General features: G+C 67.3%; 120 protein-coding genes, 3 tRNA genes and 1 pseudogene (1 of these 124 running past the window's edge). 59 read left to right on the top strand and 65 right to left on the bottom strand.

The genetic code is table 11. The features are described from left to right. A protein-coding gene (gene tig / locus EV646_RS25045) for a trigger factor (RefSeq protein ID WP_132152634.1) crosses the window boundary here: on the bottom strand, positions 1-738 show its 5' portion. It extends 654 nt beyond the left edge of the window; the window shows 738 of its 1,392 coding nt (coding positions 1-738); it begins with the start codon at positions 736-738; the stop codon falls past the left edge of the window. Between the two features lie 81 nt (positions 739-819). After that, positions 820-892 (bottom strand) — tRNA-Pro (locus EV646_RS25040). A 109-nt stretch (positions 893-1,001) separates the two neighbouring features. Here EV646_RS25040 and EV646_RS25035 point away from each other — a divergent pair. Continuing rightward, positions 1,002-1,075, top strand: a tRNA-Gly gene (locus EV646_RS25035). A 35-nt stretch (positions 1,076-1,110) separates the two neighbouring features. On the opposite strand, the gene EV646_RS25030 is transcribed toward EV646_RS25035, so the two are convergent. Then, positions 1,111-1,341, bottom strand: a complete 231-nt coding sequence (locus EV646_RS25030) for a hypothetical protein (RefSeq protein ID WP_132152632.1) — start codon at positions 1,339-1,341, stop codon at positions 1,111-1,113. Between the two features lie 403 nt (positions 1,342-1,744). Here EV646_RS25030 and EV646_RS38950 point away from each other — a divergent pair, with 403 nt between their 5' ends. Further along, positions 1,745-1,885, top strand: coding sequence for a hypothetical protein (locus EV646_RS38950; RefSeq protein WP_158291013.1), 141 nt, complete (start codon positions 1,745-1,747; stop codon positions 1,883-1,885). A gap of 676 nt (positions 1,886-2,561) precedes the next feature. Here the strand turns inward: EV646_RS38950 and EV646_RS25025 are convergent. Beyond that, on the bottom strand, positions 2,562-4,292 hold the full coding sequence (locus EV646_RS25025; RefSeq protein WP_241996309.1) for a BTAD domain-containing putative transcriptional regulator: 1,731 nt from the start codon (positions 4,290-4,292) through the stop codon (positions 2,562-2,564). A 123-nt stretch (positions 4,293-4,415) separates the two neighbouring features. On the opposite strand from EV646_RS25025, the gene EV646_RS25020 reads away from it, so the two are divergent. The 4 genes from EV646_RS25020 (at position 4,416) to EV646_RS40700 (ending at position 6,468) form a co-directional block, all read left to right on the top strand. Beyond that, a complete protein-coding gene (locus EV646_RS25020; RefSeq protein WP_132152628.1) occupies positions 4,416-4,667 on the top strand; it encodes a DUF4242 domain-containing protein in 252 nt (83 codons plus the stop codon). 5 nt (positions 4,668-4,672) lie between these two features. Next, positions 4,673-5,326 (top strand): nuclear transport factor 2 family protein, encoded by a 654-nt coding sequence (locus tag EV646_RS25015; protein WP_241996308.1) that lies wholly within the window; start codon positions 4,673-4,675, stop codon positions 5,324-5,326. Between the two features lies 1 nt (position 5,327). Beyond that, positions 5,328-5,693, top strand: a complete 366-nt coding sequence (locus EV646_RS25010) for a DsrE family protein (protein WP_132152626.1) — start codon at positions 5,328-5,330, stop codon at positions 5,691-5,693. 640 nt (positions 5,694-6,333) lie between these two features. Next, complete coding sequence (locus EV646_RS40700; RefSeq protein WP_277875134.1) at positions 6,334-6,468, top strand: hypothetical protein; 135 nt, start codon at positions 6,334-6,336, stop codon at positions 6,466-6,468. A gap of 670 nt (positions 6,469-7,138) precedes the next feature. Here the strand turns inward: EV646_RS40700 and EV646_RS39485 are convergent. After that, complete coding sequence (locus EV646_RS39485) at positions 7,139-7,315, bottom strand: hypothetical protein (protein WP_199237173.1); 177 nt, start codon at positions 7,313-7,315, stop codon at positions 7,139-7,141. 125 nt (positions 7,316-7,440) lie between these two features. On the opposite strand from EV646_RS39485, the gene EV646_RS24995 reads away from it, so the two are divergent. Next, positions 7,441-8,175 carry a protein kinase family protein gene (locus EV646_RS24995; protein ID WP_132152624.1) on the top strand — a complete coding sequence of 245 codons (735 nt, stop codon included), beginning with the start codon at positions 7,441-7,443 and terminating at the stop codon, positions 8,173-8,175. A gap of 70 nt (positions 8,176-8,245) precedes the next feature. Here EV646_RS24995 and EV646_RS24990 read toward each other — a convergent pair whose 3' ends face one another. Together EV646_RS24990 and EV646_RS24985 are read right to left on the bottom strand one after the other, a co-directional pair. Beyond that, positions 8,246-8,467, bottom strand: a complete 222-nt coding sequence (locus EV646_RS24990) for a hypothetical protein (protein ID WP_132152622.1) — start codon at positions 8,465-8,467, stop codon at positions 8,246-8,248. Between the two features lie 37 nt (positions 8,468-8,504). Then, a complete protein-coding gene (locus EV646_RS24985) occupies positions 8,505-9,449 on the bottom strand; it encodes an AraC family transcriptional regulator (RefSeq protein WP_132152620.1) in 945 nt (314 codons plus the stop codon). Between the two features lie 48 nt (positions 9,450-9,497). Between EV646_RS24985 and EV646_RS24980 the strand changes: the two genes are divergently transcribed. Together EV646_RS24980 and EV646_RS24975 are read left to right on the top strand one after the other, a co-directional pair. After that, on the top strand, positions 9,498-10,391 hold the full coding sequence (locus EV646_RS24980) for a methyltransferase domain-containing protein (protein WP_158291012.1): 894 nt from the start codon (positions 9,498-9,500) through the stop codon (positions 10,389-10,391). A gap of 501 nt (positions 10,392-10,892) precedes the next feature. Further along, positions 10,893-11,561, top strand: coding sequence for a Type 1 glutamine amidotransferase-like domain-containing protein (locus EV646_RS24975; protein ID WP_132152616.1), 669 nt, complete (start codon positions 10,893-10,895; stop codon positions 11,559-11,561). Positions 11,562-11,871: 310 nt separating this feature from the next. Here EV646_RS24975 and EV646_RS24970 read toward each other — a convergent pair whose 3' ends face one another. Then, complete coding sequence (locus EV646_RS24970) at positions 11,872-12,996, bottom strand: squalene cyclase (protein ID WP_199237172.1); 1,125 nt, start codon at positions 12,994-12,996, stop codon at positions 11,872-11,874. A 591-nt stretch (positions 12,997-13,587) separates the two neighbouring features. Next, positions 13,588-14,025 (bottom strand): hypothetical protein, encoded by a 438-nt coding sequence (locus tag EV646_RS24965; protein WP_132152614.1) that lies wholly within the window; start codon positions 14,023-14,025, stop codon positions 13,588-13,590. 251 nt (positions 14,026-14,276) lie between these two features. Between EV646_RS24965 and EV646_RS24960 the strand changes: the two genes are divergently transcribed. Continuing rightward, positions 14,277-14,699 (top strand): hypothetical protein, encoded by a 423-nt coding sequence (locus EV646_RS24960; RefSeq protein ID WP_132152612.1) that lies wholly within the window; start codon positions 14,277-14,279, stop codon positions 14,697-14,699. A 55-nt stretch (positions 14,700-14,754) separates the two neighbouring features. Next, positions 14,755-14,901, top strand: coding sequence for a hypothetical protein (locus EV646_RS38945; protein ID WP_158291011.1), 147 nt, complete (start codon positions 14,755-14,757; stop codon positions 14,899-14,901). Positions 14,902-14,997: 96 nt separating this feature from the next. Here EV646_RS38945 and EV646_RS24955 read toward each other — a convergent pair whose 3' ends face one another. Further along, on the bottom strand, positions 14,998-15,972 hold the full coding sequence (locus EV646_RS24955; protein ID WP_199237171.1) for an NAD(P)-dependent alcohol dehydrogenase: 975 nt from the start codon (positions 15,970-15,972) through the stop codon (positions 14,998-15,000). A gap of 124 nt (positions 15,973-16,096) precedes the next feature. Next, on the bottom strand, positions 16,097-16,303 hold the full coding sequence (locus EV646_RS24950) for a hypothetical protein (protein ID WP_199237170.1): 207 nt from the start codon (positions 16,301-16,303) through the stop codon (positions 16,097-16,099). 143 nt (positions 16,304-16,446) lie between these two features. Between EV646_RS24950 and EV646_RS24945 the strand changes: the two genes are divergently transcribed. Continuing rightward, complete coding sequence (locus EV646_RS24945; protein ID WP_132152610.1) at positions 16,447-16,929, top strand: DUF1877 family protein; 483 nt, start codon at positions 16,447-16,449, stop codon at positions 16,927-16,929. 95 nt (positions 16,930-17,024) lie between these two features. On the opposite strand, the gene EV646_RS24940 is transcribed toward EV646_RS24945, so the two are convergent. Together EV646_RS24940 and EV646_RS24935 are read right to left on the bottom strand one after the other, a co-directional pair. Further along, entirely contained in the window at positions 17,025-17,504 is a 480-nt protein-coding gene (locus EV646_RS24940; RefSeq protein WP_132152608.1) for a hypothetical protein, read from the bottom strand. Positions 17,505-17,577: 73 nt separating this feature from the next. Further along, on the bottom strand, positions 17,578-17,994 hold the full coding sequence (locus EV646_RS24935; protein WP_132152606.1) for a hypothetical protein: 417 nt from the start codon (positions 17,992-17,994) through the stop codon (positions 17,578-17,580). 239 nt (positions 17,995-18,233) lie between these two features. On the opposite strand from EV646_RS24935, the gene EV646_RS24930 reads away from it, so the two are divergent. Then, positions 18,234-18,743 carry a SigE family RNA polymerase sigma factor gene (locus EV646_RS24930; RefSeq protein ID WP_132152605.1) on the top strand — a complete coding sequence of 170 codons (510 nt, stop codon included), beginning with the start codon at positions 18,234-18,236 and terminating at the stop codon, positions 18,741-18,743. Then, positions 18,730-19,671: an META domain-containing protein gene (locus tag EV646_RS24925; RefSeq protein WP_132152603.1), complete on the top strand. Its 942-nt coding sequence runs from the start codon at positions 18,730-18,732 to the stop codon at positions 19,669-19,671. The genes EV646_RS24930 and EV646_RS24925 overlap by 14 nt, the downstream gene beginning before the upstream one ends. 214 nt (positions 19,672-19,885) lie before the next feature. Here EV646_RS24925 and EV646_RS24920 read toward each other — a convergent pair whose 3' ends face one another. After that, positions 19,886-20,605 (bottom strand): class I SAM-dependent methyltransferase, encoded by a 720-nt coding sequence (locus EV646_RS24920; RefSeq protein WP_132152601.1) that lies wholly within the window; start codon positions 20,603-20,605, stop codon positions 19,886-19,888. Positions 20,606-20,959: 354 nt separating this feature from the next. On the opposite strand from EV646_RS24920, the gene EV646_RS39480 reads away from it, so the two are divergent. Further along, entirely contained in the window at positions 20,960-21,892 is a 933-nt protein-coding gene (locus EV646_RS39480) for a hypothetical protein (protein WP_199237169.1), read from the top strand. Between the two features lie 208 nt (positions 21,893-22,100). On the opposite strand, the gene EV646_RS24910 is transcribed toward EV646_RS39480, so the two are convergent. Continuing rightward, positions 22,101-22,319, bottom strand: coding sequence for a hypothetical protein (locus tag EV646_RS24910; RefSeq protein ID WP_132152599.1), 219 nt, complete (start codon positions 22,317-22,319; stop codon positions 22,101-22,103). 307 nt (positions 22,320-22,626) lie between these two features. Here EV646_RS24910 and EV646_RS24905 point away from each other — a divergent pair, with 307 nt between their 5' ends. The 4 genes from EV646_RS24905 to EV646_RS24890 all read left to right on the top strand — a co-directional run bounded on the left by EV646_RS24905 (position 22,627) and on the right by EV646_RS24890 (position 24,607). Then, positions 22,627-23,025, top strand: coding sequence for a hypothetical protein (locus EV646_RS24905; RefSeq protein WP_132152597.1), 399 nt, complete (start codon positions 22,627-22,629; stop codon positions 23,023-23,025). 274 nt (positions 23,026-23,299) lie between these two features. Beyond that, entirely contained in the window at positions 23,300-23,548 is a 249-nt protein-coding gene (locus EV646_RS24900) for a hypothetical protein (protein ID WP_132152595.1), read from the top strand. Positions 23,549-23,641: 93 nt separating this feature from the next. After that, positions 23,642-24,001, top strand: coding sequence for a hypothetical protein (locus EV646_RS24895; protein WP_132152593.1), 360 nt, complete (start codon positions 23,642-23,644; stop codon positions 23,999-24,001). A 276-nt stretch (positions 24,002-24,277) separates the two neighbouring features. Then, positions 24,278-24,607, top strand: a complete 330-nt coding sequence (locus tag EV646_RS24890; protein ID WP_132152591.1) for a hypothetical protein — start codon at positions 24,278-24,280, stop codon at positions 24,605-24,607. Here EV646_RS24890 and EV646_RS24885 read toward each other — a convergent pair. The 3 genes from EV646_RS24885 to EV646_RS24875 all read right to left on the bottom strand — a co-directional run bounded on the left by EV646_RS24885 (position 24,593) and on the right by EV646_RS24875 (position 26,487). Then, positions 24,593-25,033 (bottom strand): NUDIX domain-containing protein, encoded by a 441-nt coding sequence (locus EV646_RS24885; protein ID WP_132152589.1) that lies wholly within the window; start codon positions 25,031-25,033, stop codon positions 24,593-24,595. The genes EV646_RS24890 and EV646_RS24885 overlap by 15 nt on opposite strands. Positions 25,034-25,157: 124 nt before the next feature. Continuing rightward, a complete protein-coding gene (locus tag EV646_RS24880; RefSeq protein WP_132152587.1) occupies positions 25,158-25,571 on the bottom strand; it encodes a cytidine deaminase family protein in 414 nt (137 codons plus the stop codon). A gap of 667 nt (positions 25,572-26,238) precedes the next feature. Beyond that, positions 26,239-26,487, bottom strand: a complete 249-nt coding sequence (locus EV646_RS24875; protein ID WP_132152585.1) for a hypothetical protein — start codon at positions 26,485-26,487, stop codon at positions 26,239-26,241. A gap of 251 nt (positions 26,488-26,738) precedes the next feature. On the opposite strand from EV646_RS24875, the gene EV646_RS24870 reads away from it, so the two are divergent. The 3 genes from EV646_RS24870 to EV646_RS24865 are packed head-to-tail and all read left to right on the top strand — an operon-like array spanning position 26,739 to position 27,734. After that, positions 26,739-27,065 (top strand): ASCH domain-containing protein, encoded by a 327-nt coding sequence (locus EV646_RS24870; protein WP_199237168.1) that lies wholly within the window; start codon positions 26,739-26,741, stop codon positions 27,063-27,065. Further along, positions 27,055-27,231 carry a hypothetical protein gene (locus EV646_RS38940; RefSeq protein ID WP_158291010.1) on the top strand — a complete coding sequence of 59 codons (177 nt, stop codon included), beginning with the start codon at positions 27,055-27,057 and terminating at the stop codon, positions 27,229-27,231. Before EV646_RS24870 ends, EV646_RS38940 begins: the two co-directional genes overlap by 11 nt. Beyond that, positions 27,183-27,734, top strand: coding sequence for a GrpB family protein (locus EV646_RS24865; protein WP_132152581.1), 552 nt, complete (start codon positions 27,183-27,185; stop codon positions 27,732-27,734). Before EV646_RS38940 ends, EV646_RS24865 begins: the two co-directional genes overlap by 49 nt. A gap of 310 nt (positions 27,735-28,044) precedes the next feature. On the opposite strand, the gene EV646_RS24860 is transcribed toward EV646_RS24865, so the two are convergent. After that, the gene (locus EV646_RS24860) at positions 28,045-29,286 is read right to left on the bottom strand and encodes an MFS transporter (RefSeq protein WP_132152579.1); all 1,242 of its coding nucleotides are present in this window, start codon (positions 29,284-29,286) and stop codon (positions 28,045-28,047) included. Between the two features lie 663 nt (positions 29,287-29,949). On the opposite strand from EV646_RS24860, the gene EV646_RS24855 reads away from it, so the two are divergent. The 5 genes from EV646_RS24855 to EV646_RS24835 all read left to right on the top strand — a co-directional run bounded on the left by EV646_RS24855 (position 29,950) and on the right by EV646_RS24835 (position 36,220). After that, positions 29,950-31,614 (top strand): ABC transporter ATP-binding protein, encoded by a 1,665-nt coding sequence (locus EV646_RS24855; RefSeq protein ID WP_241996307.1) that lies wholly within the window; start codon positions 29,950-29,952, stop codon positions 31,612-31,614. Beyond that, positions 31,611-33,482 (top strand): ABC transporter ATP-binding protein, encoded by a 1,872-nt coding sequence (locus EV646_RS24850; protein ID WP_132152575.1) that lies wholly within the window; start codon positions 31,611-31,613, stop codon positions 33,480-33,482. The genes EV646_RS24855 and EV646_RS24850 overlap by 4 nt, the downstream gene beginning before the upstream one ends. Positions 33,483-33,597: 115 nt before the next feature. Beyond that, entirely contained in the window at positions 33,598-34,524 is a 927-nt protein-coding gene (locus EV646_RS24845; RefSeq protein WP_132152573.1) for a sialidase family protein, read from the top strand. Then, complete coding sequence (locus EV646_RS24840) at positions 34,521-35,075, top strand: carbohydrate-binding protein (protein WP_132152571.1); 555 nt, start codon at positions 34,521-34,523, stop codon at positions 35,073-35,075. The genes EV646_RS24845 and EV646_RS24840 overlap by 4 nt, the downstream gene beginning before the upstream one ends. Continuing rightward, positions 35,069-36,220 carry an AAA family ATPase gene (locus EV646_RS24835; protein WP_132152569.1) on the top strand — a complete coding sequence of 384 codons (1,152 nt, stop codon included), beginning with the start codon at positions 35,069-35,071 and terminating at the stop codon, positions 36,218-36,220. The genes EV646_RS24840 and EV646_RS24835 overlap by 7 nt, the downstream gene beginning before the upstream one ends. A 10-nt stretch (positions 36,221-36,230) precedes the next feature. On the opposite strand, the gene EV646_RS24830 is transcribed toward EV646_RS24835, so the two are convergent. The 12 genes from EV646_RS24830 to EV646_RS24775 form a co-directional block, all read right to left on the bottom strand. Further along, the gene (locus tag EV646_RS24830) at positions 36,231-36,740 is read right to left on the bottom strand and encodes a hypothetical protein (RefSeq protein WP_132152567.1); all 510 of its coding nucleotides are present in this window, start codon (positions 36,738-36,740) and stop codon (positions 36,231-36,233) included. 190 nt (positions 36,741-36,930) lie between these two features. After that, positions 36,931-38,151, bottom strand: a complete 1,221-nt coding sequence (locus tag EV646_RS24825) for a S1 family peptidase (protein WP_132152565.1) — start codon at positions 38,149-38,151, stop codon at positions 36,931-36,933. Between the two features lie 222 nt (positions 38,152-38,373). After that, entirely contained in the window at positions 38,374-39,210 is an 837-nt protein-coding gene (locus tag EV646_RS24820) for a hypothetical protein (protein WP_132152563.1), read from the bottom strand. Positions 39,211-39,213: 3 nt separating this feature from the next. Further along, a complete protein-coding gene (locus EV646_RS24815) occupies positions 39,214-39,942 on the bottom strand; it encodes a CDP-alcohol phosphatidyltransferase family protein (protein WP_132152561.1) in 729 nt (242 codons plus the stop codon). A 147-nt stretch (positions 39,943-40,089) separates the two neighbouring features. Further along, on the bottom strand, positions 40,090-40,530 hold the full coding sequence (locus EV646_RS24810) for a nitroreductase family deazaflavin-dependent oxidoreductase (RefSeq protein ID WP_132152559.1): 441 nt from the start codon (positions 40,528-40,530) through the stop codon (positions 40,090-40,092). A 65-nt stretch (positions 40,531-40,595) separates the two neighbouring features. Continuing rightward, entirely contained in the window at positions 40,596-41,033 is a 438-nt protein-coding gene (locus EV646_RS24805) for an SRPBCC domain-containing protein (RefSeq protein WP_132152557.1), read from the bottom strand. A gap of 36 nt (positions 41,034-41,069) precedes the next feature. Next, positions 41,070-41,507: a hypothetical protein gene (locus EV646_RS24800; protein WP_241996306.1), complete on the bottom strand. Its 438-nt coding sequence runs from the start codon at positions 41,505-41,507 to the stop codon at positions 41,070-41,072. Between the two features lie 19 nt (positions 41,508-41,526). Next, the gene (locus tag EV646_RS24795; RefSeq protein ID WP_132152553.1) at positions 41,527-42,609 is read right to left on the bottom strand and encodes a PP2C family protein-serine/threonine phosphatase; all 1,083 of its coding nucleotides are present in this window, start codon (positions 42,607-42,609) and stop codon (positions 41,527-41,529) included. A gap of 63 nt (positions 42,610-42,672) precedes the next feature. Beyond that, complete coding sequence (locus tag EV646_RS24790) at positions 42,673-43,500, bottom strand: Fpg/Nei family DNA glycosylase (protein WP_132152551.1); 828 nt, start codon at positions 43,498-43,500, stop codon at positions 42,673-42,675. Between the two features lie 159 nt (positions 43,501-43,659). Then, a complete protein-coding gene (locus EV646_RS24785) occupies positions 43,660-44,127 on the bottom strand; it encodes a ribose-5-phosphate isomerase (RefSeq protein WP_132152549.1) in 468 nt (155 codons plus the stop codon). Between the two features lie 10 nt (positions 44,128-44,137). Then, positions 44,138-44,920 carry a D-alanyl-D-alanine carboxypeptidase family protein gene (locus tag EV646_RS24780; protein WP_241996305.1) on the bottom strand — a complete coding sequence of 261 codons (783 nt, stop codon included), beginning with the start codon at positions 44,918-44,920 and terminating at the stop codon, positions 44,138-44,140. 111 nt (positions 44,921-45,031) lie between these two features. Beyond that, positions 45,032-45,646: a mycothiol-dependent nitroreductase Rv2466c family protein gene (locus EV646_RS24775; RefSeq protein WP_132152547.1), complete on the bottom strand. Its 615-nt coding sequence runs from the start codon at positions 45,644-45,646 to the stop codon at positions 45,032-45,034. 111 nt (positions 45,647-45,757) lie between these two features. Here EV646_RS24775 and pepN point away from each other — a divergent pair, with 111 nt between their 5' ends. From pepN to EV646_RS24760, 3 genes are all read left to right on the top strand, one after another. Beyond that, complete coding sequence (gene pepN / locus EV646_RS24770; RefSeq protein ID WP_132152545.1) at positions 45,758-48,325, top strand: aminopeptidase N; 2,568 nt, start codon at positions 45,758-45,760, stop codon at positions 48,323-48,325. Positions 48,326-48,366: 41 nt separating this feature from the next. Continuing rightward, positions 48,367-48,897 carry a hypothetical protein gene (locus tag EV646_RS24765; RefSeq protein WP_132152543.1) on the top strand — a complete coding sequence of 177 codons (531 nt, stop codon included), beginning with the start codon at positions 48,367-48,369 and terminating at the stop codon, positions 48,895-48,897. 267 nt (positions 48,898-49,164) lie between these two features. Beyond that, positions 49,165-49,755, top strand: a complete 591-nt coding sequence (locus tag EV646_RS24760; RefSeq protein ID WP_132152541.1) for a hypothetical protein — start codon at positions 49,165-49,167, stop codon at positions 49,753-49,755. On the opposite strand, the gene EV646_RS24755 is transcribed toward EV646_RS24760, so the two are convergent. The 6 genes from EV646_RS24755 to EV646_RS24730 form a co-directional block, all read right to left on the bottom strand. Further along, entirely contained in the window at positions 49,728-50,312 is a 585-nt protein-coding gene (locus tag EV646_RS24755; RefSeq protein ID WP_132152539.1) for a GNAT family N-acetyltransferase, read from the bottom strand. The two genes, EV646_RS24760 and EV646_RS24755, sit on opposite strands and share 28 nt — an antisense overlap. After that, on the bottom strand, positions 50,309-50,707 hold the full coding sequence (locus EV646_RS24750; RefSeq protein WP_241996304.1) for a DUF5130 family protein: 399 nt from the start codon (positions 50,705-50,707) through the stop codon (positions 50,309-50,311). The genes EV646_RS24755 and EV646_RS24750 overlap by 4 nt, the downstream gene beginning before the upstream one ends. Beyond that, the gene (ctaJ, locus tag EV646_RS24745; RefSeq protein WP_132152535.1) at positions 50,694-50,972 is read right to left on the bottom strand and encodes an aa3-type cytochrome oxidase subunit CtaJ; all 279 of its coding nucleotides are present in this window, start codon (positions 50,970-50,972) and stop codon (positions 50,694-50,696) included. The genes EV646_RS24750 and ctaJ overlap by 14 nt, the downstream gene beginning before the upstream one ends. A 34-nt stretch (positions 50,973-51,006) precedes the next feature. Continuing rightward, on the bottom strand, positions 51,007-51,501 hold the full coding sequence (locus EV646_RS24740; protein ID WP_132152533.1) for a hypothetical protein: 495 nt from the start codon (positions 51,499-51,501) through the stop codon (positions 51,007-51,009). A 144-nt stretch (positions 51,502-51,645) separates the two neighbouring features. Continuing rightward, positions 51,646-53,763, bottom strand: a complete 2,118-nt coding sequence (malQ, locus tag EV646_RS24735; RefSeq protein WP_132152531.1) for a 4-alpha-glucanotransferase — start codon at positions 53,761-53,763, stop codon at positions 51,646-51,648. Between the two features lie 55 nt (positions 53,764-53,818). Beyond that, the gene (locus EV646_RS24730) at positions 53,819-54,817 is read right to left on the bottom strand and encodes a hypothetical protein (protein ID WP_132152529.1); all 999 of its coding nucleotides are present in this window, start codon (positions 54,815-54,817) and stop codon (positions 53,819-53,821) included. Between the two features lie 128 nt (positions 54,818-54,945). On the opposite strand from EV646_RS24730, the gene EV646_RS24725 reads away from it, so the two are divergent. Then, positions 54,946-55,689, top strand: a complete 744-nt coding sequence (locus tag EV646_RS24725) for a mechanosensitive ion channel family protein (RefSeq protein ID WP_241996303.1) — start codon at positions 54,946-54,948, stop codon at positions 55,687-55,689. 97 nt (positions 55,690-55,786) lie between these two features. Here EV646_RS24725 and EV646_RS24720 read toward each other — a convergent pair whose 3' ends face one another. From EV646_RS24720 to EV646_RS24705, 4 genes are read right to left on the bottom strand one after another with little or no spacing between them, the layout of a single operon-like run. Next, on the bottom strand, positions 55,787-56,218 hold the full coding sequence (locus EV646_RS24720) for an OsmC family peroxiredoxin (RefSeq protein WP_132152525.1): 432 nt from the start codon (positions 56,216-56,218) through the stop codon (positions 55,787-55,789). Positions 56,219-56,243: 25 nt separating this feature from the next. Then, positions 56,244-56,663 carry a globin gene (locus tag EV646_RS24715; protein ID WP_132152523.1) on the bottom strand — a complete coding sequence of 140 codons (420 nt, stop codon included), beginning with the start codon at positions 56,661-56,663 and terminating at the stop codon, positions 56,244-56,246. 15 nt (positions 56,664-56,678) lie between these two features. Continuing rightward, positions 56,679-57,098, bottom strand: a complete 420-nt coding sequence (locus tag EV646_RS24710) for an acyl-CoA thioesterase (RefSeq protein ID WP_132152521.1) — start codon at positions 57,096-57,098, stop codon at positions 56,679-56,681. Next, entirely contained in the window at positions 57,095-57,520 is a 426-nt protein-coding gene (locus EV646_RS24705) for an acyl-CoA thioesterase (protein WP_241996302.1), read from the bottom strand. Before EV646_RS24705 ends, EV646_RS24710 begins: the two co-directional genes overlap by 4 nt. 92 nt (positions 57,521-57,612) lie before the next feature. On the opposite strand from EV646_RS24705, the gene fabG reads away from it, so the two are divergent. After that, entirely contained in the window at positions 57,613-58,368 is a 756-nt protein-coding gene (fabG, locus tag EV646_RS24700) for a 3-oxoacyl-ACP reductase FabG (RefSeq protein WP_132152519.1), read from the top strand. 11 nt (positions 58,369-58,379) lie between these two features. Next, positions 58,380-58,835: a MaoC family dehydratase gene (locus EV646_RS24695; RefSeq protein ID WP_132152517.1), complete on the top strand. Its 456-nt coding sequence runs from the start codon at positions 58,380-58,382 to the stop codon at positions 58,833-58,835. On the opposite strand, the gene EV646_RS24690 is transcribed toward EV646_RS24695, so the two are convergent. Together EV646_RS24690 and EV646_RS24685 are read right to left on the bottom strand one after the other, a co-directional pair. Then, complete coding sequence (locus EV646_RS24690; protein WP_132152515.1) at positions 58,832-59,716, bottom strand: GNAT family N-acetyltransferase; 885 nt, start codon at positions 59,714-59,716, stop codon at positions 58,832-58,834. The genes EV646_RS24695 and EV646_RS24690 overlap by 4 nt on opposite strands. A gap of 80 nt (positions 59,717-59,796) precedes the next feature. Then, the gene (locus tag EV646_RS24685; protein WP_132152513.1) at positions 59,797-60,699 is read right to left on the bottom strand and encodes a GNAT family N-acetyltransferase; all 903 of its coding nucleotides are present in this window, start codon (positions 60,697-60,699) and stop codon (positions 59,797-59,799) included. Positions 60,700-60,949: 250 nt separating this feature from the next. Here EV646_RS24685 and EV646_RS24680 point away from each other — a divergent pair, with 250 nt between their 5' ends. Next, positions 60,950-61,486: a hypothetical protein gene (locus EV646_RS24680; protein WP_241996301.1), complete on the top strand. Its 537-nt coding sequence runs from the start codon at positions 60,950-60,952 to the stop codon at positions 61,484-61,486. On the opposite strand, the gene EV646_RS24675 is transcribed toward EV646_RS24680, so the two are convergent. Then, positions 61,477-62,448 carry a helix-turn-helix transcriptional regulator gene (locus EV646_RS24675; protein ID WP_132152509.1) on the bottom strand — a complete coding sequence of 324 codons (972 nt, stop codon included), beginning with the start codon at positions 62,446-62,448 and terminating at the stop codon, positions 61,477-61,479. The genes EV646_RS24680 and EV646_RS24675 overlap by 10 nt on opposite strands. Before the next feature lie 54 nt (positions 62,449-62,502). Between EV646_RS24675 and EV646_RS24670 the strand changes: the two genes are divergently transcribed. Continuing rightward, the gene (locus EV646_RS24670; protein WP_241996300.1) at positions 62,503-63,075 is read left to right on the top strand and encodes a TIGR03086 family metal-binding protein; all 573 of its coding nucleotides are present in this window, start codon (positions 62,503-62,505) and stop codon (positions 63,073-63,075) included. Here the strand turns inward: EV646_RS24670 and EV646_RS24665 are convergent. The 3 genes from EV646_RS24665 to EV646_RS24655 are packed head-to-tail and all read right to left on the bottom strand — an operon-like array spanning position 63,072 to position 66,205. Then, complete coding sequence (locus tag EV646_RS24665) at positions 63,072-63,827, bottom strand: SDR family oxidoreductase (RefSeq protein WP_132152507.1); 756 nt, start codon at positions 63,825-63,827, stop codon at positions 63,072-63,074. The two genes, EV646_RS24670 and EV646_RS24665, sit on opposite strands and share 4 nt — an antisense overlap. Continuing rightward, the gene (locus EV646_RS24660; protein WP_132152505.1) at positions 63,827-65,047 is read right to left on the bottom strand and encodes an acetyl-CoA C-acetyltransferase; all 1,221 of its coding nucleotides are present in this window, start codon (positions 65,045-65,047) and stop codon (positions 63,827-63,829) included. Before EV646_RS24660 ends, EV646_RS24665 begins: the two co-directional genes overlap by 1 nt. A 12-nt stretch (positions 65,048-65,059) precedes the next feature. Continuing rightward, positions 65,060-66,205 carry an acyl-CoA dehydrogenase family protein gene (locus EV646_RS24655; protein WP_132152503.1) on the bottom strand — a complete coding sequence of 382 codons (1,146 nt, stop codon included), beginning with the start codon at positions 66,203-66,205 and terminating at the stop codon, positions 65,060-65,062. A gap of 74 nt (positions 66,206-66,279) precedes the next feature. On the opposite strand from EV646_RS24655, the gene EV646_RS24650 reads away from it, so the two are divergent. Beyond that, positions 66,280-66,879: a TetR/AcrR family transcriptional regulator gene (locus tag EV646_RS24650; protein ID WP_132152501.1), complete on the top strand. Its 600-nt coding sequence runs from the start codon at positions 66,280-66,282 to the stop codon at positions 66,877-66,879. Positions 66,880-66,922: 43 nt separating this feature from the next. Here the strand turns inward: EV646_RS24650 and EV646_RS24645 are convergent, their stop codons facing one another. Beyond that, entirely contained in the window at positions 66,923-67,498 is a 576-nt protein-coding gene (locus EV646_RS24645; RefSeq protein WP_132152499.1) for a YceI family protein, read from the bottom strand. A gap of 139 nt (positions 67,499-67,637) precedes the next feature. Here EV646_RS24645 and EV646_RS24640 point away from each other — a divergent pair, with 139 nt between their 5' ends. Further along, complete coding sequence (locus tag EV646_RS24640; protein ID WP_132153099.1) at positions 67,638-68,096, top strand: MarR family winged helix-turn-helix transcriptional regulator; 459 nt, start codon at positions 67,638-67,640, stop codon at positions 68,094-68,096. Here the strand turns inward: EV646_RS24640 and EV646_RS24635 are convergent, their stop codons facing one another. After that, complete coding sequence (locus EV646_RS24635) at positions 68,097-69,479, bottom strand: FAD-dependent oxidoreductase (protein WP_132152497.1); 1,383 nt, start codon at positions 69,477-69,479, stop codon at positions 68,097-68,099. A 94-nt stretch (positions 69,480-69,573) separates the two neighbouring features. On the opposite strand from EV646_RS24635, the gene EV646_RS24630 reads away from it, so the two are divergent. Beyond that, positions 69,574-70,002 (top strand): MarR family winged helix-turn-helix transcriptional regulator, encoded by a 429-nt coding sequence (locus EV646_RS24630; protein WP_199237166.1) that lies wholly within the window; start codon positions 69,574-69,576, stop codon positions 70,000-70,002. Between the two features lie 44 nt (positions 70,003-70,046). Further along, positions 70,047-70,910 (top strand): aminoglycoside phosphotransferase family protein, encoded by an 864-nt coding sequence (locus EV646_RS24625; RefSeq protein ID WP_132152495.1) that lies wholly within the window; start codon positions 70,047-70,049, stop codon positions 70,908-70,910. Positions 70,911-70,959: 49 nt separating this feature from the next. Here EV646_RS24625 and ettA read toward each other — a convergent pair whose 3' ends face one another. Beyond that, the gene (ettA, locus tag EV646_RS24620) at positions 70,960-72,642 is read right to left on the bottom strand and encodes an energy-dependent translational throttle protein EttA (RefSeq protein WP_132152493.1); all 1,683 of its coding nucleotides are present in this window, start codon (positions 72,640-72,642) and stop codon (positions 70,960-70,962) included. A 139-nt stretch (positions 72,643-72,781) separates the two neighbouring features. Here ettA and EV646_RS24615 point away from each other — a divergent pair, with 139 nt between their 5' ends. Beyond that, positions 72,782-73,282: a single-stranded DNA-binding protein gene (locus tag EV646_RS24615; RefSeq protein WP_158291009.1), complete on the top strand. Its 501-nt coding sequence runs from the start codon at positions 72,782-72,784 to the stop codon at positions 73,280-73,282. 8 nt (positions 73,283-73,290) lie between these two features. Here EV646_RS24615 and EV646_RS24610 read toward each other — a convergent pair whose 3' ends face one another. The 3 genes from EV646_RS24610 to EV646_RS24600 all read right to left on the bottom strand — a co-directional run bounded on the left by EV646_RS24610 (position 73,291) and on the right by EV646_RS24600 (position 80,240). Further along, a complete protein-coding gene (locus tag EV646_RS24610; RefSeq protein WP_241996299.1) occupies positions 73,291-74,970 on the bottom strand; it encodes a YfjP family GTPase in 1,680 nt (559 codons plus the stop codon). After that, on the bottom strand, positions 74,967-78,683 hold the full coding sequence (locus EV646_RS40220; RefSeq protein WP_241996298.1) for an AAA family ATPase: 3,717 nt from the start codon (positions 78,681-78,683) through the stop codon (positions 74,967-74,969). The genes EV646_RS24610 and EV646_RS40220 overlap by 4 nt, the downstream gene beginning before the upstream one ends. A gap of 90 nt (positions 78,684-78,773) precedes the next feature. Continuing rightward, entirely contained in the window at positions 78,774-80,240 is a 1,467-nt protein-coding gene (locus tag EV646_RS24600) for a PrsW family intramembrane metalloprotease (protein ID WP_132152489.1), read from the bottom strand. Positions 80,241-80,399: 159 nt separating this feature from the next. Between EV646_RS24600 and EV646_RS24595 the strand changes: the two genes are divergently transcribed. The 4 genes from EV646_RS24595 (at position 80,400) to EV646_RS24580 (ending at position 82,938) form a co-directional block, all read left to right on the top strand. Beyond that, positions 80,400-80,476: transfer RNA gene (locus EV646_RS24595), tRNA-Arg, on the top strand. Positions 80,477-80,643: 167 nt separating this feature from the next. After that, positions 80,644-80,967, top strand: coding sequence for a YciI family protein (locus EV646_RS24590; RefSeq protein WP_132153091.1), 324 nt, complete (start codon positions 80,644-80,646; stop codon positions 80,965-80,967). Beyond that, positions 80,964-82,190, top strand: coding sequence for an RNA polymerase sigma factor (locus EV646_RS24585; RefSeq protein WP_132152487.1), 1,227 nt, complete (start codon positions 80,964-80,966; stop codon positions 82,188-82,190). Before EV646_RS24590 ends, EV646_RS24585 begins: the two co-directional genes overlap by 4 nt. Before the next feature lie 115 nt (positions 82,191-82,305). Beyond that, the gene (locus EV646_RS24580; RefSeq protein WP_132152485.1) at positions 82,306-82,938 is read left to right on the top strand and encodes an AAA family ATPase; all 633 of its coding nucleotides are present in this window, start codon (positions 82,306-82,308) and stop codon (positions 82,936-82,938) included. Here the strand turns inward: EV646_RS24580 and EV646_RS24575 are convergent. Further along, positions 82,916-83,902, bottom strand: coding sequence for an outer membrane protein assembly factor BamB family protein (locus EV646_RS24575; RefSeq protein ID WP_132152484.1), 987 nt, complete (start codon positions 83,900-83,902; stop codon positions 82,916-82,918). The two genes, EV646_RS24580 and EV646_RS24575, sit on opposite strands and share 23 nt — an antisense overlap. 150 nt (positions 83,903-84,052) lie before the next feature. Here EV646_RS24575 and EV646_RS24570 point away from each other — a divergent pair, with 150 nt between their 5' ends. The 4 genes and pseudogenes from EV646_RS24570 to EV646_RS24555 form a co-directional block, all read left to right on the top strand. After that, a complete protein-coding gene (locus tag EV646_RS24570) occupies positions 84,053-84,637 on the top strand; it encodes a hypothetical protein (protein ID WP_132152482.1) in 585 nt (194 codons plus the stop codon). 138 nt (positions 84,638-84,775) lie between these two features. Then, positions 84,776-85,627, top strand: coding sequence for a S1 family peptidase (locus EV646_RS24565; RefSeq protein WP_241996297.1), 852 nt, complete (start codon positions 84,776-84,778; stop codon positions 85,625-85,627). 107 nt (positions 85,628-85,734) lie between these two features. After that, positions 85,735-86,868, top strand: a complete 1,134-nt coding sequence (dnaN, locus tag EV646_RS24560) for a DNA polymerase III subunit beta (protein ID WP_132152480.1) — start codon at positions 85,735-85,737, stop codon at positions 86,866-86,868. A 159-nt stretch (positions 86,869-87,027) separates the two neighbouring features. Further along, positions 87,028-87,702 (top strand): annotated as a pseudogene (locus tag EV646_RS24555) (maleylpyruvate isomerase family mycothiol-dependent enzyme); the annotation flags it as partial. Between the two features lie 112 nt (positions 87,703-87,814). Here the strand turns inward: EV646_RS24555 and EV646_RS24550 are convergent. Next, positions 87,815-88,582, bottom strand: coding sequence for an alpha/beta fold hydrolase (locus EV646_RS24550; protein ID WP_132152478.1), 768 nt, complete (start codon positions 88,580-88,582; stop codon positions 87,815-87,817). Positions 88,583-88,751: 169 nt separating this feature from the next. Here EV646_RS24550 and EV646_RS24545 point away from each other — a divergent pair, with 169 nt between their 5' ends. The 3 genes from EV646_RS24545 to EV646_RS24540 all read left to right on the top strand — a co-directional run bounded on the left by EV646_RS24545 (position 88,752) and on the right by EV646_RS24540 (position 90,847). Continuing rightward, positions 88,752-89,696 (top strand): LysR family transcriptional regulator, encoded by a 945-nt coding sequence (locus EV646_RS24545; RefSeq protein WP_132152476.1) that lies wholly within the window; start codon positions 88,752-88,754, stop codon positions 89,694-89,696. A 147-nt stretch (positions 89,697-89,843) separates the two neighbouring features. After that, positions 89,844-89,993 (top strand): hypothetical protein, encoded by a 150-nt coding sequence (locus EV646_RS39475; protein WP_199237165.1) that lies wholly within the window; start codon positions 89,844-89,846, stop codon positions 89,991-89,993. Between the two features lie 101 nt (positions 89,994-90,094). Continuing rightward, the gene (locus EV646_RS24540; RefSeq protein ID WP_132152474.1) at positions 90,095-90,847 is read left to right on the top strand and encodes a GntR family transcriptional regulator; all 753 of its coding nucleotides are present in this window, start codon (positions 90,095-90,097) and stop codon (positions 90,845-90,847) included. A gap of 41 nt (positions 90,848-90,888) precedes the next feature. Here the strand turns inward: EV646_RS24540 and EV646_RS24535 are convergent, their stop codons facing one another. The 5 genes from EV646_RS24535 to EV646_RS24515 all read right to left on the bottom strand — a co-directional run bounded on the left by EV646_RS24535 (position 90,889) and on the right by EV646_RS24515 (position 98,107). Next, entirely contained in the window at positions 90,889-91,395 is a 507-nt protein-coding gene (locus EV646_RS24535) for a hypothetical protein (RefSeq protein ID WP_132152472.1), read from the bottom strand. 1 nt (position 91,396) lies between these two features. Next, positions 91,397-92,896 carry an Nramp family divalent metal transporter gene (locus EV646_RS24530; RefSeq protein WP_132152470.1) on the bottom strand — a complete coding sequence of 500 codons (1,500 nt, stop codon included), beginning with the start codon at positions 92,894-92,896 and terminating at the stop codon, positions 91,397-91,399. 93 nt (positions 92,897-92,989) lie between these two features. Further along, positions 92,990-95,134: an acetate--CoA ligase family protein gene (locus tag EV646_RS24525; RefSeq protein WP_132152468.1), complete on the bottom strand. Its 2,145-nt coding sequence runs from the start codon at positions 95,132-95,134 to the stop codon at positions 92,990-92,992. Positions 95,135-95,154: 20 nt separating this feature from the next. Beyond that, on the bottom strand, positions 95,155-96,387 hold the full coding sequence (gene frc, locus EV646_RS24520; RefSeq protein ID WP_132152466.1) for a formyl-CoA transferase: 1,233 nt from the start codon (positions 96,385-96,387) through the stop codon (positions 95,155-95,157). Positions 96,388-96,397: 10 nt separating this feature from the next. Continuing rightward, entirely contained in the window at positions 96,398-98,107 is a 1,710-nt protein-coding gene (locus EV646_RS24515) for a thiamine pyrophosphate-binding protein (RefSeq protein WP_132152464.1), read from the bottom strand. Positions 98,108-98,251: 144 nt separating this feature from the next. On the opposite strand from EV646_RS24515, the gene EV646_RS24510 reads away from it, so the two are divergent. Further along, on the top strand, positions 98,252-98,521 hold the full coding sequence (locus tag EV646_RS24510; protein ID WP_132152462.1) for a hypothetical protein: 270 nt from the start codon (positions 98,252-98,254) through the stop codon (positions 98,519-98,521). Here EV646_RS24510 and EV646_RS24505 read toward each other — a convergent pair. Then, positions 98,461-99,039: a hypothetical protein gene (locus tag EV646_RS24505; RefSeq protein WP_132152460.1), complete on the bottom strand. Its 579-nt coding sequence runs from the start codon at positions 99,037-99,039 to the stop codon at positions 98,461-98,463. The genes EV646_RS24510 and EV646_RS24505 overlap by 61 nt on opposite strands. Beyond that, positions 99,036-100,412, bottom strand: coding sequence for an OFA family MFS transporter (locus EV646_RS24500; protein WP_132152458.1), 1,377 nt, complete (start codon positions 100,410-100,412; stop codon positions 99,036-99,038). Before EV646_RS24500 ends, EV646_RS24505 begins: the two co-directional genes overlap by 4 nt. Before the next feature lie 154 nt (positions 100,413-100,566). Here EV646_RS24500 and sucC point away from each other — a divergent pair, with 154 nt between their 5' ends. Both sucC and sucD read left to right on the top strand, forming a co-directional pair. Continuing rightward, on the top strand, positions 100,567-101,718 hold the full coding sequence (gene sucC, locus EV646_RS24495) for an ADP-forming succinate--CoA ligase subunit beta (protein ID WP_132152456.1): 1,152 nt from the start codon (positions 100,567-100,569) through the stop codon (positions 101,716-101,718). Between the two features lie 13 nt (positions 101,719-101,731). After that, on the top strand, positions 101,732-102,619 hold the full coding sequence (gene sucD / locus EV646_RS24490) for a succinate--CoA ligase subunit alpha (protein WP_132152454.1): 888 nt from the start codon (positions 101,732-101,734) through the stop codon (positions 102,617-102,619). A 97-nt stretch (positions 102,620-102,716) separates the two neighbouring features. Here sucD and EV646_RS24485 read toward each other — a convergent pair whose 3' ends face one another. Next, positions 102,717-103,763: a LacI family DNA-binding transcriptional regulator gene (locus EV646_RS24485; RefSeq protein ID WP_132152452.1), complete on the bottom strand. Its 1,047-nt coding sequence runs from the start codon at positions 103,761-103,763 to the stop codon at positions 102,717-102,719. A 132-nt stretch (positions 103,764-103,895) separates the two neighbouring features. Between EV646_RS24485 and EV646_RS24480 the strand changes: the two genes are divergently transcribed. From EV646_RS24480 to EV646_RS24465, 4 genes are all read left to right on the top strand, one after another. Next, positions 103,896-104,810, top strand: coding sequence for a carbohydrate ABC transporter permease (locus EV646_RS24480; protein WP_132152450.1), 915 nt, complete (start codon positions 103,896-103,898; stop codon positions 104,808-104,810). A gap of 119 nt (positions 104,811-104,929) precedes the next feature. After that, positions 104,930-105,736, top strand: a complete 807-nt coding sequence (locus EV646_RS24475; RefSeq protein WP_132153087.1) for a carbohydrate ABC transporter permease — start codon at positions 104,930-104,932, stop codon at positions 105,734-105,736. 26 nt (positions 105,737-105,762) lie between these two features. Then, the gene (locus EV646_RS24470; protein WP_132152448.1) at positions 105,763-107,118 is read left to right on the top strand and encodes an ABC transporter substrate-binding protein; all 1,356 of its coding nucleotides are present in this window, start codon (positions 105,763-105,765) and stop codon (positions 107,116-107,118) included. A gap of 70 nt (positions 107,119-107,188) precedes the next feature. Continuing rightward, on the top strand, positions 107,189-108,943 hold the full coding sequence (locus EV646_RS24465) for a glycoside hydrolase family 35 protein (RefSeq protein ID WP_132152446.1): 1,755 nt from the start codon (positions 107,189-107,191) through the stop codon (positions 108,941-108,943). 120 nt (positions 108,944-109,063) lie between these two features. Here EV646_RS24465 and EV646_RS24460 read toward each other — a convergent pair whose 3' ends face one another. Further along, entirely contained in the window at positions 109,064-110,098 is a 1,035-nt protein-coding gene (locus tag EV646_RS24460; RefSeq protein ID WP_132152444.1) for a 2-dehydropantoate 2-reductase, read from the bottom strand. Positions 110,099-110,571: 473 nt separating this feature from the next. Between EV646_RS24460 and EV646_RS24455 the strand changes: the two genes are divergently transcribed. Next, the gene (locus EV646_RS24455; RefSeq protein WP_132152442.1) at positions 110,572-110,775 is read left to right on the top strand and encodes a cold-shock protein; all 204 of its coding nucleotides are present in this window, start codon (positions 110,572-110,574) and stop codon (positions 110,773-110,775) included. Positions 110,776-110,820: 45 nt separating this feature from the next. Here the strand turns inward: EV646_RS24455 and EV646_RS24450 are convergent, their stop codons facing one another. After that, entirely contained in the window at positions 110,821-111,297 is a 477-nt protein-coding gene (locus EV646_RS24450) for a GNAT family N-acetyltransferase (RefSeq protein ID WP_199237164.1), read from the bottom strand. Positions 111,298-111,392 lie beyond the last annotated feature (95 nt).

Below are 111,392 nucleotides of genomic sequence, written 5' to 3'. Positions count from 1 at the left end.
GTCGAACTCCGGCAGCTCCTGCTCCTTGACCGCGGTCACGGTCACCGAGACGTCGACGTCCTCGCCCTTCAGCGAGCCACCGACCAGCTGGGTCACGAAGGTCTTGCTCTCACCGGCGTTCAGCCCGGTGACGGCCTCGTCCAGGCCGTCCAGGAGCTGGCCGCTGCCGACCTGGTAGGACAGGCCGGTGGCCTGCGCCTCCTCGATCTTCTCGCCGTCCTTGGTGGCGGACAGGTCGATGGTGATGAAGTCCTTGTCCTGGACCGCCCGCTCGACCGGGTTCAGCGAGCCGAACCGCTGCCGCAGCGCCTCGATCTGCTCGGTCACCTCGTCGTCGGAGACGCTGATGTCCTCGACCTCGGCCTCCAGGCCCTCCAGGTCGGGCAGCACGATCTCCGGGCGCACTTCGACCTCGGCGGAGAACTGCAGGCTCTCCTTGTCGTTGAACTCGGTCACGTCGACCTCGGGCTGGCCGATCGCCTTGACCTTGTTGTCCTGGACCGCCCGCGAGTACAGCTTCGGCAGCGCGTCGTTGATCGCCTCTTCGAGCACCGGGCCGCGACCGACCCGCTGGTCGATCACCTGCGGCGGAACCTTGCCCTTGCGGAACCCCGGCACGGTGATCTGCTTGGCGATGCTCTGGTACGCCGCGTCGAGGCTCGGCTTGAGTTCCTCGAACGGCACCTCGACGATGAGCCGGACCTTCGTCGGGCTCACGGACTCGACGGTGCTCTTCACGGTGGCGGTTCTCCTTGGATCGATGACGTTGTTGCACAGCACGGGGACAGCCCGCGCTGCAGGGGTACTGCAGGGGGTTTGTCGGGGCGACAGGACTCGAACCTGCGGTCTCCTGCTCCCAAAGCAGGCGCGCTAGCCACTACGCTACGCCCCGCAGTGACCGCACGAGTCTAGTCGACGCAACCCAATGCTCGCGCCACCACCCCTGGCCAATACCGTTTTGAGTCCAGACCACCGGATGTGGAATCATGTCCGAGCACCCCGCGGGTGTAGCTCAATGGTAGAGCCCCAGTCTTCCAAACTGGCTACGCGAGTTCGATTCTCGTCACCCGCTCCAACGACAGAAGGCCCCCAGCCACAGGGAATCTGAGGCTAGGGGCCTTCGTCATGCTGCGACCCGACTCGGGCATCGTGCCCTCCACGTGCCCTGGGGGGCGGGATCAGCACCTCTGTGCCCCCGTCCCCGGCATCCGGGGTGCCCTCCTGCATCGCCGCCTCCGTTTCGCGTTCAACTAGCTCGTTCAGCCGGTCCGCGATCTCCCGAGCACGCTCCTCGGTGGCGTGCTGGTAGACGAGCGCCGCCCGCATCATCGAGTGCCCCATCCGCTACATCAGCTCCTTGGTCGACGCTCCGCTCCTCGAGGCCAGGTTGTTACCGGTGTGACGCAGGTCATGGAAGATGACCCGGCGGGCAGGCCAGCCTCAGCCACGCACTTGGTCCATTTGACGGTGCTTCGCCAGCTCCCCCGCTTCGGGGTCCCACCCCGCTCCCCCGTGAACACCAGCGCGCCATCACCCGCTACATCGACGGCCAGCCGTTCAGCTTGCAGGACAGCTACTACCCGATGGACATCTCGCAGGAGTGCGGCCTGCTTACGCCCCACGACGTGCCCGATGGTGTGATTCGCGCGATCGCCGCCAAGGGGCACGAGGAGATCGGATACGTCGACGAGCTGACCACTCGGATGCCCCGCCCCGATGAGGTCCGGAAGCTTGGACTCCGGTCTTGGTCTACGTACGTACGACGTACAGCGACGCCCGACCGCTGCGACTCACGCTGACGATCTTCGCCGGTGACCGCAACCGAGTCGTCTACGAGCTCGGCGAGCTGTCGGCGTACACCGGCAAGAACGGAGCCGCGTCGTGATCGTCGAGCAGGCGACCATCGAGGACCTACCGGTCATGGCGCAACTACTCCGGACTCGGCACTGACATCGTCAACTGGGCGACAGACCGCGCCGGCCAGCTCGGCAACCGGTGGGTCCGCATCGATGTCTGGACCGACAACATCGGCCTCCACCGGTACTACGAGGAGCGCGGCTTCAAGCACGTCCGGACGCTCGACCTAGCCGACTACGCATCCGGCGCGCTGTTCCAGCGCCCAGCGACCGACTGGCGCGAACGCAAGTCAGCCCCGGTTCTGACCGAGAGGCCCCAGACCCTGCCGACGCGCCAGAGCCGCTTCGAGCCCTTGGTGGCTTCACGAGACTGCGGGGGCGAAGGCTCTCCTTGAGAGTACGCACGGCGAGCGGATCCCCCGAGAGTATTTCGCCCAGAAGATGTCACCCGCAGCTAGTCAGCCGCTCGGGCAGCCCGTCTTTGCTCTGGTTCACCGGATGGTGTGTCGGACCGCTTGCTCTAGACGTCAGCGCAGGAGAGTCGCTCCTCGTTCTCGTTGGACCTTGATGGGCATGCCGACGTGGGTCGCGGGGAGGGGTGGTTCGAGTGTTGTCGCGAGGGACCCCCGCCGGATGTGCCACTCAGCGTTTTGCGCGTGGTCTCGTTGTGCGTTCGGCATTGTCTCCCTCGAGGAGCCCGAGTAGCTATTCGGCAGAGACGCTTTGGTTGTGCAGGCCGGCGGCGGCCTCAAGACACCGGGCGGCATCGAATTGGTTGCCTGCGCGCGTGTATTCCTGCGCTGCTTCGCGGAACATGGCACGCGACTGTTCGTCCGCGCCCTCAGCCTGGCGGAGGATGCCGCGAGCTTCCCACACGGCGCCGTTCCAGAGGCCGCCTTGCCACATGCCCGCGATTCGTTCGGCTTCGGTGATGAACGAGCGTGCTCGGTCCAGTTCGCCGGCTCGTGCGCAGGCGGTTGCGGCACTGGTCAGGTAGCCCATCGAGCAGGGCTCGCACGAACGCATCTGGCCCAGCTCTCGCTCGGCGACGCCGAGAACGGTGAGGGCCCTCTTCGGATCGGCGGCTGCCTGGATCATGGTGCCGAATACACGCACCAACAAGTGGGTGGCGAGTTCGGAACGGACGGCGAGTGAACGCGCTCGGTTGAGCAGTCGGTTGGCGTCGAACTTCCGGCCGCTGATGAGCGCCGCTTCTGCGAGCCTCTGCCGTGCCAAGGCGGATCCAGAAAGGCAACCTTTGCGGTCGTTTGCCTCCGCCGCCTGCTTCAGGTTCTTCTCGGCCTCGATGAGGTGGCCGGCAAGCAGTTCGGCCTCGCCGAGCATGAGTTTGGCGAGGGCGGCGCCGGTCGCGGACCCGGCCTCCTCGGCAATCCCCATCATCTGGCGCGCGAAGTCGGCAGCAATGTCGTAGCCGTCGGGGCCTGCAAGGTAGTACTCGGCGAGGCATAGGTGGGCGTCGTAGACGATGGGTTCCATGTTGGCTCGCATCCGCATGGACTCGCCGAGCTCTTCGGCGAATCGTTCGCGCCACCGGCCCTGCGCCATGGCGACCTTGGCGAGGATGACCGCGGCTTCTCCGAGCTCCCGGCCCAATCCGGAGTCGAGGGCGATGGCGCGCGCCTCCTCCGCGGCGCGCTCTGCCTCGTTGATGTCGTTGCGGTTCATGTGCACCAAGGCCCAGGCGAGCAGGGCGTGTGCACGTTCGGCCTGGGTGGGCTTGGGTGCACCTTCGACGGCGAGAACGTCTTCGTAGAGGGCGATCGTCGCGCGGTCCGGCCCGACGCCAAGCTGGTCGTGGAGTGCCTCGCGGAGCCGTTCGAAGCGCCGGATCGCCTCTCTGCGTTCGCCGGCGTCGAGATGAGCGCGCATGAGCGCGCGCGCTGCCTGCTCGTCGGTGGGGTCTTCGTCGGACAGCCGCTCCCATAGGGCGCCGGCGCGCAGTAGGTCCAGGTAGCGCTGACGCAGGCGGCGGTGTGGCTCGGCCAGCCAGGACTCGTAGCGGTCGTCGGGAAGGAGGTCGCCGCGGTACAGGTCCGCGGCCGCTCGGCAGGCCGACGGGTCACCTGCAGCCAGCGCGTGGCGTGCTGCGGTCTCGAAGCGCTCGACGTCAGTGTCGACGTGGGCGTTGGGCCACAGGACCAGGACCCCGTTCTGGGTCACGACGGTTTGCTCGTCTCCTGTGGCGTGTCGGGCGAAGTGCAGCGCCTTGCGGAGGTTGGTGCCCGAGGCCTGGGGATCGCTCTCGGGCCAGAGCGCTTCCATGACCTGCGACCGGTGCAGGCGGCGGTCAGGGGAGAGCGCGAGGAGCTTGAGCACGTCTGCCGCGCGCCGGCTTCGCCAGGCGTCGCCGGATATCTGGGCGCCGTCGACTGCGACCGAGAACCGGCCGAGGAGTTGGATCGCCACTTCCTTCACTACTGGATCGTACGGGCGGGCCCCGACTCCGGCCAGTGACCACTGCGGAACGGTCACGGAACGGCGCGCTTCCTAGCGTCAGCGGAAAGAAGGGGATTCGAGAACGAAGGGAGTTGAGGACAGATGTCGCTGTACATGGATGTGCACAACAACCTGCCGGACGGCACCACCGTGGCCGATCTCGAGGGAGCCCACGAGTCGGACCTCCAGATTCAGGAGCGGTACGGCGTGCGGTACCTGCACTACTGGGTGGACGAAGAGGGCGGGAAGGTCTTCTGCCTGGTCGAGGCGCCGACCGCGGACGCCGCGCATGCGGTTCACCGGGAGGCGCACGGGCTGGTCGCCGACGAGATCTATCCAGTCGTGCAGGGGTGAGGGCGGTGCTGACCATCCAGGCCCCGGGGTCTACGGGCGCATCGTCGAAGGGACCGCGCGACGTCGCGGCGGCTTTCCTGGATGCCCTGGCCGAGCGGGAGTTCACCGCAGCGCGGTCGGTGCTGGCCCAAGACGTCCGGTTCAGGATGCTCGTCCCGGGCGGACTCATGACAGATGAGGGCGCGGACGCAACCATCGGCTGGTTCAGGAGCTGGTTCGCCGAGGCCGACCCGTTCCAGGTGGAGGCCTCGAGTGCTGACGAGGTCGAAGGCCGCGCTGCTGTGACCTACCGCCTCCGACTGCACAATGCGAACGGCTGGCAGCTGATCGAGCAGCACCTGATGCTCGACGTGAATGCCGACGGTCGCGTAGGGGCGATCGACCTTCTGTGCTCGGGGTTCCGCCCGATCGCCGTGGATGAGCCGGATCGCGTCCACCAGTACGACGCGGGAGACCGCGGGTGCGCCGACGGTCTCGCCGGAGAGTTCCGCCGACAGATCCAGCACATCCCGATCGGCCACGTGCTCGTGGTGAGCACCCGCGATCCGGCGGCGAAAGAGGATCTGCCTTCCCTGGCCCGTCTGATGGGTCACGTCATCCGTTCGATCGAGGCGCCCGGCGACGGACGTCTTCTGGTGAGTGTGGAAAGGGGACGATGAGATGAGCGAGAAGCTGATCTTCAACTGCACCTATGGCAAGGAAGAACCCGAGCGCGCCACGCTGCCGTTCGTCGCCGCGAACATCGCCGCGGCAGCGGGTCAGGACGCGATCGTGCTGTGCACGATCGAGGCCGTGTGGCTAGGGACCAAGGGCGGAACCGACGGAGTCGCCCAGCCAGGTCTGCCGGTGCTCGGTCACCTGTACGCCGAGTTCATCGACAACGGCGGCCAGGTCTGGCTGTGCGGCGCATGCGCCAAGCCCCGGGGGATCACTGAGGACCAACTCGAGAAGGGTTCCACCATCGTGGGCGCCGCCAAGGTCGTCGAGGAAGTCGTGGCCGGGGCGAAGACGGTGGCGTTCGCCTGACACGGGTCGCCGCACGAGACCGCTCGTCACCACAAGCCTCGCCCGGTCGGTCACAGTGCTCGCGGCGAGCAGCCGGGGCGCGTGCTAGTCCAGCCCCGGCTGGGTCCGGTGGCTGGTGTGGTCTGTCGTGGTCATGGCGTTCGCGGTGCGCGGTCGCACCTCGCCGCGCCAGCCTGGCCATCAGCAGCAGGAATGCACGCATCTGCCGCTGATAGTGAATGGCGCTCGTGCCGCTGAGCGCGTGTCGCCTCCGGGCGCGCCTTCGCGGAGGCTCGGCCAGCCCCCACGACAATGAGCAAATGGGGACCAGCTCCGAACCGCGATGTAGGCACGTCTCACTTGCGGACCCGCGCGGGCCCGAGGAGACAAACCTCCCCTTGCTGCTCCGTCGGGCGGCGGAGCTCATCGAGGACGAGCGGATGGACCCCAGGGACATCCTGGATCTGACAGTGAGTTCAGAGATCACTGAGAACGGCCCGTGGTGGTCAGTCACCGTCTATTGGGAACCAGATCCCACCGGTAGACCGGGCGTCCGACCATGCCACCGAGCAGTCAACCGGTCATGCCGATGAGCGGACGCGCCAATCCCGGCGTACCGTGGATTCAGGAAGCCAGCCAGGCTTCCGCTCAAGGAGCAGTCATGGCCGACAAATCGCCTCGGCAACACATGTCCAAGAAGGCGGGCAAGTCTCTCAAGGAGAAACGCGCCGAGAAGCACGCGAAGTCAGAGGCCAAGAGCAAGACTCAGATCGTGCCGCCGGACAAGCAACGCTGAACGTTACATCGGTTCCGCGTGGGCCGTCAGCGCAGGTCCGGTCATGCTGCTGGCCGCGCGAGTGCGAGAGTCTGCTGTCAGCCCGGTTCTCCTCAGGCGGTCGGTATTCCGTGGGGACAACGGAGACCACCGATCGGAGACAACGTGCTGCTTCCTGGGATCCACGGTCTGATCGAGCGTCGGCTACTGGTGAATTACCGGGTGGACCCTGAGGTGATAGCCCGCGTGCTTCCCCACCCGTTCCGGCCGCAGCTGGTCGGTGGCGCCGCGGTTGCCGGCATCTGCCTCATCCGCCTGGGCCAGATGCGCCCGAGACACGCCCGCGATGGGTCGGGCTGCGTAGCGAGAACGCCGCTCACCGCGTGGCGGTCGAGTGGGACACGGCGAACGGCCCGCAGACGGGCGTCTACATCTCTAGGCGCGACAGCGACTCGTGGGCCGCTCCGTTCGTGTCCTCGCCCCAGAGCTTGAACACGACGCCGATCCCGCCCAGGCTGCCCGCGCGCCCCCTCACCGGGACGTACGACGGTCAACCGTGGCGCCTGCCCTTCCGGTCATGTCACCCACCCGCTTTCCAGTACGACGGTGTTAGTCAGTCTGGGCGTCCGCTGACAGCGCGCACACTGCAGTCCTATGCCCTGATGGTCGACGCCGGTGGGCGCCGGACGGCCTAGTCGGGGGTCTGAGTGGACTCGTGCCTGGTCTCCTCGGGGTGCTCCGTTCGTTCGTCCGAGTCTTCGAGGATCACCCGAGCCTGCTGCTCAGGGTCAGCACTGCCGACAGCTCGTTCCTCCGGGAGCAGTTCCGCGCGCCGTGCGATCCGGCCCTCATCGGCTGATTCGGTCATACCTCGAACATACCGGCCACGAGACCGGCTGCCAGGCTCCACGTCGAACATTTGAGCATCCGGTCATGCCGCTGTCTGGTCGCTCATGCCAAGAACAGTGAGTTCGGAAGCCGTAAGATCTCGCCATGGGGTGGGAGGCACTCGGGCAGTGGGGTGAAGACGTCGCTCGCATCGAACCGCTCGCTGGCGGAGTCGCCAACGACGTGTGGAGCGTGCGCATCAACGGGCACCTCGCGGTCGGTCGTCTCGGTGCCAGGAGCGACGCTGATCTCGCGTGGGAAACCGAGCTCCTGCAATACCTCGACCGTGAAGGTCTGACCGTGCCGGTGCCGATCCCGACCACCGACGGCCGGCTGTTCGCCGACGGTCTGGTGGTGATGACCTACCTGGATGGCGGACCGCCCGAGACGCAGGCCGACTGGCGTCGCGTGGCTGGCACGCTCCGGGAGCTGCATCGGTTGACGCAGGGCTGGCCGCAGCGCCCCGGCTGGCGATCGTCGACCGACCTTCTGCACGCCGCGACTGGGACGAAGATCGACCTCGGCGCGATGCCCCCTGAGAGCGTTGCGCGATGCCGAGCAGCGTGGGCGCGGCTCACCGGACGTCAGACATGCGTTGTCCACGGCAACCCCAACAACCCTGGCAACGTCCGCATGACCGCGAACCAGGTCGCGCTCATCGACTGGGACGAGTCGCACGTCGACGTCCCCGACCTCGACCTCGTGCTGCCCGACAACGCCGCCGGCCTCGACGATCGCGCGCACGACATCGCAGCGCAAGCGTCGGCCGCATGGGAAGCCGCCGTCTGCTGGGACGACGAGCACGCAGTCAAGCGGCTCGCCGAAGTTCGAGCGGTTTGAGAACGCGATCGAGGAGTGGGGCTATTGGCGGTCGAGTGCGCACAAGTAGCCGCGATCCGAGCGTTGACGCTCATGACGGCATGTCGGGGTGATCGCCCCACACGTCGAGCACCTGCTGACGAACGACCAAGTCACTGAAGCCGATGGCACGCCACGGGACGTTGAACTCGGGGCATGCAGCCCACACGTCATCCCACGATCGAGCACTCAGTGCCAGACCGTCCGGCATGCGCAAGAGTCGGAACGAGCCGTCGAACGACCGCGGACCAATCACGAATCGGTTCTCCGTCACCCGAAACATCCTGACATGCCGCCGAGAGTAAGCGCGGTCATGCCGATGACAGCGCGCGAGCATCCGGGTGGCTGAACGCTTCCTCGGACTCGTACTCGATGCGCCTCGCGATCGCGGCGACCGTCATTTCGGTGGTGGCGAGCAGGTCCTGAGCGACGCGCATGCGCCACTCGTTGACGTAGCGGATCGGCGATAGGCCAAGGACCTCGCGGAAGCGAGCGTCGAGCGATGACCGCGAGACCGCCGTTTCCCTGGCGAGGTCCTCGACGGTCCACCTGCGTCCAGGGTGCCCGTGGATAGCCTTCATCGCGGGGGCGAGTACCGGGTCACGCACGGCCGCGAGCCAGCCCCGGTCAGCCCCGGGCGCGGTTGACAGGTAGAGGCGCAGCACCTCGATGATCAGCATCTCGGGCAGCTTCGTCCGTCGAATCCCCCCGCCACCGGGAGCTTGCTCGAGGGCGTAGGCGATGCTGGCGTCGAACCACGATCGCGCAGGGCCGTCCGTAGCAGGTACGACGAACGCGGGAGGGAATGCCTTCAAGTCAGGGTCGAACAGTGGGTCCTCGGAGTACAGGCACCCGCACACGATGTCCGTCCGGGAGCCGCCCTCGCCGTGGCGGAGCGTCGGCATCTCGTGCCACGGCGGCGGGGGGACGACGGTCATGACCGACGCGGGCTCGACCGGGTCTTGGCCACCGACAAGGAATTTGTCGCCGTACGGGAGCACGATCACTTCGCCGGTGTTGGCCCAGGTGCGCTCGCCGTCGGGGGTCGAAACCCAGCAGCGGCCCGATGCCACGACGTGGAACAGGACCAGGCGCTCGGCGCCAGGATGCATCATCGCGGCGAACATCGGGCCACCCAGGTCGGACAGCGCCCAGCGTTCGGTGAACTCGCAGCGCATGAAGATGGCGCCCTCGAGGCGGATGCGCTCGAGCGCGTCGTTCAGCGGCTCGACGGGAGCGCTTGCGCCCTCGGTCATCGCCCGACCAACCTCGGCGTCTTCATCAGGTCTTTCGGCTTAACCGTCATGGCTGGCGGCGGGCCTCGCCACCACGATCAATGGTGTCACCAGCCGGAAGAAGACGCTATCTGGAGGTGTATCGAGATGACCAGCACGACTACGGGATTGTGGAAGCAGCACAGCGGCAACCCCGTCGAGAACTACGAGCGGTTCTTCGTCCCAACGATCGGAACCGCCTGGGCCAGCGCGCTGCTCGACGCGGCCGATCTGCGCGTCGGTGAGCGGGTACTCGACATCGCATGCGGCACCGGGGTCGTGGCTCGCCGCGCCGCCGAACAGGTCGGGCCGAGCGGATCGGTAGCTGGCCTCGACCTCAGCCCCGGCATGCTGGAGATCGCGCGCGCGAACACAGCCGAGATCGACTGGCACGAGGGGGACGCGGCAGCGCTGCCGCTGCCCGATGGCGCCTTCGACGTCGTCGTCAGTTCACTCGGCCTGCAATTCGTCGAAGACAAGCAATCGGCTCTTCGCGAGATGCACCGCGTCCTCGCACCCGGCGGGCGTGTCGCCATCGCAACGGTCGGCCCGACTCCGCCGCTGTTCGCGGTCCTCGAGCAGGCGCTCGCGCGGCACGTGTCGCCCGAAGTGGCGGGCTTCATGCGCGCGGTGTTCTCGCTGTACGACCCGGAGCAGCTTCAGACGCTGGCGACCGACGCCGGGTTCGACGACATTGACGTCCGGTCGAAAGTGTTGACGGTTACCCTGCCCGCGCCGGCAGAGTTTCTCTGGCAGTACGTCCACAGCACCCCCCTGGTCGCCGCGATCGCGCCGCTCGACGACGCGAAGCTGGCCGCACTGGAACACGACGTCGTGGCCGGATGGCAGTCCTTCGTCAGGAGCGCGGAGTTGGTGTTCGATGGGAACACCGTCCTCACGACGGCGAGGCGGCGCAAAGGATAGACCTCCCTCTCACGGCACGGCTGCGACTCTGCCGCCGTCGGAGCGCGGCGTCCGACTCTGCCGCGGATCGAGCGCCGGTGTCGAGGAGCAGGAGCTTTTGTACCGTCAGCCCGTGGTCTCTCAGGTCTGCGGCGCCCCCATTGAACTTCGAGCCTGGGCCGAAGCTGGTGGGCGCCCATCGTGAGGGATTGTTCGGCCAGTGGAGAGTCGCTGGTCTCGCTCGAGGACCTCACGGACGAGGACGGCACCGTCTGGCGATAGCACCGTCGGAACGTCCGCACATGCCGCTGTCCGTGAAGCACGGAACTTCCGATGACAGTGCGCGCATGCGGAGGCCCACCGAATCTCCTGGCAGGGTTGTCGGATCCGGAACGTAGTGTTCCTAGAACAGGTGAAGGGCGGCCAGATGAGGGTGTCACAGGGCAGGACAAGGAGTCAGGCGATGGCGCGTCCGCGGTGCCTATGTCACACGAATCCGTCGCACTCAACTCGGGAGGCCTTGTGAAGCTCCTTCTCACATCCGGAGGCGTTACGAATGAGAGCATCCGCGATGCACTGGTCGATCTGCTGGGCAAGCCGATCTCCGAGTCCCGTGCGCTCTGCATCCCCACGGCGCAGTGGGGCCACCCGATGCTCGGGCCCGCCTCGGTGCGAAGCTCCGTCGCTGGCGAGCCTCCGTTTCACATGATGACCAGCCTGGGCTGGGCATCCGTGGGCGTCCTGGAGCTCACCGCGCTGCCCAGCATCGGCGAGGAGCGGTGGGTGCCGTGGGTCCGAGAGGCCGACGTGCTGCTGGTGGACGGCGGCGAGACGACGTACCTGTGTCACTGGATACGGGAGTCAGGGCTGTCGGACGTCATCTCGTCGCTACCCGAGACGGTCTGGGTAGGGATGAGTGCCGGCAGCATGGTGATGACACCGCGGATCGGTGACGACTTCGTCTCGTGGCCGTCTGCCCTGGACGACCGCACGCTCGCGGTCGTCGACTTCTCGATCTACCCGCACCTGGACCACGAGCTCATGCCGGGGAACACCATGGCCGATGCGGAGAGATGGGCCGCCGACATCGCAGGTCCGGCGTACGCGATCGACGACCAGACCGCCATCAAGGTGACCGAAGGGACCATCGAGGTCATCTCCGAAGGACACTGGAGGGCCTTCCCCGCATAGCCGCCGACTGCTATCGGAGTGTCCCAGCGCCCCTCCTGTGCGTCGTGCTGGGGGCACGCCGCCGACCGACTGCATCGCCTGACCGCTCATGCCGCTGTCCGTGAAGCACGGAACTGCCGACGAGCGTGCGTCGCATGCGAGGGTCCGCCGCAGTCCCGCATAGGGCTCCGGTGCGGTACCCGGGAGCAGGACGGGTCTAGTGGGACCCTCGGTCGTGCGCCTTGCCCGGTGGCAAGTCGCGTTCCCCGCTGATGGTTCCTCCAACGGAACGGCTCAACTGCCACCGTCGACGTGATGTCGTCACCTGTCGTCAAGACGCCTGGCTCGCGCTGCCGGAGTGGGCGGACGCGTCGTACCAGCGCAGCACCCGGAGCGCCCTCAAGGTGTTCCACCGGCTAGGCGTGCCGTCGGGTTCCTCGAACCGGAAGTGGACCGCGCCGGAGTGGCTGTTCTCGAGCAGCCAACGCCCGTCGGGTCGGCGCTTTGCGCGGACGCGTTCGATCGCTTCGGTCAGCCGCGGATCCGGAGTGCCCCCACGCCGGGCGAAGTACTCCGTGGCCTTGAGCAGGTCGTAGTGCCAGCGTGGGGGGTAGGAGAACAATGCCCACTGCGGGTTGACCACCTCGCCCGTGCGTAACGACCGGAAGAGGTTGCGCCGGAGCAAGTACTCCTCTCCGCTCCGGCGAGCCCGGCGGACCTCCTCAGATCCGCCGGTATGGCGCTCCCACCTCAGCAGAGCGTCGATCACGTCCAGGGTGCTTGCGAAAGATGCCGGCGCTGGGCGCGTCTCGGCCCAGCAGTTCCAGCCACCATCCGGCATCTGGTCGGCCACGAGTCGCTGCACCACCGGGTCGACGTCGACGCCCAGGTAGGCACCGATCAGGATCGTGCCGGCGTTGATGCAGCAGTCCACCTCGCCGGCGAAGAACGGCAGTCCGTCGTACTCCCAGCGGCAGTTGCGGGCCACCAGGTGTGCGGTCTCTTGCATCACCGGACTGTCCGGGGGCATGCCCAGGTGGCACAGGTCGAGCAGGACCGGGTACGTCGCGGTCCACGGCTGGCCCGGCTCGGCACTCGACCCGTCGGTCGGTGCCTCGGCCGGTTCCGCGTCGGGCGACGGGAAAGGCGGTGGTGGCTCACCGGCAGCCAGAGCCCGCGCAGTGGCCGCTGCGAACGCCGCGGTACCCGGAAAGTAGGCCCCGTTCGCCCACAGGCCATCAGGAGCCCGCAGCGCCAGCAGCCGAGCACCCCAGCCCTCGTGCTCCACCCGCGCTCGCTCGGTCGCCACCTCGGTCTCCGAGGCGTTGAGGAGGTCGCGAAGCACCTGCCAGCGGATCGCCGGATCGCCCTGCAGCAGCCACTGCACAACCGGATCGTCCTCGGCCATCGGCGGCGTTCGTGGCTGATAAGGGCCCTGATTCTCCGTCGGCTCCATCCCTGACCCCTCACCTACGCCCGACGCTACGAACGCCCGAGTCGCCTTCTCTGAGGGCAACCAATGCTTCCATGGCGCGGTTGCGCATGCGTTGCTCGACGAGTCGCCCACTGGGGCGTTCGGGATCGTCCACCCTCCGAAAGGTAGCGGACCGTCAGGCTGATAGATGTCCGCTCATGCCGCAGAGGGCGGCTACGCTCGCCCAGATCTAGCCGCGTAGAGGGAGGTCCCGAACCTGGCGGGGCATGAGCCGATTGGGTGGAGCTGGGTCCGGCGCTGCACATGTGAGGTCTCAATCGCAGACCACGCGTGCGGCGTTCCACGTGCCGCTCTTTCCTAGCGACGGTTTGGCAGAGCCTCGGGCGCGCCAGCGGCGCCGGTTGAGTGGATTGACCCAGTGTCCCGCACGTGTCCGCGAGGCACACTCAATTGCCGCTGATCGCGCGGTCATGCCGATGACCGGGCGTGCTTGTGTGAAGTCCGCCCCGGAGCCTACCGGAGCAAAAGGACCGGATGACCCCAAACAGAACGGCAACAAATCGGCCCGACATGCCCTTGCCCTGGGAAGTCTGAGAGCGGCCGCAGCCCGCCTCACCTACGGCTGGACGCGAGCACGTTCAACGTCTTCTGCAAGTTCCTCTTGAACATTTGTCGGCCGAATAGCGCCACCGGGACATAGAAGAGCCAGCCCTTGCCCTTCCAGCGTCGATCCAGGACCAGCCGGATGTGACTGCGGGCGCCGTTGCGCGGCTCGACGGTTAATGTCCATGTTCCACCGGGCTGCCACACGTTCGAATCCTGTGTCGTGCCCACGACACGGTTCTCTGACCATTCGTACCGCTCGCGTGCCCACACGGCCGGGCTACCCTCAGTTGCCTCAGCCCAGTTCGCGCCATGGTCGTGCAGCTGCCAGAACTCGCGAGAGATGTTCGGCCACAACTCAGGCCTTCGCTCGCTGAAGTCGGTGGCCGCCGCCATCATCCGCTCGGCCGGAACATCGGCGTCTACGTCGACGACAACGTGAGGCATGCCGTTGCGGTACCCCGCTCGCTATGGATCAAACGCGGTCTCCGTCCGGTTCCCCTGGTGTCGCTGGGCGATGACGTGCGCAGCGCTTCCTAAAGGCTCACCGCGCCTACCCACGTCCCTAGGCGGACAGCGGTGTCCGACGAAACGCACTCTCATGCCGCGATCAGCGATGTTGGCGTATCCGCTGTGACACGATCGCACCGTGTTTAACGTTCGCCAACCCGCAACCTGCACTAGTTGAGGAGCGCCCCGTGGCCCCGCGTCCTGAGATCAACCGGACTCAAGGCCTGGTGCTTGTGTTCTTCGCGTTTGCGTGGGTCGCTCTCGTCGTGATGCTCGCGGTGTCACCGGCCGTCCGCGAGGTGACGCTACGCCGGATGCCAGGCACCGGCACGCCGGTGATCATCGCTTTCTTGGTGGGGCTCTTGGGCTTCTTGATTGTGCTGGCGATCGGCGTGCTGAGGCGGTGGCGCTGGCTCTTCTGGCTGGTCCTCTTAGCGTTTGCCGCTGGGCTGGCCCGAGTACCCATTGCGGTGCTTGAGTTGTCAGGGCGAATGGCGCCTGAAGGCCCGGAATGGTACATCGTGGTGCAGGGCGTTATCGGTGTGATCCAAATGGGGCTTGCTGCGGCGATGCTCGCGGGCTATCGCCGGTCAGGGCCCTGGGGCGTCTAAGGGACGACGTCACACGAGCTCGCGAGACCTGCAGCCGGACCGAGTCAGTCGTGAGGTGCGTGGACGGATGTGCCTGGCCGGTGACGACCAAGCGAGGTCCTTCGGACTCGTCGAGTCGCGCGCCGACTGGATCCTGAACATGGTGGTCGACACCGATGCCGCCAACTTCGTGCTCGACCTCGAGCCACACACCCCGGGTTGAGAACGTCCGCTCATGCCGCGGAGAGGGAAGCGCGGTCATGCCGATGAGCGGGCGTGCGGGCAAGTTGCCCGGAGCCGGGACGCGTTTCGAATTGCGTCAGGAGAGGCCGACAACCACTTTGCCGAGGGCACGTCCCTCACCCACATGAGCAAGCGCCGCCGGAACCTCGTCGAGAGCGAAGGTACGGTGAATGTGAATCCGTACGTCCCCGCTAACGCAGAGCGCGGCAAGCGGCTCAAAATGGGCCGGCCCCTCCTTGACCGCGAGGATCCCGATTGCGCGACCGGTGAGCCGCCCAACCAGCCAGCCGACGGTGAGCACGCGCAGCAGCGTGGGCACCGACCCACCCACGCACCGATACGTGCCGCCGGGTGCGAGCGCACGCCGGTAGGCGAACACCGACCGGTGCGCGACCAGGTCCAGGATCAGGTCGTACGGCTGGGTGGTTCGGGTGAAGTCGTCGCGGTGGTAGTCGATCACGTCGTCCGCGCCGACCGACCGCATGAAGTCCAGCTTGGCGGCGTTGTCCACCCCGGTGACGTGAGCACCGAGCCGCTTGGCGAGCTGAATCGCGAAGGATCCCGACCCTCCGCCAGCGCCGTTGATCAGCACCCGGTGACCCGTCACGGCCCTACCCACGCCCTGCAGGGCGATCGCGCCCGCCTGTGGGATGGTCGACGCCTCGGCGAACGTGAGCTGGGCCGGCTTGTGGGCGAGTGCGGACTCCGGCGCGAGCGCGTACTCCGCGAAGCCACCCATCAGCGCGAGGTTGTCGCCATACACCTCGTCTCCGGGCCGGAACCGGGTGACCCCTTCCCCGACGTCGTCGACCAGCCCGGCGATGTCCGATCCGAGCGTCCGGCGAGCCGGGAAACGCAGCCCACCGATCCGCGCGTACGCGGGCGATCCGCGCAGACACTCCCAGTCGCTGAGGTTGACCGAGGTCGCGGCGATCTTCACCCGAACCTGGCCGGCGGCCGGCGAGGGTACAGGGATGTCCTCGACCCTCAGCAAATCAGGCGACCCGTACCGGTCGTAGACGACCGCCTTCACGCCCGCCCCGCCGCCCACCTGGTCATGCCGGCAACGTAGCAACTCCCGACGGGGCACGCTGAGCAGGCACAAGCGCCGGTCTCTCTCGCACCACGCGCGACGAACGTCCGCACCTGCCGCGATCCGCCCGGGCGGTCCAGTATCACGCGTCCTTCTGGCCGGCCTTGTGCAGCGCTGCGTGAGCCCGAAAACGGATCCGGCCACAGCGTTCCTGCTCTTCCACCGGGGTGTCCTCGGTGCATGCGCAATTCGATCCGAGCCAGGTCAAGTCCTCGGGATCCAGCCACAAGGCGATTCGTCCCAGCGCAGCCTCACGGCCGGGATCAGTGGGCTTCGGATCGGTAGGCACTGCATGAACGCTAGCTGAGCGACGCACTCTCATGCCGCGCATGGGAAGGCGCGGCTTGCCGACGTGCGTGCCTGCCGCAGCAAGAGGCAAGCTCAAGCGGGCAGGATGTGCACATCGGGAAGCCGCGACGAGGGAGGGCACGTATGAGCCTGGGCATGCACTTTGCAATCACAGACAAAGATCGCAGGAAGCTTCTGGACATGGAGGGCGACGACGAGGGGATTTCTGAGTACGTCCACGAAGTCATCGAAGAGCGCGACGATGACTACAACGTGGCGGCCGACAAAGCTTGGGACGCCATCCACCGAAGCCTCACCGACGGCCGCCTCGGCTTCGACAATGGGGCCAGTCCACTCAACCTAGCCGTCCTCGGTGGCAAGCTGCTGACCAGCGGCGAGGACGAGATAGTCGTCTTGGTCGACAAAGACCAAGCCCCCGCTGTCGCTGCCGCGCTCATGGCCGTCACAGAGCCGTCGCTACGGACGGGCTACGAGCGCATCGACGCTGCGGACTACCCGGCGTTCGGAGACGAAGACTTCGACTACACGTGGGAGAACTTCGTCCATCTCACTGACTTCTGGCGGCAGGCCGCCGCCAGCAAGCGCCACGTCATCTTCACGGCTTAGCACTCGCCGACGTGCGCACGCCCGCAACTAACGAGGGGTCCAGTGAACGTCCGGACATGCCGCGCGGCCATGCCGATGAGCGGGCTTCAACCGTTTCACGCGAGAGCGTCACGGACAGCGGCTCGCATGCGCTGCACGATCTCATGCTTCTGGGCCGGGTCTGTGGCGTGATCGAGATCGTCGAATAGGTGGATGAGGGTGTGCTCAAGGGCATCCTGCTCATCCCATGAGGGCAGGTGATGCAGGAACGGCGAGTAGAAGTCGACGATCGGAAGGTCCCAGAACCCGAACGCCGTTAGAAGCAGGCGGTATTCCGCGTCCTCGTCCTCGGGAATCGGCAGATCGACCCCGCACTCGGCCAGCATGTCGAGCACGAGCGGCTCGGCGTCGCTGCGAGTAGCGTCCCGACGCAATGCCGCGACCTCGACGGTCGCATCGCCCATGAAGCCGGATGCGACGAGGTCCTCGGCGAGTACCACGGCCTCGTCGATTCGCGGACCATGACCCGGAATTACGAAGTCGACGGCAACCCGATGAAGCCGGGGCCCAAAGCCAGCAGGTGCACTCGCGTTCACGCTCGCATCGTGTCATGAAGGCGAACGCTCATACCCCAATCCGTGCGCTCACGCCGATGTGCGTGCTGGACGTTCAGGGAGCGAGGTCGACTTGAACCGCGGAGACGCCGTACTCGGCCAAGTCGTCCGTCTGAACTCTGACCCGAGTCTGCGTCGGCAGATCCGTGACGATGACCTGGCTGTCAGCATCGCCAACCGATAGGCGCCCATCCGGAAGAGCCAGCAAGCCCTCATACAGCACAGTCCCCGTCGGCTCCTCGAAGTCGGGCACGCTCCGCAGGTGAACGGCCGCTGTTGCCCAGTCCCAGTCGCCCTCGAACACCGCAGCCTCGATGTCTTGTGCATGGCGGACCTGGATGACGAGACACTCAGAGGTGCTCGTCACCCGCGACTCGCCCAGGCTCTCGGGCACGGCTGCGTCCACAGCGGACAGAATGGCGATCCCCCAGTGCCACGGCCTTATAAGGGACACCTCGTAGTACGGCTGCATGGCGCGCAGCCTAGTGCGAGACGTCCGCTCGCGCCGCTGACAGCGCGAACCAACATGCCGAGTTCAGAGTGTTCGGCTATCGGCCAACGCCGTCGACGCAGGCAGTGAACACAGCCCGCCGCCTGGCGGCGGCGACTGCTCGGAGCTGCGATCCGGGGTGGCCGGATACTTGGGCGACGCAGCGTTCTGCGGCATCCGAGCGTTTATGGGGTATAACGACGTCCATCTAGGAGCCGGATGTGGAGTTCGACGAGTACGTCGCCGTGCGCGGGCAGCAGCTCGTGCGGCTGGGCTACGTCTTGTCGGGCGACCATCACCGCGCCGAGGACCTGGCGCAGCACGCTTTGATGAACGCCTATCGGCACTGGCGGCGCGTCCAGGGGATGGACGATCCGCACGCCTATGTCCGCCGCATCCTGGTCAACGCGCATATTTCGGCAACCAGACGCGGCTCCTCCCGCGAGACGCCTGTGGCGGTAGCCGCGTCCGGCCATTCCGAACCCGACCCGGCGTCGGCGCTGGCCGAGCACGACGCGATGTGGCGGGCACTCGCCGCGCTGCCGCCTCGGGAGCGGACCGTGCTCATCCTGCGCTACTACGAAGACCTCGACCATGCCTCGATCGCGGCCGCGCTCGGGATCAAGGAATCCACAGCTCGGGCGACCCTGCACAGGGCGCTCGCCTCCCTGAGAGCAGCACACGACCCTCCGGTGGCGAAGGGAACCAGCAGTGAACATGACCGACCTTGAGCGCGAGCTGCGCGCAACCCTGCTCGAAGCAGGTCAGCAGGCTCTTTTCGTCGACGACCTCGCCACCCGAGCAGTTCGGCCCATCCGCCGCCGCCGGACCTGGCTGGCATCCAGCCTCGCTGTGGCGACCGTGGCTGCGGCCGGAGTCGCCGTGGCCGTCACTGGACCTGGCGGGAACGAGAACGCAGGGGTGTCGACACCCAGCACGTCGGAAACGACGCAGACGCTGACCCGCGCGCTGATCGGCACTTGGCGGCCGGTCGACATTGTCGGATTCGACCGGTCCAAACTATCGCTGGCCCACTCGACCCGAGCGGCCGTGACCTTCGACACCAACGGGAAATGGGGCGGGACCGATGGTTGCAACGGTATCGGTGGAACCTACCGTGCCAGCGACGACGGCACGATAACCGCCGATACGAGCGGCGCTGTGACCCTGATGGGCTGCGACAACGTCCCCAACCGGGGGGTACTGCACAAGGCAGCACGGTTCACCATCGACGGCCGTGCGCTCACTTTCTACGCAGCTGACGGACGTCGGCTCGGAACCTACGAAAGGCCCACGGGCACGCCGTCGATCATCACCGAGTGTCCGCGTGAGGTGGTGCCGGAGGCATTCGGCGCAGGTCCGGACGGCGCCTTCGTACCTCCCAACCCCACCGATGTGCTCGTATGCCGCTACGAGTTCCCGGACCTGAGGCTCACCGAGCGAAGAGTGATCCCCCGAACCGAGGCGGTGAAGCTGGCCGCTGAACTCAATCGCGCTGAAGGACCGCCGCGGGGCTACAAGTGCCCGGCCCCAGCCCTATGGGAGGCCTGGGTGTTCCGGGGAGCCTCACAGGTAGTGGTCAAGGCCGGCTGGTGCAACGTCGTGGTCGGGCAGACCCGCAATGTCAAGACTCCGCCTGGTTGGCTTCGCTACCCGTAGCAAGCCAAATGCGCAATGAGTTGTCGCCCGGCGCATGTCCGCGCACCTGACGGTCGGCTCTGTGTGCGGGCGAGTCTGCTCTCGTCGTCTGTCAGCAGGCTCGCCCTGAGCGAAACCCTGAACGTCGAGGGACCCGACGAAACGCCCGGATCTGCCGCAGATCGCGCCCCGCATGCCGAGTTGCGGTCCTGAGCTTCTGCGGCGTGCGTATCAGTCAGGGCGTGCCGGTTCTGCGCGCAAGGACAAGCCGGCACCGCGGGCTGCCGTCCTCGCGTCGGCCCAGAGCCGCCAAGGGGACCGTCGTCACGATGAATCCGGCTGCAGTCAGGTCGTTGCGGACCGCGTGCAGCGGGTAGGTGCGGTAGTACATGACGAACCGGGGACGCCACACGGCATTGCGGACCCGCATCGTCAGATCGAATCCGAGCAGCGCCCAGTACCAGCCCGAGGTGATGGGTGGCGGCGCGCCGATCGGGAAGGCGAAGAGCCCGCCGGGCCGTAGCGCCCGGTACACCCCGGCGAACAGCGCGGGACGTTCGGCGGGCAGGAGGTGCCCGAGCGCTCCGAAGCTGACCGCCAGGTCGAAGGCCTCGGCGAAGGGCAGGGCCAGGACGTCGGCTCGTACCCACTCGGCGTCCGGATGCGCACTGCGCGCCTGCGCGAGCATGCCAGTGCTGAAGTCGACGCCCGTGATCCGTCCTTTGCACAAGGGTTGCAGGACCCGCATGCCCGCACCAGTGCCGCAGCACACGTCCATTCCCCGGGCGAACGGCCCGAGCGGACGCAGCGCGTCGGCGGCCGCGTCAAGAATGCTCTCGGGGGTGCGAAAAGGCGTGTAGTCGAACTTCGGAGCGAGCAGGTCGTAGCCGCGCTCGACCGAGGACAGCGCCTGGATCGCCAGTTCACGCAGGGACGGGCCTTGAGGCGAGAACACGGGCCAAGGGTACTTCTCGGATGCCAGACGGGCTGTCAGCTCCGGGATCGCGCATCGCAGTGCGTGTCAGCCGCAATCGACAACACTTCTCCTCCAAGGATGCGCGCTGGCGGGCGCCGGCTCGGACCGGGCCCTGCTGCTGTTGGCAGCAGGAACACGACCGCGGAAGGGGACGCCATCTGGTCGCCGTGCTGCTTCCACAAGCGGGCACCCATCCTCAACATGCAGCACGTCGGAAGACTCATCCTCTTCTGCCGCTTGAGTGAAAACGCCCGAACTGCCCGGTGTTAAGGCGCTTAGGATCTGGGCAGCAAGCGTGGAGCTGGCTCGGCGGTCGGAGACTACAGTCGGGTCATGCTCGATCCGAACGGCGCTGAGGACTACTGGCTGGAGGGCGGCGTCGACGCCCTCACGATGGGCGCCGAGAACGGCTTTCTGCAGGAGGTCGATAGGGTCGTTGAGCTCCTTGGTGAAGACGGGTCGTGGCTGTCCTGGTGGAGCAGGATCAGCAAGGCGCCGGTGCTGGAGCTCCACATGATCGTGGTTAGGGCTGCGTACGAGGGGTCTGTTGAGGAGCGTGTAGTTCGCGGCCGGAAGCGGCATCTGGTAGAGATGCGCATCGACTTCGGCGAGCTCGAAGCGCTGGAGCCTGACGAACGCAAACTGCTTGCGCTGCCTGCGGTTCTGGAGGGCGTATCGCGCGCGCAGCAGGCGCTGAAGCTGTCGGGTGAGCACCCAGGGATCCCGGACAGTGTGCGGCCCGCCTCGCTGAGCGCGGGGACGCTCCGCCGCAGACGTCTCCGTGAACTGCGCGGCGAGACGAATGCTCTATTACCTCGCAATCCGTTCCTGGATTGGGGCGACAGGCAGACCGGCGCGCCGACGGTGCGCTCGGTACTACGCCCGCAGGCGGCGCGGTTGACACCAATACCGACCGTCGCCTCGCCGGATCCCATCGAGGGGCAGCTCGTCGTCGAGATCCACCTTCCGCTGAACGGTGCCGGCGGCATCCCGCCAGGCGACCCCGGGTATGAGTTCGGCTGGATCGACGACATCGAGGAGTTTCTCGATGACGAGTCGAGCGACGGCGGCTTCGACATCTACGACGACGGCGAGGAGATCGGCGGTGTCTACGTCTTCTTCGTTGCCGGCGCCCCCGAAGAGGTCCTGCTGAGCGTCGCCGCGGACGTCGCCGCGCTGCCCGGCGTCCCGTCGGGTGCCTTCGCGGTGGTCACCGACGACAAGAGCGACGAGATAGGTACCGGCCGCCGCGTCGCCCTTAGCTGAACTGGCTCACCTCCGCGGAGTCGAACGGAGCGTGCTGACCAGAGCAAGATAGGTCGGGCGGAAACAGTCTCTGGAGATCGTAGGCGTTCGCATGTCAACCGATCAGTTCTGACCAACGTCCGCTCATGCCGCTGTTGGCGAAGCGCGATGTGAGCGTCGATCAGCCACGCATCGCGGCGGTTGCCGCGTCTAGCGTCGCGCCGTCGAATCATCGAACCGAGACCACCTCGGCGATCACCTCGACTACGCTCTCCTTCAAGAGAACGACGTGATGCGTCAGTCGCCCGAACCGCGAGGGATCGTGGCTCGGGTGAACACGGTTCTGCATCTCCAGTGCCTGGATGACGTCGCTGTCGCGGACGACACCGGCCCACAACACATCGCTCAGACCGCTTGTAGAGGCGTTGCCCGCTGATCGCTTCGTCATTCGGGTCTGCCAGGCAGGCAGAGTGGGTGCCGGACCAGATCAGGACGACGCAACGCTTGTCAGGTCGTCGACATGCCGGTTCAACGCCAGCACAGTCTTCCCGACGTCATCGGAGAGAAGGGAGCATTCGGCTCCCGGTTAACACCAAGAGCGATAGCGGCGACATGCTCAGGCATGGAGGTCACCGTAGTGCCTGCCGCATCCGTAGCGGCAGATAGGAAGGCGCGGTCATGCCGAAGAGCGGCGCCTCGGAGGTCCGGCCCGTAGACTCCTCGAGAAGAGCGTCATCGCATCGATGAGTCGAACCGTGAGCCAACACGAGACCTCCGACGTACGACTGTTCGCGGTCATGCAAGACGGCAGCGAGTCGCCGGTCTTCTATGTTCGCTCCGCTGGCAAGCTCCTTCCGGCCGTCGATGTCATTCCAGCGGACCCTGACCACCGAGCGTGCGCCAGGGAGTTGGCCACGAGACACACCAAGCCGAGTCCACTGGACATCGCGTCTCGACTCGGCATGGATTATTTCCTCGTCGAGGTTCCCCACGGCTCCACCGAGGAACCGCTGACGGCGTGGCGAGTGGACGGCAAGGTCTACTTCGACAAGCGGGAGGTTCGGCGCGCGCTCTACGCCAGCATCGGGCCAGATCCCTCGAGCCGAGAATGGCGCAAGGCGCTCAAGTTGGCGGGCCTGGATCTGGGCGACTGAACAGCCGAGATCCCGCTGGGCGGCCCATGGCAGCTGAACCCGACCAGGGGCCGAGAGCCCACAAACGGTGGGCGTGGGGATCCGCAGAGCTCGCTGCGGCTGAACAGCCGCTCCCACTGCCACTCGGAGGAGACGGTCTTGGATGCGGTCGCGTGCGCACCCACATGCCGCTGTCCGCGTACCCTTCTCCCGACGCCAGACCAGTATTCGGCCCAACCAGGCGGCTGATCGGTAGAGGCGACTCGCCGCACGCCCCGAGGCAGGCGCGGTCGTGATGACCCGGAAGGAGTTCCAGGTCTCGGACGCGGCCGGGTGGCGTACCGCCAAGCGCCGTCCGGCCATGCCGGTCGAGACGGTCATCGTCGTGCCAGAGGTCTGGAAGGCCGCGAAGCGGTTCGCGGCCGGCGACCCGTGCAGGATCGAGGTCCTGAGCCCGGAGGTCGTTGTCGTGCGCAACAAGCGCATCCGCTGTTCCACCACACCAACCAACCCTCCGGTGGAGTGGGCGCCGCGGGGGGCTTGAAGGTGTGCCCGCTGCATTGCTCGCGGCCGGGCCGGGCGTACGCGAGTTGGACTACATCCCCGACCTCGACTGACCCGGGCCTATGGTGGACAGATGAGCGCCGACCCTGCGCCCGAGGGGCGCCGCATGTTCATGGCTGACCTACCCGATGGGACCTTCGTCTACAAGGAGATACCCCCGGATATGGTCTGGCCCGAGCCGCCCGCCGACCTGGATCCCAGCATCGACTGGCGGCTGTGGCCAGACATCGACCCGGCTGATCGTCGCTCATCCACTCACCGTGCCGCGGGCCAGCCCAACCAGGACGACCCGGAGGCCGAGGCGCGAGAGCGCTACAACCGCGAGGCTCCGGCGAAGGCCGAGCGCCTACGGCAGGCCGGAGGGCGGCCGCCCGACCCGTTCAACAACCCGGGCCATCCGCTCTACCAACCTCCTGACCAACCTGAGTCGTAGTCGGTTGTCGGGCCGATCCGGGCATGACGTGGGAAACGTCCGGCGCTCGCACGACAACGCGGCCTGGTCGGCCATCTGTGCCAGCCGCCCGGCCAGGCCCGCAGACGGGCGCACAGGCCCCGCACGACGTCCGCTCCCACCGCACCGTCGACGGAGTCGAGTCGATCGCACCGGTGCGATCGACTATGACGCCGCGCTCAAGCTGGATGCCGAGGAACTGGCAGAGCAGGGGCGTCGCAGCTTCTCGTGATCCGGGGGCCAGTAAGGTACGTCGCCATGGGTGTTGATGTCGTGCTGAAGCAGGTGAGTCAGCCCGGGACGAGTTCGAAGCGCCGCCAGCTGACTCAGGTGGACGTCGCACCAGACGGGAACGACGTGTTCGCCGGGATCTGTGCGCGCAGCAAGCTGCCGATGCTGAGCCGCGTGGACCCGTATGGCGACCTAATCCTGACCACAGCGGAGATGCCGCAATTCATCGCCGAGGTCAACGAGGAGCTAGGCATCGCCAGCACGGGTCCGGAGCGTGAGTTGCTGGCCGGCCTCCGACGTCTGGCTGAACGTTGCGCGGCTGAAACGTCGACTGAACTCCACCTAGAGGGCGACTGATCCGGTACCCCGAGGCCCTCCGGACCTGACAGTCGCGGCCTGGACGGCGCTCAGGATGCTCGACAGGCTGGCTGGGCCCATCTTCAAGTCCGCGAGATCACTGGGCCGGAACCAGCGAAGATCGTCGTGCTCCTCGGGTGCGGCGTTGACAGGTTCCCCGTCCCAGCGCGTGACGAGGAACGCGTGCATGTCGAGCGTCGGGTCGCTGACCGTCATCGGGAAGGGTACGGGGTCGTGGACGTGGACCCCGAGCTCTTCGAGGCATTCACGACTGACGGCCTGGTGAGGCAACTCGCCCGCCTCGACATGTCCGCCGACGAGGTCCCAGCAGTCGGGATAGTGCCGACGCGATGGGTGACGATGCACCAGGAGTACGAGACCGTCGCGCACAAGTGCCGCGACCGAGATCGGAATCCGGGCAACCATGGCGCCACTCTAAGCGCGAACGCACTCTCATCCCGCCATCCGCGCTTCCACACTGTCGCAGATCACCTGCCGGAAGTGTCGCGAATCGGTCTCAGGGGGCGGCAGAACTAAGCTCCTGCAACGCTCAGTCCAGTGGCGCGGGCCAGTCGGTCGCTGGCAGGAGCTCGCGGAGCCTCGACGTTCGGTGCCGTCCCAGAACCACCTCGGTATCAAGGTTCGCCGCGTCCACCTGGCGGATGAACTCCCGACAGCGGCCGCACGGCGGCAAAACGTGCAACGGGCCACCGTCCTCGCCTCGCCAGACGGCCACGATCTTCGCGATCTTGTACTCCCGCGCAGTCACCATCGCCGCGATAGCAGCGTGCTCGGCGCAGAATCCCGTACCGGAGGCGGTGTCGATACATACACCGACGTACACGCTGCCGGTGTCAGTGATGAGAGCCGACGCCACATCGCCGAAGAGTCGATCACCGACAAGGTGGGGATGCAGCACGGCCACGGCCGCATCGATGAGGCTGTCGTTACTTCGAACGATCATGCACGGGAACCTAACGGCCTTGTCCAGCCGGGGCTATCCGGTTTCTCGCCAGGGCGGGTCTGCTTCAGGCGTGTCCCCGTCCGTGACCATTCCTCAGCACCCTGGTTCGAACAGGCGGAGGCTGTCTGTCAGGTCGGAGCATCGCGTCGCGCTCGTCGTCTGCCCACATGTACCAGCAGGCGCTTGCGAAGAACCGGTCCGCTATCAGCTCCACATCGATATGCAGGTCGCCGTACACAAGCAACGACATGATGCGTGGCGTGAGCAAGTACGAGACCGACACACCGATTGCCTGCGGTGACTGGCCGCCAGATGTTGTGGACGCCGCCGACGTCCTGCGGGGTGTCGCTACCCGGACCGGTCGGATTGAAGCTCAGGGGTACGCGCGAACCGGGGCGCCTTGACCCTCATCAGTGCGACGCGATCGCTCGTGTGCTGGGCGAGACTAGGTTAGTACCGGAGGACGATTGGCCGAGCGTGCTCAAACAACGCCGCAAGCATCAAGCCTGAGCGTCACCGGGGTCGCCTCGCCCCTGTTCGATCAAAGGAGTAGATCTGTGGCGCCGGCGAAGGCCCCGGGCATCAGTAGCGTCGACCTGATAGGAGGCCTGACCGGTCCGAGGGAGGGGAAGACATCAACTGCCGCCCGGAACCTGTCACCCACACATTAGGGGGACGGCGCAGGAGTGGCGGTCTCGGAGTCCGAGTCGTCGAACACAATGGTGAAAGAGCCACGCAAGACACCATCGGCGCCCAGGTCGGTCTGGAAGCCGATCGCGAGCATCTCATCCATGCTGATTGGGTCCTCCCCGGCCAACGAGTCAGCGACATGCCTGAAGAGAGCGGTGAGGGACTGATCCTCAGCCTCTTCCGGCAGACCGATCGAGAAATGCTTACCTGGAAACCCCGACGTCATGAACGCATGGTTCCACGGCGACCTCGCCCGGTATCCGGCGAGGCGGTCGGGCCCAACCAGTGGTCGTGCTCGTGCGGTCGGTTAACGCCGAGGGCTTCAGCAAGCTCACGCATCGAGCGTGGTGTCGGTCGGTTTGCAGGATTGCACGAGGAAGCGCAGACGACTCCCAGCCAGCGCCTGACCCAGCCGACCGACCTTCATCTGGCATGCCGAGAAGCGAGTTCACCCTGGTCGGATGGGAGGGTTGGGGGATGCAGAAGTTGCGATTTCGGGCTAGTCATCTGCCCGCTGTTCAGGCCGGTACGAAGCGGATCACGATGCGATACGACGACCCGGTGGAGGTCGGTCCCGCGCTGCTCGTGTTCGAGTTCGACGAGGAAGTCACCCTTCCCGGCCGAATCACCTCCACCGTCACCAAGTCCGTTGCCGAAGTCACCGACCAGGAAGCCCAAGAAGACGGATTTCCCAACGCCGCCGCACTCCTCCCCGGCCTCCGTGACTACTACCCCACCCTCGAACCCACCGACCAACTAACCCTCGTCCGGTTCGAGGTGACCGAGCCCGACCATGGCGCGTAGCAACGACCTGGACGCCGCGCTGGGCCGACTGACCGACGTACTGGCCACGGCTCAGCGGATCCCACCACCGGCCGATGACGCAAACCCCGCGAGCATCCGCCGTGCGACGATGACCGGATGGGTGAGGGTGTTGTTGTTGTCGGGTACGACGACGTGTGGCCGGTGATGTTCGCGGAGGTCGGGGCGCGGCTGCGGCAGGAGCTTGGCGATACGGCGCTTCGGATCGACCACATCGGGTCGACGTCGGTTCCTGGCCTCGACGCGAAGCCGATTGTCGACATCCAGATTTCGGTCGCGTCGTTCGAGCCGCTCGACGCGTTCCGGGTGCCGATCGAGCGGGCCGGATTCGTCCACCGCCCGGAGAATCCCGAGCGCACCAAGCGCTACTTCCGCGAGCAGCTTGGCGCCCGCCGTACGCACGTCCACGTCCGGCGCGCAGGCTCCTTTTCCGAGCAGTTCGCCCTGCTGTTCCGCGAGTACCTCCGCGCCCACCCCGACCAAGCCCAGAAGTACGCCGACCTGAAGCACCGCCTGGCCAAGGAGTTCTCGGCCCCAGACCAGCGCTCCGACTACGTGGAAGCCAAGACCCCCTTCATCTGGCAAACCATCCACCACGCCGACGACTGGGCCCAGGCAACGGGTTGGGAGCCCCCAGCGTCCGACTGCTGACGACGTACAAGCGAAGGGCTCAGCGCACCCAGACTCCGACTTCGGATGATGGGGCGCCGGTGCGCAACGCGGTGCTGCCGCGGAACACGCGCACTCGCCAGTACCCGATTCGGGAGAAGGCGTAAGAGAATCGCGCGGTGCCGGTGCTCGGCAGCGTGATCGTTCGTGCGCCGGCCCAGCTGGTCACACCGGGAGGTCGCACCTGCAGGTCGGCCTTGGCGCCGGAATCGTACGGCTTGGTCGCCGCTTCGTAGACGTATGTCTTGCCACGGACCGCCGAGGTCGGCGCTTGTCGCCAGGACAGCGGTTGTTACCTGATTTCTTGCTTGTCGTCCTTGCCTGCAACCGGGTCACCGGCTTGCTCGGGGAGGGTGCGGACGGTGCGGATTGGGGAGAGGGTGGCGACTAGGGCGCCGGTGAGGATGCCGTAGGTGGAGAGGATGAGGGTGGGACGGATGCCGATGGTGGTGGCTAGGAGGCCGGAGGTTAGGGCTCCTAGGGACTGGCCGCCTATTACTAGGGTTCGCCAGGTGGCGGAGACCTGGCCGAGGAGGTGGGGCGGGGCTAGGGACTGGCGAACGGTGCGTTGGGGGACGCCGAAGAGGGACATGCCCAGGCCTGAGAGCGCCTGGCCGAGGTAGATGAAGGGGCCGGCGCCGAGCGCCAGGGCGACACCGGAGAGAGACGCCAGGAGCTGGCCGGAGATGTACGCGCGGCCGATGCCAAGGCGACGCGTCCACGCCGGTACGACGAGGCTGCCGGCCACGGCCGCGACGCCGAACACTGTGATGGCGACACCGACGAGGCCCGCCGGCCAGTGGCGTTCGCGGACGAGGTACAGGACGACCAGCGGGCCTTGCAACGAGCCGGCGATCGCACCGATGGTCGCGGACACGACCAAGGGCCTCAGCACCGGGTGACCGAACAGCGTGCGAAGACCTGCCGTCAACTGCACCCCAGGCCCAGCAGCCGGCCCACGGGGTGGTTCACGAATCAGGTACGACGCCACCGCCGACACCACGTACGACGCCGCATCAAAGACGATCGCGAACGGGGCACTGACCACCTGCACCAGAAACCCAGTCACAGAAGGCCCAGCCGTCGACGCGATGTTCAGGTTGAGCAGGACCGCGCTGTTCGCCCGCATCAGGTCCTCACGCGGAACCAGTGCAGGTTGCAACGTCATAGACGCGGTGTCGGATAGCAGCGTCAACGCCCCAGTCAGTACGGCGACGACGTACAACTGCCACATGTGCAGCGACCCGACAGCCGCAGCCAGTGGGACCGACCCAAGCAGCACCGCACGCCCCACGTCCGACACGACCAGCACCCGCCGCAGCGACCACCGATCCACCCAAACGCCAGCAGGTAGGCCGAAGAGCAAGTGCGGCAGCAGAGTCAGCGCAGCCAGCACCCCCATCTCTACAGCTGACGCCTGCAGGGTCACCACCGCTACCAGCGGCAGCGCGACCGTGGTGATCGCACTGCCCGACGCCGACACCAGCTGACCGACCCACAGCTTCCGGAACTCGCCCCGCACAACCCACGCCATGCGCAGCAACCTGTCACGCAGCGGAACAGCGCGACTACGCCTGTTCGCCCCCAGCAGAGGCTGTTCACTGCACGCGAAACACCCCGGCAAGCGCTCAAGCGCGACAGGCCGGATCCACCCCGGCCGTGGGATGTCCGGCGTACGGGACTGGCGCCGGGAAGCACGAGCGTACGTACGGACGCGGGACACGGACGGCACGTGCTCCTCGAACCAGCGCGCGTCCCAAGCCAGCGGTGGATGCTCGAGCGCCGGTCACCGCCTTCCGCACCGGCGCGGTCAAGATCGTCTCCACCTCGACGGCCCCGGCGATCATCGACGCAGTGGCGTTCCTGGGAGCTTGATTCATCACGATCCGCAATAACTGTGAGCCCCGTCACCGCAGGGTCACGGGGCTCGCCTATTGCAAGAAGCGGTAATTCATCGGCAGGGAATGGAATTCGGAGGACAAGCGCTTACCACTGAGCGATACTGGAAAGTGCGCGGTTTTCCGGTAGCGACCCCAAAGACTCGAGCATGATGGGAAGTGCGCCCGTCCAGATGCCCTCAGAGAGACCTGTCCAAGCGCCCTCTATCGCAGCCCCTACCACCCGAGCACCCGAACGCAGCCGCAACCTCTGGCGGCTCCGCCCCTATCTCCGGCCACACCGCTGGCGCCTGGCGCTGATGTTCTCCACCGCCGCGCTGGGTGTCGCCGTCAGCCTCACCGTTCCCCTCGTCACCCGGGCCATCATCGACGGCCCCGTCACCCGCCGCGAGCTCGACCTGCTGGTCCCGCTCGCGTTCCTCGCCCTCGGACTGAGCATCGCCGAAGTACTGCTCGTCTGGGTCCGCCGCTGGGCCCAGTCCCGCACGGTCAGCGACCTCGAGGCCACGCTCCGGCATGACCTGTACGTCCGCCTGCAGTCGCTGCCGATGGAGTTCCACACCCGCTGGCAGAGCGGCCAGTTGCTTTCCAGGGTCACGACTGACCTGTCCACCATCCGCCGGTTCATGGGCTTCGGCCTGCTGTTCCTGGTGATGAACATCCTGCAACTGGTGGTCGTCACGTTCCTGCTGCTCCGGCTCTACTGGCCGCTCGGCGTCGTCGTATTGCTGGCGGCGGTGCCGATCATCGTGGTCTCGATGCGGTTCGAGAAGAAGTACCTGGTGATCTCCCGGCAGGTCCAGGACCAGCAGGGCGACCTGGCCACCCTGATCGAGGAGTCGGCGCTCGGTTTCCGGGTGATCAAGGCGTTCGGCCGGCGTCAGCACGTCCAGCAGCAGTTCGACGACGGCGCCGTCACGCTGTACGACAGCGAGGTGGCGAAGGTCCGGCTGGCGTCCAGGTTCTGGAGCTTCCTGGGCGTGATCCCGAACCTGACCCTGGTGATCGTGCTGCTGCTCGGCGCGCTCGCGGTCGGCCGGGAGGCGATCACCCTCGGCACGCTGGTCGCCTTCATCACGCTGATGCTGTCGCTGATCTGGCCGGTCACGTCGCTCGGCGCCATCCTCGCGATGGCCCAGGAGTCGATGACCGCGGCGGACCGGATCAGCGAGATCCTGGACACCTGGTCCACCATCAAGTCGGGACCCGAGGAGCTGGAGCACCCGCGCGGCCACCTGCGGTTCGAGAACGTCAGCTTCCGGTTCTCCCCGGACTCCCCCGACATCCTGCACGACGTCAACCTCGACCTCGCCCCCGGTACGACGCTCGCCCTGGTCGGCGCGACCGGATCAGGCAAGACCACGCTCACCGCGCTGGTCCCCCGCCTGTACGACGTGACCGGCGGGCGCATCACGCTCGACGGCCACGACATCCGCGACCTGACTCTGCCGTCGCTGCGCAGTGCGGTCGCATCCGCGTTCGACGACCCGACGCTGTTCTCCATGAGCGTCCGGGAGAACCTCACGCTCGGCCGCCCCGACGCGACCGAGGCTGAGGTCCAGCAGGCCCTTCAGGTCGCCCAGGCCGAGTTCGCCAATGAGCTGCCCTGGGGCCTGGACACCCGGGTCGGCGAACAGGGCATGTCCCTGTCTGGTGGCCAACGGCAACGACTCGCGCTCGCCCGCGCGGTGCTCGCCAAGCCGGCGGTGCTGGTGCTGGACGACACGCTGTCCGCCCTCGACGTACACACCGAGGCGCTGGTCGAGGAGGCACTGCGCAACGTGCTCTCCGAAACCACCGGCATCGTGGTCGCACACCGGGCGTCCACGGTGATGCTGGCCGACAAGGTCGCCCTGCTCCAGAACGGGACGGTCACCCACGTAGGCACACATCACGAGCTGCTGGCCGACGTACCGGCGTACCGGCTGCTGCTCGCGGCGGAGGACGAGGAGGTGCACGCATGACGACAACCCAGCAGACACCTCCTCCCGACGACACCCGGGACGAGGAGACCACCGAGCAGTCGTGGCGCGGGGTGTTCGAGGACGAGGGCGAACGGGAGTTGTCGAGGGCAACGACCATTCGGCTGAAGGAGGACTCCCGCAAGCTGCTCGGTGAGCTGCTGCGGCCGTACCGGAAGATGATCTGGCTGCTGGTCGTGATCGTCGTGGTGGAGAACGCCGCCCGGCTCGCGGTGCCGTACCTGGTCCACCTCGGCATCGACAACGGCATCCCGCCGATCCTGGCCGGTGAGGGCGCGAAGACCCTCATCACGGTCGTCAGCCTGGTCTTGGCGATGGCGCTGCTGCAGGCGGCCGCGCGGCAGGTGTTCCTGATGCGGTCGGGGAAGCTCGGCCAGGAGATCCTGCTCGGGCTTCGCCGGCGGGTGTTCGACCACTTCCAGCGGCTGAGCCCGTCGTTCCACGACAAGTACACCTCCGGCCGGGTGATCTCGCGGATGACGTCCGACGTCGGCGTCATCGACGAGATGCTGGCGAACGGGTTCGACGGTCTGGTCACAGCGCTGCTGACCTTGATCGGTACGGCGATTCTGCTGCTCACGCTGGACCTGAAGCTCGGGTTGCTGGCGCTGCTGTCGTTCCCGGCGCTGGTGCTGATCACCGCCTGGTTCCGGCGCCGGTCGGCCGTCGTCTACCGCCGTACGCGCGAGACCGTCGTACTGGTCATCATTCACTTCGTCGAGTCGATGACCGGGATCCGCGCGGTGCAGGCGTTCCGCCGGGAACCGCGGAACGAGGAGATCTTCCACGGCGTCAACGACAGGTACCGGGAAGCGAACCTGGACTCGTTCCGGCTGAACGCGATCTTCATGCCGTCGATCAAGGGCGTCGGCAACATCACCATCGTCGCGATCCTGGCGTACGGCGGTTACCAGGCCTACCACGGGCACGTGACGGTCGGTGTGCTGACCGCGTTCCTGCTGTACCTGCGGCAGTTCTTCGAACCGCTGCAGGACATCTCGCAGTTCTACAACACCTTCCTGTCCGCTTCGGCCGCACTCGAGAAGCTCTCAGGTGTCCTCAACGAAACGCCGGACGTCCCAGAGCCGCTCGAGCCGGCCAAGCCACGCAAGGCGCGTGGTCACCTGGAACTGCGGAACGTCCGGTTCGAGTACGTCGACGGCGTACCGGTGCTGCCCGGTCTACAACTGGACGTTCCGGCCGGTCAGACACTCGCACTGGTCGGTACGACGGGTGCGGGCAAGACCACGATCGCCAAGCTCGTAGCGCGGTTCTACGACCCGACCAGTGGCCACGTGCTGCTGGACGGGACCGACCTGCGCGACCTGACCGAGGACGACCTGCGTGAGCGGGTGGTGATGGTGACCCAGGAGAACTTCCTGTTCACCGGCTCGGTCGCGGACAACATCCGGTTCGGCAAGCCGGGCGCCACGCTGGACGAGGTGGTCGAAGCGGCCAAGGTGATCGGCGCACACGACTTCATCATGGCGCTGCCGGACGGCTACGAGACCGCGGTGGAGAAGCGGGGTTCGCGTCTGTCGGCGGGTCAGCGGCAGCTGGTCGCGTTCGCCCGGGCGTTCCTCGCGGATCCCGCCGTACTGATCCTGGACGAGGCGACGTCCAGCCTGGACATCCCCAGCGAGCGGCTGATCCAGCGCGCGCTCCGGACCATCCTGGCGGACCGTACGGCGATCGTCATCGCACACCGGCTGTCCACAGTGGAAACCGCGGACCGGGTCATCGTCCTGGAACACGGCCGCATCATCGAGGACGGCGCCCCCACCGACCTCATCACCACCGGCGGCAACTACGCCGGCCTCCACCAAGCCTGGGAAGACTCCCTGGCCTGACGTCGAAGCGGCCGCCGGACCGGCGGCCGCTTCGTGTCATTGTCCGGATTTGGCCTTGTAGTAATAAGGATTAGCGTCTGGTGGGCCGCTCGGGTCGCCGGTAGCTTCCGGGGGCATGCACGGCCTCGCCGTACTGCCTGACGACACCCTGATCGCTTGCACCGAGGGCCGTCACGAGGTGTGCGACGCCGGACCACATGACTTGCTCATCCGCCGTAGTACCGACGGCGGGCAGACGTGGACCCCGTCGTACGCCGTCGTGCCCTCAGTGAGCGGCCAGAGCTGGGCCAACCCCACCTTCGTCGTAGACCGGACCACTGGCGAGGTCTTCCTGTTCCACGGGCTCTGTGAGCGGCTGCCGGAGAACACAAGCTGCTCCTCCGACACCAGCACCGTCTACGTCATCTCCAGCACGGATAAAGGCGTCACCTGGAGCGCTCCACGCAGTCTGGCCGGGCTGTTCGACCACTTCCCGTACAGCTGGAAGATGCACGGGCCTGGCCCAGGCCACGGCATCCAGCTCGACTCGGGACGGCTGCTGGTGACTATCTCGCATCGCACGATCATCACCGGCGTTCCAGCGGCAGACCGCAACTACGGCGTCTCCACCGTCTACAGCGACGACCACGGCCGGAGCTGGCTGGCCGGTGGCGAGGTGCCGATGGGCTTTGGCATACCCACTTTGGGCGAGGCGAGGCTACTGCAGCGCGCGGACGGGACAGTCGTGCTGAACAGCCGTCCGGGTTCGGGCAACGACTGGCCGCGGGGTATCGCGGTCAGCGAGGACGGCGGGCTGAGCTGGTCGCGGCCGGTCATGGACTTCAGCGCCGGACTGTTCAACGGCGTCGACACCGGCCTCACCAGGTACATCGGCAACCGGGTGCTGTTCAGCCGGCCGGATGCGCCCATGCGGTGGAACATGACCGTCTCGGTGAGCTACGACGAAGGCGAGTCCTTCCGGTACGCACGTACCGTTCACCAGGGCCGCGGCTACTACTCGGATCTGGCGCATCTGTCCGGGACGGCGGTCTGGTCACTGTGACGGTAGACGGCCAAACACCGCGCACCAGCGCCATCGACCTCACCAGCTTCCGCGGCGACGGGTACGACGTACTCCTGCTGGACAAGCGTCGACTGCAACCGGGCCGGCACACGGTCCGCTTCACACTGGCCGGTGCTGGTCGCGGCGGCGGTACGGCGGTCGCACTCGAGCGGCGGAGCCTGGTGACGTCGCCGTCCGCTCCGGACATCCGCGAGGAGGTCACTGTCGACAACGACGGACTCGGCTTCTCAGTGGTCGGCACCTGGAACAGCGGCCGGAGCATCCCTGGCTACTACGGCTACAACTACCTCACCCACGCCAAAGGCACCGGCGCGAACTTCGCCCGCTTCCGCCCGGCCAGCGCGTCCGCGGCGTACCGGACCGCGGACCGGCGAGTGGATGTCCATCGGCACCTTCGCCTTCAAAGCCGGCACCACCGGCTACGTCGAACTCAGCGACAACGCAGACGGCTACGTCATCGCCGACGCAGTCCGCTTCCGCCGCCAGCCATAGGACTGTCGGAGGACGTCGCTAGGTTGGTCGTGTGCTGACCACGCTGGCGGTGGAGAACTATCGGTCCTTGCGGCGGATGGTGATGCCGCTGCGTGGGTTGAACGTGGTGACAGGGGCGAACGGGACGGGCAAGTCCAGTCTGTACCGGGCGCTCCGGTTGCTCGCAGACGCGTCACGCAACGGAGCCGTGGCGGCGCTGGCGCGCGAAGGCGGCCTGCAGTCGACTCTGTGGGCGGGACCAGAGCACGTCCGCAAGGACCGCCCGGTGCAGGGAACGGTGCGCACCAAGGCCGTCGGGCTGCGGATGGGCTTCGCGGGTGACGACTACGGCTACCTGATGGATCTGGGCCTGCCGATACCCAATGGCTCCGTGTTTGACCTCGATCCGGAGATCAAGCGCGAAGCCTTGTGGGCCGGGCCTTTCCTGCGACCGGCGGCGCTGCTGGTGGAGCGGGTGAACCGCGAGGTGCGGATCCGTTCCGGCAGTGGCGAGTGGCAGCGGGGCGGGCATCAACTGCAGACGTTCGACAGCATGCTCAGCGAGTTCGCCGACCCCGAACGCGCACCAGAGCTGCTCACCGTCCGGGACAGGCTGCGCTCCTGGCGCTTCTACGACCACTTCCGCACCGACGCCGACGCACCGGCCCGCCGCGTCCAGATCGGCACCCGTACGCCGGTGATGGCACCAGACGGCTCCGATGTCGCGGCCGCCCTCCAAACCATCAAGGAGATCGGCGCAAAGGGCGCACTCAACGACGCCGTCGCGCTGGCTTTCCCAGGCAGCCACGTGGAAATCGTCAACACCGCAGGCCGCTTCGAAATCGCCTTCCGCCAACACGGCCTACTCCGGCCGCTCTCAGGCGCCGAACTCTCAGACGGCACCCTCAGATACCTACTGTGGGTCGCCGCACTCCTCACTCCGCGCCCACCCGAACTACTAGTCCTCAACGAGCCCGAGACGAGCCTGCACCCAGACCTCCTTCCCGCATTGGCAAACCTAGTCGTCATCGCCGCCAAGGAAGCCCAAGTCATCGTCGTCACCCACTCCCGCCCGTTCGTAGCCTCTCTGGAAGCCCTCACCGACGACCTACACACCATCGAGCTCGTCAAAGACCACGGCGCCACCACAATCGCCGGCCAAGGCCCCCTAGATGAACCACCGTGGAAGTGGCCGACGCGCTAACGAATCCAGCTCACCCGAGCTCCGCACAGATATCGTGCGCGATCCTGCCCCGGAACGAGTGAGCGGTGGTGGTTGGGTCGAACGTCCACTGACCTCGGGTAATGATCAGGAAGGTGTCTTCGGCATTCACACTGACCGGCTGCCCGATCAGCGCAGGCCCCCTGAACACCTGAAGACCGGTCTGGGCGTCGACGAACGTCGGCCCGGACACGTTGTAGCTGCGCGACTCCCCCGTTGCGAGGTTCGTCACCGTCACCGCGACCGCGCCCGTGATGATGAGATCGCCGTTCGGCGATCCGGGCCTCACCACTGCGGCGCTTTCGCCAGAGATACGAAGCGGGAACGAGCAGTACTCGCCGGCAGGCGACAAGATCTCGAACGGCTCCCCGTTGGGCACAACCGGCGGCGCGGCCTGCGCTGCTTGGACCGCGACAAGACAACTGGCCAGCGCGACCGCCAGCAGCGCAAACGAACGCATGATGCGAAGCATGATTTCCCCCTCTCGCCTGGCGCCACCCACGCCAGACCACTCCGGCCAGCCTGTGCAGCTCTTGCGAAGCGAGTCAAGCGCTCGCCACGCGGCTAGTTGACTGAACTTCAGGGCTCCGATTGGCGTCGAGGCTGCCCGCTTCTTCCAGCGCGCCCCGCGCCCCGGAGCGTGCCCGGGTACGGACGTCCCGCAGACGCCCGTACCCGGGCAGCTCTCGCTGTCAGGGATTTACCAGAATCGTGGCACCGACGGCCGCAGAGATGGCCAGAACCGGGGTGTAAACGGCGGCGCAGTTCGCGTCCGCCTGGGTGCCCACGGTCTGCCCCCAGGCATGCACCTTGCCGTTCGAATAGGTACTGAGCACCGGACCGCCCGAATCGCCGCCCACGATGTTGCCTGCAGGCATCTTCACGCAGGTGAGGTCGCGGGTCGACGTTCCGTCGTCGAAGCCACGTGTCACGTTGGCGTCGGTGATCTCACCGCAGTGGGTGCCACCGTTCGCGCCGCTGAAGCAGACGTCTTCACCGATGTTGTCGTCCGAGTTCACATTGTCCGCACCGGCCACGACCCGTAGATCACTGGTTTGCGGGCCGCCGATCCACACGGTTGCGGTGACATATCCCACCGTCGGCCTGATCAGTTCGAAATCGGTGGGCCCGAAGTTGGCGAACCAGCGGCCGGCCACATACCCGATCCGCTGATTCGGATCGCCGTTGAAGACGCTGGTGTTGATCGTCCAGCAATGGCCGGCCGAGCTTGCGTAGTTGAGGTTGTCCGACCATCGCCGCCAAGAGAACCCCTGGGTGCACCAGGCCTTGCCCACCTGGCCGATGTCGGCGACTCGGTGGGTCAGGGCATTCCCGGCGTCCCACGGCGCCGTGTCGTTGTACCGCCCGGCGCGCGTCATGGGTTGAGAGATGACGAACCGCAACGGCACCTTGGCGCGGGCCATCGCCCGCCTTTCGAGTTCGGCAGACTTCACCGTGCTGCCGATCGTTACAACCGACTTGGTGGTGTCAGCAGTCACGAGGTTCACCAGGTGCGCCAGGTCGCCTGCCCATGCCTTGAAATCGGAGAGCTGGTCGACGGCCGTGTTCAGGGTCTTGTCCGGGATGGCAGCGAACCGAACCTTGACATCGGGGTTCACCGAAGCGGCGCGGAGCTTTTCACTGACCGTGGCGGTCAGGGTCGACGACTTGGCTCTGGCCGACGAGTCCCCGGTGACGACAACGGTGAGAGATCCATCAGTGGCCGTTTCCAGGTGCTGGTATTGCACACCGGCCGGCCAAGCCGCGTTCTTCAAAGCCGCGCGCGCTTTGGCTCGAGCGAGATACGCCTCCGAGAGGGGCGCGATATCAGCCTTGCTGACCGAAGGCCGAGGTGCGGGTTGAGCAGCCGAAGCGCCTGCTGCGGTGGCGCCGGCCGAAACCAACACCAACACGGCGACAAGTGACAATGATCTTCGCAATGGAGTAACTCCACATCTGCCGAGGGTGGGCGAGCCCACAGTCTCTACGCGAACCCCACCACAACTGAAGGCTTTTGCACCTAGTTGCAATCGGTCGATACCCGTCAAGCGAGTAGGGGCGGCGACGATGCCGAGGATGCATGCCACCCGAGCACGCGACGCAGGAGCGGGCGTAGCGGCGCGTGGGGATGAAACTCAGTCTTTGACGGATTCGAAACGGACCAGGATGACGGAGCCGATCGCGGACAGGACGAAGCCGGTGATGGCGCCCGGCCACCAGCCGGAGCGGACGGCGTCGTCGAGGACGAAGACGCCGACGGCGGCGGGGGTGATGGTCTGCAGGGCGATCATCGGGGTGGTTGCCAGGGTCACCGATCCGCGCTGCAACGCCAGCGAGTACAGGATGAACGCCAGCGCCCCGCTGATCGGCAGCGTGTACGTCGTCGGGCTTCGAAGCAGCTCGCCGATCGACCCGTCCTGCAGCAATCGCGCGGAGATGGCGACACCGGCGTACCCGAGTCCCGCGAGCAGACCAAGCAGGGCCGTGGAGACGCCGTGCTGCGAGCGACTGGCCACCGCACCGAGTACGGCGATCACGACGAGCCCGACGATGATGCCGATCGTCAGCCCGTGGTGGCGCGCGCTGTCACCCGCGGAGCCGGCCGACACCGCCAGCAGGCCGAGGCCGACGCAGACCCCGATCACAGCCGACCATTCCAGCCAGCTCAACTGATCCGACATCAGCCGGGTCGCAAGCAATGCCGTGACGACCAGACTGGCGGCGATCCCGGCCTGAGCCAGGTAGAGCGGCAGCAGACGCAGCGCGATGAAATGCAGCGCGAACCCGGCCAAGTTGAGCACCAGCGCACCCAAGAACGCGGGCTGCTTGAGCAGTGCGACGACGAACCCGCCGAGACGGCGCGGGTCCAGCTCCGACTCCGTCGGCACCTTGCGCGAGCCGACCGCCTGGAGGATCGAGGCCACACCGAAGAGCACCGCGGCACCGAGCGCCGCGCCAAGACCAAGGACCATGAACTAAGCGACCCGCCGCCGCGGCACCCAGAACGTCAGGTACAGGCTGAGCACGGCGTAGTACAGGAGATAGGCCAGCGACACCGCGACCACGATCGCATTCGGGTCAGGCATCTGCGCGAGCAGTACGGCGTACGACGCCAGCCAGATCGCGGTGGTGAGCAGGTTGAGCGACCGGAACGCCTTGGTCCGCGACGGGTAGACGTACTTCACCGGGATGAACACCAGCACCGAGCAGACCACCAGGATGACGCCGGTGGCGGCCGGGCCCAGCCCAAGGATCACGACGTAGAAGGCAACCACGTTCCAGTAGCTGGGGAAGCCGAGGAAGAAGTGGTCGTCGGTCTTCGCGTCGACCCGGCAGAACTGGTAGCTGGAGGCAAGCAATGGCAGCGCGGCCAGTACGGCGCCCCACGCGCCGGACGGCAGGTAGTGGCCGGTCCAGAGCAGCACGATCGGGGCGAACGCGTAGGTGAGGTAGTCGACGATGTTGTCCAGCATCGCGCCGTCGAACCACGGGATGGTCTCCTTCACCCGCAGCCGGCGTGCGAGCATCCCGTCGGTACCGTCGATCACCAGCGCCGCCAGACCGAGCCAGAGCGCGCGTACGGCGTCTCCGTCGATCGCGGCGATGACGATCAGCAGCGCGAGCACCGTTCCGCTCGCGGTATAGGCATGCAGTGCCAGTCCGGCCAGACGCAACCGCGTCGACCCGGCGAACGGTTCCTGCACCGCGTCGTGTGTGGTCAGGACGACTCCCAGAACTCAGTCGACGCAGCAGCGCCGGGCCGGGTCGATGCAACCCGGCCGCCGCCAGCGTCTCACAAGCCAGGCGCGGCCCCGCTGACCACCTGCCGATCTGTACGACGAATTGACGCGCTACTTGACCGGATCGAGCACGAACAGCGGGATCTTCCGGGTGGTCTTGGTCTGGTACTCGGCGTACGGCGGGTAGGCCGCGACCGCGCGCTCCCACCACTCGTCGTACTCAGCGCCCTCGATCTCCCGGGCGACGAACTCACGAGTGACCGTGCCGTCCTGGAGAGTGAGCTTCGGGTCGGCCTTGAGGTTGTAGTACCAGACCGGGTTCTTCGGAGCGCCGCCGAGCGAGGCGACCGCGGCATACACACCGTTGTGCTCGACCCGCATCAGCGGCACCTTGCGGAGCTTGCCCGACTTGGCGCCGCGCATGGTCAGCAGCACGACCTTCATCCCCATGATGTCCACGGCCTCGGTGGGCCCGGCCGACTCGACCTTCTCCACCTGGGTGCGAACCCAGTCGGTCGGGCTCGGGGCGTAGTCGTCAGTGTTCGATGTCATACGACTAAGTCTAATGGTGACGCATCATCATCCGAAACGACCGCGTGTCGATGGTCAGGCGGGGGTCAGAGTCCGGGCGCGATCTCACTGAGGGCGGCGAGGCTGCCGTCCCACGCCTGAGCCGACGCCGCGAGGTGCTCCTTGCACGCCTCCTCGGTCAACTCCAGCCGGTCGAACCCACTCTCGACTACTCCGAGCCTGGTCCCCTCGCCTTCCGGCGTCAGGGTGAATTCGACCAGGTTCGAGTTCCCCGGCGCCGGCTCCACCCCTGGCTGTACGGCGTACCGGTAGGCGAACCGGCGTCCCGGCTCGACTTTCTCGACGAAACCGAAGTACTCCCCGTGCTCGTCCCAGCGCATCACCAGCCGCCCACCCGGCCGCAGGTCGATCTCCGCTCCGCCGAAGGCATACCAACGAGCGAACTCCTCTCCCTGCGTCACCGCGGACCACACCACCTCCGGCCGCGCAGCGACGTACACCTCACGCTCCACACTCTCCTCCATACCCACCACCCTCCCACTCCACCAGGCCGGAAGCGGTCAGGGGGCGCAGGACTGGAGTTGGGTGGCGGTGGCGATCTTGCCCTCGATCCAGCGGCGGCGGAGGAAGTGAGCCTTGAGCAGGCGGTGGATTCCGTCGAGTACGACGAGGCGGCCGCGGTACGCGACCAGATTGATCGGGTACTCGAGGTCGGCGTTCATCACCCGCTGGTAGTGCGCGCGGAAGTTCATCGGGGTGGCGGCGACCTGGTTCGGGGTGACCTTGAAGCGTTCGCCGTCGAGCTGCCACAACGGCAGCTCGAACATCCAGCTCAGGTCGGCGACCTCCACCGGCTCGGTCTTCAGATCCAGCGCCCACAACTTCTGCAACTGCCACCGGGTCGGCGGGAACGCCTCGCGCACCGCGTCCGGCATCAATGCGACCAGTTCCTCGAACGACAGGTCCGGCGCAGTCCGATCAGCTCCATCGATCGTCACGATCGAGGAGGCTACGCCATCAAGAGTGCTTGCGATGGATGATCACGATGGCCGAGTCGTCACCCGGTCCGCCGGCGGCCGCGACGAGTTCGGCCGCGCCGCCCTCGAATCCCTGGCCGACAAGGCGTTCCGCATGCCCGGCCAGCCGGTCGGTACCACGGCCGATGTCGCGGCGCGGCGTCTCGACCATCCCGTCGCTGTAGAGGAACAAGGCGTCGCCCGGCTTCAGCTGCCCGTGGTCCACCGAGAACTCCGGCGCCTCCATCAGCCCCAGCAACGGCCCGTCCGCTTCCCGCGTCTGCCAACGCCCCGACCACGCGTCGAACTGGATCGCCGGCGGATGACCGGCCGACCGTACGTCGAAGTCCCCGGTCCGCAGGTCGACGGCGACATGCACCACGGTGGCGAAGTCGTCGTCCCAATCCTGGCGACGCAGATAGCGGTTCGCCGACGGCAGGAACTCCTGCACCGGTACGACGCCGAGCAGCCCACCGAACGCACCGGACAGCAGCAGCGCCCGGGTCCCGGCATCGATTCCCTTGCCCGAGACATCGACCAGCGCGACCTCCAGTACGTCGTCGCGCACAGTCGACACCACGAAGTCGCCGGAGAACGTCGACCCACCCGCGGACTGGATCGCGACCTCGGCCCGCCAGGCCGGCGGCAGTGTCGGCAGCTCCCCCTGCGCGGTGAGGGTGTCGCGCAACTCCATCAGCATCGACTCACCCCGAGTCCCGGGCACCCCGAGCCGGCTGCGCACCTTCGCACCGGTGATCACGATCCAGCCGACCACCCCGAGCACCAGCACGAACCCGGTCTTCGGCAGATCCGGTGGCCGCGACATCACGACGTACGCGCCGAAGGCAACATTGATCAGGGTCAGCGCGACCAACTGGCGGAACCGCAGCAGCAGGCCGCCGAGCAGCAGCGGAATGATCAGGATCGACGCGGGCACATGCGTGGGCGAGGCCAGGCTGGCGGCCGCGAAGGCGATCGTCATCACCAGCAGCGCGGCGAACGCCGCCTGGTGTGATCGACGGGCACGACGAACCAGTCCCTCGACCCGGCGGCCGATGCGTCGTACCTCAGCGAGACCGCTCATGGTGTGAAGAAGATAACGGCACCGACGGGTCCGCGCATCAGATCGTCACAAAACTGTGAAGGTTCAGCCCTTGCGAGTGAGACCGGTCCGTTGGCACTTCGGGCACCAGAACAAGTTGCGCCCGGCCAGGATCTCGGTCCGGATGACCGAATGGCAGACGTGGCAGCGCTGACCTTGCCGCCGGTACACGTACACCTCGCCGCCATGGTCGTCCTGCCGTGGGTCGCGTCCCATCGCCTCGGGCGTGTGGTCGTCGGCAACGGTATCGATCCGGCCGGTCTCGACGCCGTACTTCATCAGCTCCAGCAGGTCGTCCCACATCCCCTGCCACTCGCGTTTCTTCACCAGATGGCCGCGCGTCATCGGATGCAGCTTCGCCCGGAACAGGACCTCGGCGCGATAGACGTTGCCGACCCCACTCAACACCTCTTGGTCCATCAGCAGCTGGCCGATCGGCAGCTTGCTGCGATGGATCCGCTTCCATGCGAGCTCCGGATCCGCGTCGTCGCGCAACGGGTCCGGTCCGAGCCGCGCGATCAGCGCCTCGCGCTCCCCGTCCGTCAGCACCTCACACACCGTCGCTCCCCGGAGATCGGCGTACGACGTCGCGTTCTGCAACCGGAGGCGGACCTGCCCGACCGGCTCGGGCACAGGCGCCGGGCCGAAGTCGACCTTGCCGATCAGGCCGAGGTGGATGTGCAGCCAGCCGGCGCCCTCGAAGTCGGCGAGGAAGTGCTTGCCGTGGGCCTCGGTCTGCCGCAGCACGTGCCCGTTCAGCAGCGCGGCGCCGTCGACGAACCGGCCCTGCGGACTGGACGCCCCGACCGGCCGGCCGCCGAACGCATCCCAGACGTCGTTCGCCAACCGGTGCAGAGTATGACCTTCAGGCATGATTCCTCATATGGGGACAACAGGTGGTAGGAGCGGTCCGCCGACTCCCGCGGTGGTTGGTACCGGCCGCTCGATGCGGGCGCGGGACGTGTCACGGCCCCGTCAGCCGGTGAACCGCCGTCCGGTGGAGCCGCCGGCCGACCGGACGAGTGAGAAGGATCAGGGCAAGGGCGGAAGTTCGCCGGTCGACTCGTAGGCAGTCAGCATGTCGATCCGCCGGGTGTGCCGGGCCTCGCCGGAGTAGTCAGTGGCCAGGAAGGTGTCGACGAACGAGGTCGCCTCGTCCTCGGAATGCATCCGCGCACCGACGCTGATCACGTTGGCGTTGTTGTGCTCACGCCCCAGCCGCGCGGTGTCGGTGCTCCAGGCCAGAATCGCCCGTACGCCCTTCACCTTGTTCGCGGCGATCTGCTCGCCGTTGCCCGAGCCGCCGATCACGATGCCGAGGCTGCCCGGCTCCTGCACCACCGCCTCACCGGCCCGCAGGCAGTACGGCGGGTAGTCGTCGACGGCGTCGTACACGGCCGGACCGTGGTCGACGACGTCATGTCCGGCAGCCTTCAGGTGCTGGACGACATGGTTCTTCAGTTCAAAGCCGGCATGGTCGGAGCCGATATGCACTCGCATGGCCTGCAATCTACTGTCCTCCGCGCAACGTGCGTACGCCGCCTGGCACCGTCAGGGCTGCCGTCAGCCGCGTCACTTCGGAGTACGCCGTCTCGTACGGCGTACCGGCCGGATGCAGCGTGAAGACCGCGACGATGGTCCGGTCGTCCGGCCCGACTGTTCCGGTGGTGTGCAGCGCGTCGCTGTGGAGGTCAACCGGGGAGTCGACGGGCTTGGCTGTGTCCGAGCCGTAGCCGCTCGAGCCGAGGAAGCCGGACCAGCCCTGCTTGATGCTGAAGTCCGGGGCGAACACCGACGCGATCCCGAAGTACTGGTCGAACCCGTCCGTGCCGTGCCTGGTCGGCTGGTGCAGCAGGCCCATCACGTAGTCCCGGACCTGTAGCGGCGCCTCGTCCAGCAGGTACTGGTAGATGCGGACGGTATCGGCTGCCGTGATGGCGACGTACCCCCAGTGGCCGGCGTGAGTGGGCGGCGGCCCGGCCGTCTGGGTCAGGCCGAGCCGCTTCACCATTCGGTCGATGATCGCCGTACCACCGAGGTGGTCCCAGTAATAGCTCGCCGCGTCGTCGTCGCTACTGCGCAGCATCACTTCGAGCCGCTCCCGGTCCGCGGCCGGTACGTCGTACGCCGGACCGCGGTCCCAGAGGTAGTCGAGGACGATGAGCAGCTTCACCACCGACGCGGACCGGAACCGGTGGTCCGCGTTGTGTTGCTCGACAAACTCCCCGGTCTGTCTGTCGAACACGGCGATGCCGGCCTTCAGATCACGCAGCGTCATTTGGTACCTACTCACCACGTATACCCCCACCCCGAGCGGGAGCGAGGGAGTTTGATCAAATCGTTGGTGAGTAACCTTCACCAGCACGCGCCGCTCAGTTCAAGCCTTGAACCACAGACCGAAATCTCAGTCGAAGATCGGGCCGCGATCCCGAGTGCGCTTGAGCTCGAAGAAGCCTTCGGTGCCGGCGACCAGGCGGACGCCGTCCCAGAGCTTGCCGGCCGCCTCACCCTTGGGCGCGGGCGTCACCACCGGGCCGAAGAAGGCCGAGCCCTCGACCGCGATGACCGGCGTACCGACCTCCATACCCACCTGGTCCATCCCCTCGAAGTGGGACTTCTTCAGCGCGTCGTCGTAGCGGTCGGTGCCGGCAGCCTCGATCAGGGACGGGGGCAGGCCGACCTCGGCGAGGGCCTCCTTCACCACGTCGCCCTTGCCGTCGCCGACGCCGCGGCCGTCGACGTGGATGCGGTTGCCGAGCGCGGTGTACAGCGGCAGCAGCACCTCGTTGCCGTGCGCCTGCTCTGCGGCGATCAGCACCCGGACCGGGCCCCAGAGATTGACCAGATTGGCCTTGTACTCCTCGGGCAGGTCGTCCCGCCCGTCGTTCAGGACGGCGAGGCTCATCACGTGCCAGGTCGTCTTCACATCGCGGACCTGCTCGACCTCGAGCATCCAGCGAGACGTCATCCAGGCCCAGGGGCAGGCCGGGTCGAACCAGAAATCAGCGGAGGCAGTCATATTCACCATCATACAAAATTGAAGAACCTCAGATACCGGCTTGGTATCCAATACCCAATGTCGGGGGGAAACCCTCAGCCAAGGCGACAACCAGGTGCATAGGATGCCGACATGCCTGGAACCAACCTGACGCGCGACGAGGCGCGTACCCGTGCGGGCGTGGTCAGCGACGTCAGCTACGCGATCGAGCTGGACCTGACCAACGCCCCGAGCGGCGCTCCGACCTTCGCGTCGGCGACCACCATCAGCTTCACCGCCACGGCTGGCGAGAGCACGTTCGCCGACCTGATCGCCGAGAAGGTCCGCGAGGTGACGCTGAACGGCCGCACGCTCGACCCGGAGACGGTGTACGACGGCGCGCGGATCCAGCTCGACGATCTCGCCGAGCGCAACGAACTGAAGGTCGTCGCGGACTGCACGTACTCGCGCACCGGTGAAGGGCTGCACCGCTCGGTCGACCCGGCGGACAAGGAGACCTACCTCTACACGCAGTTCGAGGTGCCCGACGCCCGCCGCGTCTTCACCACCTTCGAGCAGCCAGACCTCAAGGCCCCTTTCACTTTCACCGTGTCCGCCCCGGCGCGCTGGGTGGTCATCTCGAACGCTCCGACCCCCGAGCCGACGCCGTACTCCGGTGGAGGAGGTGAGGAGCTGGCCCGGTGGGAGTTCCCGCCGACCGAGCGGATGTCGACGTACATCACCGCTGTTGTGGCCGGTCCGTACCACGTGGTGACCGATGTCTACGAGGGTCCGCACGGGAGTTACCCGTTGTCGCTGCTGTGCCGTCCGTCGCTGCAGGAGGCACTGGACGTCCAGGACCTGTTCGAGGTGACCAAGCAGGGCTTCGAACTGTTCGAGAAGGCGTTCGGTACGCCGTACCCGTTCCACAAGTACGACCAGGCGTTCGTGCCGGAGTACAACATGGGCGCGATGGAGAACGCCGGTTGCGTGACGTTGCGGGACGAGTACCTGTTCCGCAGCCGGACGACGCACGCGGAGATGGAGAGCCGCGCCAACACCGTGCTGCACGAGCTCGCGCACATGTGGTTCGGCGACCTGGTCACGATGACCTGGTGGGACGACCTGTGGCTGAACGAGTCCTTCGCGGAGTGGGCCAGCCACTGGGCGCAGGCCGTCGCGACGACGAAGTACGCCGGCGCCTGGACCACCTTCTGCAACGCGCGGAAGAACTGGGCCTACCGCCAGGACCAGCTGCCCTCGACGCACCCGATCGCGGCCGACATGGTCGACTTCCACGCGGTCGAGGTGAACTTCGACGGCATCACCTACGCCAAGGGCGCGTCGACGCTGCGGCAGCTGGTCGCGTTCGTCGGTGAGGACACGTTCATCCGGGCGCTCAAGGAGTACTTCTCCGACCACGCCTTCGGCAACACCGAGCTGACCGACCTGCTGAAGCCGCTGGAGAAGGCGTCCGGGCGCGACCTGGACGACTGGACCGAGCGCTGGCTGCGGACCGCCGGCGTGAACACGTTGCGCGCCGACTTCGCCGTCGACGACTCGGGAGCCTTTACGTCGTTCGCGATCGAGCAGACCGCGGTCGAGGACTTCCCCACGTTGCGTCCGCACCGGCTGGCCGTCGGACTGTACCGCCGTACTGACGAAGGCCTGGTCCGGACCGAGCGGTTCGAGGTCGACATCGACGGACCGCGCACCGACCTGCCCGAGCTCGTCGGCGCGACGCAGCCGGACCTGGTTCTGCTCAACGACGACGACCTCACCTACGCCAAGATCCGGCTGGACGAGCGGTCCCGCGCGACGCTGGTCGAGTCGATCGACCAGCTCACCGAATCGTTGCCGCGGGCTCTGGCCTGGGGCGCGGCCTGGGACATGACCCGGGACGCCGAGATGCCGGCCAGTCAGTACGTCGGCATCGTGCTGCGCGGGATCAAGGCCGAGACGGACCTGACCGGCGTCCGGGCGCTGCTGGGCCAGGCGACGAGCGCGATCAACCTCTACTCGGCTCCGGCGAACCGGCCGGCGCTGCGGGCGCAGTTCGAGGAGGCGCTGGCGGAGCTGCTCGCCGCGGCCGAGCCTGGCAGCGACCACCAGCTCGCGTTCGCCCGGGCGTATTCCTCCGCGGTGTTCTCCTCCGAGGGCACGGACCGGCTCGCCGCATGGGTGGACGACCGGGACCTGCCGGACGGTCTGGTGGTCGACACCGATCTGCGCTGGACGCTGATCGTCGCCCTGGCCCGGCTGGGCCGGATCGGCGCCGACGAGATCGACGACGAGCTGACCCGCGACACCACCATCACGGGCCAGGAGCGCGCCGCTCAGGCGCGTGCGGCCCGGCCGACCGCCGAGGCCAAGGAAGACGCGTGGCGGATCGCGGTCGAGTCCGGCGACACCCCGAACGAGACGCAGTTCCGCACCATCCTCGGCTTCCAGCAGCCAGGCCAGGAGGAGCTGCTCCGGCCGTACGTCGAGAAGTACCTGAGCGCGGCCAAGGACGTCTACACCCGCCTCGGCTCGTCCATGGGTGAGAACGTGCTCGTCTACCTCTCGCCGCGCAACCTGCCGGAGCAGGCGACCCTGGACGCGTTGTCGAGCTGGCTGGAGACCGAGTCGTCGTCGGTGGACGCACCCACCCTCCGCTACGTCTCCGAAGCCCGCGCCGACCTCACGCGCGCTCTGACCGCACAGGCCAAAGACAGCTGACAAATCCGCGCTTGAGACCCGGGGCGGGGTAGAACAGTGTGGTGCCTGCTTCTGACCCCGCCCTGGCTGGTGCGGCCGCCGTTGCCCTGACCGGACTCGCCGGGGCGTACCGCCCGCGCCCCGTCACGCCCCTGATGCCCTGGCGCTACCCACACCGTTTGGTGAAGCCGTACGTCGTCACTGCGCGCGGACGCCAGTGGGACGACAACATGGTCGAGCTCGCCCGCGGCACGGCCACCAGGCAGCTCGAGTTCGACGACGCGATGGGTGCCATCGGGCTGGCCGTCGTCGTACTGCACCTGGGCACCGACGGCATCTACCTCGTCGTGCAGAGCTGGGCTCGCGACTTCCAATCCCGCTTGAGCATCTTCAGCGGGATCGAGGCCGACGACCTCCGCCCGGCCCCGATCGGCGCCGGGCCCTGCATCTGGGAACAAGAAGTGCTCAGCCATGAACGGGCGTCGTACGTCACCCACATCCTCACCGGCGACGTAGACATCGACGCCTGGCTGGACGACGCCCTCGACACCCGCCCCCAACCCAAGCACGGCGGAATCCCCTCCGGCACTTAGTGCGACCGAGGGATGGCATTTCGGTAGTAGTCAAACGATTGCTCGTCGGCGGATTGTGAGGGGATGAACGCGGGGCGCGATTTGCTTGTAGGGAAGGAGATTCTCACCACTGAGTGGGTCTCACTTTTGCGCTGGATCGGTTTAAGCTGACGCGGAAATATTCGCCACAGGGGAATCTGCTGAGGAGCCCTTGCCGTGACACGCGTGGATCATCGAAAGCCGCGACGGTCCTCTCGGGGACGGAAGGCTCAGCGGTCGCATGCCGCGGTGGGTGCGGCGATCGTGGCCAGTGCCGCGATGGTGGCGGTGTTCGCGTTCATCCTGACCAAGGGGTCGCCGTCGACGACCGAGGACGGCCTGCGGATGGGCGCCGTACCGAATGACTCCGCCGCCTCGGCACCCGCCGCTGGTTCGGTGGAGCCGTCGCCGTCGGCGAACAGCTCGAAGGCGGACCGCAAGCCGCCGGCCGCCGGCGCGACGGTACCGAGCGCCAAGGCGGCGCGGACGAGCGCGCCGGTGAACACCGGGCCGGAGTCACCGGCGTTCAAGCGCGGTCAGTGGATCGCGGTCCTCGACAAGTACCCGACCGATGTCGGGCTTGAGGCGGATCAGCTCGCGAAGAACACCGCGGCCAAACTGATCGCGGCGGGTATACCGGCGAAGGCGATGTTGGTCGACGGGCAGTACCCCGGGATCGCCAACAGCTCGATGGAGCCGGTCAGCGACACCTGGGTGGTGTACCTCGGCCCCGGTACGACGTCGGCGCAGATGGAAGACCTGTGCTCCGCGCCGAAGACTCAGCGCGCGTACAACAGCCCGGCCTGCCCCACCTACGAACCGGCCGTCGCTCCCGGCTGATCGGTCGCCAGGCGGGCGTGCAGGTGGGAGTCGTGCCGCCGACCGGTGGCCTCGACGTAGTAGTCCCGCATGACGCCCTCGAGCTGGAAGCCTGCCCGGGTGGCGACGCGGCAGGAGCCCTCGTTCACGAGCGCGTGGTCGAGCGACAGCCGGTGTAGGCCGAGGCCGTCCCGTGCGAAGGCCCAGCGGGCTGCAGCGTCCAGTGCGCGAGCGCCCAGGCGGCGGCCGCGTGCAGCCGGGCTGACCCAGTAGGCCACGACTGCCTGGTCCGGGACGCGGTTGACGTCGCGGACCGTCACGCTGGCGAGCACCCAGTCGGTCTTGGCGTCCGCGACGGCGAAGACCGCGTTGCCACGTGCCCAGCCTTCGATGCGCGGCTCCAGCCACCGCAGGGCGCGCTTGTCGGCCGGCGTACGGATGACCGCCGTACCAGCGGTCCAGCGGAGGATGTCAGGGTCCCGCAGCGCCTCCGCCACCGCATCCTCGTCCGCGATGACGAACGGACGCAGTACGACGTCGTCCAGCTCGATGCGGTGCGGCTGGAGAGGCTGGGTCACTGCTTGTGTGGCTCGTTGGCGTGCAGCAGCTTCGGCAGGTGAGCGTGGTCGCCCAGCTGCTGGACGCCGGTGACCAGACCGCCGGTCAGGTCGCCGGTGGCGAAGGAGGTCTGCATGGTCAGCGCGGCCAGGCCGGCTGAGCTGTCCGAGAGCTGCCGCTTGGCAATGGCGCCGGTGACGATCTCCAGCCGGCGCCCGGCCGGGTCGACGTACACCAGGACACTCCGGTCCGGGTCGTCCAGCTCGTTGAGGAGCTCCAGGGCGAACGGGCGGGTCTCGGAGTCTGCACCACCGACGTACACGGAGAAGTGCAGGCCGGAAGTCTCCTCCGCGTGCCGGACGGCCTTCTCGATGTCGTAGAGCTGGTCGGGGGTGAATGCGTCACCAGCTGGCACTTGCGCCTCCGGTCGTACGGGCGACGCCGGCGGCGGTCGCGGTCGTGCCCGGCGCACCGGGCAGCTCAGGCAGGTGGGCGGGGTCCGGCTTGGTGGCGGTCGGTCCGTTGATCCAGACCGGCGGGGCCCACCAGGACAGGCCCGGGCGGTAACGCGGTCCACTCGCGATCGACGACGAGAAGACGAGCAACGCCACCACCGCCACGACCAGCACGGGGATGCCGACAAACACCAGCAAGGTGTGGCCGGAAAGCTCAGCAATCACGAACCAGAGCCTAGCCCCCGCCAACCCGCCTACGTCAGCAGCCTCCGCAGTTGTAGTAGGTGATGTCCCAGTGGTTGCCTTCGTTGGCGTAGATGTTGCCGGCGCCGGAGCGCCACTGCTGGGCGCCGTCGCCGCGGTCGGCGATGCGGGTGAAGGTGTTGCGGATGTAGTTGCTGACGCAGGTGTAGACGGAGATGTCGACCTTGTAGCCGTTGCGGTGGCTGTACGTGCCGCTGGCGTGACCGACCTCGGTGCCGCCGGTGATGTTCACCGCGCATCCACTCGCCTGCTTCAGCGTGCGTACGCCGTACACGGTGCTGTCGTTGATGTTGGTGAACGACGTACACGTGGAGTTGTTCCAGTCCGAGCAGTTGCCGCTGGACGACCAGGTGATCCCGGCGGCGCTGAAGATCGCGGCAGCCTGCGAGTGCGTCATCTTGGTGAGCGCAGACGCCTGCTCGACCACGACCACACCTGGCAGCAGACCAGCGAGTACGGCGACCAAGGGGACCAGGATTCGACGAAGCATGGGGGACACTCCTCGAGATAGGGGCGGATATCTCATGGAGTGTCCCTCAGGAAAGTAATTGACGGAACCTCTCACCGAATCAGAAATGAACATCCGCACACTCGTAGAAGGCTCAACGGTTCGTAAGCGAGTGATGACAGAGAGCTAGATGTTCAGCGCGCCGATCAGCCGGCGGAGCCGCTGGTTGTTCGGCAGATCCTCGATCAGCACCGGTTCGCCGTCCGGCCCACCGAGCGGCACCCGCCAGTTCGGATACTCGTCCGTGGTCCCCGGCTGGTTCTGAGTACGACGCTCGCCGATAGCGTCGGTCAGCGCCACCCCGACCAGCTTCGCTGGGGTATGAGCGACGTACCGGTGCAGTGCCTCGACGATGCGCTCTACGTCGCCGTCGGTGTTGCTGAGCAGGTGCCGCTCGCGGAGTGCGTTCAGCCAGGAGTCCCGCTCGGCCTCGTCTACCTCGAGCTCCTCAGCGACCGGTCTGGTCAGCAGCCCGAGCTGATGGCGCAGCTCGACGTGGTCCCCAGCCAGGTAACCGGCGGTCGGCGGCAGGTCGTGCGTGGTCACCGTGGCCAGGCACAGTTCGCGCCAGCGCTCCGGCGCCAGCGGCTTGCCGTCCTGGTCACGCTCGAACCACAGCACCGACGTACCGAGCACACCGCGCTCAGTGAGGTAGTCACGCACCCACGGCTCGACCGTGCCGAGGTCCTCCCCCACCACGGTCACACCGGCGCGCGTCGCCTCCAGCACGAGGATGCCGACGAGCGCCTCGTGGTCATAGCGCACGTACGTGCCCTCGGTCGGCCGCTCCGGCGACGTCACCCACCAGAGCCGGAACATGCCGAGGATGTGGTCGATCCGCAGCCCACCGCCGTGCCGCATCACCGCACGGACCAGATCCCTCCACGCCGCATAGCCTGTCTCGGCCAGGGCGTTCGGGCGCCACGGCGGCTGCGACCAGTCCTGCCCCTGCTGGTTGAACGCGTCCGGCGGGGCTCCGACGTGGATACCCGGCGCCAGCACGTTCTGCAGCGCCCACGCGTCCGCACCGTCCGGATGCACCCCGACAGCCAGATCGTGTACGACGCCCAGCGACATCCCGGCGGCTTTGGCCCGGGCCTGGGTACGGGCGAGCTGCTCGTCCAGCTGCCACTGCAGCCAGCAGTGGAACTCCACCGCATCCGGGTTCTCGTTGCGGAAGGCAACAACTGCGGACGACGTCGGGTCCTGCAGCTCCTCGGGCCATTTGCTCCACTCCGGCCCGTGTACGTCGGCGATCGCCGCCCAGGTGGCGAAGTCGATCAGTCCCTGGCTCTCGCGGTCGCAGTAGGCGCCGTACTCCGCGATGCGGCCGATCGACGGTCGGACGCCGAACAGCAGCTGCAGCGCCTCTCGCTTGGCGGCCCAGACGGTGTCGCGGTCCAGTGCGGTCGGGTCCTCACTCAGCGCGCGGGTCTGCAGGCTCAGGGCCCGGACCCGATCCCGCTCAGCCGGCGCAAGATCGCCGTACTCGTCGATGTCCTCGATGCGGAGGTAGATCGGGTTGCCGAAGCGGCGCGAGGCAGGGAGGTACGGCGAGGGCTCCATCCGGCCGGTCGTCTCGGCTGCATGCAGCGGGTTCACCAGGACGAAGCCGGCACCCAGGTCGTTCGCAGACCACGCAGCCAGGTCAGCGAGATCGTGCAGGTCGCCAATGCCCCAGGAGCGGCGGGAGCGGACGGAGTACAGCTGCAGCACCCACCCCCAGGTACGGCGTAGGTTCTCCGGCTCCAGCTTGCGTGGGGTGACGATGAGCGTGCTGACCGAGATCTCCGGGCTACCGCCGATCCGCGCACACAGGCGGTGGTACCCGATCGGCAGGTCACCGGGCAGCTGGTACGTCGCCTCACCGATCTGGACACCGTCGACCCACTCCGGCTCGACCCAGTGCTCCTGCTGAAGGATGTCCCGCCGGTGACTGCCATCCTCCAGATCGACCCACACCTCGGCACTCGACCCATGCGGCAGGTGTACGGCGAACCACGGCGTCCACCCCTCCCGCATCACCACAGTAGGAGGCAACGTACGACGCCAGCGCGCCTGCTGGTGCTCCGCCAGGGCATTGGCGGCCCGCTCGGGCGTAGACGCGTCCACACCGAGTGCCGCGAGTACTGCGGACACCACTTCGCTGGCGACGATCACATGCTCGCCCTGCCAGTTCCAGTACTCCGTCGCCACGCCATGGGCAATCGCTAGCTCGACAAGGGCCGGAGTAGGAGCAGTCACCCCAGCGAGTCTGCCGCATCAACCGCCCCAACGCGTAACGCCGCGCGCCGTACTGTTACGGGTTCGAGCGCCGACGGCTCAGCAGGAGTACGGCGAACAGCAGCGCCGCACTGGCCACGACCAGGCCAATAGCAACGCCTGCCACGTTGTCAGTGAGCTGGTAGAGCGCTGTCGGCCAGATCACCAGCAGGATCGCGCAGCCGACCACGGCGTACGCCGACGCGTGCCGGCGTCCGTACGCGACCAGCAGAGCCGCCGGACCAGCAGTCCCCACCGCCAGCGCCATCACCTCGCCACGGTCCTGGACCAGCCAGCAGATGGACGAACTGAACATCGCGGCCCCTGCCAGCGACCACGCGGTCACCTGATCCCGGACCAGTCCGATCATCGCCATCACGAAAGCGACCAGGATGAAGCCGGTGCCGGCGATGCCCGCACTGTTCGTCGCCGAGCCGGTGTCCGGAGTCAGGACATCTGCCGTGATCACCAGCACACCCACGGCCAAGATCCCGAACGTTGCCACCAGCAACGAAGAGCCGGCCAGCCACCACGTCCCGAGGGCGGCCAGCGCGAGCGCGACGGCGACACCGGCGACCCGGCCGGTCTCCCCTTCGATCGCGACGTAGGTGGCGAATCCGGCCACGCAGCAGCCGAGCGACGCGAGCGCCGAACTGAGCGTCTCGCGGCGGTGGAGCAGCGCGAGTACGGCGGCGGCGCCGAGCAGGATCACGGCGGCGCTGGTACCGGTGCTGACGCGGGCGGCGCGGCCCATCTCGCCCCAGTTCGCCACGGTGAGCAAGGCGACGGCGCCGAGGAGTAGCGCTCCGCCGATGTAGCCGAGCACTTCGATCAGCGCGTTCGTGTGCGCCGCGGCCGGCGGTGTCTTCGGCTTGGCCGGTGGCTCCGGCGGCGGCTTCACCGTCGGACGGCCCGGATCGGCGAGCGCTGCCTTGAGCTCCGCGTCGGCGGCGCCCCGCAGCGCATCGGCCTGGTACTGGCGCAGCACGCCCGCGCTCACGAGCCGGGACAGCTCGTCATCCAGCCGGCTGGGCATGCGATCGTCTCCCCTTGTCAGCCTTACTAAGATCGGGCGGCGAGATGCCTATTCTGACCAGCTACCTTGTGTCCGCGATCAGTCACCCCCTGTTTTCCCTGCCCGAGGGGTTCCCTACCTTCTTCCGTATGGGTAACGACGGCAAGTTGGAGGTGACCGACCAGGTCATCGTCGTGCCGGCCCGGATCGCCGGGCTGATCATCGGCTTCTTCGTCCTCCGCTGGCTGCTGCACAAGCTGATTCGCCGGTTCGCCCGCCGGACCGGGAACGGCGCCGTGGCCGGGGTCCTGTCCAAGTCGAAGCGCGGCCAGGAGTTCGTCGAGAACACCCTGGCCAACGAGCGCCGGGCCCAACGGGCCGAGACGATCGCCTCGCTGCTGTGCAGCTCCGTGACGATCGTGCTGACCGCCGTCCTGGTGGTGATGGTGCTGGCCGAGCTCGGCTTCAACATCCTGCCGGTGGTGGCGTCGGCGAGCATCATCGGCGTCGCGCTCGGCTTCGGCGCCCAGACGCTGGTGAAGGACTTCCTGGCCGGCATCTTCATGATCTTCGAGGACCAGTACGGCGTCGGCGACCTGATCGACATGGAGAAGGCCACCGGCGTGGTCGTGAACGTCGGCCTGCGGATCACCACCCTCCGTGGCGAGGACGGCACCACCTGGTACGTCCGCAACGGCGAGGTCCTCCGCGTCGGCAATCTCGCCACCCGCGACCCGGACAGTACGGCGCCCTCCGGCGTCGGCAGCGCCACCGAGAAGGCCGAGGAAGAGGCTAAGCCGGACGACGAAAGTTCGGCGACCGGAACACCGAACGGAAGCCGAGCCCCAGATACAGCCGCTCGGCAGCCGAGCCATCGACCACCTGCAACGTGAGCACGCTCGCGGGATCGTCGTCCTCGCGGAGCAGGTAGAACGACAACAAACAGAAAGCCGCCGGACCCAAGCGGGCCCGGCGGCTTTCAAGCGGTTGTCAGGCCGTGAAGGTGACGTCCAGGGTGATGGTGGTGCCGGTCAGGGCCTGGGAGACCGGGCAGTTCTTCTTCGCGTCCTCGGCGAACTGGGCGAACTCGTCCGCGGTCAGGCCGGGGACCTTGCCGTTCACCGAGAGCTTGCTGCCCGTGATGCCCTCACCCGGCACGAAGGTCACCTCGGCGGTGGTGTCCAGGGACTCCGGCGCGTTCCCGGCCTTGGCCAGGATGTTCGACAGCGCCATGTTGAAGCAGCTCGAATGCGCCGCCGCGACCAGCTCCTCCGGGCTGGTCCGGCCGCTGGCCTCCGGCTCGGTACGGGCGGCCCAGGTCACGTCGTAGGTGCCCAGGCCGGACGACTCGAGGCTGACCTGACCGGCCCCCTCCAGCAGCGAACCTTCCCAGTGGGCCTTGGCAGAACGGGTTGCGGCCATGCTCGTTGTCTCTCCTTCGAAGAGCTCAGGTGCCGGACACGTCGATCGCGCCCGGGTACTGCGGTTCGTCGGTGTTCACCATGCTGTGCGCGGCCATCACCATGTAGGTCCAGATCTCCTCGTCCCGATCCGGTGGCAGCGCGATCTCGTCCAGCGCGGCGCGCATGTGGCCGAGCCAGCGGTCCCGGGCGCTCGGGGTGACGGCGAACGGGGCGTGCCGCAGCCGCAGCCGGGGGTGCCCGCGCTGGTCGGAGTACGTCCGCGGACCGCCCCAGTACTGCTCCAGGAACATCCGGAAGCGCACCTCGGCCGGGCCAAGGTCCTCCTCCGGGTACATCGGGCGCAGCTCCGGGTCGGCGGCGACACCGCGGTAGAAGGCCGCCACCAGCCGGTGGAACGTCTCGGCCCCGCCCACGGCGTCGTAGAAGCTCAGTTGATCGGTCATAACGGTCCCAGTCTCTCAAGCCGTCACAACGTGGTTGAGCAGGGAGTCCCGTTCGGTCTCACCGAGTGGACGCTTGGCGTGCGTCTCGCCGTCCACAGCGACAAGCACCGACACCGCTTCGGCGTAGACCTCTTCGGTCCCACCACTGCGGTCGACGATCCTCGAACCGAGCGTGTACGACGACGTACCTATCGAGTCGACCCAGACGTCGACGTCGTACGGCGGATGTCTCAGCAGGATCGGCCGCAGGTAGTCCACATTCTGGCTGACCAGGACACACGGGTGGTCGGCGAAGAAGTCGCCCGTCGTACCCATGATCTGGCTGAGGAACGCGATGCGGGCTTCTTGCAGGTAGTCGAAGTACCGGACGTTGTTCACGTGGTCGTACGAGTCGATGTCCGACCACCGGACCAGCACCTGGTGAGTGAAGCTCATGCGCCCACCAGCTTCTGCAGGACCTCACGCTCGACCAGGCTGATCCGGCGCAGGCGGTTGGCGGCGAAGTCGAACGGGACCAGCCTGGTGCGCGCCTCGACATAGGTACGACGCTCGGGCTCGGCGTCGAGGATCTCGTAGTCGACGGTGAACGAAGCGGCCCTGATCTCGCTGATCCAGAGTTCGATCCGCACCGGTTCGAGCCGGAAATGCAGCGGCGCGCGGTACTGGACCTCGTGCCGGGCCACCAGCAGACCGGTTTCCAGGTGATCCGCGCCGAGCTCCTTGGCGATCCGGAACAGGAAGTCGACCCGGGCATCCTGGAGGTAGTCGACGTACCGGCCGTTGTTCACATGACCGAGCGCGTCCATGTCACCCCACCGCAGCGGACAGTAGTAGACATGCCGGTTGTGATGATCCACACGGCGATGATGCCATCCGTAGTACTTCCGACATGACAGAGCGTGGGTAATGTCATCCCCGGCATCACCACAGACTTTAAGGAGCAGGCCCGATGACCGAGCAGCGGGTGGCGATTGTGACGGGCGCGGCCCGGGGAATCGGTGCGGCCGTCGCGCAGCGGCTCGCCAAGGACGGCAACGCGGTCGCGGTGCTCGACCTGGACGAGGGTGCCTGCGGTGGCACGGTGAAGGCGATCACCGAGGCCGGCGGTACGGCGATCGCGGTCGGCTGCGACGTCAGCCAGTCCGAGCAGGTCACCGCCGCGGTCGAGCGAGTCGTGGCCGAGCTCGGTAAGCCGACGATCCTGGTGAACAACGCCGGTGTGCTGCGCGACAACCTGCTGTTCAAGATGTCCGAGGACGACTGGGACACCGTCATGTCGGTGCACCTGAAGGGCAGCTTCCTGATGTCGCGCGCCGTCCAGGCGCACATGGTCGAGGCTGGCTACGGCCGGATCGTGTTCCTCTCCTCGACGTCGGCCCTGGGCAACCGCGGTCAGGCGAACTACGCGTCCGCCAAGGCCGGCTTGCAGGGCCTAGCGAAGACGCTGGCGATCGAGCTGGGCAAGTTCGGCGTCACCGCGAACGCGATCGCGCCGGGCTTCATCGAGACCGACATGACCGCGGCCACCGCGGCCCGGGTCGGGGTCGACTTCGAGGAGTTCAAGAAAGCGACGGCCGCGACCATCCCGGTGAACCGGACCGGTAAGCCGGAAGACATCGCCGCCGCCGCGTCGTACTTCTGCAGCGAAGAGGCCGGCTTTGTCTCCGGTCAGGTCTTGTACGTCGCCGGCGGACCCCGAAACTGAAGGAGTTGAGGATGGCGGAGTCGTTCACCGGCGTCGACGAGGTCGTGCACGCGGTCGGCACCCAGCTGGGTGAGACCGAGTGGCTGGAGATCACCCAGGAGCAGGTGAACACGTTCGCCGACGCCACCGGCGACCACCAGTGGATCCACGTCGACGTCGACCGCGCGAAGAAGGGCCCGTACGGCGGGACGATCGCGCACGGCTACCTCACTCTGAGCCTGATCGCCCGCTTCGGCGACGAACTGTTCTCGGTGAACGGCGTCACCGCCAAACTCAACTACGGCGTCAACAAGGTCCGCTTCCCCGCCCCCGTCCCGGTCGGCTCCCGAGTCCGCGCCTCCGCCTCCATCGCCAACACCGCCGCCACCCCCGCCGGCGTCCAGGTCTCCCTCAACTGGGTCATCGAACTCGAGCACTCCACCAAACCCGCCTGCGTCGCGGAAACCGTCGTACTCCTGGTCCCCTAGAACGGGCAGATGAGGACGGCGTGGGTGGCGATGCGGTAGTAGCCGAGCCATTCGTTGACGGCGATCATGGGGGTGTTGCCGTCGTAGTTGGCGGTGTAGGCGGCCTGGACGCCGGCGTCGGCGGCCCGGTGCAGGGCGGCGCACTTGACCAGCCTGGCCAGACCGCGTCCCCGGTAGTCAGGCATCGTCGCCGTCATCTGCGACCAGATCTTGCGGCGATCGCCGTTGCCGAGGGTGAACGCGATCACCTGGTCCTGGAAAACCGCCGCCATGCTCAGGTCCAGCACCATCCCCGGCGACGTCCACACTCCCCGGAGCCAGTCGTCGTACGGGCGTGAGGTGATCTTGGCGTCACCGGGCTTGGTCCGCTGCGCCACCTCGTCCGCCTCGTACACCTTCCGCGGCTCGAGCTGGTCCAGCGGCATCAGCTCCACACCACTCGGCACACCCGGGAGGTCCGGCGCCTTCCGCGGGTCGATCCCGGCGTAGTGCACCTGCCGGGTCTGCTGGTACCCCCACTGCGCCGCCCACTCCACCGACGACGGATCCGCGAACACCCGCGCGCTCGTCGCGCCGGCCGACCGCAGCTCCTCGTGCGTTGCCTCCAGCAACTTCGCGCCGATCCCCCGGCCGCGGTGCTCCGGATGGACCAGCACCCGCAACTGCCCGTCCAGCAGATCCGACCCAGCGATCAGCGCGGACGTCGCCCAGCCGACCACAACACCTGCGTCCACCGCGGCGAACGTTCCACGGCCTGGAACGGCGGGAGCCTCGAGCCGATGTCGCAACGCGGTGGCGGTGACGACCAAGTACGGCGCGTGGGCGTCGTGGAGCGCGACAGCCCCTTCGATATCCCCCGGTTCGGCAGGCCTGATCTCCATGCGAACTCCTTCGGCAAACTTCCCCGGAACATAACCCGTGCCAGGTGCATACCGAATGCGAAAGCGATTACAGCTCTGTCTCAGAGGGACCGCAGCAGACCGAGCTCGGTCTGCACCCGGCGATAGCCGAGCCAGTTGTTGATGGCAAGCATCGGGCCGTTCGCATCATCGTTGGAGGTGTACGCCGCGGTGATCCCGGCGGCGGCACAGCGACGCAGCCCGGCCGACTTGACCAGCTTCGCCAGACCTTTCCCGCGGTACGACGGAATCGTCCCGGTCATGCCCGACCAGGCACGATCACCGTCGATCTCGAACGAGGTGAAGCTCGCCACCTCGTCGCCGGCCATCGCGGCGACGCTGAGCGACTTGTCCAGGCCGGGAGCGTTCCAGACCTCATCAAGCCATTCGTCGTAGCCGACCGAGTCCAGCGGCGAGTCGCTGGGTTCGTCCAGCGACGCGACCGCGTCGGCGGTGTAGACCTGCTGCGGGTCCAGCTGATCCATCGTCACCAGCTCGAAGCCGTCCGGGGTGGCAGGCTGCTCCGGCAGCTCGCTCAGGTCGACACCCGAGAAGTGCATCTGCCGCGTTCCGTCGTACCCGCGATTGCGGGCGAACTCGAGACCGTCGGGATGAGCGAAAGCCCGCACCCTGATGGCGCCGACTTCGGTGAGGTGCTGGTGCAGGCGGTCGGACAGCGCGCTGCCGATCCCCTGGTTGCGATAGTCCGGGTGGACGTAGATCGAGATGCTGCTCTGCCCCGGTTCGCTGGTCCAGATGTTCAGCCCGGCGGATCCCCACGCCACCACTTCGCCGTTCGCGATCGCGACCAGCGGGAGGAACCGCTCCGCCGGTGACTGCACGGTGATCATGTGCCGAGTGGACTCGGGCGACATGATCTTGTACGAGTACACGGCCCGCCGTACCGCGGCCACACCCTCCGCGTCGTCCCCTACCGCAGGCCGGATCCGCACCCCAGTCGTCATGCCCGGACCCTAACCACGGGCCGGTTCAGCCGCCACGGATTAAAGACAGCAACCGGATCGCAACAGGGGTGCGCTCCGCGCGATTCGGCCGTGTAGCGGACAGCCATTAGAGTTGCCCGGTGCTGTCGGACTGATCGCCCCGACCGCCGGAAGTGCCATCGTGCTGGGACACGACGTGGTCACCGGCGGCGGGGAGTCCGCGGGTCTTGACAGACCCCGGTGTGGTCAGGGGTAAATAGCCACTATGCAGGTGACAGATGGTGTGGCGGCAGCGAAGATGCTCGCGGACCTCATGGTGTCCGACGGGCCCCGGGCGGAGTATGCGGAGGCGTTCCAGCCGTTCGCACCACTGATCGGCAGCTGGGATCTCGACGTCACCTGGTACGACGATGACGGCGCGATCACCCGGCAGACCAAGGGCGAGTGGCACTTCGCGTGGGCCCTCGACGGTCGCGCGGTCGCCGACATCTGGATCACGCCGAGCCGCGCGGCACGAGCGACCGACGGCGACGGCGAATGGGGTCTCACCATCCGCATCCACGATCCGGAACTGGACGCCTTCCGGTCCACCTGGATGGGCCCGAAGCACGCGTTCGTCATGACGTTCATCGGCCACGCGGGCGAGAACTCCCTGACCCTCGACGCACGCGAGCCACTCGCCGCGAAGACCCGCTGGATCTTCACCGGCATCTCCGAAACCGGCTTCCACTGGCGCAACGAGGACGAAGATGCCGACGGCAACATCATCGTCCGCCAGCGCTTCGTCGCCACCCGGCCTCAGCCATAAACCCGAACCGCCGCGGATGCGAGCTCGAGCAACCGGCCGCGCATCTCCACCGGTTCAAGCACTTCCACGTCGGCGCCAAAGCCGAGGAGCACACCGCACGCCGCCTCACGCACCCGAAAATGCATCGCGAGCTGCGGCCACTCGTCGTCCGACGGCACGTCCCTGGCCTGCTCCCCTTGCATCAGCATCGGCGTGGCGATCCGCCGTACCGTCTCGACCCGCTCCGGCCGCACCCGTACGACGACATCGACCCCAACGGGCATGTTCTGCTCGAGTCCCGACCGCAGCCGCTCCCACTCCGCCTTCACATCCAGGTCAGCCGGCCGATCGGCAACTTCCTCCAGTACGTCGACCTGCTCGACACGCGACACCCGGTACATCCGGGCAACCCCGCGATGCGCAGCGACGAGATACCAGCGACCGGCCTGCTCGACCAGTCCCCAAGGATCGACCGTACGACGCTGCAGCCCAGCACTAGCTGAGGCATACCGCAGCCGCACCCGCCGACGCGTGACCACCGCCTGCCGCAGTACCGGCAACGCCCCGGTGTCCTCGGCCTCGGCAAACCACCGACGACGATCCACCACGATCGCGCCCGACAACGCGTCGGCATCATCCTGAAGCTCCAGCGGCAGCGTCGACGACAGCTTGCCCATCGCGGACTGCAGCGCGTCCCGCAACCCAAGCTCCTCCGACAGCGCCGCCCGCCCCGACCAGGCGAACAACGCCTGCGCCTCCGGTGGCGTCAACCCACTCACGTCCGCGCGATACCCGGGAAGCAGCACACACCCGCCATTGCGGCCCCGCTCGGTGTAAACGGGTACGCCGGCCGCCGACAACGCCTCCATGTCCCGCATCACGGTCCGCGTCGAGACCTCCAGCCGCTCGGCCAACTGCCGCGCACTCAACCGCGGATGCCGCTGCAACAACAGAATGATCCGCAACAACCGGTCGGCTCGCACAGTTCCAACAATATGGGACAGAAGATGTCGTATATGTCCCGCGAGGCTGTCTCCATGACAAACATGACCGACCCGCGCCCTATGCTCGTCCGCGCCCTGGACCAGACCCAGCATCTGATCGACACCGTCGACCCGGCCGATCTGGACCGCCCTACCCCACTCCCCGAGTACGACGTCCGTACCCTGCTCGGCCACCTCATCACCGTGGCCGGCCGGATCAACCTCGGTCTGACCGGTGGCAACCCCCTCGACCTCCCGACCGTCACCACAGGTGTCGACGACGTGCCGACTGCGTGGAAAGAACGCCGTACGACGGTCGACGCCACGCTGGCGGACGACGCCGTACTCACCCAGATCTGCAAGCTCCCCTGGGGAACGCTGTCCGGCGCGGCCGCAATCGCCGCCTACACCGGCGAGCTCACCACGCACTCCTGGGATCTGGCGAAGGCAATCAACCGCACTGACGACCTGGACGACACGCTGGCAACGCACTGCCTACCGCTGGTCCGCCAGTTCCTCCCTGCCGAGCCTCGCGGCGGCCACGTCCCCTTCGGCCCTGTCGTAGCGGTAGCCGACGACGCACCGCCGTACGCCCAACTCGTCGCGTGGCAAGGACGTCAGCCCTAGCCGACGATTCCGCCTTTAAGGGTGAGGCCGCCGTCGATGGTGATGGTCTGGCCGGTGATCCACGACGCCTCGTCGGACAGCAGGAACCACACCAGCGAGGCAACGTCCTCCGGCACGCCCAGCCGCTGCAACGGGTACGACGCGGCCACCTTGTCCTCACGGCCTTCGTAGAGGGCTCCGGCGAACTTGGTCTTGACCACCGCCGGAGCCACTGCGTTGACGCGGATCTCCGGGGCCAGTTCGACCGCCAGTTCGGCAGTCACCCGGGACAGCATCGCCTTGGTCGCGCCGTACCAGCCGATCCCCGGTGAGGGCGCCAGACCGGCCACCGACGAGAGGTTGACCACCGCGCCGCCGTGTTCGCGCATCCACGCGTCCCGGCAGGCCTTCACCCAGGCGATCGTGGCCAGCACATTGGTGTCGACCATCTTGGCCGCGACTGCCTGGTCGACGTCCAGCAGCTTGCCGTAGATCGGGTTGATGCCGGTGTTGTTCACCAGCAGGTCCACCGACCCGTACGTCGCGACCGCCGCGGCAACCACCGTCGCACGATGCTCCGGATCGGCCGCCTTACCGGCGACCGCGAGCGCGTTCTCCCGGCCGCCGAGCGACTCGACCGCTTCGTCGAGGGTCTCCTGCGTGCGGCCGGTGATGACGACCCGAGCGCCGTCGGCCACCACGCGCTGCGCGATCGCCAGCCCGATCCCCCGGGACGCTCCGGTGATGATCGCCGTGCGGTCCTTCAGCGACATCAGCTGAGACGCTCCAGGACGACCGCCATCCCCTGGCCGCCGCCGACGCACATGGTCTCCAGGCCGAACTGCTTGTCCTCGAACTGCAGCCCGTTCACCAGCGTCGTCATGATCCGCGCACCGGTCGAGCCGAACGGGTGGCCGAGCGCGATCGCGCCGCCGTGCACGTTCAGCTTGTCCTCGTCGATGCCGAGCTCACGCGCCGAACCGATCACCTGGACCGCGAACGCCTCGTTGATCTCGACCAGGTCGATGTCGCTGATGCTCATCCCGGCCCGGGCCAGCGCCTGCTTCGACGCCTCGATCGGCCCGAGGCCCATGATCTCCGGCGACAGCCCGCTCACGCCGGTCGACACGATCCGCGCCAGCGGAGTCAGACCGAGCTCGCGCGCCTTGGTGTCGCTCATGATCACGACCGCCGCGGCACCGTCGTTCAGCGGACAGCAGTTGCCGGCCGTCACGGTCCCATCCGGCCGGAAGACCGGCTGCAGCTGGCTGACCTTCTCCAGCGTCGTCCCCGCCCGCGGACCGTCGTCCTTGCTCACCACGGTCCCGTCCGGCAGCGTCACCGGGACGATCTCGCGCTCGAAGAAGCCGTTGTTGATCGCCTTCTCGGCCAGGTTCTGCGAGCGGACACCGAACGCGTCCTGGTCGGCCCGGCTGATGCCCTTGAGCGTCGCCACGTTCTCCGCGGTCTGGCCCATCGAGATGTAGATGTCCGGGATCAGCCCGTCCTCGCGCGGATCGTGCCAGGTGTCGTTGGTCTCGGCGTACTTCTCGGTCCGCTGCACCGCGTCGGCGAAGACCTCGTTGAACGAGCTCGGGTCGCCGACCCCGGCCGAACCGAAGTTCTTGTACCGCGACACGCACTCGACACCGGCGCTGACGAAGATGTCGCCCTCACCGGACTTGATCGCGTGGAAGGCCATCCGCGCGGTCTGCGTCGACGACGCGCAGAACCGGTTGACCGTGGTCGCCGGCGTGTTGTCCCACCCCAGCTGCACCGCGATCCGCCGAGCCATGTTGCCGCCGTGCTCGTCGTGCGGCTCCGCACACCCGACGGCCAGGTCCTCGATCTGATCCCCGGTCAGCCCGGCCTTCCCGACCGCCGCCTTGATCATCTGTACGGCGAGATCGTCCGGCCGGATGCTGGTCAGCGACCCCTTGTACGCGCGCCCGATCGGGGACCGAGCGGTGGACACGATGACTGCTTCAGGCATTGCGAGGTCCTTTCAGAGGCCCAGGTCGCGACCGATGAGTTCCTTCATGATTTCGTTGCTTCCGGCCCAGATCTTGGTCACCCGGGCGTCCCGCCAGGCGCGCGCCACCCGGTACTCGTTCATGTAGCCGTAGCCGCCGTGCAGCTGCACGCAGGCGTCGAGGATCTCGTTCTGCACCTGGGCGCTCCACCACTTCACCTTCGCCGCATCGACCGCGGACAGCCGGTCCTCGTCATGCGCGACGATCGCGTTGTCGACGTACGCCTGGGTGACCTCGGCCTTGGTGACCAGCTCGGCGATAACGAACTTGTTGTACTGGAAGGACCCGACCGGCTGGCCGAACGCCTTCCGCTGCTTCACGTAGTCGATCGTCTCGTCCAGGATCTGGGTGGCCTGCGCGATGTTGGACACCGCGGCACCGACCCGCTCCTGGGCCAGCCGCTCCATCATGTGGATGAAGCCGCGGTCGACTTCGCCGAGCACATTGCCGTCCGGCACGAACACGTCCTCGAAGAACAGTTCCGACGTACCGGACTCGGTCTGGCCGACCTTGTCCAGCTTGCGACCGCGGGCGAAGCCGTCCATCCCCTCCTCGACCACGAAGAGGGTGATGCCCTTGGCGCCCTTGGCCGGGTCGGTGCGGGCGGCGACGATGACCAGGTCGGCCATGTCGCCGTTGGTGATGAAGGTCTTCGACCCGTTGACCACCCAGCCGTTGTCGACCTTCTTCGCGCTCGTCTTCAGCGCGGCCAGGTCGGATCCACCGGAGGGCTCGGTCATCCCGATCGCGGCGACGTACTCACCGGAGCAGAACTTCGGCAGCCACCGCTGCTTCTGCTCCTCCGTACCCAGATCGACCAGATACGGCGCGGCGCAGTCGAAGTGGATGCCGAAGCAGCTCGACAGCGACGCGGAGACCTTCGACACCTCCTCGGCGAAGACGGCGTTGAACCGGTAGTCGCCGACGCTCGAACCGCCGTACTCCTCCGGCACGTCCAGGCCGAGGAAGCCTTGCTTGCCGGCCTCCAGCCAGGCTCCTCGGTCGATCGTCTTCTCCTCGAGAAACTGCTCCATCCGCGGCACCAGCGAGCGGTCGCAGTACTCCTTGGCACTGGCCCGGAATGCGTGGTGGTCCTCGTTGAAGATGACGCGCTCCATGGGCCCTCCCGAGGAAAATGAGACTGGTGGCTAAGCGCTTGCTTAGCTTCGCGCTCTTGAGGCAGGGTGTCAACGTGTCCGCAGTCACGAGTCCCCTGGTCTGGGAGCATGTCCAGCCGGCCGCCGCCCGCCGGCTGCTGACCGGCGCCGTCGACGCGTTCGCCGAGCGCGGCTACCAGGCCACCACCACCCGCGACATCGCCTCCCGCGCGGGGATGAGTCCGGCCGCGCTGTACGTGCACTACCCGTCCAAGGAGCGGCTGCTCTTCGAGATCAGCCTCTACGGGCACAACGCAGCTCTCGAGGTACTGCGTTCGGCCGACGGAGGACCGTCACCGGCCGACCGCCTCCGCGGCATGATCTCCGCGTTCACCGCCTGGCACGCCGAGCACCACACCATCGCCCGCGTGGTGCAGTACGAGCTGGCAGCACTCTCCCCCGAGCACCTCACCGAGGTGGCCGCCATCCGGCGCGCCATTTCCGCGCAGATCGAGCAGGTCCTGGCCGACGGCGTGCAGGACGGCTCCTTCGCCGTCGACGATTTGCCCGGTACGACGCTCGCCGTACTGTCGCTGGCGATCGACGTAGCCCGCTGGTACACGCCGCACCGCGGTGATCCGGAGGGACTCGGCAAGCTCTACGCGGATCTCGCCCACCGGATGGTCCAGGCATGACAAAACCCCGCACCTGGGCAGATGCGGGGTTTTGACGAGTGCGTCAGGCCTGGAGTGCGGCCTGGACGTCGAGGTGGATGTCGACCTTGTCACCGATCAGCAGCTTGCCACCCTCGAGCGGCACGTTGAAGTCGATGCCCCAGTCCTTGCGGCTGATCGAGGCCTTCGCCTCGAAGCCGATGATGGTCTGGCCGTAGGCGTTCTGGTCCACACCCAGGAAGTCGACCGCGAGCTCGATCGGCTTCGCGACGTCCTTGATGGTCAGCTCGCCGACCAGGGTGTAGTCGTCGCCGTTCACGACCAGCGCGGTGCTGGCGAACGTCATCTTCGGGCTGTTCTCGGCGTCGAAGAAGTCGCCGGAGCGCAGGTGCCCGTCGCGCTGCTCGCTGCGGGTGTCGACGGAGGCCAGCTCGACGGTGACGTTGGCGGTCGACTCCTCCAGCGAGTCCTTGACGACGATCTCGCCGGCGTACTCCTTGAAGGTGCCGCGGACCTTGGTCATCAGGTGACGGACGGTGAAGCCGATCTCGCTGTGCGCAGCGTCGATGGCGTAGGTGCCGGCGACCAGGCCGGGGATGCTCGTGGTCGGGGTGGTGCCGGCGGCAACGGTCTCGCTCATTGGTTCCTCTTCTATCGGGGGCGTACTGGGGGCTTACGGTCGGGACTGTGGGAAGTTCAATGCTCAACCTCTTAGTCACGACACTAGAGAGGAACGATTTAAAAGTCAACTACATTCCCGGTACACTGTTTGCGTGACGATGACTACTGAGACCCGGTGGCTCGACGCCGAGCAGCAGGTGGCTTGGCGCGCGTACCTGCTGGGGACCGCGCGCCTGATGGCCAAGCTGGACGATGACCTGCGTCAATTCGGTATCGGCCTGAACGACTACGAGATCCTGGTCCGCCTCTCCGAAGCGCCCGACCGGCGCCTCCGGATGGCCGACCTCGCCGACCGGCTGCACCAGAGCCGCTCCCGGCTGACCCACACCGTGGGCCGCCTGGAAGCCGCCGAACTGGTCCGCCGAACGTCGTGCATCAGCGACAAGCGCGGCGTCTGGGCCGAGCTGACCGAGGCGGGCTTCGCCCTGCTCGAGTCCGCCGCGCCGACCCATGTCGAAGGCGTCCGGGAGAACCTGGTCGACCTGGCCGCCCCCGAGGACTTCGCCGCCGTCGGCCGCGTCTTCGACACCGTCTCGGAGCACATCGGCCAGCGCTGACTAGTTGCTGATCGGCGCTGTCGTGATCGGCGCTGGGGTGATCTCCAGCGCCGTGTCGTCGCGGTCGGCGCCGCGATAGGCGAGCATCGAGTCACGCATCCTGCGCTTGGCCGGCGGCAGGTGGTTGACCGCGCGCATCGCCGTACGCATGCCTGCCAGCGCCAGCCGCCCGACCACCGGCTTGTGGATCGGATCGTCAGCCGTCATCTGCGCCCGCGACTTGAGTACGGCGTCGAAGCCGTACTCGATCATCTTCGCCTCGTACTCACGGACGGCCGGGATCAGCTGCTGCCGGCCGTCGCGCACTTCGATCAGCTGACGGCAGAGGTTCACGGCGTCGCGGAGCGCGGTGTTCGCGCCGACACCGCGACCTGGCGTCATGGTGTGAATCGCGTCACCGAGCAGGGTCACGTTCGTCGTCTCCCAGGGCTCTAGCGGGACCGAGGTCCAGATGTTCACCGGGAAGCAGGTGCCCGGGTCGGTCAGCTCGAACAGCCGGCGCAGGTTCGGGTGCCAGTCCTGCGTGAGGTCGAGAGCTGCGTCGATCAGCTCACGGCCGCGCAGGTCCATCACATTGGCCGGCAGCTTGTCCGCAGTCGCCGAAAGTCCCCAGTTGATGTAGTCCCGGGTGTTGTCGAACTGCAGGCCCGGCCAGCCCCGGATCAGCTCCTCGGTATTGCCGCCGATCCCATGCTTGAGGTTGCCGTCGCGGTCCCACTGGAACTCCATCACATGCAGGATGCAGAACAGCCCACGCGGCGCGTTGACCATCGAGATCCCCTCGAACACCTTCGGCGGCACGAGTTTCGCGCTCTCCGCGGTGATCGGCAGCTTTCCCGCGAGCGCGATGATCCCGGTTTCCTCCGTCGTCGCCTGCGGCAGGTACTGGCGTCGCACGCGAGAATGAGCCCCATCGGCCGCCACCAGCAGGTCGCCGGTCGCGTGCGTACCGTCCGCGAAGTACGCCGTGACCTGGTCGCCGTGCTGCTCGAAGCGGGTGAACTCCTTGCCGAACTCGACCACGTCCTCGAGACCGGTCAGCAGGACTTGGCGCAGGGTCATCCGGCTGATCGACTTCTCGCTCTCCACCGGATCGGTCGACTCCGGCAGGTCGATCGAGAGGACCTCCTTGAGGTCCTCGGTCAGCATGTTGAAGTACTTCGGGTCCCGCGCCTTGGTGGCCACGAACGTGTCGTACAGCTCCTTCGGCAGCAGCGAGTGCAGCGCCCGGCTGCCGTCCGGGTCGATCCCGACCCGATAGCCGTGCAGGCCGTCCGTGCGCAGCGCGTCCCGCTCGAACACGGTCACGCCGATGCCGGCCCGCTTCAAACCGTGCGCCAGCGCGAGCCCACCGGTACCGCCACCGATCACCAGCACCTTCATCGTCCACTCCATTTGTCTCGGAACTTCAAGTATCTTGGCAATCTGAGTATCTTGGATGTCCGAGAGAAATACAAGCCCTATGCTGAGGCGGACCATGACCAGTTCCCGTGCAGAGCTCACCGCCGAGATCCAGCAGCGGATGATCCGGATGATCGCGGAGGTCGTCCTGTTCAATCACGCGGTCTCTGCGAAGGTCGGGCTGGGCGCGAGCGATTCCCAGTTCATGACCTTGCTGCAGACGTACGGCCCGCTGACCCCGCGCCAGCTCGCCGAGCACACGGGCCTTACCTCCGGCACGGTCACCGGCGTCATCGATCGGCTGGAGGCCACTGGCCTGGTCACCCGCCAGCCCGATCCGCACGACCGCCGCAAGGTCGTGGTCACGCCGTCGGCCGAGGCCATCCAGGAGAAGCTGGTTCCGCTGTACGCCGAGCAGGGCGCCCGGATGCACGCCGTACTGGCGACTCGCAGCGTCGAGGAACTGCGGGTCATCTCCGACTTTCTCGCGGACTCCCTCGGCTGAAAACGCTTTGCGGCGGTTGGGATGTCACGGAAGAATCGCGGCCCGTGACGGACTTCCATGCCGATGGCAGAGCCGGTATCTCGGCCGACCTCGTACGCCGGCTACTCGCGGAACAGTTCCCGGAGTGGTCCGGCCTGCCGGTGACCCCGGTCAAGGTCGACGGCTGGGACAACCGCACGTACCGGCTCGGCACGGACCTCACCGCGCGACTGCCGACGCACGAGAGCTACACGGCCGCCGTGCACAAGGAACATGAGTGGCTGCCGATCCTGGCGCCGTCGTTGCCCGTGCCCATTCCCGAGGCTGTCGCGAAGGGCGAGCCGGGCCAGGGATACCCGTACCACTGGGCTGTGCGTCGCTGGATTCCTGGCGAGACCGCGTCGCACGACTCGGTCTCGGATCTTTCCGGTTTTGCCCACTCGATCGCCGAGTTCATCCTGGCGCTGCAGAGTTGCGACGCTTCTGACGGGCCTGCGGCCGGTGCGCACAGCTTCCACCGGGGTGCGCCGCCGGAGTTCTACCACGACGAGACGATGGAGGCCCTCGTCGTACTGAAGGACCGGATCGACGCCGACTTGGCCCGTGAGGTGTGGGATGCGGCTCTGAGTACGTCGTGGGACCGGCCGCCGGTGTGGTTCCACGGGGACATCGCCAGCGGCAACCTGCTGGTTCAGGACGGCCGGCTGTCCGCCGTCATCGACTTCGGCACCTCAGGCGTCGGCGATCCGGCGTGCGACCTCGTCATCGCCTACACGTTCTTCTCCGGGGAGTCCCGCGAGGCTTTCCGGGAGGCTGTCGGGCAGGACGACGGGACCTGGGCTCGTGCCCGCGGCTGGGCACTTTGGAAGGCCCTCATCACCACGGACCTGCCGGTCGTCGAGCAGGTCCTGGCCGATCACCTACGCTGAACTCCACCCCCGCAGACTGTGCGGAGGTGGAGCTCTTGTGCGCTGAGTCTCAGTCGCGTGTCAGCTTGCGGTAGGTCACCCGGTGCGGGCGGGCCGCCTCCGGGCCGAGGCGCTCGACCTTGTTCGCCTCGTACGACGCGAAGTTGCCCTCGAACCAGAACCACTTCGCTGGGTCCTGGTCGGTGCCCTCCCAGGCGAGGATGTGCGTCGCCACCCGGTCAAGGAACCACCGGTCGTGGGAGACGACCACAGCACAGCCGGGGAACTCCAGCAGCGCGTCCTCCAGCGACTGCAGGGTCTCCACGTCCAGGTCGTTGGTCGGCTCGTCGAGCAGCAGCAGGTTGCCGCCCATCTTCAGGGTCAGCGCCAGGTTCAGCCGGTTCCGCTCACCGCCGGACAGGACGCCGGTCGGCTTCTGCTGGTCCGGGCCCTTGAAGCCGAACGAGGCGACGTACGCCCGGCTCGGCATCTCGAAGTTCGCGACCTTGATGAAGTCGAGCTCGTCGGACACCTGCTGCCAGACCGTCTTCTTCGGGTCCAGGCCGCCGCGCGACTGGTCGACGTACGAGATCTTCACCGTCTCGCCCAGCTTGAGGCTGCCCGCGTCCGGATGCTCCTCGCCGACGATCATCCGGAACAGGGTCGACTTGCCGACGCCGTTCGGGCCGACGATGCCGACGATGCCGGCGCGCGGGAGGCTGAAGCTCAGGCCGTCGATCAGCTTGCGGTCGCCGAAGCCCTTCTCCAGCTTGGAGACCTCCAGCACGGTGCTGCCCAGCCGCGGACCGGCCGGGATGTTGATCTCGTCGATGTCCAGCTTCTTGGACCGCTCGGCCTCGGCCGCGAGCTCCTCGTACCGGGCCAGCCGGGACTTGCTCTTGGTCTGCCGGGCCTTCGCGTTCGACCGGACCCACTCGAGCTCGCGCTCCAGGATCTTCTGCCGCTTCGCGTCCTTCTGCCCCTCGACCACGAGCCGCTGCTGCTTGGTCTCCAGGTACTTCGAGTAGTTGCCCTCGTAGCCGTACGTCTTGCCGCGGTCGAGCTCGAGGATCCACTCGGCGACGTTGTCCAGGAAGTAGCGGTCGTGGGTGATCGCCAGGACGGCGCCCGGGTACTTCTGCAGGTGCTGCTCCAGCCACAGCACGGACTCCGCGTCCAGGTGGTTGGTGGGCTCGTCGAGCAGCAGCAGGTCGGGCTGCTGCAGCAGCAGCTTGCACAGCGCGACCCGGCGGCGCTCTCCACCGGACAGGTTGTCCACCAGTACGTCGGCCGGCGGGCAACGCAGCGCGTCCATCGCCTGCTCCAGCTGGGCGTCGACGTCCCAGGCGTTGCGGTGGTCCAGCTCTGTCTGCAGGTCGCCCATCTCGGCGAGCAGCGAGTCGTAGTCCGCGTCCGGGTCGGCCAGCTCGGCGGAGATCTCGTTGAAGCGGTCGAGCTTCTGCTTGGTGTCGCCGACGCCTTCCTCGACGTTCTCGAGCACCGTCTTGCCCTCGGTCAACGGCGGCTCCTGCAGCAGGATCCCCACCGTCGCGTCGTCGGCCAGCCGCGCCTCACCGTTGGAGGGCTGATCGAGCCCCGCCATGATCTTGAACAGCGAGGACTTACCGGTGCCGTTCGGCCCGACCACGCCGATCTTCGCGCCGGTCAGGAAGTTCAGCGTGACGTTGTCGAGAACGACCTTGTCGCCGTGCGCCTTCCGGACGTTGCGAAGCGTGTAGATGAATTCCGCCATACCCCAGAGCCTATGTGTCGGGGGTAGTCCGGCCCAACTCGGTTGTCCACAGGTCAGGAACTCGCCGGGCCGGTCGGCGTGCGAGCCGTGCATCTTCTCTGCTGACAGCGCATCCACGACCGAACGAAAGGTGGACCTCATGAGCTACGGCGAGACCTACGTGACTGTGCTCGGACGACTCGGGAGCGACGTCCAGTTCAAGGAGATCAACGGACGCGACGGCCGTGCGTCGTTCCGGCTCGCGTCGACACCACGCCGCTACACCCAGGGAACGTACTCCGATCTGCCCACCACCTGGTATCAGGTCGAATGCTGGCGGAGCCTGGCACAGAACGCATTCGACTCGCTGCAGATCGGCCAGCCGATCGTCGTCCACGGGCGGTTGCGAACGCACGAATGGACCGACGAGGCCGGCGAGCAGCACAGCCGCGTGATCCTGGAAGCCTTCTCGATCGGCCACGACCTCAACCGGGGGACGACCTCCTTCACCAAGAACCCGCCGCGACGGGACTCCACCTCCGTTGACGGCTCCACCAACGCCGCCCCGGCCGAGGCCACCGCTTCGCCTTATCCCGCCGACGAGTACGCCGCGACGCCGATCCCGCTGACCCCCACCACCCGCGAAGCGGAGGCGGCATGACTCCGGCGTCAGCCGCGCGCGGTGGCGATGTTGTCGCGGCAGCGCGAGTAGGCGTCGAGCTCTTCGCGGGCGGGGGCGACGACGTGGCTGTCGGCGACCTGCTCGAGTTCGGTGCGGAGAGCCTTCGCGACGAGACGGGCACGACGGGCGGCCCCGCTGGTGGCGAAGAGACGGCAAACGACCGAAACGGCGAGTCCCAGCACCGCGCCACCGACCAGCATGATCCAGGCGTAGGGGATGCCGTTCCACTTCGGCAGCGTCGGCTCCTCCGGCTGCGTGTAGCTGAGGACCAGCGTCGTCACGAGCCAGCCGGCACCGCCGAGCGCGATCAGGAACAGCAGCCACTGGAGGAACCGTGCGGCGCCCCACCAGCCGGGGTTGTTGCTCGCCCCGAGGTCGGTCCGCGCGACCGCCTGGTCGAGCTCGTCGCCGAGCGACTCCTCCCGGCGGCGGATCGCCGAGCGCACCGAGTCCGCCCACGGCCGGGACAAGCCTTCCGCGGCCTTGTTCGTGATGGTGCGGACGGCGGTGTCCATCCGGGCCCGCTGCACTGGTGTTGCCGCAGGCAACGAAGAGCGCGCGATCGCGACCTCGTTGGAGGCCGACTTGCGCAGCGCCTTGCCCTGTTGCTTCGACACCTCGTCCAGCTGCAGGCGACGCAGCGGGTCCGGCCGGAATCGCCCGATCCACTTGGTGACCGGCCATCCCGTCGCGGCCCGGGCGCGCTGCAGGTAAGAGCGTCGTACGGCGTCGACCACGACCGGAAGACCGCTCGCGTCGGACAGTGCGTCGACGAGCTCGGTGATGTCGGCCTCGGCGATCTGGGGCGTCTTGGCGTTGCCACACTGGCTCGCCATCCGGTCGGCAACGCGGTCGACGTCTGCGGAGAGGCGTTCGCGGGCGGAGCGCTTGTTGCTGACTCGCTTGACCAGCAGCGCTCGGACCTCGTCGAGCCCGTCACCGGTGACGGCCGATGTCGCGACCACGGTCGGCGCCTTGAGACCGTCCGACTTGAGCAGCCGGTCCAGGTCGTTGAGGCAGCTCGTCCGCTGTTCCGGCGTGAGCTTGTCGATGTGGTTCAGCGCGAACGCCATCACGCCGGAGTGCGAGGCGTACGGCTTGATGTACCGGTTGTGCAGCGCGGCATCGGCGTACTTCTGCGGATCCACCACCCAGATGAGCATGTCGACCAGCTCCACCAGCCGATCGACGATCAGGCGATGCTCCACCTCGGTCGAGTCATGGTCGGGGATGTCCAGCAGGACCAGCCCGTCCAGATCCTCCGCCTGCGCGTCCTCCAGGGAGCTGCGGTGCTGCACCTGATGCCGGCGTGGGATGCCGAGCCAGTTGAGCAGTTCGCCGGCCGGCTCCTCGCCCCAAACACACGCGAGCGGCATCGAGCTGGTCGGCCGGCGCGTTCCGATCGCGGCCAGGTCGAGCCCTGTCAACGCGTTGAACAACGAGGACTTGCCCGAGCCCGTCGCACCGGCGAGCGCGACCACCGTCAGCTCACCGGACATCCGGAGGCGCTGCCCGGACCGTTCCACGATCTGCGCGGCCTCGGTGGTCACCACGGGGTCCAGCCGGCCTTGGCCGGCCGCCGCGGCTGCCTCGAGGGCGTCGATCTTCTTCAGGACATCGGTCTCGCCCCGGACGGGGGTCTCGACCGTATCCAGCGTCTCCGTCACGTGCAGTCCTCCACCGCGCGCGCGGCCTCCGTCAGTTGCCTGGCAGCCTCGGGGTCGACCGGATGCTGGTCGAGGACTGCCAGATAGCGGGCGAATTCGGCATCCATCAGGGCATGAACCTTACCGTCAAGGTCTTCCCGCGCCTTCTCGACCAGGGCCTTCACGGCCTTGTCGCCGAAGACCGCAGCGAGCAGCTTCTGCCCGACGACTGCGCTGCCGGCACCGGCGCTGGCCTCGGCCCCCTTCGGGATCCCGGCCTCGCTGGCGAAGATCACCACCATCAGCGAGAGGCCGAGCCCGTTCACGCCGTACTCCAGGAGGCGTGCGGTCGAACGCTTGTCCGCGCCCTCCTTGCGGATCAGGTCGAGCACGAACGCCTGCCACTCGCGGACCACCCGGCCCGCGGCGGCCGGGAACTCCTCGGACATCGCACCGAGCCCGGCATCGCCGGCGGCGAGCAACTGGCGTCCGGCGGCGCTTGCCTGCCAGGCCTTCTCGGCCCGTTCGGCGGCGGCCGCGGCGTGTTCCCGCAGCAGCGATTCCAGGCCCGACTCGATCGCGTCGTTGACGTCTCGCGTCTGCGCGGGTTTGCTGGCGAGCGAGCTCTTCACCTTGTCGCGCAGGCGGCCGGCGTTGGACTGCAACCCCTTCAGGAGCTCACCGGTGCCGACGAACTCCTGCCAACGAGCCAGCACCTCGCCGCGCAGCAGCGTCCCATCCTGGCTCGCCTTCGCAACATCCTTGACCGCTTGGTCGTACGCGGCCTCGGCCGTCGACCGCAGCTCGATCACGGTGTCGGCCTGGGCCCGGACCGCTGCCGCGAACGGCGGCGTCTTCTTGACCATCGCGGTCACCGCGCCCTGCAGGGTGCGGCGGACAACGGCCGACCGGGCTTCCGCATCCGCGGCCAGGTCGATCAGCCAGTCCTTGATCGAGGCAACGGTCTCGGCCGGCAGCATGCCGTTGCCGTCGACAACCGTCTCCTGGATGGAGAACAGCGGCGAGTCGCCGAGCCCACGCTCCAGCAGCATCTGCGCGAGGTGACCGGTGATGTCGTCGATGGTCTCCCCCGGCGCCCGGTCCAGCACGACTGCGACCGCGGTACTGCGATCCGAAGCGCTCTGCAGGAAGTCCCACGGGACGGCGTCGGAGTACCGCGCGGCGGTGGTGACGAACAGCCAGAGATCGGCCGCGGCGAGCAACTGGGTGGCGAGATCCCGGTTCGCCTCGACGACCGAGTCGATGTCGGGCGCGTCCAGGATCGCGAGTCCCCGCGGAACGGTGTCAGAGGCAACCAACCGCAGCTGCCCCGGATCCTCCATGCCGCCCGGGCTCTCACTGCTGGTCCTGGCCATCCCGGGCAGCACCCGGTCACCGACGAACCAATCGGCGTCGGCCGGGTGATGGATCAGGACGGGCGAACGTGTCGTCGGCCGGAGTACACCTGGCTCGCTGACAACCTTTCCGATGATCGTGTTGACGAGCGTCGACTTTCCGGCCCCGGTCGATCCACCCACAACCGCAAGTACCGGCGCTTCCAGCTGAACCAGCCGCGGCAGGATGTAGTCGTCCAGCTGATCCAGCATCCCCTTCTGCTGCTGCCGAGCCTCGTCGGCCCCCACCACATCAATCGGCAACTGACTAGCCGCCAACGCCCCCCGCAGCCGCATCAGCGCCGTAATCAAAGCCATAGCCGCCTGCTCAGCCGCCACCCGCGCAGCCAACTCCTCCGCAGTCAGCTCCTCAGGCTCTCCAACCCCCTCAGCCTCAGCCGCCACACCCTCACCATCAGCGGGTTGCTCCGCGGCCCCGTCTGATGCGCCGTCACCTTCAGCAGGTTGCTCCGACTCAGCGTCCACAGCCTCAGCTGATTCGCTGTCACCCTCAGCGGGTTGCTCCACCTCAGCATCCGCACCCTCAGCTGATGCGCTGTCTCCCTCAGCGGGTTGCTTCGACTTCGCATCCGCAGCTACAGCCGGCGCACCTTCAGCATCAGCCGACGCCTCCGCCGCACCAACCGCACCCGAATCATCCCCACCGGTCTCAGCTGACTCGACAGCCTCGCCTACCCCCGAGTCAGCCACCGCCCCGGACGCTACTGCCGCGGCCTCAGCCGCCCCCGACTCGTCCCCAGCAGCTTCAACCGACTCGGCACCCTCGGTCTCGGCTACCTCTCCACCGTCCGATGCCTCCGACTCAAGCTCAGCATCTGCAGCAGCACCGCCGTCGCCGTCACCCGACCCGCCGGATCCTTCAGCCTTCGCAGCCGAACCGTCACCCCGCTCAACCTCCGCGGGTACGCCGTCACCGGACTCTTCGGTCTCCGCAGCCGGGACCTCAGCTGATGCACCTTCGCCGCCGCCTGCGTCCTCCGAGTCACCAGTAGCAGCCTCGGCCAGCACACCTTCACCATCAGCTGACGGCTCAGACTCGGCAGTCTCCTGACCCGCCTCACCCTCAGCAGCATCAGCCTGCGCAGACGCACCCTCAACTACCTCGGCTCGCCCCGCGTCACCCTCAGCCTCGTCGCCGTCAGCGGCCTCGGCATCCCCACCACCTGCCCCATCGGCCTCGGCATTCCCGGTAGCTGCCCCATCGGCCTCGGCGTCCCCGGTGCCCGCGCCATCAGCCTCGTCAGGATCCGCCGCAGCACTCGTCTCGCCAGAGTCGGCCGGGACGTCGGACTGCTCCGCCGCAGGCTCGTCAGCCGAGTCGGAGGCTTGCGCTGCGTCGTCGGCCGCGTGAGTCTCACCTGCATCGCCGTCGGCCGGGTCAGTCTCGCCTGCATCGGAGCCTGCCTGCTCAACGTCTGCTTGTTCGGCGAGTGGTTGCTCGACATCGGCCTGCTCAGCAAACGCCTGCTCGGGGTCTGACTGATCGGCGTCTGCATCGGCGTCCGCGACCTCTGCCGCGCTTTCGTTTGCCTTTGGACGCTCGGGAGTTCCCTCGCCGGAGGTCTGTTTCGGGAGTCCGACGATGATGTTGCCGAATTCCAGTGGGAACCCGTCCGGCGACTCGTCCGGCTCGTACACGACACCCACCGTGGGCCGAGAGCGCTCCGCAGGCTTCTCAGTTCCCTCAGCAGCATCCGCACTCGCGCCGGCTTCCGTCCCCGCACCCTCGGCAGCCGTCGCACCGCCATCAGCCGGTTCATCGGCACCCGCAACCTGCGAATCGGCACCCGCAGCTTCTCCGCCGCTTGCCTCGGGAGCGGCACCTGCGGCCTGCGCGTCCGAACCCCCGGCCTCCGCGGCGTCCGTGGGCTTTGCGTCGGCACCTGCAGGCTCTCCGTCGCCTCCAGTTTCCCCGTCGTCAGCCGCCGCCTGGTCGGCGGCACCTGCGCGCTGCGCAGGAGCATCCCCGACCTCTGCGTCGGCATCCGCGGCCTTCCCGTCGGTCGGCGAGCTTGTGCTCTCGGCGGCCTCCGCCTGCGCAGCCGTCACGTCTGCCTCGTCGGCCCTTGGCTCCGTGGGCTCGGGGCCGGCTGGGCTGGGCTGCGTCGGCTGGGGTTCGGCGGCGGGCGTCGTACTGGGGCTATCTGTGGAGGCGGACTTGCGTCGGCGGCGGCGCCAGAAGCCTTTGCCCTTGGCATCGGACTTGTCCGACTGGGCGATCAGCTTGGCCAGTTCGTGGGCAGGCTGATCCCGGTTCGGAACCCGCGGCTCTCCCGAGCGCTCCGAACCGTCACCGGCTGCTGACCTGATGTCAGCCACGGTGTCCGCCCACGAGCACAGAGTGCCCGGTCGGACAGCGCAGAAGCAAAGTCATCATCATCCCCGTTTGGCGGCGTGGACGGGTGGCATTCACTGCGATGGTGGATACGGACCGTATCCTCCCGGCGGTCCTTGCCCTCCAGGGGGTCCCGGCGGGTAACCAGCCTGGCCCGCTGGGTAACCGGGTTGCCCCGGGGGATACCCCGGCTGTGCCGGTGGATAACCACCCTGCGGCGGCACACCAGGAGATCCATTCGCGTACGGCGGCGCCGGGGCGCCCGGGTACGACCCACCGGCCACCTGGGGAGCGGCCTGGGCGAACGCCGGCATCGGCGGGAACGGCACGCTCGGCCGACGGGCCCGCAACTCGTCGAGGAGCCGCTTCTCCGTCTCCAGCGCCTCCGGGCCGATCACCTGGCGGACGATCTTGTCTCGCAGGTAGGCGAGGTCGGTCGCGTTCTGCTGGAACGCCTTGGCCGCGGCTTCCGCCTCGGCGCCGTACCGTCGCGCGTTCTGCCGCAGCGCCTTGCGGCCGCGCAGGGTCGCGATCAGCGGCACGTCCTGGGCGAGCAGCCAGCCGAACCGGACGTAGTCGTACAGCCGGGACGCGATCATCTTCCCTTCCCGGGATCGCATGATCAGCGCGAAGACGACCAGGCCGGTGAAGATCGGCACCATCAGGAAGAGGTACGCCACGAAGAACCCGCCGCCGCTCGCCCAGCTCGCGACACCGTTCCACAACGCGTGTGCCAGCACCGCGCACAGGTACCCGACGATCGGCGCCAGGAACCGGACCGCCGTACTGCGATGTCGTACGGCGATGCCGATCCCGATCGCGGTGAACGACGTGAACAAGGGATGCGCGAACGGCGACAGCACACCACGCAGGACGAAGAGGAAGAGCAGCCCGCGGAAGCCGGCGTTGCTGCCCGCCTCCTCGGAGAGCTGACTGAAGATGCGCCCGTAGTAGAGGATGTTCTCGGTGAAGGCGAAGCCGACGCCGACCATGCCGGCGTACACCAGGCCGTCGATGATGCCGTCGAACTCCTTGCGCCGGATCAGCGCCAGCAGCAGGATCACGGAGCCCTTGGCGAACTCCTCCACCGGCGGCGCGACGAACACGGCCGAGCGGTTGCCGCCGCTGCCGGTCTCCTCCAGCAGGTTCGAGACCTCGGTGTTGATGAAGATCGCGACCAGGGTCGCGATGAAGGCCCCCCAGCAGAGCGCGAACAGAATGTACTTGGTCGGCTCCGGCTCGTAGCGGTCCAGCCAGAGATACAGCGCGATCACCGGGACGATCGGGACGAACGCGAAGATCAGTCCCCAGGTGAAGCCGCCCGCGCCGGTCGACTTGGCCACGATGCCGAAGATCACCAGGCCCGCGATCGCGAACACGATCGCGATGACGATGCCGATCAGGATGCCCTGGTTGCGCCGCTGGCCCGGGACCGGATGGCTGCCGAGCAGGTTCGGCTGCGGGTACGGTCCGCCGGGCGAGTACGCCGACCCCGCCGCGGGTTGCGGCGCGCCGGCTGGGCCTGGTGAGGGGTAACTCATGCCCGCAGCCTAGTTGGAGAGCGCACCCACCCGCAGGACCGCCCACACAGCGTTACCTGGATGGAACGACAACCCTGTACTTCGACCGCCCCGGATCGCGGCTCACCGGTAACCCACGAGCGCGACCACCCCCGGATCTGAGAGACTCTTCCCTGCCACGCGCCCGTAGCTCAGCTGGATAGAGCGTCGGACTTCTAATCCGTTGGTCGCAGGTTCGAATCCTGCCGGGCGCGCCAGTTGATCAGGTGAATCCGGGTGTCTGGGTTCACCTGTTTCTTTTGGGGTGCGGCGGGGGGTCTTGGAAGAAATCCGGGTGGTGGTGTCGGATCGGGGGTTAGGTGTTCGTAGCAGGGGTGAGTGGCTGCCCGGGTGGGGCGGCTCCGGAGCACAGGAGATGACCGAGATGCAGTATCTGGTTTCCGTGATCGACGACAAGGACAATCCCGGCAGCACGGACAGGCAGCCTGCCATCAGCGCGTTCAACGACCGACTGATTGCCGAGGGCTACTGGGTTTTCGCGGGCGGACTCGCCGACACCACCGCGGCCACGGTCATCGACAACCGGGGCGAGCAGGCGGTGTTCAGCGACGGGCCGTTCGTGGAGTCGAAGGAGTATCTCGCCGGCGTCTGGGTGTGGGAGGTCCCCGATCTGGATGTGGCGCTCAAGCTCGCCACCGAGGCGTCGAAGGTCTGCGACCGGAAGATCGAGGTGCGGCCATTCCAGTGAGCGACGTCGAGGAGGCGATCACCCAGGCTCACCACGCGGAGTGGGCGCGGGTGGTCGCCGCTCTGACCAGGCGGTTCGGCGACCTCGACATCGCCGAGGAGGCCGCGGCCGAGGCGTTCGCGACCGCCGTCGCGCGCTGGCCGGCCGACGGCGTACCGCCGAATCCCGGCGCCTGGCTGACCACCACCGCCAACCACAAGGCCATCGACCGGATCCGGCGCGAGAACAAGCGCGACGACAAGCACAAGGAGGCTCAGATGGTGTACGACGACGACCCGCCCGAGCCTCTCGGTGTCATCGACGACGAGCGGCTCCGGCTGATCTTCACCTGCTGCCACCCGGCGCTCGCGATCGAGACCCGCGTGGCGCTGACGCTGCGCATGGTCGGCGGCCTGACCGTGCCCGAGATCGCCCGTGCCTTCCTGGTGCAGGAGACCGCCATGGGCCAGCGGATCACCCGCGCGAAGGCGAAGATCAAGGCGGCCCGCATCCCCTACCGGGTGCCGTCGGCGGAGGACCTCCCGGCACGCGTCTCCGGCGTACTCGCGGTCCTCTTCCTCGTCTTCAACGAGGGCTACCTGGCGACCGGCCCCGACACCGACCCCGTCCGTCACGAGTTGACCGCCGAGGCGATCCGGCTCACCCGCCTGATCCGCGTACTCTTGCCGGACGACGGTGAGGTGGCTGGGCTGCTGGCGCTGATGCTTCTCACCGAGGCCCGCCGTACCGCCCGGGTGTCGGCCAGCGGTGAGCTGGTCCCGCTCGACCAGCAGGACCGTGGAGCCTGGGACGCCGCGTTGGTCGCCGAGGGTCATCAGCTCGTGCGCGAGCGCCTGGCCGCCGGAGTGGCTCCGGGCCGCTACCAGATCCTCGCGGCGATCAACGCCGTACACACCTCCGCCCGCGACGTACGCGACACCGACTGGTCGCAGGTCGTCGCCCTCTACGACCAGCTCATCCGCGTCGACCCCTCGCCGATCGTCGCGCTCAACCGCGCCATCGCGGTCGCCGAGCTCGACGGCCCGGAAGTGGCCCTGGCCGCCGTCGACCGGCTCGAGGACAAGCTGGCCGCCTACCACGCCTTCCACGCGACCCGCGCCGAGCTGCTGCGCCGGCTGGGCCGCAGCCAGGACGCGCGTACGGCGTACGACAAGGCCATTGAGTTGGCGGGCAACACCGCCGAGACCGCCCACCTGACCCGCCGCCGCGACCAGCTGGGGTAGTTCTCTCAGGGAGTTCCTACGGACTTCTTAGCGTTCTTTGTGGGCGGTTTCGGAACGCTGTCCGTCTCATGGGTGTTGACCGAGGAAAGTTCGGTACGCCGATGAGAGGACGACGATGGCAGGTTTGAGCATCGCCGAGGCGCCAGCGCGCTGGTTTGGCCTGGAGAAGTTCGAGACCAGAGAGCTGCGGTACCCAGCGGGGTCGGTGGTTGTGCTGGCTGGGATCCCCGGGGCCGGCAAGAGCACACTGATCCGCCGGCTGTTCCCTCAGGCCGAGCAGGGCGAGTACGGCGTACAGGTGTTCGACTCGGGGCATATCCGGGACCGGTGGGCGCCAAGGCTCGCCAGGCTGCCGTACTCGTGGTGGCGGCCGCTGGTGCATCTGACTTACTACGCGCGCGTACTGCGGGCTATGCGCCGTGGCGGACCGTTGCTGGTGCATGACTGCGCCACCCGCCCGTGGGTAAGGCAGTTGATCGGTTGGCAGGCCCGGCGCTCCGGTCTGGCGGTGCACCTGGTCCTGCTCGACGTACCGGGTGACGTAGCGCGTGTCGGCCAGCAGGTCCGCGGCCGGGTGGTGCGCAGCCACAGCATGGACACGCACTGCCGCCGCTGGCCCCGGCTGCTCGCTGAGGCGGCAGTCGACCCGGGCCGGATCGTGCCCGGCGCTGCGTCCGCGGTCGTGCTGACCCGCGGCCAAGCGGACCGCCTGCAACGGATCACGTTCAAGCCAGCCGCAGCCGCGTAACGGTCCCCTCGTCGCTCGAGGTCGTCCACAGGCTCCCGAAGGCGACGAGCAAGCTGCCGGCGGTCAGCGGTTCATCCGGCGTGATTTGCTCGACGACTCGTCCGGTGTTGGGCTCGATCTTCGTGATCGTGCCATCGGGTGCGCGTACGAAGATCGTGTCGCCGGCCGCGACGAGATCACCGCCGGCGCCGGCGCGGAGGTTGCGGTAGACCGTGCGTACGGCGAGCTCACCCGTCAGGTGGGTCAGGCCGTCGTCGGTGTCGACCCAGACGCCTGTTGACGCCAGTACGGCGATGCGCGGAGCCGGCAGCGACGCCTGCGCGGTGACAGCGCCGCTGGTGGCATCGAGCGCGATCACTTTGCCCTCCGTCGACGAGGTGGCCACTACGAAATCATCCTTCGCGGCCAACTGCAGGCACCGCGCTCCGAGCGGGTAGCCGGTGACCTTGGCTGTCCCAGACTCGACGACGCTGGCCTGCGTCCCGTTGCTGGTCAGAACCCACAGGCCACGATTGGCGAGCGGAAGCGTGAGCTGGTCGAAGACCTTGCCCACGGCAACTCGGCGCACGATCCGCCGCGTGTTCGGATCGATCTGCGCGACACCTGTGCCGTCGTCCGCGGTGGCACATGCCCACAACCCGGAGCTATCGGCGCCGATGCCCTGGCAGTACTGGTTCTCGTCCGACGTGGTGTCGATCTTGATCTCGCCGGTCACCCGGTTGGTCGCGGGGTCGATGCGTACGACGCGGCCGTCGTCGGTCTTGACCCAGACAGCGCCGGCTGCAGCCACCAAGCCGTCGCCGTTCGTCACCGGGATGACGGCCTGACGGCGCTCGATGTACGTCGCCTTGGTCTCCGGAGCTGCAGACGTCGTGACCGGCGCGCTCGGCGAGGAACTCTCGGTGGCTGAGCAACCACCGAGAACCAGCGCTACAGCCACCATCCAGCCCCATCCCCGTGACATATCCACAGTGTGTGGCTGCGGAGCGCGAACGTGAAGGTGACGGTCTGGACTTCGTCGTACGGCGGTGTGAGGCTGACGGCAGGGGTGAACCGCGGACCGGCTGGGGCGCGGGACGGGAGTTCGCGGTATCGGACACCCGGAGGGGGCGTCATGAACGCCAGGAAACTGCTGTGTGCAATCGTGTCGACGGCCGGGCTGGTGGTAGCGAGCCTGGTCTGCACAGGCGGGCCGGCCGCGGCCGCGCTGATCGAGCACCAACACGTCGAGGACGTCCGCAGCTTCGTCGACGGAAAGTTCTGCGGCGATCTCAGGGTGCGGATCGACATCGACGTCCGCATCCACCTGCTGGTCAAGACCCAGGGACCGGACGGTCTCGTCTATTTCCTGGAGTCGCTGCGGGGCACGACGGAGTTCACGAACCTTGCCACCGGCAAGTCGTTCACCAACTTCCTCAGGATCGTCAACAAGGACCTCAAAGTGACCGACAACGGTGACGGGACGCTGACGGTGCTCACGACGACCAACGGCGTCGTCAAGAACTACGGGCCGGACGGTGAGCTGCTGTTCATCGACTCTGGGACCTTCCGGGTCGAGCTGCTGATCGACCACGGTGGCACGCCCACCGACCCGGACGACGACGAAATCCTGTCCGAGACGGTCGTGAAGACCAGCACCGGCCGGAGCGACACCGAGGGTCATGACTTCTGCGAGGACTTCCGCCTGATCACCAGTTGACCCGACGCCCGAGCGGTTGCCCGTGGAGTGAACAGGGCAAATACTCCGAAGTGTCGGCCGGTAGCTCCGTGCCACACCGGCGGACGCTTCGAGGGACCCCGCCCAAAAGGTCCCGTTCACTCCATCGGGAGGAACACAGTGAGGATCGAACGTACGTCTGTCCGGCGCCGGCTCGTCCAGCTGACCGTCGCCGCCGGGATGGTGGCCGCTTCCCTGTACGCCGTACCGGCCGCGGAGGCCAAGCAGCCGTCGCCCGCCGCTCAGCTCGCAGCGGCGAGTTCGGCGGTGGAGCGGTCCGGGGTGAAGGGCATCGCCTGGTACACCGACGCCGCGTCCGGCAAGGTCGTCGTCACCGCCGACAGCACTGTCTCCGCCAGCCAACTCTCGGCACTCAAGGGAGACAAGGTCCAGGTCAACCGCACCAACGGTGTCTTCAAGCCACTGGTGTCAGCCGGCGACGCCATCTACGGCGGGCAGTACCGCTGCTCGCTCGGCTTCAACGTGGTGAAGGGCGGTGTCTACTACTTCCTCACCGCCGGCCACTGCGGCAAGGTGGCCAGCACCTGGTACACCAATGCGAACCATTCCACGCTGATCGGCCCGACGGCCGGCTACAGCTTCCCCGGCAACGACTACGCACTCGTCCAGTACAGCAACACATCTCTCAGCCACCCGGGCGGCTTCTCAGTGGCCAACGCGTACGTCGGTGAGCGGGTCACCCGCAAGGGTTCGACCACGGGCGTCCACAGCGGCACGGTGACCGCGCTCAACGTCACCGTCCGGTACTCCGGCTCCGGCGGCGGACGTGTCAGCGGTCTGATCCAGACGAACGTCTGCGCCGAACCCGGTGACTCCGGCGGTCCGCTGTACGACGGCACCAGGGCCCTCGGCCTCACCTCAGGCGGCAGCGGCAACTGCAGCACCGGCGGTACGACGTTCTTCCAGCCCGTCAACGAGGCCGCGAGCGTCTACGGCGTCACCATCTACTAATCCGTCGAAGGGCCGGCCGCAGGTCGAGCGGCCGGCCCGCCATGCGCCGTACGAAAACTGTCGGTGGCGCGTGATTGGCTCGGACTTCTTGATGGGGAGGAGTTCGAGTGAAGGTACGGGTTGGGCGTGAGGTGCTGGCCGAGGCGGTCGGTTGGGTGGCGCGCGGGCTGCCCAGTCGCCCGAGTGTGCCGATCCTGGCCGGGATGCTGGTCGAGGCGGCCGATGGTCAGGTGACGTTGTCGGGGTTCGACTACGAGAGCTCCGCGCAGGTGAGTGTGCCGGCGGAGGTGGCCGACGAGGGACGGTTTCTGGTGTCCGGACGGCTGCTGGCCGGGATTTCGCGGAGCATGCCACGCGATTCGGTGGATCTGAGCGGCGAGGCGGCCCGGGTTCAGGTGACCAGCGGCAGCTCGCGCTTCGATCTGCACACCTTGCCGCTGAACGAGTATCCAGCGCTGCCCGAGCTGCCACCGCCGAGCGGCGTACTGGATGGTGAGGCGTTTGCGCGGGCAGTCAGCCAGGTGGTCAGCGCGGCCGGCCGGGACGACACGTTGCCGGTGTTCACAGGGGTCCGGATCGAGGTCCGCGGTACGACGATCTCGCTGCTGGCCACAGATCGGTACCGGCTCGCCGTTCGGACCGTTCAGTGGGAGCCACTCGATCCGAGCATCGAGGCGAACGCGCTGGTGCCGGCCAGGATGCTTGCCGACATAGCCAAGGTGATGGCGGGCCACGAGCTCACGCTCGCGTTCGGTTCGACCCGCACAGGGGACGGGTTGATCGGGTTCGAAGGCGGCGGCCGCCGGGCGACCGGCCGGTTGATCGACGGCGAGTTCCCAAAGGTCCGCAGCCTGATCCCAGCGCCGGGCGCGGTCACCAGCACGGTGCGGGTCGACACCACGGCGCTGCTCGAGGCGGTGAAGCGGGTGGCTCTGGTGGCCGAGCGTACGTCGCCGGTCCGGATCAACTTCGCGGACGGTACGGCGAGCCTCGACGCGGGCAGCGGCGAAGAGGCGCAGGCCTCCGAGTCCGTCGAGGCCGCGCTCACGGGCGACCCAATCACGGCCGGCTTCAACGCCGGCTACCTCCTGGACGGCCTGGCCTCGATCGGCGCACCAGTCGCACACTTCGCCTTCACCCAACCCACCAAACCCGCCAACCTCACCGGCCTCCGCTCCCCCGACCACGAACCAGACGGCGAGTCCGCCTACATCCTGATGCCCATGCGCCTACCAAACTGATGTCAAGAACAATGCACCCAGATCCGACCAGGAGGTGACGGCAACCCAGCGAAGGAGTCACGCGATGGAGTTCGAGCGGCACTGCGACCTGATCGTCGAACAGGCCGAGCTGCTGGCTGACCAGCTCGAAGGTCAGGACTTGGGTACGAGGTTCCGTCGTGCCCGGGCTGGAACGTCGGCCAACTGGTCTGGCACCTCGGCGGCGCGCATCGCGAGGCCGCGGTCGTGGCGCGGACCGGCGCGGCGCCGGGCGACGACGACTTCCGCGACCCGACGCACCGGTTCCAGGATCCGGCCGACGCCGACGGACTCCAGGACTGGCTGACCGCGGGAGCACGCGAGCTGGCGAAGACTCTGCGTGCGGTGGGCCCCGACGTACCGATCACGATGCCGATCGAGAATCCGACCACCCGGTTCACCGCCCGGCGGATGACTCACGAGACCGCGATCCACCGAGCCGACGCCGTACTGGCGCTGGGGCTCGACTACGACCTGGACGCCGAGGCCGCGACCGACGCGCTGGACGAGTGGATGGAGCTCGGGACTCTGCCGCTGCACTTCGAGGTTCACCCCTGGATGCGTGAGCTGCTCGGCCCCGGTCGAACTCTCGGCTTCCACGCCACCGATGTCGCCACCACCTGGACCGTCGATCTCACCGGCGACGCGATCCGGTGGAGCCGTTCCGACGCACCTGCCGCGGTCGCCGTACGCGGTCCCCTCGTCGAGCTTTTGCTGACGCTGTACAAACGCCGGGCCGTCGACGGTGACAGGATCGAGGTGCACGGCGACCGCGACCTACTCGACTACTACCTGGAGCGCGTGAGCTTTGGATGAGGCGCCGATCCCGCACTACCTGACGCCTACAAGCAGCTCGCCACCGACAACCCAGACCTGGTGAGGTCACCCGGCGACTGATGCCGTGGGCAACGCTCGCGCCTCGCCTAACTCACACCTTGAGGAAGTAGTCCGTTAGAACCTCGGCCAGTGCCTCCGGCGGAATCTGGTGGAACGTACCGTCCCGCCCCTCCAGCGTCCCGTTCGGCAACGCAGACACCGTCTGCTTCACCGATTCCTTCAGCCACGCCGGACTGTCGTTGCTGTAAATGCCCAGCGTCGGTACGTCGACAGACGCCAACAGCTCAGTCGGTACGGCGTTGTCCCGCAACTGCAGCGCGTCGTACACCAGGGTGTGGGCGATCGACTCCAGCTTGGGCCACATCGGCGTCTCCCGGATCTGGTCGACCATCTCCTTCGGCTGACCGACCGCCTCGACCATGAATAGCTCAGCGGCACCACTCGGGTTCCCGGCCGCGACGAACTCCTGCAGCCGCTCGACGTACCGCTCCGGCGGTGGCGGCGCGCCCTCGACCCGGAACGGCGGCTCCATGATCGCCTGCTTCTCGAACGGCAGCCCCGACTGCAGCAGCACCATCGACCCGGACGAGAACGCGCACGCGAATCGCGCGCCCGTTGCCGCCCGTACGGCGTCGAGGTCCTCCCACTCGCGCTCGACGGCGTACGGCTGCGTGTCGCCGGAGTCGCCGCGACCACGCCGGTCGTAGTTGACCACGGTGAATGCCGACGCGAGCGCCTCAGCCTGCGACACGTAGAAGGAACGGTCTGTGAAGCCGCCGGCAACCAGGACCAGACCTGGCCCGCTGCCGTAGGTGTCGTACGCGATCTCGGTGCCGTCTTTCGAGGTGACCTTCTGCATCACCACTCCCCTCTCTGATGGGATCTCCTGCCCAACCGTCGAACGCAGTACCAAGAACAAGACACCATGTGACCGACATCACACAACCGCGGCGAGCCCTGCCGCCAGTCGGCCAACCTCACTACAGTTGGTTTATGTATACAGACGACTGCACACCATCGGCCGGCTGATGCTCCTTCGCCAACTGGAGTATCTCGTCGCCCTCGCCCGGGAGAAGCACTTCGCCCGGGCCGCCGACGCGTGCTACGTCTCCCAGCCATCCCTGTCCGCCGCGATCCGCAAGCTCGAGCAGGAGCTCGCCGTACCGATCGTCCGCCGTGGCCGCCGGTTCGAGGGCCTCACCCCAGAGGGCGAACGGGTGCTGCTCTGGGCTCAGCGGATCCTGGCCGAGCAGGACGCGCTCCGGCACGAGCTCTCGGTGATGCGCGGCGGCCTGACCGGCACCCTCCGGCTCGGCGCGATCCCGACCGCGATGCCCGTCGTCTCCCTGCTCACCACCCCGTTCTGCGAGCGGCACCCGAACGCCCGGGTCACCATCGAGTCGCTGTCGTCGCGCGACATCACCCACAAGCTCGCCGACTTCGACCTCGACGTCGCCATGACGTACCTGGACGACGACACTCTCGGACAGGTCCGGAAGACCCCGCTCTACGAGGAGCGCTACCTGCTCCTCACCCCGCAGCACACCGAACTCGCCGAGTTGCCGGTGGCAACATGGGCACAGGTCGCCGAACTGCCGCTCTGCCTGCTCTCGCCGGACATGCGCAACCGCCGCATCATGAACAGCTACTTCACCGACGACGGCGTCACTGCCACCCCGGCGATCGAGAGCGACACAGTCTCCGGCCTCTACAGCCACCTCCACGGCAACCACTGGTCGACCGTCATCTCGCACGCCTGGCTGCACATGTTCGGCGTGCCCGACGGCATGCGCGTCGTACCGCTGAAGAGCCCCGCCCACGGCCCACGCGTCGGCCTGGTGATCGCGGCCCGTAGTCCTGAGCCGGTCCTGGCTCGCGCGCTGCTCGAGGTGGCCCGGGAGGCCGGCGTACACAGCGCTCTGGACGAACTTCTCGACGTCTTCCTGCTGAGCACCCCGCGAACAAGCCTGTAACGGGGATCACGCCCGGACGTAACCGGGATCACGTGAGATGGGCCATAACCGGTGAGTACGCCTGGTTGAATGTATACAGAAGGCAGAATTCACCAACAGCTCCTTCGAGGAGCCAGCCAGCCCCTCGAGGAGCCAGGAAGGGTAGCGATGATTTTCACCCGTAGGTTCGGTGCTCTGGCGGCGCGTCCGCAGTTCCCGGATGCCCCGGAGCTGCAGCAGGAGCTCGACCTCGACGTCGAGCTGGCCAAGCTGATCGACGACGAGGACGGCGCGAAGGCGAACGAGTCCGCCGCCTGACCACAACGCGCCGCACGTTGAGGCGCTCGAACAACATATGTCAGGTGTTGGCACTTGGTAGACTGTCTACCAAGTGCCAACATAGTTCCGGGAAGGACCTCATGACCACCATCAGCGCAGGTACGGATGTCTCTCCCGGTGTGCGGCACGTCAAGCGGCCGACGCCGCTGCGCGAGTCCGTGTACGAGGCCCTGACCGAGATGATCATCGACGGTACTCTCGAGCGCGGCAGGCACCTGGTCGAGGTCGAGCTGGCCGGCATGCTCGGCGTCTCCCGCCAACCGGTCCGCGAAGCGCTCCAGCGGCTCAACAACGAGGGCTGGGTGGACCTGCGGCCCGGCTTCGGCGCGATGGTCCACGTCCCGGCCGAGGATGAGGTCGACCAACTGCTGGCGGCCCGTGCGGCGCTGGAGTCCGAGTCCGCCCGGCTCGCGGCCCGGCATGCCACCAAGGACGACGTGGCCAAGCTCAAGGAGCTCTGCAAGGTCGGTACGACGTACCAGGAGTCCGGCGACATCGACGGCGCCGTACGGACGAATGGCGAGCTGCACAGCCTGATCACGCAGATGTCCGGCAATCGGTTCCTGGTGGACTTCGCCGCCCAGGTCGACCGCCGGGTCCGCTGGTACTACACGCCCGTCGCCCCGGTCCGCGGTGCCGCGTCCTGGCGGGAGCACAACCGGCTGGTGAAGGCGATCGGCGACGGCGACGAGGACAAGGCCGCGCAGATCATGCGCGAGCACACCGAACACACCCGCAAGGCCTACCACGACCTCCAAGCCGCCACCGCCAACGAACCCACCACCCCAGCGCCGACCACGACGCGCCCACGACGCCGCCGTACGACGAACTGACACACCAGTGCCCGCGACCCCGAGGGATCGCGGGCACCACCTCACGCCGACTTGCGAGCCTTGAAGGTGCTGGCGAGATGGACGTATTGCTCGACCGTACGGCGTGCGTAGACGTTGTGATCGAGGATGCGCGGCCACCAGTGGCGGCCGAGTTGTTCGTGCATCCACAGGAAACCGATCGCGAAGCCCATGCTCACCAGTGCGCGGAAGGCCAGGAACTTCCACGGCTCCGGCGGCAGCCCCGGTGAACCGGTGACCACCCACGCGGTCACCACCGAATGCACCAGCAGAGCTAGCGGAAACCCGATCACCCAGTACACCGCGGCCGGTGCGAACACCCCGGCTGGAACCTTGCCGAACCCGATCAGTACGGCGTATCCCGCACCGAACACCATCAACGGAAGCCCCAGCCCGAGGCCCGTCACCACGGCCCAGCCAAAGGGCTGACCGACGAACGCGGCCAGCCCTCCGGCGATCAGCCCCGCTGCGGCGCCGACCGAGGCGGCCGGGACCGAGAACTCCGCGAGTTGCTTCACCTCGACAGCCATCTCAGCCCACAACCACGCCGAAGCGAACCAGGCTGTAGAACAGCAGGCCGAGGTAGAACACCGCGCCGAAGCCGATGATCACGTTGCGCACCGGCCCGGGCCGGATCGGCTTGGGCAGCAGCTTGTTGTTCACCAGGAGCAACACGACGCAGTAGGCGCCCATCGCGAACGTGGACAGGAAGGCGAGGATGTCCAGGATGCCGGCCGGACCGTCGGCCGGGCCGAACAGCAGGATCAGGATCCCGAAGGTGATCACGCCCCAGAGGAATCCGGCGTACAGCCTCGACATCGAGAACCGCTTGGCTCCCGGCACGAAGTAGTACGTCATGTCCGCCTGGCCGCGGGAGAACGAGTCGAACAGACCGAGGGTCGCGTTCAGCCCGATCAGCGCGATGAAGCCGAAGAACAGCGTGCCGAGGATCGGGCTGCCGGCGGAGGCGAACGCATCCGACATCGCCTTCAGCGCGGCCTCCCGGTCGCCGCCCTCGATCAGCCCGGCAACATCCGGATTCGTCCTGGCCGCCGACATCGCCAGTACGGTGAACGAGATCGTCACCAGCATGGTGATGCCCCAGAAGAGCAGCAGTGCGTCGAAGGTGACCCACTTGCGCCAGCCCTTCCACTTCTGCATCTCCGCCGGGTCCGACGTGTCGAACATGAACCCGCGCGACGGCATCGACTCGGCCTCGGCGGCCGCGCGCAGACCGCGGATCTTCGGGATGTGGGCACCCATGCCGGCCCCGCTGTCGCGGAGCTGCAGGGTGTACCACATCTGCTGCATCCCGGACGGGCCGGCGAACGCGATCGACCCGACCACGATCGGGAACCACGCCTCCGACAGGGCCTTGTCCGGGAAGTACCCGAACGCGAACATGCCCGAGAGCGTGTTCCCCAGATCGTCCCAGCTGCCGACGATCGCCGCGATCACCGACGTACCGACGACCAGCAGGCCGATCAGCAGGCCGAGCAGTTTCTCCAGGAAGTTGTAGATCACCGACAGCATGCTGAACAGCACGCCGACGAAGATCAGCGCGACACAGGCCGTCGCCTGCCACGGTATGCCGCTGACTTCCTCGAACGCGGCGGCGCCGGCGGACAGATGGCCGGGCCACATATAGATCAGGATCGCCGCGACGTAGAAGAACCACATCAGCGGTTTGAAGATCCGGGCCGCGCCGAAGAAGATGCTCTCCCCGGTCGCCATCGCGTACCGGGCCATCTCCAGCAGCACGAACGCCTGCAGGGTGACGCCGACCATGAACAACCAGCGGATGTCCGGCCCGAACACCAGGACGAGCCGGGGCCACATGTAGGACTCGCCCATGCCGACGCCCAGCGCGACCAGGAAGACGGTCGGACCGAGGATGTGCAGCGAGGGCGGAGCGTCCGGAAGTTTCCGGATCGGCATCGGTTCGAGCCGGCCCGCGCGCCAGACCCGCTCGGTCACAGCCGTCGCGGTCGGCTCTTCGGGTACTTCTGAGGTCTTGCGTGTGACGTCCAAGGCGGACTCCTAAGATCGACGCCAACTCTTGCTACCGCTCCCCCGTGCGTTCCCCCCTTTCCCAAGGCATTTCCGGCTTCTTCCATCCAGCGTTCATGAACCGAGCGAGCCCGCGTTCCGGGCCCAGCGGTACTTGGCACCGAGCACCTGGACCGGCGTCTCGGTGGTGTACGGGTAGGCGACCACACCGTGGTCGAACAGGTACTGGCTGGCTTCCTCGACCTCGACGTCACCGGACAGCGAGGCGACCACCGGCTTGTCGATGCCCTTGGCGCGGTACTCCTCGACCACTTCGGCGACGAGCTTCGCGAAGACCATCGGCGGCGTCACGATCGTGTGCCAGTAACCCAGGATCAGCGCGTGGATCCGCTCGTCGGACAAGCCCAGCGCGATCGTGTTCCGGTACGTCGACGGCGGCTCGCCCCCGGTGATGTCGACCGGGTTGCCGGAGGCACCGAACGGCGGGATGAACTTCTTGAACGCCTCGTCCAGATCGGCCGGCATCGACATCAGCGTCAGCCCGTTGTCCACACAGGCGTCCGACAGCAGTACGCCGGAACCGCCCGCGCCGGTGATGATGACGACGTTCTCGCCCTTCGGCGTCGGCAGCAGCGGGATGCCGCGCGCGTACTGCAGCATCTCGTTCAGCCCGGGCGCCCGGACCACGCCGCTCTGCCGGAGGATGTCGTCGTACACCTTGTCGTTGCCGGCCAGGGCGCCGGTGTGCGAGCTGGCCGCCCGCGCGCCCATGTCGGTCCGGCCCGCCTTCAGCACGACGACCGGCTTCTGCTTCGACACCCGGGCCGCCGTCTCGGCGAACGCCCGGCCGTCCTTCAGGTCCTCCAGGTGCATGGCGATCAGGTTGGTGTTGTCGTCGGCCTCGAAGAACGTCAGGAGGTCATCCTCGTCGATGTCGGCCTTGTTACCTACCCCAACGATCGCCGAGACCCCCATCCGGCTGGACCGGCTGAAACCAAGGATCGCCATCCCGATCCCACCGCTCTGCGACGACAGCGCCACGCTGCCGCGGACGTCGTACGGCGTGCAGAAGGTCGCGCACAGGCTCTCCGGCAGGTAGTAGTAGCCGTAGATGTTCGGGCCGAGGATGCGCACGTTGTGTTTGCGGGCGATCGCGACGACCTCGTCCTGCAGCTCCTGCTCACCGGTCTCGGCGAACCCGGACGGGATCAGGATCGCCCCGGCCACACCTTTCTGCCCGCACTGCTCGAGCGCCCTGCCGACGAACTTCGCCGGTACGGCGAACACCGCGACATCCACGTCACCCGGCACGTCCGTGATCGACGGGAACGCCTTCAGCCCCAGGATCTCGTCTGCCTTCGGGTTGATCGGGTAGATGTCGCCCTGGTAGCCGCCGTTGACCAGGTTCTTCATCACCGAGTTGCCGATCTTGCCGGTCTCGTTCGAGGCCCCGATCACCGCGACCGCGCGCGGCTTCATGATCCGGGTCATCCCGGTCAGGATCTCCTCCTGGCTGTACCGCTCGACCGGCTTACCGGCCTCGGCGTCGACGATGATCCGGAAGTCCACCGCGGTGGCGCCGTCCGGCCCGGCCAGCACCGGGTTCAGATCCACCTCGGCGAACTGCGGGAAGTCGGTGACCAGGTCGGACAGCCGCTGAATCAGATCGGTCAGCACATCCTTGTCCACCGGCTTCGCGCCGCGGACGCCGTCCAGCATCTCGTGCGCACCGATCCCATCCACCATCGAACGCGCCTCATCGGCGGTCAGCGGCGCCAGCCGGAAGGTGACGTCCTTCAGCACCTCGACCAGCACGCCGCCCAGCCCGAACGCAACCACCTTGCCGAAGGTCGGATCGGTGACCGCGCCGACGATGACCTCCTGCACGTCACCGCCGGTCACCAGCATCTTCTGCACCTGGACACCGGTGATGTCGGCATCAGGCTTGTAGGCCTTCGCATTGTCGACAATCCGCGCGAAGGCTTCCAAGGCGGCCTGCGACGAATCCACACCGACCACGACACCGCCGGCGTCGGTCTTGTGCAGGATGTCCGGCGAGACGATCTTCAGCACGACGGGGAAGCCGATCTCCGCCGCGAGGGCAGCGGCTCCCTCGGCAGTCGTGGCCAGACCCTCGCCCGGCGTCGGGATGCCGTACGCGTCCGCGACCAGCTTGGCCTCGGGCGCGCTCAGCGAGGTGCGGCCGTCCGCGAGAGCCTGGTCGAGGATGGTCTGGACTGCTGCCTTGTCATAGGTCATGCGGATAGCTCCAATTCAAGTCAGATGACGCCGGCGGCTTTGAGTTCCTCGAGTTCGGCGGTGTCGATGCCGAGCGAGCCGTAGATGACGGAGTTGTGCTCACCGAGACCCGGCGAGGTCTCGACCTGGACCGGGGAGTCGGACAGCTTGATCGGGCAGCCGACCGTCTTGAAGCTGCCGCGCTGCGGATGCTTGACCTCGACCACCGCACCGAGGTCGGCCAGCGTCTCGTCCTCGATCAGCTCGCGGGTGGACATGATCGGCCCGCACGGCACGTTCAGCGCGTTGAGCTTGTCCATCACCTCGAACTTGGTGTGCTGCTCGGTCCACTGCTCGATCAGCGCGAACATCTTGTCCAGCTTGTCCAGCCGCGCCGCCGGCGTCGCCCAGTCCGGGTCCTCGGCCAGCTCTGGCCGGCCGATCAACTGAGCGATCGGAGCCCAGCCGGGCGGCTGCACGATCACGTAGATGTAGTCGTTCGGTCCCCCCGGTGCGCACCGCAGCGCCCAGCCGGGCTGACCGCCGCCGGAGGCGTTGCCGGACCGCGGCACCTCGTCGCCGAAGTGCTCGTTCGGGTACTCGCGGAGTGGTCCATGCGTGAGCCGTTGCTGATCACGCAGCTTCACCCGGGTCAGGTTGAGCACAGCCTCCTGCATCGCCACAGTGACTCGCTGGCCCTTGCCGGTGTGCGTCCGCTGGAAGAGTGCGGCCAGGATGCCGGCGACCAGGTGGATGCCGGTGCCGGAGTCACCGATCTGCGCGCCGGTCGCGGTCGGCGGGCCGTCCTCGAATCCCGTCGTACTCATGGCGCCGCCCATCGCCTGGGCGACCACCTCGTAGGCCTTGAAGTTCTCGTACCGGCCGGGACCGAAGCCCTTGATCGAGGCGAAGATCAGCCGTGGGTTGAGCAACTGCAGCCGCTCCCAGGTGAAGCCCATCCGGTCGATCGCGCCGGGGGCGAAGTTCTCCACCAGGATGTCGGCGTCCTTCACCAGGTCGGTGAAGATCTCCTTGCCGCGGTCGGACTTCAGGTTCAGCGTGATGCTGCGCTTGTTGCAGTTCAGCATGGTGAAGTACAGGCTGTCGGCGTCCGGCAGGTCGCGCAGCTGCTGCCGGGTGATGTCACCGGTGGGTGCTTCGAGCTTGATCACGTCCGCACCGAGCCACGCCAGGATCTGCGTGCAGGACGGTCCGGACTGCACATGGGTCATGTCGAGTACGCGGACACCTTCGAGGGCCCTCTGAGAAGACATGCAGGTCCTCCTACTTGTACATGGTCTGGTTCATGGTTCCGGGGGCGTACGCGTCGGGATCGACCCACACGTTGATCAGCGACGGCAGTCCCGACTCGCGAGCGCGCTGCAGGGCCGGCCCGATGTCCTTGGGGTCGCGGACCTCCTCGCCGTATCCGCCGAGCATCCGCGCGAACTCGTCGTACCTGACATCGCCGAGGGTGTTGCCGATGCGGCCGCGGGACTGGCCGTACTTCGCCTCCTGGCCGTAGCGGATCTGGTTCATCGAGGAGTTGTTGCCGACCACCCCGACGAACGGGAGGTTGAAGCGGACCAGGGTCTCGAAGTCCCAGCCGGTCAGCGAGAAGGCGCCGTCGCCGAAGAGCGTGACCACTTCCTTCTCCGGCTGCGCGTACTTGGCCGCGAGTACGAACGGAATACCGACGCCGAGCGTGCCGAGCGGGCCCGGGTCCATCCAGTGGCCGGGCGACTTCGGCTGGACCACGCCGCCGGAGAAGGTGACGATGTCGCCGCCGTCGCCGATGTAGATCGAGTCCTCGGTCAGGAACTCGTTGATCTCGTGCGCGAGCCGGAGCGGGTGGATCGGGTTCGCGTCCGACAGCTGCCGCGGCAGCCGCTTCTGGTACGACGCGTCCTCCTCGGCATGGAGCTCCGCGAACCAGGCCTTGCGATCCGCCTTCCGCAGCCGGCCCGACGCCGCTTGAGTGACCGCGGCCAGGATCGCGCCCGGGTCACCGACCAGGCCGAGGTCGATGTCACGGTTCTTGCCGACAGTGCGGTAGTCGAGGTCGATCTGGACCACGGTCGCGGACTTCGGCAGCCGGCGGCCGTAGCCCATCCGGAAGTCGAACGGCGTGCCGACGATCAGGATCAGATCGGCGTTGTTGAACGCGTATCGCCGGGACAGGTGGAAGTGGTGCGGGTCGCCGGGCGGCAGCGTCCCGCGCGCCGCGCCGTTCATGTACGCCGGAATGTCCAACTGCCGGGCGAATTCGACAGCAGCGTCCGAGCCGCGGGAGGTCCAGACCTGGCTGCCGAGCAGCACGACCGGCTTCTCGGCCCGGACCAGCAGATCGGCCAGCGCCTCGATGCTCGCCGGGTCGCCGATGCTCTTGGTGGAGGCGCGGTACCGGCCGGCCTCCGGGACGGTCGCCTGGTCGACCGGGACCGAGTTGTCCAGGCTGTCGCGCGGGATCTCCAGAAAGGACGGGCCGGGGGCGCCGTTGAAGCATTCCCGGAACGCCATCGACACCATGTCGGCGACTCGAGCCGTGTGTGGCACGGTCGCGGCGAACTTGGTGATCGGCGTCATCATGTCGACGTGCGGCAGGTCCTGCAGGGACCCCATCTTGTGCTGGTTCAGCGCGCCCTGGCCGCCGATCAGCAGCATCGGGCTCTCGGCCCGGAACGCGTTCGCGACCCCGGTGACTGCGTCCGTCGTACCAGGGCCGGCGGTGACGACGGCGCAGCCGGGCTTGCCGGTCACCCGTGCGTACCCGTCGGCCGCGTGCGCCGCGACCTGCTCGTGCCGTACGTCAACCACCGCGATGCCCTCGTCGACACAGCCGTCGTAGATGTCGATGATGTGGCCACCGCAGAGGGTGAAGATCACGTCGATGCCTTCGGCCTTGAGGGCCTTGGCCACTAAGTGACCACCTGAGATGGTCGCCGGCTCGTTGACCTCTGCGACTGGGTGGGTCTCCGACACTGTCTGGGCCATCTGCAGTCATCTCCTCAGGAGGGGCCGTCGTGCGCCCCAGATCTATGAAAGCGCCGTGAATGTAGATTGCATACCGTATGGTGTAGTCGTAGTCTTATCGCACGCCCCCACGGTTGTCCAGAGCTCGACGCTTCAGGAGCTGCGATGACGATTCACGATGAACTCCACCGAACCCGCCAAGCCCTGCAGGCGCTGGAGAAATCCCTTGTGGCGTTGAGGAATCAGCTCGGCGCGCATCTCGACGTACTGCGTCTGCTGGACGACCTCGACCGGTGCCGGACGGACCTTCGCCGGCTCGAAGGTCAGCTCCGCCCGTCCCGGCGGCACGAGCTGGTGGCGATCCCGGACGGCGACTACGACGAAAGCTTCTGGGCCGACGCCGAACACGAAGGCCTGGGCCGCCGGGCACTGTGAAGGCACTGCTTCAACAGTTGCCTCAGACGTACGTCGCGGTCACCGTTCGAAACTCGAGCAGTGACCGCGACGGCTTCCGCGGCGTGTTCGGTCGCGACGAACGTCCGGTAGAACGGCTCACTCCACCCGAACCGGCCGAGCACAGGAAGCCAGAACCGTGCCGGTCCCGCCGGCTCCCCGCGCCCATCCAGTAAGTGGATCGCGGTCTGATGTGCCTTCGCGAGCCTGATCCGTTCATCCTTGGTCATCTCGCCACCGGCCAGCGCCGTAGACACACACAGCGCGACCACGCGGGCGGACGGTTCGAAGCCGGGCTGCGCGGTGCCGATGAAGCTCGATGCCAACGGCAGCAGCGCCCGGCGACCGGCAGACGTGCTGTGATCGTGAACAGCCCTTGCCACCGCACTCAGCGTGGGATGCACGCAGGTCGGGCGATCCGTCCATGGTTCCCGGGCCAGCTTCGACACCAGCTCCATCACACACGGATCCGGCCTGGCGACCTTTCCGTAGCCGCTCACTCGCCCGACCCCGCGACCGGCGTACCCAACTGAGGCCGAACCGGCAGCGCAGGTCGTCCAGGCTGTTTCAGGAACCGCACAGTCAAAGCAGTCAGTACGCCGAGCAGGCCGGCGCCGAGGAACAACGGTCGATAACCCACCGTCGCAACCAAGGATCCAGCCACGCCGACGCCGACCAGTCCGCCGACGGCCTTCGCGGAGTACAGGATCGCCTGGTTCTGCAGCAGGCTGTTCTCGCCGAAGAACTCGAGCACCAGGTTCGCCATGATCGCGTAGAACGCGCCGCCGCCGAGTCCGGCGAACATCGCGCACACCACGAACGCCCAGCCCGCACCCGCCTCACCGGCGACGACGAGGCCGACGTGGGTGAACCCCTCGATCATCAGTACGGCGGCCAGCACCCGACGCCGGCCGAACCGATCCGACAGATGCCCGGCGAACGACCGGCCAAGACCGTTGACCGCGGCAAGCATTCCGGCAGCGAAGCCGGCCACCGCGACCCCCAGCTCCGCGGTGACGGCATAGCTCACGACGAACGCGATGCCGAACAACGACAACGCCGTACTCAACGCCAGAGTCAGCCACATCAACGGCAGCGCGCCGGTGCGCATCGCCTCGGCCGGCCGGTAGTGCCGGACCGCGGGCGCGTTGTGCGGGATGCTCCGGTTCAGCTTCCGGTCGATCGCCCATGCCTGCGCATCGAGCTCCGCCGGCCACCAATGCCGCGGCGGATCCTTCAGCAGTCCCCCAGCAGTCAGTACGACGACAACGGCGACGACCGCGGTGAGGTCGAACACGAGCCGCTGTCCATTTGCTGACTGGATGATTGTCAACAATGCGATGCTCGGCACCGCGCCAACGGCGAAGCCGCCGGTGACAAAGCCGATCGTGGCGGTGCGCCGATCCGGGAACCAGCGCGCGGCCGTGGTGATGCAGGCGGCGTACACCAGACCAGCGCCGGCTCCACCGATCACGGCGTAGCCGACGAGCACGAGCGGATAGCTGTCGGCGTGGGCGAGCGTCACCATGCCGATCACCGCGAGCAGTCCACCGGCGACGACCAGCTGGGTCGGCGTGGCCCGGCGTACTCGCTGGATCCAGGCGGCCGGGATCGCGATGAGGGCTTGGCAGGCGATGAAGACAGCGAGCAGCCACATGGTCGCGACGACATCCCAGCCACGTCCGTTCTGCAAACCGATGGCGGCCGAGCCGAAGGAGTACTGCAGTGGGCTGATCGCGACCATGCACGCCCAGGTCGCCCACAGTTGCCAGCGCCGGGAGTGTCCGGTCAGATCCCTCGCATCCTCACCGATGCGGTACTGCCGGCCGTAGACGTCACGCACGTCCCGGGGCGGTGGAGTCGCGTGGTTCATCGTCGCCTCCTGACTACTGCATACCGTATGGACCTTTGGTACTCCACCGTCCGGCGGCTGTCCAGACCTGGGGTGTTGCGGATCAGGCCTTGTGACGCGATGTGCATACAGCATACAGTCGCCATGAGACAGCGATCCTGACCGGGAGGCTTCCGTGGATCTGATGGAGTACCAAGCCAAAGAACTCTTCGCCCGGTACGGCGTCCCGGTGACGCTCGGCCGGGTGATCGAAGACCCGGCCGATGCCGAGTTGGCCGCCGCCGAGCTGGGCGGTCGCGTCGTGGTCAAGGCACAGGTGAAGACCGGCGGCCGCGGCAAGGCCGGCGGGGTCAAGCTGGCAACCTCCCCCGAGGACGCAGTGGGCAAGGCGTTCGAGATCCTCGGCATGGACATCAAGGGCCACACCGTCCACCGCGTGCTGCTCGCACTGGCCGCCGACATCGCCGAGGAGTACTACTTCTCCTACCTGATCGACCGCGCGCAGCGCAGCTACCTCTGCATCGCCAGCACCGAAGGCGGCGTCGAGATCGAGGAGGTCGCGCACACGAACCCGGACGCGATCGCCAAGATCCCGATCGACCCGGCCGTCGGCGTCGACGAAGCGAAGGCCGCCGAGATCGTCGCGGCTGTTGGCTTTCCGGCCGGCGCCGAGGACGTCGTACGGAGGCTGTACGACGTCTTCATCAGCGAGGACGCCTCGCTCGTCGAGGTGAACCCGCTGGTCAAACTGGCGGACGGCTCGCTGGAGGCTCTCGACGGCAAGGTGACGCTGGACGAGAACGCGTCGTACCGGCATGCCGACCACGCCGGGTTCGAGGACAAGGCGGCCGCGGATCCGCTCGAGGCGGCAGCACAGGAGAAGGGCCTCAACTACGTCAAGCTCGACGGCTCGGTCGGGATCATCGGCAACGGCGCCGGGCTGGTGATGTCGACCCTCGACGTCGTCGCGTACGCCGGTGAGCCGTACGGCGTGAAGCCGGCGAACTTCCTCGACATCGGCGGTGGCGCCTCCGCCGAGGTGATGGCGAACGGCTTGGGCATCATCCTCGGCGACACGCAGGTGCGCAGTGTCTTCGTGAATGTGTTCGGCGGGATCACGGCCTGCGACGCGGTCTCCAACGGGATCGTGCAGGCGCTCGCGTTGCTGGGCGACCAGGCCGACAAACCCTTGGTGGTCCGGCTGGACGGCAACAACGTCGACGAAGGCCGCCGGATCCTTGCCCAGGCCAACCACCCGCTGGTGACCGTGGTCGACACCATGGACGGCGCCGCCGCCCGGGCCGCCCAACTCGCCGCACAGAACTGAGAGGGGTCGACAGATGGCGATCTTCCTGACCGAGCAGAGCCGGGTCGTCGTGCAGGGCATGACCGGCTCGGAAGGCACCAAGCACACCAGCCGGATGCTTGCCGCAGGCACCAATATCGTCGGCGGCGTGACTCCGGGCAAGGGCGGCCAGTCGGTCGACTTCGCAAAGCGGTCGATCCCCGTCTACGGCTCCTGCGCCGACGCGGTGAAGTCGACGAGTGCCGACGTGTCGGTGATCTTCGTGCCGCCACGCTTCACCAAGGGCGCGGTGATCGAGGCCGTCGACGCCGGGATCCCGCTGGTGGTCGTGATCACCGAGGGCGTGCCGGTGCACGACACCGCCGCGTTCTTCGCCGCCGCGCAGGCTTCCGGCACCACCCGGATCATCGGCCCGAACTGCCCAGGCATCATCAGCCCAGGACGAGCCAACGCCGGCATCATTCCCGCGGACATCGCGGGGCCTGGGCGGATCGGGCTGGTCAGCAAGTCGGGCACGCTGACCTACCAGATGATGTACGAACTGCGCGACTTCGGCTTCTCCACCGCGATCGGTATCGGCGGCGACCCGATCATCGGTACGACGCACATCGACGCGCTGCAGGCGTTCCAGGACGACCCGGACACCGACGCGATCGTGATGATCGGTGAGATCGGTGGTGACGCCGAGGAGCGGGCGGCCGCGTTCATCAAGGAGAACGTGACCAAGCCGGTCGTCGGTTACGTGGCCGGCTTCACCGCGCCGGAGGGCAAGACGATGGGTCACGCGGGCGCGATCGTGTCCGGCTCGTCCGGTACGGCGGCCGCGAAGCAGGAGGCCCTCGAAGCCGCCGGTGTCCGCGTCGGCAAGACACCGACCGAAACCGCCACCATGATGCGCCACGCCCTGGCCCTCGCCGTTTGATGGGTCCGCCCACGACGTTGTGGGTTCCCCGTCGGCATACGGGCGGGGAACCCACAATTTGAAACGGTGACCAGTCAAATGGTGGTGGGTCGACCAGTCAAATGGTGGGTCGGCGCGGTGAGGGTGGGGCGGTGCTGCTGCGGACGACGAGTTTGGTCGGTACGGCGACTGGGTCGTGGTGGTGTTCACCGGCTTGGATCTCGTGGATGAGCGCGTCGACGCTGAGCCGGCCGACATCCACGAAGTTCTGCAGGATCGTGGTCAGCGGCGGCCAGAAGTGCGCAGACTCCTCCATGTCGTCGAAGCCCACCACGCTCACGTCATCCGGCACGACGCGACCTCGCTCGTGCAGCGCGCGGAGGACGCCGAGCGCCATCTGGTCGTTGGCGGCGAACACGGCGGTCACGTCAGGGTTTGCTGCCAGCTTCCGGCCGGCTTCGTACCCGGAGCTCGGCGTCCAGTCACCGTCGAGAACCGGCGGTACCTCACGACCGCGCTGCTTCAGGGTCAGCTCCCAGGACCGCTTGCGCCGGTCCGCCGCGAACGACGTCGGCGGGCCACTGACGTGCCAGACCGTCTCGTGGCCGAGATCCAGCAGGTGCTCAGTCGCCAGGCGCGCACCCTGGGCCTGGTTGCTGTCGACGATCGGGTAGTCGTAATGAGCGCTGGAGTCGACCACGACGACCGGCAACCCTTCGGGCAGCTGTACGCCGGCTTCGTCCAGCGTGTGCGCCTCGATCAGGATGATCACGCCGTCAACCGCCTGCTCCCCCAGGCGGCTGAAGGCGTTCGTCACCGCGCGCTGGTTCACGTCCAGCACGGGCAGCAGGTTGATCGTGTAGCCGCTGATGGTGGCTGCCGCGGCGACGGCGTCGAGGGTCCGCGTCGTACCGAAGCTGGACAGCTCGAAGACGATCACGCCGATGCTGCGGAACTCCCCGTTACGCAGCGCCCGGGCGGCACTGTTCGGCCGGTAGCCGAGCTCACGCATGGCTGCCTGCACCCGGTCCCGGGTGGCCGAGTCGACGTTGTGCCGCTCGTTCGCCACCCGTGAAACCGTCTGCCCGGACACCCCGGCCAGCCGGGCGACATCGGCCATCGACGGGCCGCGCCGTCGCCGTACCGGCGGCTCCTCCGCTGACATCGGCACCCTCCTCGCTTGTGCCCACACTGTAGACATGTTGACGTAAACACGCTAGCGTCTCGCCGACGATGTTGACGTCAACATCGGGCGCGTCGGGCGGCGCGGGACAGCGAGAAGGAGGTCGACGGACGCATGGCGGAGTCCGTTGCGGCAGGGCGGGTCACCGCCCGAAAGCGCAGAGTACACAAGGACGCCAAAGGGTGGGTGTTCGTCGGTCCGTTCCTGGCCGTGTTCGCGCTCACGTTCCTGGCCCCGATCGGGTACGCGATCTATCTGAGCCTGTTCCGCGAGCAGGCGTTCTTCGGCGGCAACGTGTTCGTCGGCCTGGACAACTACGTCGAGGCGATCCAGGACTCGAAGTTCTGGGACGCGTTCGGCCGGGTGCTGGTGTTCCTGATCGTCCAGGTCCCGATCATGCTGATCCTCGCCCTGCTGGCGGCGCTGGCGATCGACAGCCTGCGGCTGCACGCCGCGGGCTTCTTCCGGATCGTGATCTTCCTGCCGTACGCCGTACCCGGCGTGGTGGCGGTGCTGATGTGGGGCTACATCTACGGCAACAACTTCGGCCTGGCCGCTGACCTCAACGACCTGTTCGGTACGACGGCCATCCAGCCGCTGAGCAGCCACTGGATGCTGCCGTCGATCGCCAACATCGTCACCTGGGAGTTCGTCGGCTACAACATGCTGATCTTCTACTCGGCGCTGCGGACGGTCCCCGGTGAGCTGTACGAGGCGGCCGCGATCGACGGCGCCGGGACGTTCCGGACCATCCGGGCGGTGAAGCTGCCGGCGCTGCGCGGCGCGATCGTGATCGCGACGATCTTCTCGATCATCGGCAGCTTCCAGCTCTTCAACGAGCCGAACATCCTGCGCACGCTGGCGCCGAACGTGATCACCACGTACTACACGCCCAACATGTACGCCTACAACCTGTCCTTCGCCGGGCAGCAGTTCAACTACTCCGCCACGATCGCGATCGTGATGGGCATCATCACCGCGATCATCGCGTACGTCGTCCAGCTGCGCGGATCCCGGGAGGCATTGTAATGAGCACCTCGACCGCCACCTTGACCCCGGCGACGGCCACGAGTACGACGACTACGCGCAAGAAGAAGACGGGTACGTCGCCACTGCGGCCCAAGCGTTCGCCTTTGCTGACCGGAGTGATGGTCCTCTACCTGATCTACACCCTGGTTCCGCTGCTCTGGCTGTTCATCAGCGCGACCAAGACGCAGAACGATCTGCTCTCCAGCCCGGGGCTGTGGTTCGGCAAGAGCTTCGCGTTCTTCACCAACATCAAGGACACGCTGACCTACAACGACGGCATCTTCCTGCGCTGGCTCGGCAACACCGTGCTGTACGTCGTCGTCGGCGCCGGCGGTGCGACGCTGCTCGCGACCGCCGCCGGATACGGCCTGGCCAAGTACGCCTTCGCCGGCCGCCGGGCCGTGTTCGCGGTGCTCCTGGGTGCGGTCGCCGTACCGGGGACCGCGCTGGCGGTGCCGACGTTCCTGATGTTCTCGAACCTCGGCCTGACCAACACGGTGTGGGCGATCATCATCCCGTCGCTGGTCAGCCCGTTCGGGTTGTACCTGATGTGGGTGTACGCGACCGACGCCGTACCGGTGGAGCTGCTCGAGGCGGCCCGGATCGACGGCGCCGGCGAGGTCCGGATCTTCTTCACCGTCGCGCTGCGATTGCTTGCCCCCGGCATCGTCACCACCCTGCTGTTCGCGGTGGTGTCGACCTGGAACAACTACTTCCTCCCGCTGATCATGCTCAGCAAGCCGAATCTCTACCCACTCACGGTCGGGCTCACCCAGTGGAGCAACCAGGCGACCGGCGTGGGTGCCCACCCCATCTACAACCTGGTGATCACCGGATCGTTGCTGACGATCGTCCCCTTGGTGGTCGCCTTCCTCCTGCTCCAGCGGTTCTGGCAGTCGGGTTTGAGCGCAGGCTCCGTCAAATAGGTCTTGGTCAAGTGAAAGGGAACAGAATGAAGTTCAATCGGCGCATCCGGCAGCTGGTGGTTGCCGGAGCCGCACTCACGGCGCTGGCGGTCGTGGCCGCCTGTGGCGGCGGCTCGGACAACTCCGGCAGTGGCAGCAGCGGCAGCGCGACCACCGGCTCCGTCGACGCCGTCGACGCCGCGCTCAAGGCGGGCGGCACCATCACTTACTGGACCTGGACGCCGTCTGCCGAGGCCCAGGTGAAGGCGTTCATGGCGCAGTACCCGAACATCAAGGTGAACCTCGTCAACGCCGGTACGGGCAACGACCACTACACCAAGCTGCAGAACGCGATCAAGGCGGGCTCGGGCGCTCCGGACGTGGCCCAGATCGAGTACCAGGCGCTCCCCCAGTTCGCACTCCCCGGCTCGCTCGTCGACCTGAACCAGTACGGCTTCAGCCAGTACGAGTCGGCGTACACGGCCTCGACCTGGGCGGCCGTCCACGCCGGCAACGGTCTCTACGGCCTGCCGCAGGACTCGGGCCCGATGGCGCTGTTCTACAACAAGCAGGTCTTCGACAAGTACGGCATCGCCGTGCCGAAGACCTGGGACGAGTACATCGCCGCGGCGAAGAAGCTGCACGCGGCCAACCCGAAGGCCTACATCACCAACGACTCCGGTGACGCCGGCTTCACCACCAGCATGATCTGGCAGGCCGGTGGCCAGCCGTTCAAGGCCGACGGCAAGAACGTCACCATCAACCTGCAGGACGACGGCTCCAAGAAGTGGACCAGCACCTGGAACCAGCTGGTCGAGGGCGGCCTGGTCTCGCAGATCCCGGGCTGGACCGACGAGTGGTTCAAGGCCCTCGGCGACGGCACCATCGCCACCCTGCCGACCGGCGCCTGGATGCCGGGCGTGATGGAGTCGTCGGTAAAGGCCGGCGCAGGCAAGTGGGCAGTCGCCCCGATGCCGACGTACGACGGTCAGCCGGCCACGGCTGAGAACGGCGGCAGCACCGAGTCCGTCCTGAAGCAGAGCGCCAACCCGGCGCTGGCCGCGGCCTTCGTCCGCTGGCTGAACCACGACGAGGGCGTCAAGCCGTTCCTCGCCAGCGGCGGCTTCCCGGCCACCACGGCGGACCTGAAGGACCCGGCTTTCGTGGACAAGGCGAGCACGTACTTCGGCGGTCAGAAGATCAACCAGGTGCTCACCGGCGCGGCCGACTCGGTCGTCAAGGGCTGGAGCTACCTGCCGTACGAGCTGTACGCCAACAGCATCTACGGCGACACCGTCGGCAAGTCGTACCAGTCCAAGTCCGACCTGAACACCGGCCTGAAGGCCTGGCAGGACGCCCTGGTTGCCTACGGCAACCAGCAGGGGTTCCAGGTCAACGGCTAGTTCACATGCTGGCAGCGGCCGGAATCCGGTCCGGCCGCTGTCATCCCCTTGCTTTGCTGAAAAGAGTGAGATGACCGAGTTCGCGATCGGTGAGTCAGACTTCCTTCTCGACGGAAAGCCTTTCCGGATTCTGTCCGGCGCGCTGCACTACTTCCGGATGCACCCGGACACCTGGGCCGACCGGATCGAGAAGGCCCGGCTGATGGGCCTCAACACTATCGAGACCTATGTGCCGTGGAACGCGCACAGCCCGGCTCCCGGCGTCTTCGACACCTCCGGGATGCTCGACCTCGAGCGGTTCCTGCGGGAGATCGCCGACGCCGGGCTGTACGCGATCGTCCGCCCCGGGCCGTACATCTGCGCCGAATGGGACAACGGCGGTCTGCCCGCCTGGCTGTTCCGCACGCCGGGGATGGGCGTGCGCCGCTACGAGCCACAGTTCATGACCGCTGTCCGTGAGTACCTGGATAACGTACTGCGGATTGTCCAGCCGCTGCAGGTGGATCAGGGCGGACCGGTCCTGCTCGTCCAGGTAGAGAACGAGTACGGCGCTTTCGGCGACGACCAGACGTATCTGAAGTCGGTGGCCGAGATCATCCGCAATGCCGGGACCACCGTTCCGCTGGTGACGGTCGATCAGCCGGTCGACGCGATGCTGGCGGCCGGCGGCCTGGACGGCGTACTGCGGACCGGATCGTTCGGATCGCGCGCTGACGAGCGGCTGGCGACGCTGCGGAAGCACCAGCCGACCGGGCCGTTGATGTGCATGGAGTTCTGGGACGGGTGGTTCGACCACTGGGGCGGACCGCACCACACGACCGGGGTTTCCGAGGCTGCGGCCGAGTTGGATGCGCTGCTGGCGGCCGGTGCCTCGGTCAACATCTACATGGTCCACGGCGGCACGAACTTCGGGCTGATGAGCGGGGCCAACGACAAGGGCGTGTACCGGCCGACGATCACGTCGTACGACTATGACGCCCCCTTGGACGAGGCGGGGAACCCGACGGCGAAGTTCCACGCCTTCCGGGAGGTGATCTCCCGGTACGCGCCTGTCCCCGACGTGGTCCCGGCGTCGGGGACGGCCGCGCCGGAGACTTCCGCGGCGCTCGGCTCGCCGATCCGGCTCCTCGCGGATCCTTCGGCCTGGGGTGCCGTCAGCGAGCACGCTTCGATGCCGACACTCGACGACCTGGACGCGCGCCTGGCGCTCTTCCAGACTTCCGTTGATGTCGACGGGCCGACGTTGTTGAGCGTTGATGAGGTGCGGGACCGTGCGTACGTGTTCCTGGACGGCGCTCCGCTCGGTGTGCTCGATCGCGAGCGGCACGACCGGGCGCTCATGCTTCCGCACGGTGGGCGGCTCGAGATCGTCGTCGAGGACCAGGGGCGGGTCAACTACGGGCAGCGCCTCGGTGAGCCCAAGGGTCTGATCGGTCCGGTCCAGCTCGGGTCTGAGGAGCTGCGCGGCTGGTCGGCGCGGGTGATCGACCTCGACGGCGTACCCGAGCTGTGGACTTCCTTGGACGGCGGCGGTCCGGCGCAGGATGCCCCCGGCGTCGGGCCGACTGCCTGGCGCGCCGGCTTCGACGTGTCCTCGCCGGTAGATCACTTCTTGTCGACCGTTGCCTGGGGCAAGGGGATCGCCTGGGTCAACGGCTTCTGCCTCGGCCGCTACTGGCGCCGCGGCCCCCAGGAGACGCTCTACATCCCGGGCCCGGTCCTACGCCCCGGCCGCAACGAACTCGTCGTACTGGAACTGGACGTAATGGCAGAACCAGCGGCGCACTTCGTCTCGGCCCTGTCCCTCGGCCCCCTCGAGCTCTAACCCCCGCCCTCCGGAGCCACACGGTGGCTTCAGTGGCGGCACCGAAGTAGCGCACGGTGGCTTCAGTGGCAGGAGGTGGAACAGGTGGGTCCGGCGTCGCTGTGGCCGGACCCACCTGGCTCAGGTAGAGGCCGGTGTCGAGGCTTGGGCTCGGGTCGGCGCCGGGGCTGAGGTCGGGGCGTGCGCCATGCCGACCTTGGTGGCGAGGAGATCGGCTACCGCGTGGACCGCGCGGAGGGTCGGTGCGGGGGTGCCGGTCAGATCGGCTAGCTCGACCACCGCGGCGAGGATGACGTCGAGTTCGAGTGGCTTGTCCTTCTCCAGGTCCTGCAGCATCGAGGTCTTGTGCTCGCCGACGCGTTCGGCGCCGTTGATGCGCTTGTCCACCGAGATGTCCGGGTGGCAGCCGACCGCGGCGGCGATCTCCAGCGTCTCCTCCATCATCAGCCGGATCATCGCCCTGGTGCCCTGGTGCTTGGCGATCTCCACCATCGTCGCCCGGGCCAGCGCGCTGATCGGGTTGAACGCCGCGTTGCCGAGCAGCTTGATCCAGATGTCCTTGCGGATGTCCTCTTCGACCGGGCACTTCAGCCCGCCCGCGACCATCGCCTCGCTGAAGGCCACACAGCGCTCGGACACCCCGCCGGCCGGCTCGCCGATTGAGAACCGGGTGCCTTCCAAATGCCGTACGACGCCCGGCCCTTCGAGCTCGGTCGAGCAGTACACGACGCACCCGATGGCACGGTCGAGCGCCAGTACCCGGGTGACCGAGCCGTCGGGGTCGACCGACTCGATCCGGCGACCGTCGTACGGGCCCTTCAGACCGTGGAAGTACCACCACGGGATCCCGTTCTGTGCCGCCACGACCACCGTGCCGTCGTGCAGCAACGGCTCGAGCAGCGGGCCGGCACTCGCATAGGAGTTGGCCTTCAGCCCGAGGAAGACATAGTCGACCGGCCCGACCTCGGCCGGGTCGTCGGTGGCCGGCGTCCGGGCATCGAAGTCGCCGCGCGGACTGAGCACCCGCACGCCGTACTCGCGGATCGCCTCCAGGTGAGCACCTCGCGCGATCAGATGAACCTCGGTCCCGCCGCGATGCAGCGCCGCGCCGACATAGGCACCGATCGCGCCGGCGCCAAGAACAGCAACTCTCATGGTCGTCCCACCTTCCGGAGGGGCTTGGTATACCGCATACAGTAGGCGGGAGCCCGAATGCGGTCAAGATCACATCCCCGGCAAGCGCTCGCCCATTTCCTGAGAGGTCCGCCCGTTCTTGAGAGGATGGCGGGAGGGCAGGCGGACATCGGGCTGGCGGAGCTACCGCCGTACCCGTTTGCGTGCGAATGCGGCCGGTCTGGGTGCTCGGCTTTTTGGTCGGGGACGCCGGATGAGTACGACGTACGGCGTGGCGACGGGTGGTTGTTGGTGTGCTGAGCGTGCTAGGGTCGGCGGTGGTTGCAGTTTTTGCAGTTCCACGTTCGTTGCGAAGCGCCCGCGGAGTGTAATCCGCCGGGCGTTTTCTCATTCCAGGCCTTGGTCTGTTGTGGGAGGGCTCGTTGCGGCAACCCGGGCGCCGGCACCCGTCGGGCCCGACCCGTGCCCATCATGGGCCCAAAAAGGAGTACAGCATGGCCAGCGGAACAGTGAAGTGGTTCAACGGTGAAAAGGGCTTCGGCTTCATCACCCAGGATGGCGGCGGCGCCGACGTGTTCGTCCACTACTCGGCGATCGCGACGGACGGCTTCCGGTCGCTCGACGAGAACCAGAAGGTCGAGTTCGACGTAGCCCAGGGCCCGAAGGGCCTCCAGGCGGAGAACGTCCGCCCGGTCTGAACCACCACTACGACAGGCCCGGCCATGCTTTGGCCGGGCCTGTTGTCATGTGCTCCAGAGGTACTCGCCGTCGTCCAGCTGGTCAGTGCGGCTGAGTCCTGCGGCCGCGGTAACTGCTGCTGAAGCAGCGTGGTCAGGGTGAACGTGGGCGATGATCCGCTCGACGCCGTGCGCCTTCAGCCAGGCGACGAGACCCAGCGCGGCCTCCTTGGCGAAGCCTCGGCCCTGCCAGTCCGTGCCGACGACCCAGGCGATCTCCGCCGTACTGCCAGTCACTGTCGCCTGTACGTAGCCGATGAGGTTCTCGCCGTGCTGGATGACCCAGTTGAGCCAGTGCTCGTCGGCACGCCCCGGTCCGTCGAGCTGACGGCGGTAGCGGGCCCCCAATGCCTCCGCGGCCGGCGGCTCGCCACCGGTGAAGGTGTAGAGGTCACCGGCAAGCACTGTCGCCATTTCCTCGGCGTACTCGACCCGCAGTGGTAGGCAGGACAGGCGGGCGGTGTCGAAGCTGGTGGCGATCACGGGTTTCTCCTATGTCAAGCCGCAGCCGGGAGGCTGGTTGTAGGTCGGCTGTGATGGTCGTTGGTGAGGTGGTTGAAGACGGTGCGTGCGAGGCG

Source organism: Kribbella antiqua, from assembly GCF_004345665.1.
In the GTDB taxonomy this organism is placed as follows: Bacteria; Actinomycetota; Actinomycetes; order Propionibacteriales; family Kribbellaceae; genus Kribbella; species Kribbella antiqua.
Note: the sequence above shows the minus strand (reverse complement) of the source record. Positions and strands in the feature narration are given on the sequence as shown.

What these genes read in the sequence shown, in the direction of transcription:
- EV646_RS25030 (WP_132152632.1), bottom strand. Translation starts at nt 1,341, where the DNA reads ATGGGGCACTCGATGATGCGGGCGGCGCTCGTCTACCAGCACGCCACC.
- EV646_RS25020 (WP_132152628.1), top strand. Translation starts at nt 4,416, where the DNA reads ATGTCGCTGTACATGGATGTGCACAACAACCTGCCGGACGGCACCACC.
- EV646_RS25010 (WP_132152626.1), top strand. Translation starts at nt 5,328, where the DNA reads ATGAGCGAGAAGCTGATCTTCAACTGCACCTATGGCAAGGAAGAACCC.
- EV646_RS40700 (WP_277875134.1), top strand. Translation starts at nt 6,334, where the DNA reads ATGGCCGACAAATCGCCTCGGCAACACATGTCCAAGAAGGCGGGCAAG.
- EV646_RS39485 (WP_199237173.1), bottom strand. Translation starts at nt 7,315, where the DNA reads ATGACCGAATCAGCCGATGAGGGCCGGATCGCACGGCGCGCGGAACTG.
- EV646_RS24995 (WP_132152624.1), top strand. Translation starts at nt 7,441, where the DNA reads ATGGGGTGGGAGGCACTCGGGCAGTGGGGTGAAGACGTCGCTCGCATC.
- EV646_RS24985 (WP_132152620.1), bottom strand. Translation starts at nt 9,449, where the DNA reads ATGACCGAGGGCGCAAGCGCTCCCGTCGAGCCGCTGAACGACGCGCTC.
- EV646_RS24980 (WP_158291012.1), top strand. Translation starts at nt 9,498, where the DNA reads ATGGCTGGCGGCGGGCCTCGCCACCACGATCAATGGTGTCACCAGCCG.
- EV646_RS24970 (WP_199237172.1), bottom strand. Translation starts at nt 12,996, where the DNA reads ATGGAGCCGACGGAGAATCAGGGCCCTTATCAGCCACGAACGCCGCCG.
- EV646_RS24965 (WP_132152614.1), bottom strand. Translation starts at nt 14,025, where the DNA reads ATGCCTCACGTTGTCGTCGACGTAGACGCCGATGTTCCGGCCGAGCGG.
- EV646_RS24945 (WP_132152610.1), top strand. Translation starts at nt 16,447, where the DNA reads ATGAGCCTGGGCATGCACTTTGCAATCACAGACAAAGATCGCAGGAAG.
- EV646_RS24935 (WP_132152606.1), bottom strand. Translation starts at nt 17,994, where the DNA reads ATGCAGCCGTACTACGAGGTGTCCCTTATAAGGCCGTGGCACTGGGGG.
- EV646_RS24925 (WP_132152603.1), top strand. Translation starts at nt 18,730, where the DNA reads ATGACCGACCTTGAGCGCGAGCTGCGCGCAACCCTGCTCGAAGCAGGT.
- EV646_RS39480 (WP_199237169.1), top strand. Translation starts at nt 20,960, where the DNA reads ATGCTCGATCCGAACGGCGCTGAGGACTACTGGCTGGAGGGCGGCGTC.
- EV646_RS24910 (WP_132152599.1), bottom strand. Translation starts at nt 22,319, where the DNA reads ATGACGAAGCGATCAGCGGGCAACGCCTCTACAAGCGGTCTGAGCGAT.
- EV646_RS24900 (WP_132152595.1), top strand. Translation starts at nt 23,300, where the DNA reads ATGACCCGGAAGGAGTTCCAGGTCTCGGACGCGGCCGGGTGGCGTACC.
- EV646_RS24895 (WP_132152593.1), top strand. Translation starts at nt 23,642, where the DNA reads ATGAGCGCCGACCCTGCGCCCGAGGGGCGCCGCATGTTCATGGCTGAC.
- EV646_RS24890 (WP_132152591.1), top strand. Translation starts at nt 24,278, where the DNA reads ATGGGTGTTGATGTCGTGCTGAAGCAGGTGAGTCAGCCCGGGACGAGT.
- EV646_RS24885 (WP_132152589.1), bottom strand. Translation starts at nt 25,033, where the DNA reads ATGGTTGCCCGGATTCCGATCTCGGTCGCGGCACTTGTGCGCGACGGT.
- EV646_RS24880 (WP_132152587.1), bottom strand. Translation starts at nt 25,571, where the DNA reads ATGATCGTTCGAAGTAACGACAGCCTCATCGATGCGGCCGTGGCCGTG.
- EV646_RS24875 (WP_132152585.1), bottom strand. Translation starts at nt 26,487, where the DNA reads ATGACGTCGGGGTTTCCAGGTAAGCATTTCTCGATCGGTCTGCCGGAA.
- EV646_RS24870 (WP_199237168.1), top strand. Translation starts at nt 26,739, where the DNA reads ATGCAGAAGTTGCGATTTCGGGCTAGTCATCTGCCCGCTGTTCAGGCC.
- EV646_RS38940 (WP_158291010.1), top strand. Translation starts at nt 27,055, where the DNA reads ATGGCGCGTAGCAACGACCTGGACGCCGCGCTGGGCCGACTGACCGAC.
- EV646_RS24865 (WP_132152581.1), top strand. Translation starts at nt 27,183, where the DNA reads ATGGGTGAGGGTGTTGTTGTTGTCGGGTACGACGACGTGTGGCCGGTG.
- EV646_RS24860 (WP_132152579.1), bottom strand. Translation starts at nt 29,286, where the DNA reads ATGGCGTGGGTTGTGCGGGGCGAGTTCCGGAAGCTGTGGGTCGGTCAG.
- EV646_RS24855 (WP_241996307.1), top strand. Translation starts at nt 29,950, where the DNA reads ATGTTCTCCACCGCCGCGCTGGGTGTCGCCGTCAGCCTCACCGTTCCC.
- EV646_RS24850 (WP_132152575.1), top strand. Translation starts at nt 31,611, where the DNA reads ATGACGACAACCCAGCAGACACCTCCTCCCGACGACACCCGGGACGAG.
- EV646_RS24845 (WP_132152573.1), top strand. Translation starts at nt 33,598, where the DNA reads ATGCACGGCCTCGCCGTACTGCCTGACGACACCCTGATCGCTTGCACC.
- EV646_RS24820 (WP_132152563.1), bottom strand. Translation starts at nt 39,210, where the DNA reads ATGGTCCTTGGTCTTGGCGCGGCGCTCGGTGCCGCGGTGCTCTTCGGT.
- EV646_RS24810 (WP_132152559.1), bottom strand. Translation starts at nt 40,530, where the DNA reads ATGACATCGAACACTGACGACTACGCCCCGAGCCCGACCGACTGGGTT.
- EV646_RS24805 (WP_132152557.1), bottom strand. Translation starts at nt 41,033, where the DNA reads ATGGAGGAGAGTGTGGAGCGTGAGGTGTACGTCGCTGCGCGGCCGGAG.
- EV646_RS24795 (WP_132152553.1), bottom strand. Translation starts at nt 42,609, where the DNA reads ATGAGCGGTCTCGCTGAGGTACGACGCATCGGCCGCCGGGTCGAGGGA.
- EV646_RS24790 (WP_132152551.1), bottom strand. Translation starts at nt 43,500, where the DNA reads ATGCCTGAAGGTCATACTCTGCACCGGTTGGCGAACGACGTCTGGGAT.
- EV646_RS24785 (WP_132152549.1), bottom strand. Translation starts at nt 44,127, where the DNA reads ATGCGAGTGCATATCGGCTCCGACCATGCCGGCTTTGAACTGAAGAAC.
- EV646_RS24775 (WP_132152547.1), bottom strand. Translation starts at nt 45,646, where the DNA reads ATGACTGCCTCCGCTGATTTCTGGTTCGACCCGGCCTGCCCCTGGGCC.
- pepN (WP_132152545.1), top strand. Translation starts at nt 45,758, where the DNA reads ATGCCTGGAACCAACCTGACGCGCGACGAGGCGCGTACCCGTGCGGGC.
- EV646_RS24740 (WP_132152533.1), bottom strand. Translation starts at nt 51,501, where the DNA reads ATGCTTCGTCGAATCCTGGTCCCCTTGGTCGCCGTACTCGCTGGTCTG.
- EV646_RS24730 (WP_132152529.1), bottom strand. Translation starts at nt 54,817, where the DNA reads ATGCCCAGCCGGCTGGATGACGAGCTGTCCCGGCTCGTGAGCGCGGGC.
- EV646_RS24725 (WP_241996303.1), top strand. Translation starts at nt 54,946, where the DNA reads ATGGGTAACGACGGCAAGTTGGAGGTGACCGACCAGGTCATCGTCGTG.
- EV646_RS24720 (WP_132152525.1), bottom strand. Translation starts at nt 56,218, where the DNA reads ATGGCCGCAACCCGTTCTGCCAAGGCCCACTGGGAAGGTTCGCTGCTG.
- EV646_RS24715 (WP_132152523.1), bottom strand. Translation starts at nt 56,663, where the DNA reads ATGACCGATCAACTGAGCTTCTACGACGCCGTGGGCGGGGCCGAGACG.
- EV646_RS24710 (WP_132152521.1), bottom strand. Translation starts at nt 57,098, where the DNA reads ATGAGCTTCACTCACCAGGTGCTGGTCCGGTGGTCGGACATCGACTCG.
- fabG (WP_132152519.1), top strand. Translation starts at nt 57,613, where the DNA reads ATGACCGAGCAGCGGGTGGCGATTGTGACGGGCGCGGCCCGGGGAATC.
- EV646_RS24695 (WP_132152517.1), top strand. Translation starts at nt 58,380, where the DNA reads ATGGCGGAGTCGTTCACCGGCGTCGACGAGGTCGTGCACGCGGTCGGC.
- EV646_RS24690 (WP_132152515.1), bottom strand. Translation starts at nt 59,716, where the DNA reads ATGGAGATCAGGCCTGCCGAACCGGGGGATATCGAAGGGGCTGTCGCG.
- EV646_RS24685 (WP_132152513.1), bottom strand. Translation starts at nt 60,699, where the DNA reads ATGACGACTGGGGTGCGGATCCGGCCTGCGGTAGGGGACGACGCGGAG.
- EV646_RS24670 (WP_241996300.1), top strand. Translation starts at nt 62,503, where the DNA reads ATGACAAACATGACCGACCCGCGCCCTATGCTCGTCCGCGCCCTGGAC.
- EV646_RS24665 (WP_132152507.1), bottom strand. Translation starts at nt 63,827, where the DNA reads ATGTCGCTGAAGGACCGCACGGCGATCATCACCGGAGCGTCCCGGGGG.
- EV646_RS24660 (WP_132152505.1), bottom strand. Translation starts at nt 65,047, where the DNA reads ATGCCTGAAGCAGTCATCGTGTCCACCGCTCGGTCCCCGATCGGGCGC.
- EV646_RS24655 (WP_132152503.1), bottom strand. Translation starts at nt 66,205, where the DNA reads ATGGAGCGCGTCATCTTCAACGAGGACCACCACGCATTCCGGGCCAGT.
- EV646_RS24645 (WP_132152499.1), bottom strand. Translation starts at nt 67,498, where the DNA reads ATGAGCGAGACCGTTGCCGCCGGCACCACCCCGACCACGAGCATCCCC.
- EV646_RS24640 (WP_132153099.1), top strand. Translation starts at nt 67,638, where the DNA reads ATGACTACTGAGACCCGGTGGCTCGACGCCGAGCAGCAGGTGGCTTGG.
- EV646_RS24635 (WP_132152497.1), bottom strand. Translation starts at nt 69,479, where the DNA reads ATGAAGGTGCTGGTGATCGGTGGCGGTACCGGTGGGCTCGCGCTGGCG.
- EV646_RS24630 (WP_199237166.1), top strand. Translation starts at nt 69,574, where the DNA reads ATGACCAGTTCCCGTGCAGAGCTCACCGCCGAGATCCAGCAGCGGATG.
- ettA (WP_132152493.1), bottom strand. Translation starts at nt 72,642, where the DNA reads ATGGCGGAATTCATCTACACGCTTCGCAACGTCCGGAAGGCGCACGGC.
- EV646_RS24615 (WP_158291009.1), top strand. Translation starts at nt 72,782, where the DNA reads ATGAGCTACGGCGAGACCTACGTGACTGTGCTCGGACGACTCGGGAGC.
- EV646_RS24600 (WP_132152489.1), bottom strand. Translation starts at nt 80,240, where the DNA reads ATGAGTTACCCCTCACCAGGCCCAGCCGGCGCGCCGCAACCCGCGGCG.
- EV646_RS24590 (WP_132153091.1), top strand. Translation starts at nt 80,644, where the DNA reads ATGCAGTATCTGGTTTCCGTGATCGACGACAAGGACAATCCCGGCAGC.
- EV646_RS24580 (WP_132152485.1), top strand. Translation starts at nt 82,306, where the DNA reads ATGGCAGGTTTGAGCATCGCCGAGGCGCCAGCGCGCTGGTTTGGCCTG.
- EV646_RS24575 (WP_132152484.1), bottom strand. Translation starts at nt 83,902, where the DNA reads ATGTCACGGGGATGGGGCTGGATGGTGGCTGTAGCGCTGGTTCTCGGT.
- EV646_RS24570 (WP_132152482.1), top strand. Translation starts at nt 84,053, where the DNA reads ATGAACGCCAGGAAACTGCTGTGTGCAATCGTGTCGACGGCCGGGCTG.
- EV646_RS24550 (WP_132152478.1), bottom strand. Translation starts at nt 88,582, where the DNA reads ATGCAGAAGGTCACCTCGAAAGACGGCACCGAGATCGCGTACGACACC.
- EV646_RS24545 (WP_132152476.1), top strand. Translation starts at nt 88,752, where the DNA reads ATGCTCCTTCGCCAACTGGAGTATCTCGTCGCCCTCGCCCGGGAGAAG.
- EV646_RS39475 (WP_199237165.1), top strand. Translation starts at nt 89,844, where the DNA reads ATGATTTTCACCCGTAGGTTCGGTGCTCTGGCGGCGCGTCCGCAGTTC.
- EV646_RS24540 (WP_132152474.1), top strand. Translation starts at nt 90,095, where the DNA reads ATGACCACCATCAGCGCAGGTACGGATGTCTCTCCCGGTGTGCGGCAC.
- EV646_RS24535 (WP_132152472.1), bottom strand. Translation starts at nt 91,395, where the DNA reads ATGGCTGTCGAGGTGAAGCAACTCGCGGAGTTCTCGGTCCCGGCCGCC.
- EV646_RS24525 (WP_132152468.1), bottom strand. Translation starts at nt 95,134, where the DNA reads ATGACCTATGACAAGGCAGCAGTCCAGACCATCCTCGACCAGGCTCTC.
- frc (WP_132152466.1), bottom strand. Translation starts at nt 96,387, where the DNA reads ATGTCTTCTCAGAGGGCCCTCGAAGGTGTCCGCGTACTCGACATGACC.
- EV646_RS24515 (WP_132152464.1), bottom strand. Translation starts at nt 98,107, where the DNA reads ATGGCCCAGACAGTGTCGGAGACCCACCCAGTCGCAGAGGTCAACGAG.
- EV646_RS24510 (WP_132152462.1), top strand. Translation starts at nt 98,252, where the DNA reads ATGACGATTCACGATGAACTCCACCGAACCCGCCAAGCCCTGCAGGCG.
- EV646_RS24500 (WP_132152458.1), bottom strand. Translation starts at nt 100,412, where the DNA reads ATGAACCACGCGACTCCACCGCCCCGGGACGTGCGTGACGTCTACGGC.
- sucD (WP_132152454.1), top strand. Translation starts at nt 101,732, where the DNA reads ATGGCGATCTTCCTGACCGAGCAGAGCCGGGTCGTCGTGCAGGGCATG.
- EV646_RS24485 (WP_132152452.1), bottom strand. Translation starts at nt 103,763, where the DNA reads ATGTCAGCGGAGGAGCCGCCGGTACGGCGACGGCGCGGCCCGTCGATG.
- EV646_RS24480 (WP_132152450.1), top strand. Translation starts at nt 103,896, where the DNA reads ATGGCGGAGTCCGTTGCGGCAGGGCGGGTCACCGCCCGAAAGCGCAGA.
- EV646_RS24475 (WP_132153087.1), top strand. Translation starts at nt 104,930, where the DNA reads ATGGTCCTCTACCTGATCTACACCCTGGTTCCGCTGCTCTGGCTGTTC.
- EV646_RS24470 (WP_132152448.1), top strand. Translation starts at nt 105,763, where the DNA reads ATGAAGTTCAATCGGCGCATCCGGCAGCTGGTGGTTGCCGGAGCCGCA.
- EV646_RS24465 (WP_132152446.1), top strand. Translation starts at nt 107,189, where the DNA reads ATGACCGAGTTCGCGATCGGTGAGTCAGACTTCCTTCTCGACGGAAAG.
- EV646_RS24460 (WP_132152444.1), bottom strand. Translation starts at nt 110,098, where the DNA reads ATGAGAGTTGCTGTTCTTGGCGCCGGCGCGATCGGTGCCTATGTCGGC.
- EV646_RS24455 (WP_132152442.1), top strand. Translation starts at nt 110,572, where the DNA reads ATGGCCAGCGGAACAGTGAAGTGGTTCAACGGTGAAAAGGGCTTCGGC.